The sequence below is a fragment of the Pseudomonas cichorii genome, assembly GCF_019719005.1.
Classification (GTDB): domain Bacteria; phylum Pseudomonadota; class Gammaproteobacteria; order Pseudomonadales; family Pseudomonadaceae; genus Aquipseudomonas; species Aquipseudomonas cichorii_E.
In genome coordinates this window covers 1-102961 of record NZ_JAIGPJ010000018.1, presented here as the reverse complement: position 1 = coordinate 102961, position 102961 = coordinate 1, and the positions used below count along the sequence as shown (strand labels likewise).

Annotated in this window: 90 protein-coding genes and 2 riboswitches; of the genes, 43 read left to right on the top strand and 47 right to left on the bottom strand. The window is 58.7% G+C overall.

Annotation, left to right across the window (positions count from 1 at the left end; genetic code table 11):
• Nucleotides 1-128: 128 nt before the first annotated feature.
• The 8 genes from K5D32_RS15015 to K5D32_RS14980 all read right to left on the bottom strand — a co-directional run bounded on the left by K5D32_RS15015 (nucleotide 129) and on the right by K5D32_RS14980 (nucleotide 9538).
• Nucleotides 129-1067 (bottom strand): carbohydrate kinase, encoded by a 939-nt coding sequence (locus tag K5D32_RS15015; RefSeq protein WP_221600793.1) that lies wholly within the window; start codon nucleotides 1065-1067, stop codon nucleotides 129-131.
• Between the two features lie 24 nt (nucleotides 1068-1091).
• Nucleotides 1092-2573 (bottom strand): xylulokinase, encoded by a 1482-nt coding sequence (gene xylB / locus K5D32_RS15010; RefSeq protein ID WP_221600791.1) that lies wholly within the window; start codon nucleotides 2571-2573, stop codon nucleotides 1092-1094.
• Between the two features lie 9 nt (nucleotides 2574-2582).
• Nucleotides 2583-4064 carry a mannitol dehydrogenase family protein gene (locus tag K5D32_RS15005; RefSeq protein ID WP_221600789.1) on the bottom strand — a complete coding sequence of 494 codons (1482 nt, stop codon included), beginning with the start codon at nucleotides 4062-4064 and terminating at the stop codon, nucleotides 2583-2585.
• A 20-nt stretch (nucleotides 4065-4084) separates the two neighbouring features.
• Entirely contained in the window at nucleotides 4085-5188 is a 1104-nt protein-coding gene (locus K5D32_RS15000) for an ABC transporter ATP-binding protein (protein WP_221600787.1), read from the bottom strand.
• A 31-nt stretch (nucleotides 5189-5219) separates the two neighbouring features.
• On the bottom strand, nucleotides 5220-6053 hold the full coding sequence (locus K5D32_RS14995) for a carbohydrate ABC transporter permease (protein WP_025259846.1): 834 nt from the start codon (nucleotides 6051-6053) through the stop codon (nucleotides 5220-5222).
• Nucleotides 6054-6063: 10 nt separating this feature from the next.
• Nucleotides 6064-6996: a carbohydrate ABC transporter permease gene (locus K5D32_RS14990; protein ID WP_221593685.1), complete on the bottom strand. Its 933-nt coding sequence runs from the start codon at nucleotides 6994-6996 to the stop codon at nucleotides 6064-6066.
• Nucleotides 6997-7070: 74 nt separating this feature from the next.
• A complete protein-coding gene (locus K5D32_RS14985; RefSeq protein ID WP_221600785.1) occupies nucleotides 7071-8393 on the bottom strand; it encodes a sugar ABC transporter substrate-binding protein in 1323 nt (440 codons plus the stop codon).
• Nucleotides 8394-8632: 239 nt separating this feature from the next.
• Complete coding sequence (locus K5D32_RS14980) at nucleotides 8633-9538, bottom strand: AraC family transcriptional regulator (protein ID WP_221593687.1); 906 nt, start codon at nucleotides 9536-9538, stop codon at nucleotides 8633-8635.
• Nucleotides 9539-9657: 119 nt separating this feature from the next.
• On the opposite strand from K5D32_RS14980, the gene cobF reads away from it, so the two are divergent.
• Nucleotides 9658-10413: a precorrin-6A synthase (deacetylating) gene (gene cobF / locus K5D32_RS14975; protein ID WP_221600783.1), complete on the top strand. Its 756-nt coding sequence runs from the start codon at nucleotides 9658-9660 to the stop codon at nucleotides 10411-10413.
• Between the two features lies 1 nt (nucleotide 10414).
• Here the strand turns inward: cobF and K5D32_RS14970 are convergent, their stop codons facing one another.
• Both K5D32_RS14970 and K5D32_RS14965 read right to left on the bottom strand, forming a co-directional pair.
• Nucleotides 10415-11683 (bottom strand): glycosyltransferase, encoded by a 1269-nt coding sequence (locus K5D32_RS14970; RefSeq protein ID WP_221600797.1) that lies wholly within the window; start codon nucleotides 11681-11683, stop codon nucleotides 10415-10417.
• Between the two features lie 46 nt (nucleotides 11684-11729).
• Nucleotides 11730-12089 carry a response regulator gene (locus tag K5D32_RS14965; RefSeq protein ID WP_221577336.1) on the bottom strand — a complete coding sequence of 120 codons (360 nt, stop codon included), beginning with the start codon at nucleotides 12087-12089 and terminating at the stop codon, nucleotides 11730-11732.
• 346 nt (nucleotides 12090-12435) lie between these two features.
• Between K5D32_RS14965 and K5D32_RS14960 the strand changes: the two genes are divergently transcribed.
• The 5 genes from K5D32_RS14960 (at nucleotide 12436) to K5D32_RS14940 (ending at nucleotide 19071) form a co-directional block, all read left to right on the top strand.
• Nucleotides 12436-15936, top strand: coding sequence for a response regulator (locus tag K5D32_RS14960; protein ID WP_221600781.1), 3501 nt, complete (start codon nucleotides 12436-12438; stop codon nucleotides 15934-15936).
• 40 nt (nucleotides 15937-15976) lie between these two features.
• Nucleotides 15977-16798 (top strand): protein-glutamate O-methyltransferase CheR, encoded by an 822-nt coding sequence (locus tag K5D32_RS14955; protein ID WP_200992921.1) that lies wholly within the window; start codon nucleotides 15977-15979, stop codon nucleotides 16796-16798.
• The gene (locus tag K5D32_RS14950) at nucleotides 16795-17409 is read left to right on the top strand and encodes a chemotaxis protein CheB (RefSeq protein ID WP_025259855.1); all 615 of its coding nucleotides are present in this window, start codon (nucleotides 16795-16797) and stop codon (nucleotides 17407-17409) included. Before K5D32_RS14955 ends, K5D32_RS14950 begins: the two co-directional genes overlap by 4 nt.
• The gene (locus K5D32_RS14945) at nucleotides 17403-18584 is read left to right on the top strand and encodes a hybrid sensor histidine kinase/response regulator (RefSeq protein ID WP_221559915.1); all 1182 of its coding nucleotides are present in this window, start codon (nucleotides 17403-17405) and stop codon (nucleotides 18582-18584) included. The genes K5D32_RS14950 and K5D32_RS14945 overlap by 7 nt, the downstream gene beginning before the upstream one ends.
• A gap of 109 nt (nucleotides 18585-18693) precedes the next feature.
• Nucleotides 18694-19071, top strand: coding sequence for a response regulator (locus K5D32_RS14940; protein WP_025259857.1), 378 nt, complete (start codon nucleotides 18694-18696; stop codon nucleotides 19069-19071).
• Between the two features lie 12 nt (nucleotides 19072-19083).
• Here the strand turns inward: K5D32_RS14940 and K5D32_RS14935 are convergent, their stop codons facing one another.
• Nucleotides 19084-21114, bottom strand: a complete 2031-nt coding sequence (locus tag K5D32_RS14935) for a response regulator (RefSeq protein WP_221600779.1) — start codon at nucleotides 21112-21114, stop codon at nucleotides 19084-19086.
• Nucleotides 21111-22595: an ATPase domain-containing protein gene (locus K5D32_RS14930; RefSeq protein ID WP_221593693.1), complete on the bottom strand. Its 1485-nt coding sequence runs from the start codon at nucleotides 22593-22595 to the stop codon at nucleotides 21111-21113. Before K5D32_RS14930 ends, K5D32_RS14935 begins: the two co-directional genes overlap by 4 nt.
• Before the next feature lie 200 nt (nucleotides 22596-22795).
• Here K5D32_RS14930 and K5D32_RS14925 point away from each other — a divergent pair, with 200 nt between their 5' ends.
• A complete protein-coding gene (locus K5D32_RS14925) occupies nucleotides 22796-23608 on the top strand; it encodes a crotonase/enoyl-CoA hydratase family protein (RefSeq protein ID WP_221577341.1) in 813 nt (270 codons plus the stop codon).
• Between the two features lie 12 nt (nucleotides 23609-23620).
• Nucleotides 23621-24457, top strand: a complete 837-nt coding sequence (gene nudC / locus K5D32_RS14920; protein ID WP_221577342.1) for an NAD(+) diphosphatase — start codon at nucleotides 23621-23623, stop codon at nucleotides 24455-24457.
• On the opposite strand, the gene K5D32_RS14915 is transcribed toward nudC, so the two are convergent.
• From K5D32_RS14915 to K5D32_RS14890, 6 genes are all read right to left on the bottom strand, one after another.
• Nucleotides 24425-25204: a TSUP family transporter gene (locus K5D32_RS14915; protein ID WP_216705643.1), complete on the bottom strand. Its 780-nt coding sequence runs from the start codon at nucleotides 25202-25204 to the stop codon at nucleotides 24425-24427. The two genes, nudC and K5D32_RS14915, sit on opposite strands and share 33 nt — an antisense overlap.
• A 100-nt stretch (nucleotides 25205-25304) precedes the next feature.
• Entirely contained in the window at nucleotides 25305-26447 is a 1143-nt protein-coding gene (locus K5D32_RS14910) for a Gfo/Idh/MocA family protein (RefSeq protein ID WP_221593694.1), read from the bottom strand.
• 162 nt (nucleotides 26448-26609) lie between these two features.
• Nucleotides 26610-27377 (bottom strand): SDR family oxidoreductase, encoded by a 768-nt coding sequence (locus K5D32_RS14905; protein ID WP_216705645.1) that lies wholly within the window; start codon nucleotides 27375-27377, stop codon nucleotides 26610-26612.
• 24 nt (nucleotides 27378-27401) lie between these two features.
• The gene (locus K5D32_RS14900) at nucleotides 27402-28469 is read right to left on the bottom strand and encodes a phosphotransferase family protein (protein ID WP_221600777.1); all 1068 of its coding nucleotides are present in this window, start codon (nucleotides 28467-28469) and stop codon (nucleotides 27402-27404) included.
• A gap of 188 nt (nucleotides 28470-28657) precedes the next feature.
• Nucleotides 28658-28975: an SCP2 sterol-binding domain-containing protein gene (locus K5D32_RS14895; RefSeq protein WP_117164758.1), complete on the bottom strand. Its 318-nt coding sequence runs from the start codon at nucleotides 28973-28975 to the stop codon at nucleotides 28658-28660.
• A gap of 55 nt (nucleotides 28976-29030) precedes the next feature.
• The gene (locus tag K5D32_RS14890) at nucleotides 29031-29741 is read right to left on the bottom strand and encodes a histidine phosphatase family protein (RefSeq protein WP_221600775.1); all 711 of its coding nucleotides are present in this window, start codon (nucleotides 29739-29741) and stop codon (nucleotides 29031-29033) included.
• A 205-nt stretch (nucleotides 29742-29946) separates the two neighbouring features.
• On the opposite strand from K5D32_RS14890, the gene sohB reads away from it, so the two are divergent.
• A complete protein-coding gene (gene sohB / locus K5D32_RS14885) occupies nucleotides 29947-30975 on the top strand; it encodes a protease SohB (protein ID WP_221600773.1) in 1029 nt (342 codons plus the stop codon).
• Between the two features lie 54 nt (nucleotides 30976-31029).
• On the opposite strand, the gene K5D32_RS14880 is transcribed toward sohB, so the two are convergent.
• Nucleotides 31030-31524, bottom strand: a complete 495-nt coding sequence (locus K5D32_RS14880) for a DUF934 domain-containing protein (protein WP_216705650.1) — start codon at nucleotides 31522-31524, stop codon at nucleotides 31030-31032.
• Nucleotides 31508-33166: a nitrite/sulfite reductase gene (locus K5D32_RS14875; protein WP_221593697.1), complete on the bottom strand. Its 1659-nt coding sequence runs from the start codon at nucleotides 33164-33166 to the stop codon at nucleotides 31508-31510. Before K5D32_RS14875 ends, K5D32_RS14880 begins: the two co-directional genes overlap by 17 nt.
• A gap of 569 nt (nucleotides 33167-33735) precedes the next feature.
• Between K5D32_RS14875 and K5D32_RS14870 the strand changes: the two genes are divergently transcribed.
• Nucleotides 33736-34839, top strand: a complete 1104-nt coding sequence (locus K5D32_RS14870; RefSeq protein WP_221593698.1) for an ABC transporter substrate-binding protein — start codon at nucleotides 33736-33738, stop codon at nucleotides 34837-34839.
• On the opposite strand, the gene K5D32_RS14865 is transcribed toward K5D32_RS14870, so the two are convergent.
• A complete protein-coding gene (locus tag K5D32_RS14865) occupies nucleotides 34821-35057 on the bottom strand; it encodes a DUF2970 domain-containing protein (protein ID WP_221577346.1) in 237 nt (78 codons plus the stop codon). The genes K5D32_RS14870 and K5D32_RS14865 overlap by 19 nt on opposite strands.
• 105 nt (nucleotides 35058-35162) lie before the next feature.
• Nucleotides 35163-38882 (bottom strand): methionine synthase, encoded by a 3720-nt coding sequence (metH, locus tag K5D32_RS14860; RefSeq protein WP_221600771.1) that lies wholly within the window; start codon nucleotides 38880-38882, stop codon nucleotides 35163-35165.
• A 165-nt stretch (nucleotides 38883-39047) separates the two neighbouring features.
• On the opposite strand from metH, the gene K5D32_RS14855 reads away from it, so the two are divergent.
• The 3 genes from K5D32_RS14855 to nfuA all read left to right on the top strand — a co-directional run bounded on the left by K5D32_RS14855 (nucleotide 39048) and on the right by nfuA (nucleotide 43204).
• Nucleotides 39048-41351, top strand: coding sequence for a fatty acid cis/trans isomerase (locus K5D32_RS14855; RefSeq protein ID WP_221593700.1), 2304 nt, complete (start codon nucleotides 39048-39050; stop codon nucleotides 41349-41351).
• A 167-nt stretch (nucleotides 41352-41518) separates the two neighbouring features.
• Nucleotides 41519-42541, top strand: a complete 1023-nt coding sequence (locus K5D32_RS14850; protein ID WP_025259875.1) for an acyltransferase — start codon at nucleotides 41519-41521, stop codon at nucleotides 42539-42541.
• 69 nt (nucleotides 42542-42610) lie between these two features.
• On the top strand, nucleotides 42611-43204 hold the full coding sequence (gene nfuA, locus K5D32_RS14845) for a Fe-S biogenesis protein NfuA (protein WP_025259876.1): 594 nt from the start codon (nucleotides 42611-42613) through the stop codon (nucleotides 43202-43204).
• A gap of 70 nt (nucleotides 43205-43274) precedes the next feature.
• On the opposite strand, the gene cobM is transcribed toward nfuA, so the two are convergent.
• The 4 genes from cobM to K5D32_RS14825 are packed head-to-tail and all read right to left on the bottom strand — an operon-like array spanning nucleotide 43275 to nucleotide 45376.
• Nucleotides 43275-44021, bottom strand: a complete 747-nt coding sequence (gene cobM, locus K5D32_RS14840; RefSeq protein WP_221593701.1) for a precorrin-4 C(11)-methyltransferase — start codon at nucleotides 44019-44021, stop codon at nucleotides 43275-43277.
• 14 nt (nucleotides 44022-44035) lie between these two features.
• Nucleotides 44036-44497 carry a cobalamin biosynthesis protein gene (locus tag K5D32_RS14835; RefSeq protein WP_221593702.1) on the bottom strand — a complete coding sequence of 154 codons (462 nt, stop codon included), beginning with the start codon at nucleotides 44495-44497 and terminating at the stop codon, nucleotides 44036-44038.
• Nucleotides 44478-45179 carry a CbtA family protein gene (locus K5D32_RS14830; protein ID WP_221593703.1) on the bottom strand — a complete coding sequence of 234 codons (702 nt, stop codon included), beginning with the start codon at nucleotides 45177-45179 and terminating at the stop codon, nucleotides 44478-44480. The genes K5D32_RS14835 and K5D32_RS14830 overlap by 20 nt, the downstream gene beginning before the upstream one ends.
• Before the next feature lie 11 nt (nucleotides 45180-45190).
• Nucleotides 45191-45376, bottom strand: coding sequence for a CbtB-domain containing protein (locus tag K5D32_RS14825; RefSeq protein WP_025259880.1), 186 nt, complete (start codon nucleotides 45374-45376; stop codon nucleotides 45191-45193).
• Between the two features lie 94 nt (nucleotides 45377-45470).
• A riboswitch (cobalamin riboswitch) is annotated at nucleotides 45471-45686 on the bottom strand.
• Nucleotides 45687-45743: 57 nt separating this feature from the next.
• A riboswitch (cobalamin riboswitch) is annotated at nucleotides 45744-45946 on the top strand.
• A 107-nt stretch (nucleotides 45947-46053) separates the two neighbouring features.
• Here K5D32_RS14825 and cobW point away from each other — a divergent pair.
• From cobW to K5D32_RS14805, 4 genes are read left to right on the top strand one after another with little or no spacing between them, the layout of a single operon-like run.
• Entirely contained in the window at nucleotides 46054-47118 is a 1065-nt protein-coding gene (gene cobW, locus K5D32_RS14820) for a cobalamin biosynthesis protein CobW (protein WP_221600769.1), read from the top strand.
• Between the two features lie 3 nt (nucleotides 47119-47121).
• Complete coding sequence (gene cobN, locus K5D32_RS14815; RefSeq protein WP_221600767.1) at nucleotides 47122-50886, top strand: cobaltochelatase subunit CobN; 3765 nt, start codon at nucleotides 47122-47124, stop codon at nucleotides 50884-50886.
• 8 nt (nucleotides 50887-50894) lie between these two features.
• Nucleotides 50895-51905, top strand: coding sequence for an ATP-binding protein (locus tag K5D32_RS14810; RefSeq protein WP_221577422.1), 1011 nt, complete (start codon nucleotides 50895-50897; stop codon nucleotides 51903-51905).
• 53 nt (nucleotides 51906-51958) lie between these two features.
• A complete protein-coding gene (locus K5D32_RS14805) occupies nucleotides 51959-52567 on the top strand; it encodes a VWA domain-containing protein (protein WP_221600795.1) in 609 nt (202 codons plus the stop codon).
• Between the two features lie 162 nt (nucleotides 52568-52729).
• On the opposite strand, the gene K5D32_RS14800 is transcribed toward K5D32_RS14805, so the two are convergent.
• Nucleotides 52730-52996, bottom strand: coding sequence for a hypothetical protein (locus K5D32_RS14800; RefSeq protein WP_025259885.1), 267 nt, complete (start codon nucleotides 52994-52996; stop codon nucleotides 52730-52732).
• A 374-nt stretch (nucleotides 52997-53370) separates the two neighbouring features.
• Between K5D32_RS14800 and K5D32_RS14795 the strand changes: the two genes are divergently transcribed.
• Nucleotides 53371-54696: a sigma-54 dependent transcriptional regulator gene (locus tag K5D32_RS14795; protein ID WP_221577355.1), complete on the top strand. Its 1326-nt coding sequence runs from the start codon at nucleotides 53371-53373 to the stop codon at nucleotides 54694-54696.
• Here K5D32_RS14795 and K5D32_RS14790 read toward each other — a convergent pair.
• On the bottom strand, nucleotides 54640-55218 hold the full coding sequence (locus K5D32_RS14790; RefSeq protein ID WP_221600765.1) for an AAA family ATPase: 579 nt from the start codon (nucleotides 55216-55218) through the stop codon (nucleotides 54640-54642). The genes K5D32_RS14795 and K5D32_RS14790 overlap by 57 nt on opposite strands.
• On the bottom strand, nucleotides 55215-55778 hold the full coding sequence (gene pnuC, locus K5D32_RS14785; RefSeq protein WP_221600763.1) for a nicotinamide riboside transporter PnuC: 564 nt from the start codon (nucleotides 55776-55778) through the stop codon (nucleotides 55215-55217). The genes K5D32_RS14790 and pnuC overlap by 4 nt, the downstream gene beginning before the upstream one ends.
• A 235-nt stretch (nucleotides 55779-56013) precedes the next feature.
• Here pnuC and K5D32_RS14780 point away from each other — a divergent pair, with 235 nt between their 5' ends.
• Together K5D32_RS14780 and K5D32_RS14775 are read left to right on the top strand one after the other, a co-directional pair.
• Nucleotides 56014-56844 (top strand): undecaprenyl-diphosphate phosphatase, encoded by an 831-nt coding sequence (locus K5D32_RS14780; protein WP_221577358.1) that lies wholly within the window; start codon nucleotides 56014-56016, stop codon nucleotides 56842-56844.
• A 2-nt stretch (nucleotides 56845-56846) separates the two neighbouring features.
• The gene (locus K5D32_RS14775; protein WP_374107898.1) at nucleotides 56847-57311 is read left to right on the top strand and encodes a DUF1294 domain-containing protein; all 465 of its coding nucleotides are present in this window, start codon (nucleotides 56847-56849) and stop codon (nucleotides 57309-57311) included.
• Here K5D32_RS14775 and K5D32_RS14770 read toward each other — a convergent pair.
• Complete coding sequence (locus tag K5D32_RS14770) at nucleotides 57276-57620, bottom strand: MmcQ/YjbR family DNA-binding protein (protein ID WP_221593707.1); 345 nt, start codon at nucleotides 57618-57620, stop codon at nucleotides 57276-57278. The genes K5D32_RS14775 and K5D32_RS14770 overlap by 36 nt on opposite strands.
• Nucleotides 57621-57736: 116 nt before the next feature.
• Between K5D32_RS14770 and pcaD the strand changes: the two genes are divergently transcribed.
• The 4 genes from pcaD (at nucleotide 57737) to K5D32_RS14750 (ending at nucleotide 61618) form a co-directional block, all read left to right on the top strand.
• Nucleotides 57737-58528 carry a 3-oxoadipate enol-lactonase gene (pcaD, locus tag K5D32_RS14765; protein ID WP_221600761.1) on the top strand — a complete coding sequence of 264 codons (792 nt, stop codon included), beginning with the start codon at nucleotides 57737-57739 and terminating at the stop codon, nucleotides 58526-58528.
• Nucleotides 58529-58591: 63 nt separating this feature from the next.
• Nucleotides 58592-59515, top strand: a complete 924-nt coding sequence (locus tag K5D32_RS14760; RefSeq protein WP_221600759.1) for a LysR substrate-binding domain-containing protein — start codon at nucleotides 58592-58594, stop codon at nucleotides 59513-59515.
• A 105-nt stretch (nucleotides 59516-59620) separates the two neighbouring features.
• Entirely contained in the window at nucleotides 59621-60232 is a 612-nt protein-coding gene (locus tag K5D32_RS14755) for an FMN-dependent NADH-azoreductase (protein WP_221577362.1), read from the top strand.
• A gap of 306 nt (nucleotides 60233-60538) precedes the next feature.
• Entirely contained in the window at nucleotides 60539-61618 is a 1080-nt protein-coding gene (locus K5D32_RS14750; RefSeq protein WP_221577425.1) for an alpha/beta fold hydrolase, read from the top strand.
• On the opposite strand, the gene K5D32_RS14745 is transcribed toward K5D32_RS14750, so the two are convergent.
• From K5D32_RS14745 to glgA, 10 genes are all read right to left on the bottom strand, one after another.
• Complete coding sequence (locus K5D32_RS14745; protein ID WP_221577363.1) at nucleotides 61573-62247, bottom strand: glycosyltransferase family 2 protein; 675 nt, start codon at nucleotides 62245-62247, stop codon at nucleotides 61573-61575. The two genes, K5D32_RS14750 and K5D32_RS14745, sit on opposite strands and share 46 nt — an antisense overlap.
• Nucleotides 62244-62843 (bottom strand): SAM-dependent methyltransferase, encoded by a 600-nt coding sequence (locus K5D32_RS14740; protein WP_221593709.1) that lies wholly within the window; start codon nucleotides 62841-62843, stop codon nucleotides 62244-62246. The genes K5D32_RS14745 and K5D32_RS14740 overlap by 4 nt, the downstream gene beginning before the upstream one ends.
• Entirely contained in the window at nucleotides 62840-63598 is a 759-nt protein-coding gene (locus K5D32_RS14735; protein WP_221577426.1) for a PIG-L deacetylase family protein, read from the bottom strand. Before K5D32_RS14735 ends, K5D32_RS14740 begins: the two co-directional genes overlap by 4 nt.
• 2 nt (nucleotides 63599-63600) lie before the next feature.
• On the bottom strand, nucleotides 63601-64611 hold the full coding sequence (locus tag K5D32_RS14730; RefSeq protein WP_221600757.1) for an acyl-CoA dehydrogenase family protein: 1011 nt from the start codon (nucleotides 64609-64611) through the stop codon (nucleotides 63601-63603).
• Nucleotides 64608-66791, bottom strand: coding sequence for a glycogen debranching protein GlgX (gene glgX, locus K5D32_RS14725; protein WP_260407395.1), 2184 nt, complete (start codon nucleotides 66789-66791; stop codon nucleotides 64608-64610). Before glgX ends, K5D32_RS14730 begins: the two co-directional genes overlap by 4 nt.
• Nucleotides 66792-66952: 161 nt before the next feature.
• Nucleotides 66953-67306: a DUF2934 domain-containing protein gene (locus K5D32_RS14720; protein WP_221577366.1), complete on the bottom strand. Its 354-nt coding sequence runs from the start codon at nucleotides 67304-67306 to the stop codon at nucleotides 66953-66955.
• Nucleotides 67307-67323: 17 nt separating this feature from the next.
• Nucleotides 67324-70107 (bottom strand): malto-oligosyltrehalose synthase, encoded by a 2784-nt coding sequence (locus K5D32_RS14715; protein WP_221600755.1) that lies wholly within the window; start codon nucleotides 70105-70107, stop codon nucleotides 67324-67326.
• The gene (malQ, locus tag K5D32_RS14710) at nucleotides 70104-72182 is read right to left on the bottom strand and encodes a 4-alpha-glucanotransferase (protein WP_221600753.1); all 2079 of its coding nucleotides are present in this window, start codon (nucleotides 72180-72182) and stop codon (nucleotides 70104-70106) included. Before malQ ends, K5D32_RS14715 begins: the two co-directional genes overlap by 4 nt.
• Entirely contained in the window at nucleotides 72172-73986 is a 1815-nt protein-coding gene (gene treZ, locus K5D32_RS14705; RefSeq protein WP_221600751.1) for a malto-oligosyltrehalose trehalohydrolase, read from the bottom strand. Before treZ ends, malQ begins: the two co-directional genes overlap by 11 nt.
• 17 nt (nucleotides 73987-74003) lie before the next feature.
• Entirely contained in the window at nucleotides 74004-75596 is a 1593-nt protein-coding gene (gene glgA / locus K5D32_RS14700) for a glycogen synthase GlgA (RefSeq protein WP_221577370.1), read from the bottom strand.
• On the opposite strand from glgA, the gene K5D32_RS14695 reads away from it, so the two are divergent.
• Together K5D32_RS14695 and K5D32_RS14690 are read left to right on the top strand one after the other, a co-directional pair.
• Complete coding sequence (locus tag K5D32_RS14695; protein ID WP_198728923.1) at nucleotides 75528-75713, top strand: hypothetical protein; 186 nt, start codon at nucleotides 75528-75530, stop codon at nucleotides 75711-75713. The two genes, glgA and K5D32_RS14695, sit on opposite strands and share 69 nt — an antisense overlap.
• Before the next feature lie 483 nt (nucleotides 75714-76196).
• Nucleotides 76197-76688 carry a GNAT family N-acetyltransferase gene (locus K5D32_RS14690; RefSeq protein WP_221577371.1) on the top strand — a complete coding sequence of 164 codons (492 nt, stop codon included), beginning with the start codon at nucleotides 76197-76199 and terminating at the stop codon, nucleotides 76686-76688.
• Nucleotides 76689-76754: 66 nt separating this feature from the next.
• Here the strand turns inward: K5D32_RS14690 and K5D32_RS14685 are convergent, their stop codons facing one another.
• On the bottom strand, nucleotides 76755-76928 hold the full coding sequence (locus tag K5D32_RS14685) for a DUF6026 family protein (RefSeq protein WP_038399824.1): 174 nt from the start codon (nucleotides 76926-76928) through the stop codon (nucleotides 76755-76757).
• 317 nt (nucleotides 76929-77245) lie between these two features.
• Here K5D32_RS14685 and gnd point away from each other — a divergent pair, with 317 nt between their 5' ends.
• From gnd to K5D32_RS14665, 4 genes are read left to right on the top strand one after another with little or no spacing between them, the layout of a single operon-like run.
• Nucleotides 77246-78220, top strand: coding sequence for a phosphogluconate dehydrogenase (NAD(+)-dependent, decarboxylating) (gnd, locus tag K5D32_RS14680; protein WP_198728892.1), 975 nt, complete (start codon nucleotides 77246-77248; stop codon nucleotides 78218-78220).
• A complete protein-coding gene (gene zwf, locus K5D32_RS14675) occupies nucleotides 78220-79752 on the top strand; it encodes a glucose-6-phosphate dehydrogenase (RefSeq protein WP_221600749.1) in 1533 nt (510 codons plus the stop codon). Before gnd ends, zwf begins: the two co-directional genes overlap by 1 nt.
• Nucleotides 79745-80563, top strand: coding sequence for an HAD family hydrolase (locus K5D32_RS14670; protein WP_221577373.1), 819 nt, complete (start codon nucleotides 79745-79747; stop codon nucleotides 80561-80563). Before zwf ends, K5D32_RS14670 begins: the two co-directional genes overlap by 8 nt.
• A gap of 48 nt (nucleotides 80564-80611) precedes the next feature.
• Nucleotides 80612-82432, top strand: a complete 1821-nt coding sequence (locus K5D32_RS14665; protein ID WP_221577374.1) for a glycoside hydrolase family 15 protein — start codon at nucleotides 80612-80614, stop codon at nucleotides 82430-82432.
• Between the two features lie 118 nt (nucleotides 82433-82550).
• On the opposite strand, the gene K5D32_RS14660 is transcribed toward K5D32_RS14665, so the two are convergent.
• Nucleotides 82551-82730: a hypothetical protein gene (locus tag K5D32_RS14660; RefSeq protein ID WP_198728896.1), complete on the bottom strand. Its 180-nt coding sequence runs from the start codon at nucleotides 82728-82730 to the stop codon at nucleotides 82551-82553.
• 16 nt (nucleotides 82731-82746) lie between these two features.
• Nucleotides 82747-83052: a DUF1883 domain-containing protein gene (locus tag K5D32_RS14655; RefSeq protein WP_025259912.1), complete on the bottom strand. Its 306-nt coding sequence runs from the start codon at nucleotides 83050-83052 to the stop codon at nucleotides 82747-82749.
• Between the two features lie 171 nt (nucleotides 83053-83223).
• Here K5D32_RS14655 and K5D32_RS14650 point away from each other — a divergent pair, with 171 nt between their 5' ends.
• A complete protein-coding gene (locus K5D32_RS14650) occupies nucleotides 83224-83574 on the top strand; it encodes a hypothetical protein (RefSeq protein ID WP_198728897.1) in 351 nt (116 codons plus the stop codon).
• A gap of 7 nt (nucleotides 83575-83581) precedes the next feature.
• Here the strand turns inward: K5D32_RS14650 and K5D32_RS14645 are convergent, their stop codons facing one another.
• Nucleotides 83582-83863, bottom strand: coding sequence for a hypothetical protein (locus tag K5D32_RS14645; protein WP_025259914.1), 282 nt, complete (start codon nucleotides 83861-83863; stop codon nucleotides 83582-83584).
• A 184-nt stretch (nucleotides 83864-84047) separates the two neighbouring features.
• Here K5D32_RS14645 and K5D32_RS14640 point away from each other — a divergent pair, with 184 nt between their 5' ends.
• From K5D32_RS14640 to K5D32_RS14615, 6 genes are all read left to right on the top strand, one after another.
• Nucleotides 84048-85409: a UDP-glucose/GDP-mannose dehydrogenase family protein gene (locus K5D32_RS14640; protein WP_221600747.1), complete on the top strand. Its 1362-nt coding sequence runs from the start codon at nucleotides 84048-84050 to the stop codon at nucleotides 85407-85409.
• Nucleotides 85410-85453: 44 nt separating this feature from the next.
• Nucleotides 85454-86293 (top strand): UTP--glucose-1-phosphate uridylyltransferase GalU, encoded by an 840-nt coding sequence (galU, locus tag K5D32_RS14635; RefSeq protein ID WP_025259916.1) that lies wholly within the window; start codon nucleotides 85454-85456, stop codon nucleotides 86291-86293.
• Between the two features lie 102 nt (nucleotides 86294-86395).
• Nucleotides 86396-87754 carry a glutathione-disulfide reductase gene (gene gorA / locus K5D32_RS14630; RefSeq protein ID WP_221577376.1) on the top strand — a complete coding sequence of 453 codons (1359 nt, stop codon included), beginning with the start codon at nucleotides 86396-86398 and terminating at the stop codon, nucleotides 87752-87754.
• A 204-nt stretch (nucleotides 87755-87958) separates the two neighbouring features.
• Entirely contained in the window at nucleotides 87959-88777 is an 819-nt protein-coding gene (locus tag K5D32_RS14625; RefSeq protein WP_221577377.1) for a class II aldolase/adducin family protein, read from the top strand.
• Between the two features lie 101 nt (nucleotides 88778-88878).
• A complete protein-coding gene (glsB, locus tag K5D32_RS14620) occupies nucleotides 88879-89787 on the top strand; it encodes a glutaminase B (protein ID WP_025259919.1) in 909 nt (302 codons plus the stop codon).
• Between the two features lie 51 nt (nucleotides 89788-89838).
• Nucleotides 89839-90912: a DUF1615 domain-containing protein gene (locus K5D32_RS14615; RefSeq protein ID WP_198728901.1), complete on the top strand. Its 1074-nt coding sequence runs from the start codon at nucleotides 89839-89841 to the stop codon at nucleotides 90910-90912.
• Nucleotides 90913-90916: 4 nt separating this feature from the next.
• Here K5D32_RS14615 and K5D32_RS14610 read toward each other — a convergent pair whose 3' ends face one another.
• On the bottom strand, nucleotides 90917-91348 hold the full coding sequence (locus K5D32_RS14610) for a DUF1810 domain-containing protein (protein ID WP_221577379.1): 432 nt from the start codon (nucleotides 91346-91348) through the stop codon (nucleotides 90917-90919).
• Between the two features lie 89 nt (nucleotides 91349-91437).
• Between K5D32_RS14610 and K5D32_RS14605 the strand changes: the two genes are divergently transcribed.
• From K5D32_RS14605 to K5D32_RS14595, 3 genes are all read left to right on the top strand, one after another.
• Nucleotides 91438-93249, top strand: coding sequence for an ABC transporter ATP-binding protein (locus K5D32_RS14605; RefSeq protein WP_221600745.1), 1812 nt, complete (start codon nucleotides 91438-91440; stop codon nucleotides 93247-93249).
• 135 nt (nucleotides 93250-93384) lie between these two features.
• Nucleotides 93385-94422, top strand: coding sequence for an NADP(H)-dependent aldo-keto reductase (locus tag K5D32_RS14600; protein WP_201002142.1), 1038 nt, complete (start codon nucleotides 93385-93387; stop codon nucleotides 94420-94422).
• Between the two features lie 306 nt (nucleotides 94423-94728).
• Entirely contained in the window at nucleotides 94729-97116 is a 2388-nt protein-coding gene (locus tag K5D32_RS14595) for a TonB-dependent siderophore receptor (RefSeq protein WP_221600743.1), read from the top strand.
• A gap of 95 nt (nucleotides 97117-97211) precedes the next feature.
• On the opposite strand, the gene K5D32_RS14590 is transcribed toward K5D32_RS14595, so the two are convergent.
• Nucleotides 97212-98240, bottom strand: coding sequence for an ABC transporter substrate-binding protein (locus K5D32_RS14590; RefSeq protein ID WP_221600741.1), 1029 nt, complete (start codon nucleotides 98238-98240; stop codon nucleotides 97212-97214).
• A 145-nt stretch (nucleotides 98241-98385) separates the two neighbouring features.
• Entirely contained in the window at nucleotides 98386-99393 is a 1008-nt protein-coding gene (locus tag K5D32_RS14585; RefSeq protein WP_221600739.1) for a DNA-binding protein, read from the bottom strand.
• Nucleotides 99394-99568: 175 nt separating this feature from the next.
• Between K5D32_RS14585 and K5D32_RS14580 the strand changes: the two genes are divergently transcribed.
• The 3 genes from K5D32_RS14580 to ahpF all read left to right on the top strand — a co-directional run bounded on the left by K5D32_RS14580 (nucleotide 99569) and on the right by ahpF (nucleotide 102880).
• Nucleotides 99569-100528, top strand: coding sequence for a site-specific integrase (locus tag K5D32_RS14580; RefSeq protein WP_221593720.1), 960 nt, complete (start codon nucleotides 99569-99571; stop codon nucleotides 100526-100528).
• Nucleotides 100529-100629: 101 nt separating this feature from the next.
• Nucleotides 100630-101193: an alkyl hydroperoxide reductase subunit C gene (gene ahpC / locus K5D32_RS14575; protein ID WP_025259928.1), complete on the top strand. Its 564-nt coding sequence runs from the start codon at nucleotides 100630-100632 to the stop codon at nucleotides 101191-101193.
• A gap of 124 nt (nucleotides 101194-101317) precedes the next feature.
• A complete protein-coding gene (ahpF, locus tag K5D32_RS14570; protein ID WP_025259929.1) occupies nucleotides 101318-102880 on the top strand; it encodes an alkyl hydroperoxide reductase subunit F in 1563 nt (520 codons plus the stop codon).
• The last annotated feature ends 81 nt before the right edge of the window (nucleotides 102881-102961 follow it).

The following is a 102961-nucleotide window of genomic DNA, read 5'->3' as shown; positions in this document are numbered from 1 at the left end:
ACCAGAAAGACACCGACTTGCTCGACAGGGCGGGGTTTATGACGCCCTAAAATAATCAATCGAGAAAAAAAGCACTGAAGACAGTTGCTCCTACGCGTGTAGGAGCGACTTCAGTCGCGAAGATCACCTTAATCCAACTGATGCCGATACGGCAGATCCGGTCCCACCCTGGTGCAGGTCAGCGCTGCTGCCCTGACGGCAAAGCCGAGCATTTCATCCAAGGCTTCTCGTGTCAGTGATTCAAGACTTTGCGGCGTATCCAGCTGGCGCTCGCTGAGAAAGGTCAGCAAGGCCGCCTGGAACGTATCGCCTGCACCCACCGTGTCCACGGTCTTGACGCTTTGTGCCGCCACCGACCAGCTCCCGTGTTGCCGGGTAAAAATGCTGGCGCCTTCCGAGCCTCGGGTCAGAATCACAAGCTCGCAGCGTTTGTTCAGCCACTGCTGGGCAATGTCTTGCGGGTCGCTGTCAGGGTAGAGCAGGTGCAGGTCTTCGTCGCTGACCTTGATGATGTGTGCGTGTTCGGCAAAGGCGCGGATCTGAGCGCGCCAGCGTTCTATGTCCGGCTCCGGGTTGAGCCGCACGTTGGGGTCCAGGCTGATAAGCCGGTTGTTGCTCTCCCGGGCGACCAGCGCCAGCAAGGTATCGGCAATCGGCTGCACGACCAGCGAAAACGAGCCGACATGAATGCCGCGCACTTTTTCATCCAGAACGGGCAGGTGCTCCAGCCGCAGTTGCCGGTCGGCACAACCCTCGCCACGAAAACTGTAGGTGGGCGAGCCATCGGCACCGACCGCCACCATGGCCAGTGTCGTAGGCGCTTCAACGTCGATCAGGTAAGCGGGGCTGACCGCTTCCTGATCAAGTACGGCACGCAAGCGGCGACCCAGGTAGTCGGTGGACAGCCCCGCAAAAAAGGCCGCCTCGACCCCGAGGCGGCGCAAACCGATCGCCACGTTGAAAGGTGAACCCCCGGCAACGGCTTCAAGGCCCAGCCTGTTGAGCGAACTGTTGTCGTCCGCTCGGGTGAAAATATCGAAAAGAGCTTCGCCGCAGACAAGAAACATAAGTGCTCCGTGAAATGGCAGGGATCAGACTGCCCGCAATTGATCCTGATAACGTGCGTAGACGCGCTCGTAAGCGGCCACATTTTCTGCGACAGGGTAGGTTTCGCTGTCGGGGTCGAGCCTGACGCAGCGTTCGCAAAGTGTGTGCAGATCCGTTGCCTGCCCATTCTCGCCAGAACTGCACCAGGCCGCCTGAATGGCAGCGCCCAGGGCCGCCGCTTCGGCGTACTCGGTGCAAATGACCGGAGTATCCATGATGTCGGCAATCATCTGCCGCCAGATGGCGCTTTTCGAGCCGCCACCGATCAGGCGGATGGTCTGGCTCTTGATACCGCTGGCCCTCAGCAGGTCCAGCCCGTAGCGTAACCCGAGGCTGGTGCCTTCAACCACGGCCCGGCACAGATTGGCCTGGGTCAGGTTGGTGCTGTTGAGGCCCAGAATGCTGCCGGTGGCATCGGGCAGGGCGGGGACTCGTTCGCCGTTGAGAAACGGCAGCATGAGCACACCTTCCGCTCCGATGGGCGCTTGGGTGACGGCCTGATTGAAACCGTCGATATCCAGCGTGAACAGCTCGCGAATGGCACTGGTGACGTTGGTCAGGTTCATGGTGCAGATCAGCGGCAGCCAGCCATCGGACGAAGAACAGAAGGTTGCCACCGACGCCTGTTCGCTGACATAAGGCTGATCGGCGAAAGCATACACAGTGCCCGACGAGCCGAGGCTCATGGTGATCAGGCCCGGCTTGATATTGCCGGTGCCGATGGCACCCATCATGTTGTCACCACCGCCGCTGGACACCACCGCGTCAGGGTTCAGGCCCAGCAGGCTGGCGACTTCGCCTCGAATCGTGCCGACTTTGTGCTGTGCCGGCAGCAACTCGGGAAGCGCCTTGCCCAGACGGCCAGTCGGATCGATATGCGTCAGCAACGGCAAGTCCCATTCCCGAGTGCGCACATTGAAGTAGCCCGTCCCCGAGGCATCGCCATAGTCCGTGCAGCAACGCCCGGTCAGCCAGTAGTTGAGGTAATCATGAGGCAACAGGATCCTGTCGATACGCTCGAACAGTTCCGGGTGCTGCTCCTTGGTCCACAACAGCTTGGAAACCGTATAGCCCGGGGCAATCACCAGCCCCAGACGTTGCAACGAACCTTGCTCGCCCCCCAGATAGTCCAGCAGGCGCTGGTTCTCGGGTGTGGTTTCGGTGTCGCACCACAATTTGGCCGGGCGCAGCACCTGGCCCTGAGCGTCCAGCAGCACCAGGCCGTGCTGCTGACCGGAAACGCCGATGCCCCTTATCTGCTGGCCTGAAATGCCAGCCTTGGTCAGCGCACTGCGGGTCGCCAGCGCCAGCGCGTCCAGCCACTGCTGCACATCCTGTTCGCGTCGGCCATGGGCGTTGCTGATCAGGCTGTGCGGGGCAGAACCTTCGCCCAGTACCTGACCGCTATCCGCATCCAGAACGATGGCTTTTGTACCTTGGGTCCCGCAATCGATTCCAAGAAACATGGTTGCCTCTCAAAGGCCGTTGGCCAGGATTTTTTCCAGTGTGCCGCTGACTCCCAGGTCCCGCAGATTATTGACGTTCTGCTCGAAAGCGGCGACGAATTCGGCAGAGCGCGGGATTGCCAGGCCAAAGATCTCTTCCACGTCCAGCAAGCGCTGGGTCAGCAATGCATCGTCGGCTACCAGCGCCTGACAGAAATCAGCCCGTGGGTCGGGAATCCGGTAGGTGGTGCCGTTCTCGTCCACGCCCTTGAGGTACAAGGCCCAGGCAGCCACCACCAGCGAAGCGCGCTCCAGATTGCCCTGATCGAGAATCAGCCGGTTGATGGTGGGAATGGTGAACTTGGGGAATTTCGATGAGCCATCCGAACACACCCGCTCCAGTTGATCGGCAATCGCCTGATTGGAGAAACGTTCGATCAGCGTGTCCTTGTAGCCCTCCAGATCGATACCCGGCACCGAGGCCAGTTGCGGGGTGACATCCAGATCCATATAAGCCCGGATGTAGCGCACGAACAGCGGATCGTTCATGGTTTCGTGAACGAAGCGATAGCCCTTCAGGAAGCCCAGATACGTCAACGCAAGGTGGCTGCCGTTGAGCAGCTTGATCTTCATTTCCTCGTAGGGCGTCACGTCGTCGGTGAACTGCACGCCGACTTTCTCCCACGCGGGACGACCATTGACGAACTTGTCTTCCAGTACCCATTGCACGAAAGGTTCGCACACCACCGGCCAGGCGTCGTCGATATGTTTTTCATCGGCCAGTTTCAGACGGTGGGCCGAGCTGGTCATGGGTGTGATGCGGTCGACCATGGCATTGGGAAAGCTGACATTCTCGGCAATCCAGTCATGCAGATCGGCGTCGCGCAGGGCGGCAAAGGCCAGCAGCGCCTTGCGGGTCACGGCACCGTTGTGGGGCAGGTTATCGCAGGACATCAGCGTAAAGGCCGGAACGCCCGCAGCCCGCCGACGGGCCAGAGCGGCACACAGGAAACCGAATACCGTGCCGGGAGTGTTGGGATGAGTCAGGTCGTGGCGGATCTGTGGCAGGTGCGCCATGAACTGGCCGTTGCTGTCATCGATGCAGTAGCCGCCTTCGGTAATGGTCAGCGACACGATGCGGATGTCCGGGCTGGCCAGTTTGTCGATCAGGGCCTGGGGATCGTCTTCGGCCAGCAGCATGCCGCTGATGGACGCGATGATCCGGGTTTCGGTGTCCGGCGTATCACCCAGTTCATACAGGGTGTAGAGATAGTCCTGGCCCGCCAGTGCATCGCGCACGCTACGGTCTTCTGGGCGCAGGCCGACGCCGCAGATGCTCCAGTCCAGACCTTCGCCGCTGTTCATCAGCGCATCGGTGTAAAACGCCTGATGCGCCCGGTGAAAACCGCCGACGCCGATATGGGCGATGCCATGACGGGTTTCGCTGGCGGAATAAGCGGGGCGTGCGATATCGGCGCCCAGTTGCGACAGGTTCTGTTTGTTCAGTTTCATGTCAAAGGCTCTCCAATACGTTAAGCAGCGACCGCTACGGCCTTGGCAATCACCAGTCCCTGTTCGTCGAACAGATGGCAATGGGCGCTATCGAGATGCAGGTTCAGAGTTTCGCCGTACTGGCTGGCCAGATCGCCACGGATCCGCATGGTCAGGGCTTCGCCCGAGCGGGTACGAACATGGCAATAGGTATCGCTGCCCAGACGCTCGCTGACATCGGCAGTGACCTGCAACTGACACTCGCCACTCTGGGCAATGTTCAGGTGCTCGGGACGGATACCCAGCGTGAGCGGAGCGCCAACGCTCAGTCCCGCACGGCTTACCGGCAGGGTGATGCGTGTACCGGCATCCAGTTCGACTTCGCACTCATGGCTGTCGACCCGGCTGAGTCGACCCTTGAGGAAACCCATTTTCGGCGTGCCGAGAAAACCTGCGACAAACAGGTTGGCCGGGTGGTGATACAGCTCCAGTGGTGAGCCCACCTGTTCCACCTTGCCGCCATTGAGCACCACCACCTTGTCGGCCAGGGTCATGGCCTCGACCTGATCGTGGGTGACGTAAATCATCGTCGCCTGCAGCTCTTTATGCAGGCGCGACAGCTCCAGCCGGGTCTGTACCCGCAAGGCGGCGTCGAGGTTGGAGAGGGGTTCGTCGAACAGGAAGATTTTCGGGTTGCGCACGATGGCCCGGCCAATGGCGACCCGCTGGCGCTGGCCGCCGGAAAGCTGCTTGGGCTTGCGCTCCAGCAACGGCCCCAGTTCCAGGATGCGTGCTGCTTCATCGACCTTCTTTTTGATCTCGGCCTTGTCACCGCCTGCCAGATCCAGGGCAAAGGACAGGTTCTTGCCTACGGTCATGTGCGGATACAAAGCGTAGGTCTGGAACACCATGGCCAGGTCTCGCTTGGCCGGGGTGACCTGGGTGATCTCGCGGCCATCGAGTTCGATGCTTCCGGAGGTGACTTCTTCCAGGCCGGCGATCAGGCGCAGCAGCGTGGACTTGCCGCAGCCCGAAGGGCCGACGAAGACCACGAACTCGCGGTCGTTCACATCCAGGTCGATGCCTTTGATGATTTGATGGCCGTCGAAGCCCTTTTGCAGATTTCTGATACTGAGATTAGCCATGCTTGACTCCGTTTTTATTCTTGAATTCGGGCTATTTGACGGCGCCGAACGACAGACCGCGGACCAGTTGTTTCTGGCTGATCCAGCCAAAAATCAGGATCGGTGCGCAGGCCAGGGTCGAGACGGCCGAGAGCTTGGCCCAGAACAATCCTTCGGGACTTGAGTACGAGGCGATGAGCGCCGTGAGCGGTGCGGCATTGGAAGACGTGAGGTTCAGGGACCAGAAAGCCTCGTTCCAGCACAGGATCAGAGACAGCAGCGCCGTCGATGCCAGGCCGCCCTTGCAGATCGGCATCAGCACCCTGAATATTTCCTGGCGGGTGCTGGCACCATCAAGGCGTGAGGCTTCGAGGATTTCTCCCGGAATGTCCTTGAAGTAGGTGTAAATCATCCAGACCACGATCGGCAGGTTGATCAGCGTGTAGATGATGATCAGCGCCAGACGTGAATCCAGCAGGCCAAAGGTCTTGGCCAGCAGGTAGATCGGCATCAGCACGCCCACCGGCGGCAACATCTTGGTGGAGAGCATCCACAGCAGCGTGCTCTTGGTGCGCTTGGTTTCAAAGAAAGCCATGGAGTAGGCTGCCGGGATTGCCACCAGCATGGACAGGATCGTGGCACTGAACGAGATCAGCACCGAGTTCCAGGCAAAGTGGAAGTAATCGCTGCGCTCCTGAATGTGCAGGTAGTTTTCCAGCGTTGGCGTGAAGAACAGTTGTGGTGGCGTTGCAAAGGCGTCGATCTCGGTCTTGAAGCTGGTCAGCACCATCCAGAAAATCGGGAAGAATATCAGTGCGGCGATAAGCCAGGACAAGGCCCCGAGTAGAAGGCTTTGCAGGCGTCGTGATTGTTTGAGCGTCATCATGGCAAGGCCCTCATGACTTGTCGGTGAGGTTTTTGCCGATCATCCGGATCAGGATGATCGCCGCGATATTGGCAATGACGACCGCAATCAGGCCGCCCGCCGAGGCCATGCCGACATCGAACTGCAGCAACGCCTGGATGTAGATCAGGTACGCCAGATTGGTCGAGGCGAAGCCCGGCCCGCCATTGGTGGTGGTGAAGATTTCGGCAAACACCGAGAGCAGGAAAATCGTCTCGATCATTACCACCACGGCAATCGGTCTAGCCAGGTGGGGAAGGGTGAGGTGCCAGAAAATCGCAATCGGGCCAGCGCCATCGAGTCGTGCCGCTTCCTTCTGCTCCTGGTCCAGAGACTGCATGGCGGTCATCAGGATCAGGATGGCGAATGGCAGCCATTGCCAGGAGACGATGATAATGATCGACAGCATCGGGTAATGGGCGAACCAGTCGACGGGTTCTGCACCGAAGAAGCGCCATACGGCGGCCAGCACACCGGACACCGGATGAAAGATCAGGTTTTTCCAGATCAGGGCGCTGACCGTGGGCATGATGAAGAAGGGCGATATCAACAGCACTCGTACGATACCGCGCCCAAAGAACTCGCTGGCTTCCAGCAGAGCGGAAATCAGCACGCCCAGGATCACGCTGATCGCCAGCACGCTGCCCACCAGCAGCAGGGTATTGCCGGCACCGGGCAGGAAACCGCTGTCGGTGACGAAGTAAGTGAAGTTTTCCAGCCCGACGAATTCGTTTTCGCCGGGGCTCAACAGGTTGTAGCGAATCAGCGAGAAATAAATGGTCATGCCCAGAGGCACGATCATCCAGACCAGCAAGAGCGCCACGGAAGGGCTGACCAGAAACCATCCGGGTTTGAATCTGTTGTTTCTGGCCTTGGGGGCATCGCCGGATAAATCCGGACGAGCAGGAATGGCTGAGGTCTTCATGGGGAACTCCGAACCGGGATTTGCCTGTCAGCGGGAGTCGAGGGGCAAGCGCCCCCCGGCTTGAGTCACGCGGTCTACTTTTTCGGGTAGCCGGCTCGTTTCATGTCGCGCTCGGTGGAGTTCTGCGCCATTTTCAAGGCGTTCTCCACGGTCGACTGGCCGATCAGGGCTGCCGAGAACTGCTGGCCGACACTGGTGCCGATGGCCTGGAACTCGGGAATGGTCACCAACTGGATGCCCACGTAAGGCACCGGCTTGAGCGTCGGCGTCTTGGGCGTCACGGCCATCAGGGATTTGAGGGTGATGTCGGCAAATGGCGCGGCTTTCTTGTATTCATCGGTGTAGGTCGATGCACGTGTGCCTGGTGGCACGTTGGAAACGCCGTCTTTCTCGGCGACCAGCGCGGCATACTCCTTGGACGTTGCCCACTGAGTGAAGGTCTGTGCGTCCTTGGTGTTCTTGGCACTGGTCGGAATCGCCAGCGACCATGAGTACAGCCACGACGAGCCTTTTTCCGTCACTTGATGAGGCGCATAGGTGAAGCCGACATGGTCGGCGACCTTGCTCTGGCTCTTGTCGGTGACAAAGGAGCCCGCCACGCTGGCATCGACCCACATGGCGCACTTGCCGCTGTTGAATAGCGCCAGGTTTTCGTTGAAACCGTTGCTCGATGCGCCCGGTGGCCCGGATTGCTTCATGGTGTTGACGTAGAAGTTGAGGGCGTCTTTCCATTCCGGCTGATCGAACTGGGGTTTCCATTGTTCATCGAACCAGCGTGCGCCGTAGGCGTTGGCCACCGTGGTTATCAGCGCCATGTTCTCGCCCCAGCCGGCCTTGCCGCGCAGGCAGATGCCGTATTGCTCCTTGGACTTGTCGGTGAGCTTGCCGGCGAATTCGGCAATCTGGGTCCAGGTCGGACGCTCCGGCATGGTCAGGCCGGCGTTCTGGAACAGGTCCTTGCGGTAGTAGGTGATCGAGCTTTCCGCATAGAACGGCAGGGCGAACAGCTTTCCATCCACCGACAGCCCGTCGCGCACGGAAGGGAATACATCATCGAGCTGGTAGCTGGCAGGCAGGTCTTTCATTTCCTGCAACCAGCCCTTGGCACCCCAGAGTGAGGCTTCGTACATGCCGATGGTCAGCACGTCGAACTGGCCGCCCTTGGTGGCAATGTCGGTGGTCAGGCGCTGGCGCAGGACGTTTTCTTCCAGCACGACCCAGTTGAGCTTGATGTCGGGATGCTGTTCTTCAAAGGTCTTGGAGAGGCGTTGCATGCGAATCATGTCGCTGTTGTTGACCGTAGCGATGGTCACGGTCCCTGCAACAGCGTGGCCGCCGAACAGGAAACCGGCGCTGAGGACTGAACTGGCAAGCAGGAATTTTGCTGAGGTCTTCATGGGTCACTCCTCTTCCATGCTCGGAGAGCCTGGAGGGTCGGTTATTGTTTTTGTCTCTTCCGGAGGTAAGGAAGATGTGAGCTGATTACACCGGCCTTGAGGCGCGATGACAAATCCTGCGCCGCACTTCAACTGATACTTTTTTGCATTCGGCAGTGATTTGAAAACACACTGCAACCGCGCTCAGGCAGGCTGCAATGAAGGATCAGCGTAGACGAGAAGGCTGGAGGCAGGACGAATCAGTACAGGTTCTGCTCCGTCAGGCGCTGGACGGCAAGACGCCGGTAGTGCGAGGGCGTCATGCCTTTGAGCTGCTGGAAGCGGCGATTGAAGTTGGAAATGTTGTTGAAACCCGACTCGAAACAGATATCCGTCACCGGCTTGTCGCCGTCGGCCAGCAGCTCGCAGGACTTGCTGATGCGCAGGCGATTGACGAACTCCACGAAGCAGCGCCCGGTGGCCTGTTTGAACACTCTGGAAAAGTACGTGGGTTTCATCCCCAGGTACTCGGCGACCTCTTCAAGAGGCAGTTCGCGCCCGTAATGGGCAAAGATATAGTCCACCGCCCGGTTGGTCCGCTCCACGCTGTGCTCGTCGGCCATGTGCGACACCGTAGTGCCCGAAAGCAACTGAAAGTCATCGCTGGCTGCCAGCAGTTCCAGCAGGATCAGAAAGTGTCCGAGCCGGGTAATGCCTCTGGAGTCGGCGATCTTCTGCATCAGCTTCATGGCCTGGCGGATCGTACGTTTGCAGCGAAACTCGATACCGTATTGAGCCCGCTCCAACAGCGGGGTCAGGCTCTTTAGTTCGGTAAATACCTGATTGCCGCTTTCCAGCAACTCATCGGTGAAATTGACCAGCATGTCGCGCTTTGGCACCACTTCATCTTCCTGGATCTGGCTGATCCAGTTGTGCGGCAGGTTAGGCCCGGTGAGAAACAGGCTGCCTGGGTTGAAGTTGCCGATATAGTCGCCGACGAATACCTTGCCGGAGCTGGCGACGATCAGGTGCAGCTCGTACTCCTTGTGGAAGTGCCAGCGCACCAGCGGGCAGGGAAAACCGTGTTCGCGATAGATGATCGACAGACCATTGTGGTCGTCCATCAATTCGTAGGAAGGGTCTGTAATTCTTGCTGTTCTTGTCATGGTCTGACCGCCTACAGAGGTACCAGCCTGCTAATGTGCCTCAATTGTTCCATTCATGCCCAGTCGTCTTGTGCAAATTGCCAGGTGGCTGTTTGCAGTGAAACCGGAGTCATTGCCTGATGAAACAGATCCTCCTGATCGGAATTGGTGCCGGAGATCCCGAACATATTACCGTGCAGGCCATCAATGCCCTGAATCGCGCCAGGGTGTTCTTTCTTCTGGACAAGGGACATGCCGAGGATGATCTGCTGCGCCTGAGAAAGGACATCTGCCAGCGCTATATCCAGGGCGACGACTACCGGCTGGTGCAGGTTCGCGATCCCCAGCGCGAAGACGACCCTCAAGGCTATGAGCACGGTATCGAACACTGGCATGAGCAACGGGCTGTGCTGTTCGAGCGTCTGATCGGTGATGAGCTGGAAGCAGAGGACGTGGGCGCGTTTCTGGTCTGGGGTGATCCGTCGCTCTACGACAGCACTATCAGGATTCTCGATCGGGTGCTGGCGCGGGGCCGGGAAGTTTTCGACTATCAGGTGATTCCCGGCATCACCAGTGTCCAGGCGCTGGTGGCGCAGCATCGCGTGCCGTTGAACCGGGTTGGCGAGCAGATTCGTATCACCACCGGCAGGCGACTGTCGGGTATGGCGGCAGATGAAGTGGACAATGTGGTGGTGATGCTTGATGCGCACTGCACCTTCGAACGCTTTGTCGGGCAGGAGCTGGATATCTATTGGGGGGCTTATCTGGGGACGCCGGACGAAATCCTGCTGTCCGGCCCACTCGATGAGCTCTGGGGGCAGATCAGGCGGATACGCGAAGAGGCGCGCAGCCGCAAGGGCTGGATCATGGATACTTATCTGCTACGCAAGGGCTGATTCAATCCTTGCGATTCTTCGCCTCGATCCACTGCGCCATGTACTGGGTGCTTTTGTGGTGATGATGGCGAAGCATCGCGCCAGTGAAGTTGGCGAGTCGATGGCGGGGCAGGTCCTGCCGCAAGGCTTCGATGCGTTCGATCAGGCTGTCGCAGTGCTGCCTGTGCTGAAAGCGCGCTTGCAGAAGCGTTCGTCCTGCGGCCTGGGCTTCTTCCCACAAGGTCTGATCCTGATACAGACGCACCGCCGCGCTGGCGATTTCGCTGGCACTGTGAGCAATGGTCCCCGGCCAGGGCAGGTCGCCGCTCATGGCTTCGGCGCCCACAGGCGTCGTCACCGAAGGCGTGCCGCTGAGCATGGCATCCATCAGCTTGCCCTTGATGCCAGCACCGAAGCGCAGTGGTGCCAGGCAAATGCGTGCGTTGGACATCACTTGCAGGGCATCTTCGGCCCAGTTCATGACATGAAAGCCTTGGGCAGCGTTATGCAGTGCGGTGGCCTTGGGCGGCGTATAAGCGCCGTAAATATGCAGTTGCGCCGTGGGCAACTGCTGGCGAATCAGCGGCCAGATGGCGTTTTTCATCCAGAGGACTGCGTCCCAGTTGGGCGCATGGCGAAAGTTGCCGATGCTGAGAAAGTGCGCCCGCTGTTCGAACGGTGCCACGCTTTCCGGTACGCCATCGAGCATCAGCGGGCACCAGTGCAGCAGGGACTTCGGCACGCCAAACTGATCGCTCAGCAAGTCGATTTCGACATCCGAAACCATCAGGTTCAGGTCGCAGCGATAGAGCGAGGCCACTTCCCGTTGCGCCAGATCGCTGCTGGCGATCCGGGCAAAGAGCTGCGAGTTTTCGATATCAAAAAAACTATTTAAATCATCGGGTTGTGACGATTCATTCAAGTGCTCTTTAAGAAGTTGATGGCGCGTGTGGCGCAGGCTCTGAAAGTCGCAGGTCTCCAGGACCCGCAAGGCATCGGGGCAATGCTTTTCCACTCGCCAGCCAAATTGCTCTTCGATCAGAAACTGGTCGAAAAGCACAATATCGGGTTGCAGTTCGCTGACGAAGGTATCGAAGCTGCTGTTGTTGAGCTCGATATGAACTTCATCGATACCCAGGCTCTTCAGGTCGGCCCGGTGCTCGCCTTCCGTTGCCGGGCTGGCGAACGTGATGTGCCAGTCCTGTTCGAGAAAACACTGGATCAATTGCATGACATGGCCGCTGGCCGCCGAAGAACGGGGCTCGGGCCATACATAGCCAATGATCAACAGTCGGGTTTTTGCTCGGGACGGAATCTGGGCAGGGTGAATGTCAGTGTTAACCAAGGATGCTTTTTACCTTGTCGCGCAGATCGTCAATGGAAAACGGCTTGCCGATCAGATGCATGCCATCCGGCACTTCGATGTTTTCCGAGTAGCCGCTGGCGAACAGGATCGGCAGTTGCGGGCGCAGTTCCCGGGTCTGTCTGGCCAGTTCCGTGCCGCGCATGTCAGGCAGGCCCTGGTCCGTCATCAACAAGTCAATGTGGGTGGCTTCGTTTTCGATATGAGCCAGCGCTTCCTGGGCGTCCGAAGCTTCGAGTACCTGATACTCCAGTTCTTCAAGCACATCGATGATCAGCATGCGTACGATGCTGTCATCTTCGACCACAAGAATGGTGTTGGCTGTGTCAGGCATGGCGATTTCCTAAAAAATGGTAGTGAAGCTACGCACAAGGCGCAGCCTGCGGGCTTTTGTACGAAAAGTCACTGCATTTGGATCATGTTGCCTTTAAAACAGGCCAATCTGATCGATAACAATCGACTCTGTGCCCGTGTCTATCAATCAGTAAATAAAACACAACCAGAAGTTCCATCTGATTTTGGCAGGTAGCTATCCTTTGCCAGGAGGCTTTACTTGCTGGAGGTGGCGAGCTTATCGCCGATTTATGTGTGAAATTTCAATCCTCTATGCGAGAAAAGTGAGTCTTTTTCTTGCTGTTACGGCAAACTCTACCGTTTTGATATAACGCCAGGGACTTTTCATGAACCGGACGTCTGTCGTCGATGAGCAGCGCTTTCGCAAATTACTGGTCCGCAACATCAGTCTGCCGCTGGGCGTGGGCGTTTTAAGCGCGCTTTTCTTTGCCATCCTGATCGGCTATCTGCTCTCGGTCATTCAGTGGGTCGAGCATACGGATCGGGTGCTCAACAGCACCAACCGTGCGATGAAGCTCTCCATTGACATGGAAACCGGCATGCGTGGTTTCCTGCTGACCGGGCAGGAAAACTTTCTTGACCCCTATGAAGTGGCGAAACCCTTGCTCAAGGCCGAGTTGAAAAACCTGGAAGAGCTGGTGTTCGATAACCCGACGCAAGTGGACCGTTTCCGCCGGTTGTCCACCTTGCAGGAAGAGTGGGGGCATTTCGCTCAGGAAATGATCGAGATGCGCCGTCAGAACGGTGATTTTGTCCTCGCCACTCGTGCCGGGCGCGGCAAGCGCATTACCGATGAAATCCGTACCGAGTACGATCAGGTCATCTCCATGGAGCAGCAGTTGCGCCTTGCCCGCAACGCTGACGTGACCCGCACGACCATTGCGTGCGTGGTGCTGTACATGATGTTTGTGCTGGCGGTCAGCGGCATCCTGGCGTATTTCGGAAGGCGTGACCTGCTTTCCCTGTCCACGACCTACAGCTCCAACCTGAGCCAGCTTGAAGATAACGCCGAGCGTCTGCAGAAGGTCGCCTGGTTGCGCAATGGCCAGAGCGAACTGGCCGAGCAGGTGCTTGGCCAGTTGACGCTCAATACCCTCGGGCAGCATATCCTGCAGTTCTTCGCCCAGTATCTGGGGGCGGTGGTGGCGGCTGTCTATGTCCGTCAGGAGCACGGTGGCCTGTTGCGTGTCGCTTCTTACGGGTTCTCCCGGGAGCATGAGCAGCAGGAGCAGACGATCTTCACTGGCGAAGGCGTCATTGGCCAGGCCGCACAGCAGAACCGCATCGTCACCCTCGACGGGGTGCCCGGCGATTACTTCAAATACAGCTCCGGCCTGGGCGAGGGTTTGCCGAGCAGTGTGGTCATCGTGCCGACCAGCAATGACGATCAGGTCAATGGCGTAATCGAACTGGGCTTCATGCGCGCACTCACCGAAAAGGACGTCGAGTTTCTGGAGCTGGTGGCCGCAAATATCGGCACCTCCATTGAAGCGGCGCGTTATCGCCAGCGTCTTCAGGAAGTCCTGACCGAAACCCAGCAGCTCAACGAAGAGTTGCAGGTCCAGCAGGAAGAGCTGCGCACCGCCAACGAAGAACTCGAAGAGCAATCGCGGATCCTCAAGGAGTCCCAGGCGCATCTGGAAACCCAGCAGGCCGAGCTCGAGCAGACCAATACCCAGTTGGCTGAACAGAGCCAGGCCCTGGAAGACCAGCGCGATATCCTGGACAGCAAGAATGAAGAGTTGAGCCTGGCTCAGATTGAATTGCAGGCCCGTGCCGATGAGCTGCAGCGCTCCAGCAAATACAAGTCCGAGTTCCTGGCCAACATGTCCCATGAGCTGCGCACGCCGCTCAACAGTTCGTTGATCCTGGCCAAGCTGCTGGCGGAAAACCCGACCGAGAACCTGACCCAGGAGCAGGTCAAGTTTGCCGAATCGATCTACTCGGCCGGCAATGACCTGTTGAACCTTATCAACGACATTCTGGATATCTCCAAGGTCGAGGCGGGCAAGCTGGAAGTCCGTCCCGAGAACAGCAGCGTGTCGCGTCTGGTGGATGGCCTGCGTGGCATGTTCCAGCCATTGGCGACCGAAAAGAATCTGGACTTTGTCGTGGAAGTGCAGCCTGGCACGCCAACCATGCTGTTTACCGACCGTCAGCGTCTGGAGCAGATCCTCAAGAACCTCTTGTCCAACGCCATCAAGTTCACCGAGAGCGGCACCGTGAGCATGATCGTCTCCCGTCAGCCGGGTTCGGGCATTGTGTTTACCGTGCGTGATTCGGGTATCGGTATCGCCCCGGAGCATCAGCAGAGCATTTTCGAGGCATTCCGTCAGGCCGATGGCACCACCAACCGTCGTTACGGCGGCACCGGTCTGGGCCTGTCGATTTCCCGGGATCTGGCAGCCTTGCTGGGAGGCTCCATCAGCGTCACCAGTGCGCCGGGGCAGGGCAGTATTTTCTCTCTGGTGTTGCCAGAGCAATATGTCGAGCAGGAGCGCGAAGAGGAGGGCAGCGAGCGGTCGGTGATCATTTCGTCGCCTGTTGTCACGTTGCCGGTAGCAAGCCAGCCGGCTATCGAACCCAAGCCGGCAATACCGCAGGCGACCTTTGCCGATGATCGCCACAAGGCACCGTTCAGCGGGCGCTGCATTCTGGTTATCGAAGATGAAGTGCGGTTTGCGCAGATCCTTTTCGAACTGGCCCACGAGCTGGGGTACAGCTGTCTGGTTGCTCATGCCGCCGACGAAGGCTTCAACCTGGCCGCGCAATTCACTCCCGACGCTATCCTGCTGGACATGCGCCTGCCGGATCACTCGGGCCTGACCGTGTTGCAGCGTCTCAAGGAGCTGGCGCCTACCCGGCACATTCCGGTGCACGTGATTTCTGTCGAGGATCGTCAGGAGGCTGCCATGCACATGGGAGCCATCGGTTATGCGGTCAAGCCGACTACCCGTGAGGAACTCAAGGATGTATTCGCCAGGCTCGAAGCCAAGCTGACCCAGAAGGTCAAGCGCATCCTGCTGGTCGAGGACGATGCCTTGCAGCGTGACAGTATTGCGCGCCTGATCGGCGACGATGATATTGAAATCACCGCTGTTGGCTTCGCTCAGGAGGCCCTGGATCTGCTGCGCGAAAACATCTATGACTGCATGATCATCGACCTCAAGTTGCCGGACATGCTGGGCAATGAGCTGCTCAAGCGCATGTCGACCGAAGACATTCGTTCCTTCCCGCCGGTGATCGTCTACACGGGGCGCAACATGACCCGTGACGAAGAAACCGAACTGATGAAGTACTCGCGTTCGATCATCATCAAGGGCGCCCGCTCGCCGGAACGCCTGCTGGATGAAGTGACCCTGTTCCTGCACAAGGTCGAGTCGCAGCTCTCCAACGAGCGTCAGAAAATGCTCAAGACTGCCCGCAGCCGTGACAAGGTCTTCGAGGCGCGCAAGATCCTGGTGGTCGATGACGATGTGCGCAATATCTTCGCTCTGACCAGTGCCCTGGAACACAAGGGCGCAGTGGTGGAGATCGCCCGTAACGGCATCGAGGCGATTGCAAAGCTCAATGAGGTCGAAGATATCGATCTGGTGCTGATGGACGTGATGATGCCGGAAATGGACGGCTACGAAGCGACCGTTGAAATCCGCAAGGATCCTCGCTGGCGCAAACTGCCGATCATTGCAGTGACCGCCAAGGCCATGAAGGACGATCAGGAGCGTTGCCTGCAGGCAGGTTCCAACGACTATCTGGCCAAGCCAATCGACCTTGACCGGTTGTTCTCGCTGATTCGGGTCTGGCTACCAAAAATGGAACGTATCTGAGTCATGGATGCCCATAAGATTTATTTTTCCAGGTTTTCCCATGGCTCTTGATCGAAGCGCTGATATCGAGCTGCAACTGCTGATTGATGCGATCTATCTGAAGTACAGCTACGACTTTCGGGACTATTCCGGCGCCTCCATCAAGCGCCGGGTGAACCATGCCCTGCGTCAGTTCGATTGCAGCACCATTTCTGCCTTGCAGGAGCGTGTGCTGCACGATCCGGCTGCGTTCATGCAGTTGCTGCAATTGCTGACGATTCCGGTCAGCGAGATGTTTCGCGATCCTTCGCATTTTCTGGCCATTCGCCAGGAGGTGGTGCCGTTGCTCAGGACCTATCCGTCGATCAAGGTCTGGATCGCCGGTTGCAGTACGGGGGAAGAAGTCTATTCGACGGCGATTCTGTTGCGCGAAGAGGGGTTGCTTGAACGCACCATCATTTACGCCACCGATATCAATCCAAGCTCCCTGGAAAAAGCCAAGCAGGGGATCTTCTCCATGGAAAGCGTGCGGGCCTATGCCGAAAATTACCGCAAGGCCGGTGGTCAGCGCGAGCTCTCGGATTACTACACCTCGGCCTATGATTACGCGATCTTCGACAAGACCCTGCGCGAGAATGTCACATTCGCCGATCATAGCCTGGCCACCGACAGCGTCTTCTCCGAGACGCAGCTCATTTCATGCCGTAATGTGCTGATCTACTTCAACAAGAGTCTTCAGAACCGAACCTTCGGGTTGTTCCATGAGTCATTATGCCATCGCGGATTTCTAGCATTGGGCAGTAAGGAAACTCTGGATTTTTCCGAGTACAGCAATGCTTTCGAAACACTGGTGAAACCGGAACGGATCTACCGGAAAAAATGAAAACGACCTTCAGTGTCGAGTCGGCCGATTGCACTCTGCCGGCAGTGGATGCCATTGTCGTCGGTGCGTCGGCGGGCGGTGTAGAGGCGTTGCTGAAAATATTCGGCATGCTCAGGCCCGGCTTTCCTCTGCCGATCATTGCTGTCCTGCATCTGCCGGAGTCGCGACGCAGCCAGTTGGCTCATGTATTCCAGAATCGTCTGGCGATACCGGTCAAGGAAGCGGACGACAAGGAGTCGATTGTGCCCGGCACGCTGTATTTTGCGCCTGCCGGTTATCACCTGTCGGTGGAGAACGATCACAGCTTTTCGTTGAGCCAGGAAGAACGCGTATTTCATTCGCGGCCCAGTATCGATATTTTGTTCGATTCGGCTGCGGATGCCTTTGGCTCACGCCTTGCAGGCGTATTGCTGACCGGTGCCAATAACGATGGGGCACTCGGGTTGGCGCAAATAAACCGATACGGTGGTTTTACCGTGATTCAGGATCCGGATCAGGCCCTTGCGCGCACCATGCCCGAGGCGGCTCTGGCGCTTCACTCGCCTGATTACCTTCTGCCTTTGAATGAAATAGGCCAACTGCTGGTCAAGCTGGAACGAATCACATGCTAAATGAAATCCAGGCAAAACTGCTCATAGTCGACGATTTGCCGGAAAACCTGCTTGCCCTCGAAGCGTTGATCAAGCGTGATGACCGCACCGTATACAAGGCCTTGTCGGCAGACGAAGCCTTGTCCCTGCTGTTGCAGCATGAATTCGCCCTGGCCATTCTCGACGTGCAGATGCCCGGCATGAACGGTTTCGAGCTGGCCGAGATGATGCGCAGCACCGAAAAGACCAAGAACATTCCCATCGTGTTTGTCAGTGCAGCCGGGCGTGAACTCAACTATGCCTTCAAAGGCTACGAAAGCGGAGCCGTGGACTTCCTGCACAAGCCGCTGGATATCCATGCGGTCAAGAGCAAGGTCAACGTCTTCGTCGAGCTGTATCGCCAGCGCAAGGCGGTGAAAATGCAGGTCGAGGCGCTGGAGCAGAGTCGCCATGAACAGGAAATACTGCTCAAGCGTCTGCAGGCGACCCAGGGCGAGCTCGAACATGCCATCCGCATGCGCGACGACTTCATGTCCATCGTCTCCCATGAAGTGCGCACGCCGCTCAATGGCCTGATTCTGGAAACCCAGTTGCGCAAGTTGCATCTGGCCAAGGACAACACAGCGGCTTTCACCCTGGACAAGCTTCGGGGCATGGTCGAGCGCGACGAGCGTCAGATCCAGAGCCTGATCCGGCTGATCGAGGACATGCTCGATGTGTCCCGTATCCGCACCGGCAAGCTGTCGATCCGGCCAAACGCCTTTGACCTGAGTGAACTGGTGGGCCAGTTACTGGAAAACTTCGCGGCCCAGATTGCCGCGACCGAATCCACCGTCACCCTGTTTGCCGAAGAGACAGTCATCGGGGTCTGGGACGAGTTCCGGATCGAGCAGGTGGTGGCCAACCTGCTGACCAATGCCATGCGCTACGGTGCCCGCAAGCCGATCGAGGTACGTGTGTATTGTGAAAGCGGCGAGGCGCGGGTCGAAGTGATCGATCAGGGGATCGGGATTTCCGAGGAAAACCAGAAACGCATCTTCCAGCAGTTCGAGCGGGTAACGGCCAAGCATGCCGTGGCCGGCCTGGGGCTTGGGTTGTTCATCTCCGAACAGATCGTCCTGGCCCATGGCGGCCGGATTGTCGTGGAGAGCGAAGAGGGCAAGGGCTCGACATTCCGGGTCTGCCTGCCGCTGTAGGAGCGAATTTATTCGCGAATGAATTCGCTCCTACGGGGAAAAATTTGCGCAACCTCTACAACGCGCTGTGGTCGTATTGGCAGCTATTTACAGAACAAAAGGCAGTTCCATGAGCGCTGATGCAGAAAACGTCGTACTAATCGTCGAAGACGAACCCTTGATCCTGATGCTGCTGGCTGATTATCTGTCGGGCGAGGGCTATCGGGTCTTGCAGGCCTCCAACGGCGAGCAGGCGTTCGAGATTCTGGCGACCAAGCCCCATCTGGACCTGATGATCACCGACTATCGCCTGCCGGGCGGGTTCTCCGGTGTGATGATTGCCGAGCCGGCGGTCAAGCTGCGACCTGAACTGAAGGTCATCTTTATCAGCGGTTACCCGGCAGAAATCCTCGATTGCGACAGCCCTATCACTCGCAAGGCGCCGATTCTGGCCAAGCCGTTCACCATGGAAACCCTGCACACGCAGATTCAGCGTCTGCTGGCCTGAGGCTTCGGCTGTTCAGGCCTCGATCATCTCTCTCACCTTGGACGTCAGGTGATCGAAGGCAAAGGGCTTGGTGATCATCTGCATGCCGGTATCCAGAAAACCCGAGCGAGCGGCTGCATGCTCGGCATAGCCGGTGATAAACAACACTTTCAGCTCAGGCCTTAGCTGCCGGGCTATCTCCGCCAGTTGCCGCCCGTTCATGCCGGGCAGGCCGACGTCGCTGATCAGCAGATCGATGCGCTGATCGGACTCCAGGACCGGCACGGCACCTCGTGCGTCGCCTGCCTCTATATAGGCATACCCCAATTCGCTGAGTACCGAGCTGACCAGAGCCCGCACGGAGGGATCGTCTTCGACTATCAGGATCGTTTCGCCTTCTCTGGCGCAGATAGTATTGCCCTGATAGCTCTGTTCGTTTTCGGGTTGATCGCCCTGGAAGCGTGGCAGAAACAACTGCACGGTCGTGCCGCGCCCGACTTCGCTCTGGATGGCGACATGGCCATGAGACTGCTTGCTGAAGCCATAAATCATCGACAAACCCAGCCCCGTGCCCTGGCCGATGGGTTTGGTAGTGAAAAACGGGTCGAAGGCGCGACTGACCACGGCTTCCGGCATGCCGCAGCCGTTGTCGCTGACGCTCAGGACCACATAGTCGCCCGGCAAGAGGTTTTCATGGGCGTTGGTAAACGACTTGTCCAGACGCTGATTGAAGGTCTCGACCTGCAGCTGTCCACCATCGGGCATGGCATCCCTGGCATTGAGCACCAGGTTGAGCAGGGCATTTTCCAACTGGTTGGGATCAGCTTCGGCCGTCCATAGATCTGCATTGAGGTGCATGTCCAGGCGAATGCTTTCATTGAGGCTGCGCTGGATCAGTTCCCCCATGGAGCTGACCAGTTGATTCATCTCCACAGGCTTGGAGTCCAGCGACTGGCGTCTGGAAAACGCCAGCAGTCGATGGGTGAGGGAGGCTGCCCGGTTGGCGGAAGTCACGCCCAGATCGATCAGTTTATCCAGGTCGTCGAGTCGGCCTCGCTCCAGGCGACGCCTGATCATTTCAAGGCTGCCGATGATGCCCGTGAGCATGTTGTTGAAGTCGTGGGCGATACCGCCGGTCAATTGCCCGACGGCCTCCATTTTTTGTGACTGGCGCAGGATTTCTTCTTTGTTGCGCAATTGTGAAGTGCGCTCTTCAACCTGCTGCTCAAGGGTTTCGTTGAGGCTTCGCAGTTGTACTTCGGCCTGCTTGCGCTCCGAGATATCCGAAGTCACTCCGGACAATGCGGTGACCTGGCCGTTCTTGGCGCGGATGGCCCGTGCGCGGACATCGACCCAGTTGACCGATCCGTCTGGCCAGATGTCCCGGTATTCGATGATGAAATCGACGCCTGTATCCAGGCTGCGTTGCAAGGCTGACTGCATGCGGGGCTGATCTTCGGGGTGAACCGCAGCCAGCCAGTCCTCGTAGCTGAAGTTTTCGTGTTCTTCGCGGCCATAGTGGGATTTGCTGATGGCCGAGCAGGTCAGTACCAGAAAACCGGTCTCCAGTTGCCAGGCGCCAAGCCGTCCGGCCTTGAGGGCGTTCTGCAGGCGTCTCTCGCCCTCCACCAGATCTTCCATGCGGGCTCTGGCTTCATACTGACGTCTTCGACCGCGTATGGCGGTGGTCGCCAGACTGACCAGTGTCATTGGATGGAAAGGGCGTTCCAGAAAGGTGACATTGCCCAGCAGGCTGCCCAGCCGGGCCGAAGGGTTCTGGTCCGGGCCGCCATGGTGTGTAAGCAGCACGATGGGCAGGTCGGACCAGGCAGGTTGATTGGCCAGAAGACTGAGCAGCGGGTTGATATCCGCACCAAGCAGGGCTTCATCGGCAATCACTGCAAGCCCGGCGCCGGCACTCAGTTCCTGATCAAGTTCATTGAGGTCGCGGGCTATCGTTGCCCGATAGCCCGCTTCCTCAAGGATCATTACCGCAATCTGGCTGTCACGCCCTCTGGGGGCCAGAATGACAGCCCGTTCCGATAACAATCCGCTGACACTCACTCGTCTTCATCCTTGAGCAGTGGCTTGCTTTCGCCAAGATAATCGGGCGCACCCCGCAGGATTCCCTGAAAGGCTGCCAGTGGGTCGCCTATTCGCAGGCCGCTCCTGCCGATGCGGTATTCGCGAATCGTCGATTCGTGAGTCCCGGTTCGTTTCTTGATGATGGATATGGCCCTGCGTATCTGGCCGAGTGCCTCGAAGTAGCGCAACAGTATCACGGTGTCCGCCAGATACGTAATGTCTACCGGCGCTTGCATGTCGCCCACCAGACCATGTTGTGCCACGGTCATGAAGGTCGAGGCACCTTGCCGGTTGAGATAGAGCAGAAGTTCATGCATGTGCAGAACCAGCGAATTCTCTTCCGGCATCGCCGCCTGATAGCCGTTGATGCTGTCGATGACCACGGTCTTGATCTGTTTGTCATCCACGCAGCGACGAACCCGATGGGAAAACTCCCCCGGTGACAGTTCGGCAGCATCTACCTGTTCGACCAGCAGGTTGCCCGTAGCCTGCAAAGCCTTGAGGTCGATGCCTATCTTGTTCATCCGCTCGAACAGCAGACCCAGCTCTTCGTCGAATATGAACAGGCCGACCCGTTCACCACGGGATACGGCTTCAGCGGCAAAGACTAGAGCGATCAGGGATTTTCCTGTACCGGCCGGGCCGAGAATCAGCGTGCTGGAGCCACCGTCTATGCCACCGCCGAGCAAGTCGTCGAGTTCCTTGATACCGCTGCTGAGTTGCGAGCGGACATAGTCACTGCGGTGTTCTGCAGCAACCAGACGCGGAAATACATGAACGCCGTCCGACATGATAGTGAAGTCATGAAAGCCGCCGCGGTACTTCTGGCCGCGATACTTGACGATTTTTATGCGTCGTCGTTCGGCGCCGTAGTTCGGCGTCAATTCTTCCAGGCGGATGACGCCATGGGCGACGCTGTGCACGGTCTTGTCCAGAGACTCCGTGGTCAGGTCGTCCAGCAGCACGACAGTAGCGTCATAGCGCGCGAAGTAATGTTTGATAGCCAGGATCTGCCGTCTGTAGCGCAACGAGCTTTGCGCCAGCAGGCGAATTTCCGACAGGCTGTCGATGACCACGCGAGAAGGCTTGATGCGCTCCACCACGTCAAAGATCTGCCGTGTTGCTTCTCCCAGTTCAAGGTCCGAAGAGTACAGCAGGCTTTGGTGCTGCTCGGCATTGAGCAGGCTTTCCGGAGGCGTCAGCTCGAAAATCTCGATGTGTTCATCCAGTTCCCAGCCATGGGAACGGGCTCCCTCACGTAACTCTCGTTCGGTTTCCGAAAGTGTGATGTAAAGGCCGACTTCACCCACTTGGGCGCCCGCCCGCAAAAAATGCAGCGCGACGGTCGTCTTGCCGGTTCCGGGTTCCCCTTCGAGAAGGAAAACGTGATTGCGTGAAAGACCACCCGAAAGGATGTCGTCCAGACCTTCTATACCGGTTACCGCTTTTGAATTTTCCAAGTATTGCCCTCTTGTTTCCGATTACAGGCAATGAATCTGGACCCCTTTTGACCGAGGCGGTTCAGACTTTTTCTCCCACAGACACTGGGTCGGGGCTGATTTGCGGTCCGGGAAATGTCACAAAAGTCGCCTTACGACAGCCGTGAAGGGCTTGGTATAGTCCGCCTCAGACAGACAATAACCACCCTGAGGATGATGCCGTGTCCGACTACCAAACCTTTCTCGTCGAGCTGACTGACCACATCGCTCATGTGCAGATTAATCGACCGGACAAGGTCAATGCCATGAATGCCGCCTTCTGGACCGAAATCATCGAGATATTCCAGTGGGTCGAGGAAAACGACGAGGTTCGCGTCGTGGTTCTGAGTGGTGCGGGCAAGCACTTTTCCTCAGGGATCGATCTTGCGTTGCTGGCCTCCATCGCCGGTGAAATGGGCAAGGATGTCGGGCGAAATGCGCGTCTGTTGCGGCGCAAGATCCAGCAGATGCAGGCTTCGTTCACTGCCGTGGACAACTGCCGCAAGCCGGTGCTGGCGGCCATTCACGGTTACTGCCTGGGCGGTGCCATCGATCTTGTTTCCGCGTGTGACATGCGCTATGCAGCGGCTGATGCGCAATTCTCGATCCGCGAAATCGACATGGGTATGGCAGCTGATGTCGGCACCCTGCAACGCCTGCCACGAATCATTGGCGATGGCATGATGCGTGAGCTGGCCTATACCGGGCGTACAGTCGGCGCCGAAGAAGCCCAGCGCATCGGTCTGGTCAACAGCACTTTTGCCGATGCGCCGAGCCTGCTGGAAGCTGTCTTTGCCATCGCCCGTGAAATAGCCGCCAAGTCGCCAATTGCGATAGAAGGCACCAAGCAGATGATCGCCTACATGCGCGATCATCGTATCGATGATGGTCTTGAGCACGTTGCCATCTGGAACTCTGCCATGCTGCAATCGGTCGATCTCAAGGTGGCAATGGCTGCGCACATGAGCAAACAGAAGCCGGTTTTCGACAATTAAGGAGTTCTTGGCATGACACGCCCGGCGCGTTGGACAACTGCAGTTCTGGATACGTCAGCAACAGGTGGCTGGGCCGTGGTTCATGGTGATCAGGGTTTTCTGCTTGACGGCAATGGCGTCATGTTTCCCAGGGAATGGTTAAAGCGCCAGGATCTGCCGGTGCAAAGCGAGCATGGCATTGGCCACTTCGATGGCGAGCCGGTCTATGTGCTGGTGCTCGATCGGTCGGTGGAGGTTGAAGGCTGTACCTGGCAGGGGCTGCGCCAGTTCATGTTGCAGGGGGATTTTGCGGTCTATCAGAAACTCGGCTATGCGGCGCAGATCAGCACCTGGGCTCGCGAGCATCGATTCTGTGGTGCCTGTGGCCGCCCGACGGTGCAGATTCCCGGTGAGCGGGCCATGTACTGCGAGCATGACAACCTGCGTTTCTACCCGCGTATCTCGCCGAGCATGATCGTGCTGATTACCCGTGGCGATGAAATCCTGCTGGCTCGTTCACCGCGTTTCGTGACCGGTGTCTACAGCACCCTGGCCGGTTTTGCCGAGCCCGGCGAGTCGGCCGAGGATTGTGTGCGTCGGGAAGTGATGGAAGAGGTGCAGATCCGCATCCGCAACATCACCTACATGGGCAGCCAGTGCTGGCCGTTCCCGCATTCGATGATGCTGGGTTTCCATGCCGAATATGAGAGCGGTGAAATCGTGCCTCAGGCCGATGAGATCGAAGATGCGCGCTGGTTTCATATCGATGATCTGCCGCCTTTGCCGGCCAGCCGTTCCATTGCGCGCTATCTGATCGAGTCTTACCTGGCCCGTCGTTCAGGCGCCCCCGAACCAGTGTTGCCAGGCTAGGCGTACGGTCAGGCCGAGTACCACGATGATGAATACCGGACGAATGAATTTGGCGCCGCCCTTGATGGCGGTGCCTGCGCCAAAGTAGGCACCGAGCATCACCGACAGGCCCATGCTCAGGCCGATGACGAAGTCCACCTGGCCCGAAAAGATGAATATCGACAAGGCCACGGCATTGCTGACAAAGTTCATGCTGCGTGCCACGCCGCTGGCCTTAACCAGATCCACCGGGTACATCATCAGCGTGCTGACGGTCCAGAAAGCGCCGGTGCCCGGGCCAGCCACGCCGTCATAGAAACCCAGCGACAGGCCTTGGGGCAGTTGCCATTTCTTCCTGACCGGTGCATTGCTGTCCAGTGGAGCCTTGGGGGTGCCGCCGAACAGCAGATACAGACCGCAACCGAACACAATCACGGGCAGCATCTGATTGATCCATTCGGCAGGCAGGTAATGGGCGATCACCGCGCCGATTGCAGCGCCCACGGCAGTGCCCACCAAGGCATGAGCCCATTGCCGGGGATGGAAAAGCTTGCGGCGGTAGTAGGTGAAGCTGGCGGTTGCCGAACCGAAGGTCGAGCTGAGTTTGTTGGTGCCCAGCACCAGATGCGGCGGCAGGCCGGCCGTCATCAGGGCAGGGGTGGTCAACAGCCCGCCGCCTCCGGCAATGGCATCGATGAATCCGGCAATGAAGGCAACAACGATCAGAATGGCGAGGGTGGCAAGGTCGACACTGAGTTCAAAAGGCATGATCGGTACGGCTTATAGGGCAGGGGGCAGAATGGCTGCCCGAAGGCGCGCATTCTACTCCCCTGTTTGCCCTGTGTCAGACAATGGTCGAAGGCGTTTTTCAGATTTCACCCAGTCCGACCCAGCGCTGTTCGCGTGCTGCAAGACGAATCGCGGCTGCCAGGCGTTCGATCTGCCAGGCCTCTTCAAAGTCCGGCCCTCGCTTGCCAACGCCGCACACGGCCTGAATCAGTGAATGCACTTCCAGCGCCTTGAGCTCGTTGTACCCCAGTTGATGGCCGGGCGCAGGGCAGAAGGCGGCATAGCCTGCCTGGGCTGGTCCTGCGAGTATCCGCTGGAAACCATCGCGCCCGGTTGCGCCGCTGCGATAGATGCGCAGCTCGTTCAAGCGCTCCTGATCGAAGGCCAGAGTGCCGCGGGTGCCGCTGATTTCAAAGCTCAGATGGTTCTTGTAGCCGTGCTTGAGCCAACTGCTGCTGAAAGTGCCGCGTGCGCCACTGGCAAAGCGCAGCAGGGCGTGGGTCTGATCATCCACTGCAATCGGACGCAGCTCGTTGCTGCCACGGGTGGCGGGGCGCTGGCGATGCACTGTGCTTGAATCGGCGCATACCGCTTCGATATCGCCCAGCAGGTAGCGGGCCATGGCCAGCAGATGGCTGCCAAGATCGGCCAGTGCGCCACCGGCATGCTCGGCTTCACAGCGCCAGGACCATGGCGATGCCGGGTCGCCCATGAAGTCTTCGCTGAACTCTCCCTGGAAACTGATGATTTCCCCCAACTCACCCGCTTCAATCATTTCTCTTGCAAGGTCGATCATCGGGTTGTGCTGATAGTTGTAACCCACTTGCGTCACGACGCCTGCGGCTTCGGCACTGCGGCGCATTTCATCCGCCTGGGCCAGGCTGACTGCCAGAGGCTTTTCGCAATACACTGCTTTTCCTGCGGCGATGGCAGCCATTGCCATGGGGAAGTGCAAATGATTGGGCGTGGTGATCGCGACGATCTGTACCTGAGGATCGTCGATCAGTTGTTGCCAGTCACTGTGGCTGCGCTCAAAGCCCCATGCCTGAGCACATTGTTCGGCGCGGGCACTGTCTGCATCGGCCAGGGCTGCGAGGTGAATAGGGGCAGGTAATTCAAAGGCAGCACTGACATTGCGAAACGCCAGGGCATGTGCGCGGCCCATGAAACCGGTGCCGATCAGCCCGATACCCAGTGGCGCAGCGAGAGGGGTTTTCCGCATGACAATCTCCGTGATGGATTATTGTTTTCGGAAAATATATTCCATAAATTATATTTGTGGAATTATTATTCGACTGTGGGAGCGAATTTATTCGCGAAGAAGGCGCACTTCAATTTTCCATTCACGAATAAATTCGTTCCTACGCAGAGGTCATGGCTGCACTCAGGAAAGAAACCCGCCATCCACATTCAGTGCGACCCCGGTCGTGTAGCTCGACGCTTCACTGGCCAGATACAGCACCGCGCCTGCCATTTCGCTGGGAGCAGCCACGCGCTTGAGGGGGATCTGGGCCAGTGCCATGTTGAGGATGGCGTCGTTCTTGACCAGCGCCGAGGCGAATTTGGTATCGGTAAGGCCCGGCAGCAGGGCATTGCAGCGGATGCCGAACGCTGCGCATTCCTTGGCGAACACCTTGGTCATATTGATGACCGCCGCCTTGGTTACCGAATAGATGCCCTGGAATTGCCCCGGCGAGACGCCATTGATCGAGGCCACATTGATGATGCTGCCGCCACCGTTGTCGCGCATCAGCTTGCCGGCTTCCACCGACATGAAGAAATACCCGCGAATGTTCACGTCCACGGTCTTCTGAAAAGCCCCGAGGTCCGTATCCAGCACATTGCAGAACTGCGGGTTGGTGGCTGCGTTGTTGACCAGCACGTCCAGACGCCCGAATTGTTGGCGAATCTGCTCGAACACGCTTTGAATCTGTTCCATTTCACCGATATGACAGGCGATGGCTGTCGCCTTGCCACCTTCGGCAACAATGGCATCTGCAACCTGCTGGCAGCCCTCGATCTTGCGGCTGGAAACAATCACGTGTGCGCCTTGCTGGGCCAGCAGTCTGGCGATGGCTTCACCAATGCCGCGACTGGCGCCGGAAACGAAGGCGACCTTGCCATCAAGGTCGAATAACTGGGTTCTGGACATGGTGGTTTCCTTGGGTCACTGCACTCAAAGGCTGGATTTTTCGATCACTTGCAGGCTCATGCGCTCCAGCAGCAGGTTCATCTGGATGAACTGTGCGAAACGTTTGTCCTGAGTCTGGCCATGGAAGAAACGGTAGTAGATCTGCTGCACGATGCCCGCCAGACGGAACAGGCCATAGGTGTAATAGAAGTCGAAATTATCGATACGAATGCCTGAGCGTTCGGCGTAGTAGTCGACAAACTGCTGACGAGTCAGCATGCCCGGGGCATTGCTGGGCTGGCGACGCATCAGTTGCACGGGCGCAGGGTCGTCGGCCTGAATCCAGTAAGCCAGGGTGTTGCCCAGGTCCATCAGCGGATCGCCCAGCGTGGTCAGTTCCCAATCCAGCACACCGATGATGCGCATCGGGTTTTCGGGGTCGAGAATCACGTTGTCGAAACGGTAATCGTTATGCACGATGGCCGGTTTCGGATGGTCGGCGGGCATTTTCGCTACCAGCCAGTTCCTGACCTTTTCCCAGGCGGGAGCATCGGGAGTCATGGCTTTCTCGTAGCGCTCGCTCCAGCCCAGAATCTGCCGTTCCACATAACCCTGCGGCTTGCCCAGGTCCGCCAGGCCACAGGCCTGATAGTCGACCTGATGCAGCTCCACCAGTTTGTCGATGAAGCTTTTGCACAAGGCTTCGGTCTGCCCGGCATCCAGGTTCAATTCCGGCGGCAGGTCCGAGCGCAGGATGATGCCCTTGACCCGCTCCATGACGTAGAAGTCGGAGCCGATCAGGCTTTCATCGGTGCAGTGTGCATAGGCTTTCGGGCAGTAGGGGAACGCATCCTTGAGGCCGTTGAGAATGCGGTACTCGCGGCCCATGTCGTGAGCCGACCTGGCTTTTTGCCCGAATGGCGGGCGGCGCAGAACGAACTCCTGTTCGGGGTAGCGGACCAGATACGTGAGGTTCGAGGCACCTCCCGGAAACTGGCTGATCTGCGGCAAACCGCTGAGACCGGGAATCCGGGTTTTGAGGTAGGGATCGATGAGATGTGCGTCCAGCTCTTCACCGGGACGAATATCCGTGGACTGGTCGGTTAGCGCCATGCTTATTCCTGCTTATTATGGTCTGTCAGGATCATTGGCTAATCTAATGAACGACGTCTTTGCGAACAACCCTGGGCGAGCCTTATAGGCTAGCGTGTTGCCCGTCGATCAGCCGGTTTGATTCAGGCGAAAAAAAACCGAAGCCCTGAAGCTTCGGTTTTTTGTGCATCGCAAGAAGCAACTCCGGATCAGACCGGAAAGAGGTCGCTCAGCTTCATGGCCAGCATCATGTCGCCTTCGGCGCGCAGCTTGCCGCCCATGAAGGCCTGCATGCCATCGGTTTCGCCGCTGACGATGCCTTTGAGGGTTTCGCTGTCCATGATCAGGGTCACGTTGGCGTCAGGGTTCTCGCCTTCCTGCAGTTCGCAGGTGCTGTCCTTGACGATCAGGGCGTAGTGCTTGTCTTCGTCAGTGATGTTGAAGCCGAAAACCAGGTCCAGGCCCGCAGCGGCGCTTGGGTTGAACTTGGCTTTCATGGTTTGGACAGCTTCGGCTACTGAGGTCATGGTTTTATCCTTTTATGGTTGGTTCTGGCGCCGGTCAGGGCGCGATTGGCCGGACTCAGCGGTAAGTGATGAGTTCCGGCGCCTTCAGCAGTTGCAGGTGTGTGTCACTGTTGAAGGAAGCCAGGGTCACCTTGCTGCCACTGAATTCCAGCCGGTTCAGCGAGGTGTTGACGATATGCCAGTTAAGCTCGAATGCCTGCTGTGCGGGCATTCCGGTAACAAGGTGCAGCAAGGCCGTAATGGTGCCGCCGGAAGTGAACACGGCGATGCGCTCACGTTTGCCGGCAGTTTCGATGATTCTGTCCAGGCCAGCCTTTACGCCAGCGACGAATGCCAGCCAGCTTTGCATGCCCGGTGTGTCGTGTTTGCCGCCCAGCCAGCGGCTGACGATCTGCGCAAACAGGCGCTGGAACTCGGCCGGGTTATGGCCGGCATTACGCAGAATGTTCAGGGCGTCGGGTTCATCGGGCAGCATCGCGGGTATCAGGGCTCGCACGACACCTTCGGCATCGAATTCATTGAAAGCGCTGTCGATTTCCAGTGCGGGCGGTTCAAGACCGGCCTCGGCCAGTTGGGCCAGGGCATTTTGCGCGGTGTCTTTCTGGCGTCGCAGACTGCCGGACAGGCAACGGTCCAGGCGCAGGCCCAGCTGTGCCAGATGCGCGCCCACTACCTGAGCCTGACGAATGCCGACAGGCGACAGCACGTCGTAATCGTCTGCACCGAATGAAGCCTGGCCATGTCGTATCAGATAAATGCTGCCCACGTCCGTGTCGTCTCGGTACGTTGAAGGTCCGGCGAGGTTATGGGGGATGGCCGGGGCCTGTCAACGAAAAAACATACGCTCGTTTGAAATTGCTGTTTTAACTATTTGCAATATGTAGCGCGCTGGTGAACCTCCTGGCTCGTCGGTATGCTGGAGTCATCGCAGCCCTTGACTGGAAAGGGCGCAACGCAAGTGAGGAGTATCTGTGGATTTTGTCGCTGATTACGCAAGTTTTCTGGCCAAGACGGTTACGCTGGTCATTGCCATCGTCATCGTGCTGGTGGCTATTGCGTCAGTACGTGGAAAAGGCCGTCGCAAGTCGGCAGGACAGCTTCACGTCACCAAACTCAACGAGTTCTACAAAGGTCTGCGCGAGCATCTGGAACAATCGTTGCTGGACAAGGATCGCCTCAAGGCTTTGCGCAAAGAGCAGGCCAAGGCTCTGAAGAAAGAGAAGAAACAGGTCGAGCCCGAGGTCAAGCCACGGGTCTACGTTCTGGATTTCGATGGCGACATCAAGGCTTCTGCCACCGAAAGCATGCGTCATGAAATCACCGCATTGCTGACCATGGCCACTGAAAAGGACGAAGTGGTCCTGCGTCTGGAAAGCGGCGGCGGCATGGTTCACAGCTATGGCCTGGCTTCATCGCAACTGGCGCGTATCCGTCAGGCAGGCATTCCGCTGACCATCTGCATCGACAAGGTCGCGGCCAGCGGCGGTTACATGATGGCCTGCATCGGCAACAAGATCATCAGCGCACCGTTCGCTATCCTCGGCTCCATCGGCGTCGTGGCGCAGTTGCCCAACGTCAATCGTCTGCTGAAAAAGCACGATATCGATTTTGAAGTGCTGACCGCAGGCGAGTACAAGCGCACCCTGACTGTGTTTGGCGAAAACACCGAGAAGGGTCGCGAGAAGTTTCAGCAGGATCTGGACATCACCCATGACCTGTTCAAGGGCTTTGTTGCCAGCTATCGCCCACAGTTGTCCATCGATGAGGTGGCCACCGGTGAAGTCTGGCTGGGGATGGCTGCTCTTGAGAAGCAATTGGTCGACGAACTGCAGACCAGTGATCAGTACCTGGCCGAGCGGGCCAAGGATGCCGAGGTGTTTCACCTGAACTACGCCCAGCGCAAAAGCCTGCAGGAGCGCGTAGGGCTGGCAGCAACATCATCGGTGGATCGGTTGGTGACCGGCTGGTGGAGTCGTCTGACTCAGCAGCGGTTCTGGTGATGCCTTCGCGAATGAATTCGCTCCCACACGGATTCATTCGCGAAACACTGCCCGTCAGCGACGACGGAACAGCGGCAGAGGCTCGTCGGTGGCGGCCTGGTAGGTCACCGAGAAGTCCTTGAGGCCTTCGAGGGCGTCGTACGGGTCTTTGTCGGCGCGCACGGCAAAAGCATCGAAGCCACAGCGACGCAGGTAGAACAACTGGTCGCGCAACACATCGCCAATTGCCCGCAATTCGCCCTTGTAGCCATAGCGATCACGCAGCAGGCGTGCATTGGAGTAGCTACGGCCATCGGTGAACGCCGGGAAGTTCAGGGCAATGACCTGAAACTCATCGACGTGTTCGCCGATTTCCTCGGCTTCTTCATCGCTGTCCAGCCATACGCCCAGGCCGCCATCGCGGGCCTTGAGTGCATGGCCATGTTCACGCCACAGTGCCAGCGGGACGATCAGGTCATCGCAGTTGGACAGGCTGTCAAAGGTCGTTTCCTTGGGCAGCAGGTGCCAGGTTTCGTCGATGACTTCGTTGTTCTTAATGATTCGCTGCATAGACGCGCTCCTTGAAAGGGTCAATGCCAATACGCTGATAGGTGTCGATGAAGCGTTCGTCTTCGGTGCGTTTCTCGACGTAGACGTCAATCAGCTTCTCGATCACGTCCGGCATCACGTCCTGAGCGAAGGACGGGCCGAGGATCTTGCCCAGGCTTGCATCACGGCTGGCACTGCCGCCGAGGGAAACCTGATAGAACTCTTCGCCTTTCTTGTCCACGCCCAGAATGCCGATATGACCGACGTGGTGGTGACCGCAGGCGTTCATGCAGCCGGAAATGTTCAGGTCCAGTTCGCCGATGTCGAACAGGTAGTCCAGGTCATCGAAGCGGCGCTGGATGGATTCGGCGATCGGGATCGACTTGGCGTTGGCCAGGGAGCAGAAGTCACCGCCAGGGCAGCAGATGATGTCGGTCAGCAGGCCGATGTTCGGCGTGGCGAAGCCGCCTTCGCGCAGTTCGTTCCAGAGAGTGAACAACTCCGATTGCTCGACGTCGGCCAGAATGATGTTCTGCTCGTGGGAGGTGCGCAGCTGGCCGAAGCTGTAGCGGTCGGCCAGGTCGGCAACGGCGTCCAGCTGTTTGTCGGTCAGGTCGCCAGGAGCAACGCCGGTAGGCTTGAGCGACAGGGTAACGGCAATGTAGCCCGGCTTTTTGTGGGCCAGGACATTGCGGGTACGCCAGCGGGCGAAGCCAGGGTGTTGAGCGTCCAGGGCAGCCAGCTCGTCGTGCTGGTCGCTGAGGGCCTTGTATTGCGGGTCGACGAAGTGCTTGGCAACGCGCTGCACTTCGGCTTCGGTCAGAGTGGTCTGGCCGCCGCGCAGGTGAGCCATTTCGGCGTCGACCTTCTGGGCAAAGACTTCTGGCGTGAGTGCCTTGACCAGAATCTTGATCCGGGCCTTGTACTTGTTGTCGCGACGACCGTAGCGGTTGTAGACCCGCAGGATGGCGTCCAGGTAGCTCAACAGATCCTGCCATGGCAGGAATTCGTTGATGAAGGCGCCAACCACCGGAGTACGACCAAGGCCACCACCGACCAGCACGCGGAAACCCAGCTCGCCAGCAGCGTTGTATACCGGCTCCAGGCCGATATCGTGTACTTCAATGGCGGCACGATCGCTTTTCGAACCGTTGATCGCAATCTTGAACTTGCGCGGCAGGTAGGCGAATTCCGGGTGGAAGGTGGTCCACTGACGAACGATTTCACACCATGGGCGCGGGTCAATTACTTCGTCGGCGGCAACACCGGCAAACTGGTCGGTGGTCACGTTGCGCAGGCAGTTGCCGCTGGTCTGGATGGCGTGCATCTGCACGGTAGCCAGTTCGGCCAGAATATCCGGCACGTCTTCCAGGGCTGGCCAGTTGAACTGTACGTTCTGGCGGGTACTGATATGCGCATAGCCCTTGTCGTAATCACGGGCTATCTTGGCCATCATGCGCGTCTGGCGCGACGTCAGCTGGCCGTAAGGCACAGCAACGCGCAGCATCGGCGCGAAACGCTGGACATAAAGACCGTTTTGCAGGCGCAACGGTCGAAACTCTTCTTCGCTCAGTTCGCCCGCCAGATAGCGTCGGGTCTGGTCACGGAACTGCTTGACGCGGTCCTCGATGATCCGCTGATCGTACTCGTCGTATACGTACATATAGGTCCTGTTCTCAGGCTTCGTAATGAAGCAAGGGCTGCTGCGTCAAACACGACTGTTGTCAACACAGTCAGCCTTCGCTTGCCAAGCCTTGCGCCATCTAGACAATTCTGCGCGCACGGTCGCGCACTCCCTACGGAGCGCGGCGAAGATAACAGTTTGCTGATATCGGTAAAAGTGATGTTTATATATATGCAAATCGTTAAAAGCGATAAGCAAAATCCGCTGGCCCTATGACCTTGCTTGCCGTGTGGGAAATTATCGACTTTACTCAGTGCCTATCGATGCCTGATGAGGGCGCGAACTGATTTTTTCATATGCAATCACCTATAAAACCGACAAGAGGCGATGCGATGAGCAAGCACCCGAAGACCACCCGGTCCGATAGCCATGTGGATGCCTGGGCTATTTCTTTCATCATTCTATTGGTAGTAGGCGCTGCTGTTTTCTGGGTCAGCGGGCAATAGCCGCTGCCTGACTTTCTGCAAGACAGATTGCGCAGCTCTCCAGTATTCGCAGAGGACGGCCGATAACCATTCATTGCTTGGCTGCTCCAAGGCTTTGTGAATATGAATGGTTTTATCTGCCGCTGCCTGATCATTCTTGCCAGCACATGGAGCGGTTCGCTTCTGGCCGCTTCAGTCGTTTTTCTAAGCCCGGGCTTTGCGGACGATGGCTACTGGCTAAGTTATGCCCGTGTCATGCAGTCGGCTGCCGAAGGCACCGGCATGTCGCTCAAGGTGTTGTACACCGATCGCGACACCCGGAAATTGCTGTCCATGGCGCGAGAAGCGCTGCAGGGCAATGGCGAACGTCCCGACTATCTGGTGTTTTCCAATGAGCTGAACGTGGCACCCCAGGTGTTGCGTCTGTCCGAGGGCAGTGGCGTCAAGCTGCTGGCCGTCAACAACACGCTGACCGAGGATCAGGTGCGAATTCTCGGTGATCTTCCTGCGCGCTACCCCAATTTCCTTGGCAGCCTGATCGGTAATGACGAGGAGGGCGGCTATCTGACGGCAAAGCGGCTGATCAGCCTTTATCCGGGGCTCGCCGAGGGTAAGCCCATCGAGATGCTGGCGTTTTCCGGAACCAACTCCACGCCGGTTTCCCTGGAGCGAGAGCGCGGAATGCGCCGTGCGCTTACCGAGTTTCCTCAGGTTCATCTGCGCCAGATCGTGCTGGGTGGCTGGCGTCGGGACCGGGCGCAGGAGCAGGCGCGTGTACTGCTCAAGCGTTACCCGGATATTCGCCTGATCTGGTCTGCCAACGAGCAGATGGCTTTCGGTGCCATGGACGCCCTGCGCGAGCGTGGCGGGGAGCCGGGCAAGGACATCCTTTTCAGTGCCATTAACGGCACGAAGATTTCATTGCAGGCACAGCTGAATGGTCATCTGAGCGTGGTGGCGACAGGGCATTTCACCATTGGCGGCTGGGCGATGCTTCTGTTGAATGACTATGAGATGGCTGACGCAAAGACCCGCACGCGAATCGGCGACCGTTGTGTCCGCGTGCTGGAGCTGGTCGAGCGACATGATGCCAGGCGTTTTCTGGAGGCGGCGAAAGTCGAGCGCTACTACCTGGACAAACAGGCATTCAGTCGTGAGCCGGTGGGCGATGATTCGCCGTTTGCCCTGAAAAACATGCTGCCGCTGGTTCATCCCGAGGCGAAATAAAGCACCAGTTGCACGATACCGAACAGGGTCAGGGCGAAGAAAACCGTAAACAGCAGGCCCAGCAGCAGGAAGTGGGCTGGTTTGCCGTGGGTGAAGTCGCGCTGGCGATTCCTGTTGCTTTGCACGCCAAAGGCTGCCGCCATGATGCTGTGCAGCATTTGCCAGAAGGTTGGCGGTTTGCTCTGGTCTTTTGGCGAGTCATCGGATGGATCGTCCATAAGCCCTCGCTGACCGGCATTCAAGTGATCGGGTCACTTGCAGCATAGCCAACGCCGCCTTTCCATGAGCGACGATGCGTCCATGGAAAGGCGGCAGGCGACGGATTACTCGTCGTAACCCAGGTTGGGCGCCAGCCAGCGCTCGGTCACGCTGAGGTCCTGACCTTTGCGTGCGGTGTAGCTTTCGACCTGATCCTTGTCGACCTTGCCCACGGCGAAGTATTGCGCCTGCGGGTGGGCGAAGTACCAGCCACTGACGGCTGCTGCCGGGAACATGGCATAGTGCTCGGTGAGGAGTACGCCGCTCTTGCCCGGAGTATGGATCGGCGTGCCTTCAGGCAGCGGGTCGAGCAGGGCGAACAGGGTGCTTTTCTCGGTGTGATCCGGGCAGGCCGGATAGCCGGGAGCAGGCCGGATACCCACGTATTGCTCTTTGATGAGCGCTTCGTTGTCCAGATGCTCGTCCTTGGCGTAACCCCAGTATTCCTTGCGCACCTGCTGGTGCAGCCATTCGGCGCAGGCTTCGGCCAGGCGGTCGGCCAAAGCCTTGACCATGATCGAGTTGTAGTCGTCGCCGTTGTCCTGATAGGCCTTGGCCACCTCTTCGGCACCAATGCCTGCGGTGGTGATGAAGCCACCGACATAGTCGGTGATGCCGCTGTCCTTGGGCGCCACGAAGTCGGCCAGGGAGAAGTTCGGTTTGCCATCGGTCTTGATGATCTGCTGGCGCAGGTGATGCAGTTTCGCCAGTGGCTGACCGTCTTCGCCGTAGACCTCCAGATCATCGTCATTGACCTGGTTGGCAGGCCAGAAACCGAATACCGCACGGGCGCTGATGAGTTTCTCGTCGATGAGCTTGCGCAGCATCTGTTGGGCATCGGCAAACAGCGTGGTGGCGGCTTCACCCACCACTTCGTCGGTGAGGATGCGCGGGTATTTGCCTGCCAGGTCCCAGGAGATGAAGAACGGCGTCCAGTCGATGTATTCGGCCAGCACGTCCAGATCGATATCTTCCAGGATGCGCGTGCCGGTGAAGGTCGGTTTGGCCGGCTCGTAACTGCTCCAGTCGAACTGCGGCTTTTTCGCCACGGCCGCGCCGTAGCTCAGGCGTTCGGTGCGTGCGCTGCGGGCCGAGGTGCGTTCGCGGACTTCAACGTACTCGCGGCGGGTCTTCTCGATAAAACCGGCTTTCAGCTCCTTGGACAGCAACTGGGTGGCTACACCCACGGCACGTGAGGCGTCGGTGACATACACCACGGCGTCGTTGCTGTACTTGGGCTCGATCTTGACGGCGGTGTGGGCCTTGGAAGTGGTGGCGCCGCCGATCATCAGTGGCAGGTGGAAATCCTGGCGCTGCATTTCCCGGGCAACATGGACCATTTCATCCAGCGACGGCGTGATCAGGCCGGACAGGCCGATGATGTCGCACTTCTCGTCACGGGCCACCTGCAGGATCTTCTCGGCAGGCACCATGACGCCCAGGTCAACGATGTCATAGCCGTTGCAGCCCAGTACCACGCCGACGATGTTCTTTCCGATGTCGTGCACGTCGCCCTTGACCGTGGCCATCAGGATCTTGCCCTTGGCTTCGGGCTTGTCGCCTTTTTCCAGTTCGATGAACGGGATCAGGTGTGCTACGGCCTGTTTCATCACGCGGGCGGATTTCACCACCTGCGGCAGGAACATTTTCCCGGAGCCGAACAGATCGCCCACCACGTTCATGCCGGACATCAGCGGGCCTTCGATTACTTCGATCGGGCGCGAGAAGGACTGGCGGGATTCTTCGGTGTCTTCGACGATGTGGGTCGTGATGCCTTTGACCAGCGCGTGTTCAAGGCGCTGATTCACCGGCCAGGTGCGCCACTCTTCGGTTTCGGCTTCTTTTACGCTGCCGTCGCCCTTGAAGCTGTCGGCAATCGCCAGCAGCGCGTCGGTGCCGTCGGGGGTGCGATTGAGCACCACGTCCTCGACACGCTCGCGCAGCTCGGCGGGGATCTGGTCGTAGATCTCCAGCTGACCGGCGTTGACGATACCCATGCTCAGGCCGTTGCGGATCGCATGCAGCAGGAACACCGAGTGAATCGCTTCGCGCACCGGGTTGTTGCCGCGGAACGAGAACGATACGTTGGAAACGCCGCCGGAAGTCAGGGCGTAGGGCAGTTCGTCACGGATATAGGCACAGGCGTTGATGAAGTCCACAGCGTAGTTGTTGTGTTCTTCGATGCCGGTTGCGATGGCGAAGATGTTCGGGTCGAAAATGATGTCTTCCGGCGGGAAGCCGACTTCGTTGACCAGGATGTCGTAGGAGCGTTTGCAGATTTCCTTCTTGCGCGCTTCTGTGTCGGCCTGACCGGCTTCGTCGAACGCCATGACTACCACTGCCGCGCCATAACGCTTGCAGAGTTTTGCATGGTGGATGAACTGCTCGACGCCTTCCTTCATGCTGATGGAGTTGACGATGCCCTTGCCCTGGATGCATTTGAGGCCGGCTTCGATCACATCCCACTTGGAGGAGTCGATCATGATCGGCACGCGAGAGATGTCCGGTTCGCCTGCGATCAGGTTGAGGAAGGTCACCATGGCCTTCTTCGAGTCCAGCATCCCTTCGTCCATGTTGATGTCGATCACCTGGGCACCGGCTTCGACCTGCTGCAGGGCGACTTCCAGGGCTTCGGTGTAGTTGTCTTCACGGATCAGGCGGGCGAAGCGGGCAGAGCCGGTGATGTTGGTGCGCTCGCCGACGTTGACGAACAGCGACTGACGATCGATGGTGAACGGCTCAAGGCCCGACAAGCGGCAGGCCTTCGGAATATCCGGGATCTGGCGCGGCGCGTAGCCCGATACGGCTTCGGCAATTGCCTTGATGTGCGCAGGCGTGGTGCCGCAGCATCCGCCGACGATGTTCAGGAAACCGCTCTGGGCGAATTCCTCGATGATTTTTGCCGTCTGGCTGGGCAGTTCGTCGTATTCGCCGAAAGCGTTGGGCAGGCCGGCGTTCGGGTGCGCGGAAACATGGGTATTGGCCTTGGTGGCCAGTTCCTGCAGGTAAGGACGCAGGTCGCTGGCACCCAGGGCGCAGTTCAGGCCGACGGAGATCGGTTTGGCGTGGCTGATGGAGTTCCAGAAGGCTTCGGTGGTCTGGCCCGACAGGGTGCGACCCGACGCATCGGTGATGGTGCCGGAAATCATGATCGGCAGCTCGAAGCCGATTTCCTCGAAGACGCCTTGCACGGCAAAGATCGCTGCCTTGGCGTTGAGGGTGTCGAAGATGGTTTCGATCAGGATCAGGTCGGCGCCGCCCTCGATCAGGCCGTGGGTGGCTTCGGTGTAGTTTTCGACCAACTCGTCGAAGGTCACGTTGCGGTAGCCGGGGTTGTTCACGTCCGGCGACAGGGAGCAGGTGCGGCTGGTCGGGCCGAGCACGCCCGCGACAAAACGCGGCCTGTCAGGGGTTTCGAGGGTTTTTGCGTCGGCGACCTTGCGCGCCAGACGGGCACCTTCTACGTTCAGCTCGTAGACCAGCGCTTCCATGCCGTAATCGGCCTGGGATACCTGGGTGGCGTTGAAGGTGTTGGTTTCCAGGATGTCTGCACCAGCATCCAGATAAGCCTTCTCGATGGCACCGATCACATCGGGACGCGTCAGGACCAGCAGATCGTTGTTGCCTTTGACATCGCTTGGCCAGTCGGCGAAGCGTTTGCCACGATAATCCTCTTCCTCGAGCCTGTAGCTCTGGATCATGGTGCCCATGCCGCCATCGAGGATCAGGATCCTCTGTTTCAGAGCGTTGAGAAAGGCTTGATGGCGGGCGCTGCGGTCAGACATGGGATTACCTTGGAAAGGTCGATACAGAAAGGTCGAGATAATACCAAACCGGAGCGGTTTTGGTGTTGGTGGCGGCTTTGCATGAAAATAGCTCATGTTCAGGCTGTGTTGGTCCGCGTTATCCGCTGTAGAATTGCGCGTTTTTTAATTTTCAAGGCCCTGGATATGCCGTACCGCTTGTTGCCAAGTCTCGTGTTGCTGTTGTGGTGCTGCGCTGTCCAGGCTCAGGGGGTGCCTGCATCACCTGTGCCGAATATTTCCTATGTGCGGGATATCCAGCCGATCCTGACCCAGAAGTGCGTGGCCTGCCATGCCTGTAACGATGCCCCTTGTCAGTTGAACCTGGGCAGCGGCGAAGGCATGAGTCGCGGGGCCAACAAGACGCCGGTCTATCAGGGTGAGCGTAGTACTGCGATGACGCCAACCCGATTGTTTTACGACGCCAGCGGCACTGATGCCTGGCGGCGCAAGGACTTCTATTCGGTGCTCGATGCCCAGGGCAGCCAGGCTTCCCTGATGGCACGCATGCTGGAGCTGGGGCACAGTGCGCCATTACCTCCCAACAGCAAGATCCCTGACGATATCGTGCTGGGCCTGAACCGGGAAAACCTCTGCCCGCTGCCGGGGGAGTTCCCGGCCTATGCCCAGGCGCATCCCACCGGAGGCATGCCGCTGGCAGTGGCCGGGCTGAGCGATGCCGAGTATCAGACCCTGCAACGCTGGCTGGCGGCCGGTGCGCCGGTGGAGCAACAGCCCATCATGCCCAATGTCGCCGAAGCGGCGCAGATTGCCGAATGGGAAGCCTTGCTCAATCGTCGGGGCTCCAGAGAGGCGCTGGTGGGTCGCTGGCTGTATGAGCACCTGTTTCTGGCCCACGTCTATTTTGAAGGCGGCGATACCGGGCATTTCTTCCAGTGGGTACGCTCGCGCACCCCGAGCGGCAAGCCTGTTGATCTGATTGCTACCCGGCGTCCCAACGACGATCCGGGCAATGACTTCTATTACCGGTTGATTCCCGTACAGGGCGTCATCGTTCACAAGACCCATATCACTTACCCGATGAGCCCGCAGAAGCTCAAACGGGTCAAGGACCTGTTTTACAGCTCCAGCTGGAGCGTGAATGCAATGCCGGGCTACGGCCCGGGGCATCGAGCCAATCCGTTTCTGACCTTCGAAGCGATTCCGGCACAGGCGCGCTATCAGTTCATGCTCGATAACGCTGAATACTTTGTACGCACCTTCATCCGCGGGCCGGTATGCCGTGGCCAGATTGCGACCGACGTGATCCGTGATCATTTCTGGGTGTTGTTCCAGGAGCCGGGCCATGACCGTTACATCACCGATGCCCAGTATCGCGGGCAGGCAACACCGTTGCTGGCAATGCCGGGGCAGAACGATCAGGTCGGCAGTATTCTGAGCTTGTGGCTTTCTTACAGGGATCGCCGCAACGCCTATGAAGACCTGCGCCGTGACAGCTACGCCAGCATGACGCCACCGAGCTGGTCGACGCTGTGGGCCGGCAACGATAATTCGCTGCTGACGGTGTTCCGCCATTTTGACAGCGCCTCGGTGACCAAAGGGCTGATTGGTGATGTGCCGCATTCGCTGTGGTTATTCGACTATCCGCTGCTGGAACGCACCTATTACCAGCTCGCGGTGAACTTCGACGTTTACGGCAACATTTCCCATCAGGCGCAGACCCGGCTTTATTTCGACCTGATTCGCAATGGTGCGGAAATCAACTTCCTGCGCCTGATGCCGGCTGACAAGCGCGAGAAAATGCTGGGCGACCTGTATCAGGACTCTGGCAAGTTCAAGATGTGGCTGGACTACCAGCGTATCGATGACGATACGGCCAGCGGCCTGAAGCTCGACGGGCATCATCCTCGTCAGGACTTCGCCCGGCAGTTGATTCAGCGCTCCGGTACGCTCAATGCCGCGCCGGACCCGATCAACCGCTGCCAGGGCGCCTATTGCTCTCGGCCCGGCATCAGCCCGGCTTTTTCCCAGGCAGAGCAATCCCTCAGTCGACTGGTTTCACGGCCTGCTGCGGGCCTCAAGGTTATCGATCAGTTGCCCGAAGCGACCATGTTGCGTGTTGAAGACGCCAGCGGCAAACGCATGATGTACAGCATGCTGCGCAACCGCGCTCACAGTAACGTGGCCTTCCTGCTGGGTGAGTCCTATCGCTATCAGCCGGGCCTGGACACCCTGACCATTTACCCGGGCGTGCTCAGCAGCTATCCCAACTTCATGTTCAATATCCCGGCCGCTGAAGTGCCTGCTTTCGTCGATACCATGCAGCAGGTCAAGGATCAGGCCGGGTTCGAGAAGGTCGTGGAGCGCTGGGGTGTGCGGCGGACCCATCCGCTGTTCTGGACCTATTTCCATGACATCAATCGTTATATCCAGGAGACCGAGCCGCGAGAGGGTGGTGTGCTGGATATGAACCGCTACGAAAACCTCTAGGAGTCGTTGCGGGCCATGTAAGTCGTGGCCTGCGGCCACTACTGTTTCCTGAACGAAACAGGATTTTCCTGATCTTTTTTGTCATCTCACTGTCCGACCCCATGCGCGTCCGGCTCCCTTCGAGTGTCGGGCTTGGTTGAAAAGGCAGGTGACAAGAGGTTTTGTGGATGTTGATTTCGGTTCAGGCTTTACGGGCTTTCGCCGCGTGGGTTGTTGTGTGTCATCACTTCATGCAGATTTTTTTCGATTTCAAGGCCAGCGGTCCCGTTGGCGAATTCTTTGTTTCAAAGGGCGCAGTGGGCGTCGATATCTTCTTTGTCATCAGCGGGCTGGTGATCTACCTCTCGACCCATAACAGCGACATGCCCGCCGGGCGTTTCATCCTGCACCGTCTGATCCGTATCGTTCCTGCCTACTGGCTGTACACCGCCGCCATGGGGTTGTTGCTGCTGGTTGCGGCGCCCTGGTTGCCTCATCAGGTGATCGGCTGGCAGAACTTCCTGCTTTCGCTGTTTTTCATTCCCTCGGAAAACCCCGGCGGTTACGGCCTGTATCCCACGTTGAACGTCGGCTGGACCCTGAACTACGAGATGCTGTTTTACGTACTGTTCTCCATGGTGTTTCTGTTCGAGCAGCGCCATAGGCCCTTGATCATCGCGGCAGCACTCTTTGCCGTGACCGAAATTCTGGCCCGCAGCGGCCTGATCAGCCGGTTCTACGGTAACGACATTGTCTACGAGTTCCTGTTGGGGATCGGCATCGGCATGCTCTATCGTCGTGGCTGGATCAAGGAAGGGTTGTGGATGCCATTGGCGGGGATAGTGGCTGCCATGCTGGTGATTCATCACCTGACCAACGAGCAGCGCCTGTTGAACTGGGGGCTGCCAAGCGCATTGATCGTGTTCTGCGCCATCTCCCTTGAACCCTACTTGCGCGGCAACCGCTTGCTCAAGACCCTGGGCGATTGTTCCTATTCGGTCTATCTGCTGCATGTGCTGGTGCTTTACGGCGGCCTGCTCATGGCCCAGCGCTTTGCCTTGAACCCGTATCTGGTATTTGCCTTCTGCGTGCCGATCATCGCCATCGGAGCATGGTGCAGTTACGAGTGGATCGAGAAGGGCTTGTATCACCGGATGCGTCGCAGTCTGGATGCTCGTCAGGAAGGAAGAGGCGTCGTTGCGCTTTCCTGACAAAAACACTAGGACTTTGTATGCGCATCCGATTGGCGTAAACTGCCGGCAAGTCTGCGAGGAACGTTCATGACCGCTATCACTATTACCGATGCTGCCCACGATTATCTGGCCGATCTGCTGGAAAAGCAGAACACTCCAGGTATCGGCATCCGCGTGTTTATCACCCAGCCTGGCACTCAGTACGCTGAAACCTGCATTGCCTACTGCAAGCCGGGCGAAGAAAAACCTGAAGACAAGGCCATTGGCCTCAAGAGCTTCACGGCCTGGATCGATGGTTTCAGCGAAGCCTTTCTGGATGACGCCGTTGTCGATTACGCCACGGACCGCATGGGTGGGCAACTGACCATCAAGGCACCAAACGCCAAAGTGCCGATGGTCAATGCCGACAGCCCGATCAACGAGCGCATCAACTACTACCTGCAAACCGAGATCAACCCGGGGCTCGCCAGCCACGGCGGTCAGGTGACCCTGATCGACGTGATCGAGGAAGAAGAGCGCAATATCGCCGTCCTGCAGTTCGGCGGTGGTTGCCAGGGTTGCGGTCAGGCCGATGTCACCTTGAAGGAAGGTATCGAGCGTACCTTGCTCGAGCGTATCCCTGAACTGTCGGGTGTGCGTGATGTGACTGACCATACCCAGAAAGAAAACGCTTACTACTGAGTGTTTTCTTCGCGCGTTCATTCGCGAATAAATTCGCTCCTGTAGGAGCGAATTTATTCGCGAACACCCATCAAGGCCTGAACAAATGCGCATGCCCGGCGCGATACAGCGATGACTCGCCAAACGTATCATCCGCCAGTACACGGCCGACCAGAATCAGTGCCGTACGTTTGAATCCCTTCTCCAGCACCTTGTCGTGAATGTCGGCCAGGGTGCCCAACACCCAGTCCTGATCCGGCCAGCTTGCGCGATGGACCACGGCTATCGGGCAGTCCGCGCCGTAATGCGGTATCAGTTCTTCCACGATTTTCTGCAGATTGTTGACCCCCAGGTGAATGGCCATGGTGGCGCGATGCTGGGCCAGATTTGCCAGTTCCTCGCCAGCGGGCATCGAGGTCTTGTCGGCGTAGCGGGTCAGGATCACGCTCTGGGAAATGTCCGGCAACGTCAGTTCGGTGCCCAGCAAGGCTGCGCAGGCAGCCGTGGCCGTTACACCGGGAATTATTTCAAAGGGAATGCCCAGCTCGCGCAGGCGGCGAATCTGTTCGCCAATCGCGCCATACAGGCTTGGGTCGCCGGAGTGAATCCTGGCCACATCCCGGCCCTGTTCATGAGCGGATTTCATCAAGGAGATGATCTGTTCCAGATGCAACTCGGCACTGTTGACCACCTGAATGGCACGATTGCCATCCAGCACTGCCACTGGCACCAGTGAGCCGGCATAAATGATGACCGGACAGCTATGGATCAGTCGCTGCCCCTTGACGGTGATCAGGTCCGGATCACCAGGGCCTGCGCCGATGAAAAAGACGGTCAATGGAATCTCCTGAATCAAGCGGTATTAATGAGCGACGTATTATCGGCACTGCTTGCCAGGGCAAAGGTTGCCCGGGCGTTTTTCTGGCGTTGGATCACCAGTGTTGCCGGGCTTTTGCCCAATTGGCTGGCCAGTGCCAGCGCTGCACTTTCGGCAACCCCGTGACAGCCCGTGTGCTGGAACGCCGTTGGCGAGCGGTGGGTCAGTTGCGGTTCGTATTCTGCCATTTGTGACGCGCTGAAGAATATCAGCGGTACGGACAGCTGTTTGGCCAACTCCAGCAAGCCCGGTTCGTCCTGCTTGAGGTCGATGGAGGCGAAGGCAGTGATGGCCCCGATTTCCAGACCGTGGGCTTTCAGGCTGCTTTCGATCAGTTCCAGCAGGCTCGCTGCCCGGCAGCCGCGCTGGCAACCCAGGCCTGCCACAAGGGCAGGGCCGGATTGCCCGGTGCCGTGATCAGGCGTGCAGGTCGGCATTGTTGCGACGGAACAGCCAGGCGCTGATCAGGCCCAGAGCGACCCAGAACAGCGCGTTGGTCAGCAACGAAGCCAGGATGAACTGCGATTCAAGGGCTTCAGGGGCCATGCTTTCGTGGGTCACGGGTTGTGGCGCGCCAATCAGATGCGGAACCACCAGAATGGCCGCTCCCAGCATCTTGAGCAGCCAGTTCTGGCCGAAAGCGATCAAGGCCAGACCCGCCGCCGTGGAGGCCGCAGTCCCGATCCACCAGTATTGGCGCAGGTTCAGGTCGGCAGCCGCTGTCCCCGGCAATTCCGGTGGCAGGCCCAGTGTCGGCGCCAGGACGAAGACCGCAAAACCGGCCAGTCCCCACAACGCGCCCTGAGAAGTACGACCCGGTGCGCGCAGCGTGTAGAGCGCCACCAGCATCAAGGCAAAACCTACCGCGACCACCAGATTGCCGCCGGTCGTGGAGAGAATGCGCTGCCAGCCGTCTTCCGGCTCCCAGGCTTCTTCGTCGTGGCTGTGCCCTGCGGAAGCATTGGCGTGGTCATGTTCATGCACGTGCTCGGCGGGTGCCTTTTCGAAGGTTTCGGCCTGAAGAATCAGGGGCGAAACCCAAAAGCTTTGCAGCAGGGTCAACAGCAATGCCGCCAGCAGACCGCTGAAACCTGCCGTCTGAATGATTCGCTTGAACATGGCGTCAGGTCTCAATGGCAAGGGAAGGCAGCGCTGTGGCGGGTGTCGTGGGCAGCGTTGTGAACGGCGGCAATGTGCGAGAAACCGGCGAAATACACCAGGCAGGCACCAAGAATCGCAGCGCTGATAGCGGCGGTCAGGCGTTGGGCCTGGGTGGAAGTGGTGGTGCTCGACTGGCTGCTGCTGATGGTGGACATGGCGCTTCCCTCTGGTTTCGACAGGCGGGCATGCGCACAGGAACCTGCTGACGGAGGTCAGAAGGCTTCAACTGCGCCCGCCCACCGCGGGTGTGTCATTGAGTCAGTATCGGGCCGGTCTCCGGGCTCGCGAGGGGTGTCGATATTCAGCCTCGACGCCTTCGGGATCACCTTCCCATGCCGTGGCACAGTGGTTCTGATCCTCTCTCGCTTACCGTTGCGGGGGCAGCACCGGACTGACTCATGGACAAATGAGCGCACCGGTTTCCCGTTTCACCCCGTGAGGGGCACCCGTAACAAGTTGTGTAGGAGAGCATGGCGGCCCGTGAACGTCAATCTGAACGATTGACCTGCCTTCGACCTCTGCGTAGCCTTGCGCACTTGAGGTTCTCGACCTTGTGCAAAAGGTCGGGCTAAGACGGGAATGCGGTCCAAGCCGCAGCTGCCCCCGCAACTGTAAACGGTGATTTCATTGCATGGCCACTGCGCGAGCGGGAAGGCGCGATGAATGCCTGTCCTGCCGACACGCCGCCGTAAGCCAGGAGACCTGCCTCGAACCGGGCCGCTGGCCCACGAATTCTCACTACAACCGGGCGGGGTGATCCGGTGGCGAATCGATCCGTGCGCAGCGCACGGTTTTCGTCCTGCTTGCCCGCCGTATTGCCAAAGGGCATCTGATGAAAACACTGGCCAAACTTCCCGTCACCATCGTTACCGGCTTCCTGGGCTCGGGCAAGACCACCCTGTTGCGGCACATGCTCGATAACGCCGAAGGGCGTCGTATCGCAGTGATCGTCAATGAGTTCGGCGAACTGGGCATCGACGGCGAAATCCTCAAACAATGCACCATCCGTTGCAGCGAAGAGGAAGCTGTTGGCCGGGTGTATGAGCTGGCCAATGGTTGCCTGTGCTGCACGGTGCAGGAAGAGTTCTTCCCGGTGATGCGTGAGCTGGTGTCCCGTCGTGGTGACCTGGACCATATCCTCATTGAAACCTCGGGCCTGGCGCTGCCAAAACCGCTGGTCCAAGCCTTCCAGTGGCCGGAAATCCGTAATGCCTGCACCGTCGATGCCGTTATCACGGTCGTGGACAGCCCGGCCGTTGCAGCCGGTACTTTCGCCGCCTTCCCGGATCAGGTGGATGCCCAGCGCAAGCTCGACCCGAATCTGGACCACGAATCCCCGCTGCATGAACTGTTCGCTGACCAGTTGGCCAGCGCTGATCTGGTGATCCTCAACAAGGCCGACATGATCGACGCCGAAGGTCTGGCGGCGGTACGTGCCGAAGTCGCCGAAGAACTGCCGCCAGCGGTCAAGGTCATCGAAGCCAGCAGTGGCCGTCTGCCGATCAACGTGTTGCTGGGCATCGGTGCCGAGTCGGAACTGCACATCGACGGTCGCAAGACTCACCATGACCATCACGACGATGAAGATCATGACGACCACGATCACGATGCTTTCGATTCGATTTCCATCAAGCTGCCTCAGGCCGACGAAAGCCTGCTGCTCGATGCCCTGACGCAACTGGTGGTCAGGCACGGCATTCTGCGGGTCAAAGGTTTCGCCGCGATTCCAGGCAAGCCGATGCGCCTGTTGATCCAGGGCGTGGGCACGCGCTTCGACAAGCATTTCGACCGCGCCTGGCGTGCCGATGAAGAGCGCATCACCAATCTGGTACTGATCGGCCAGGAGCTGGACGCCGTGGCGCTGGAAGCGCAACTCAATGCTGCGATTGCTGGCTGATCCATGCATTTACTGAGAACCCAGCCGGGCGGTTTCGTACCCGACGACAGCATTGCCGACCTTGGGCAGACCCCGGCCGAGCTGGTGATTCTCTGCAGCGGCGATTCGAGCCTGGCCCTGCTGGCCGAAGCCGCGCAACAACTGCCTGACGATTACCCGAGTCTGCGGCTGGCCAATCCGATGCAGGTGCAGAACCACGCTTCGGTGGATTTGTACGTCGATGAAGTGTTGCGCCACGCCAAGGTCATTCTGATTTCCCTGCATGGCGGCATCGGCTACTGGCGCTATGGCGTCGAGCGCTTGATGGAACTGGCCGCATGTGGCGTGCAGGTGATTCTGGTACCGGGAGATGATCGTCCCGATCCTGAGTTGAGCGACCTGAGCACCGTGCCTGCCGAGGCCCGGGACCGGCTCTGGCAGTTCCTGCGTCAGGGCGGCTTGCAGAATGCGCTGGATCTCTATCGTTGCATGGCCAGCAGCTGGCTTGAGCGCGATTACCCATGGGGTGAGCCTCAGCCACTGCCACGCACGGCCATCTATCATCCGCGCAAAGCGACGGCCACGCTGCCGGACTGGCAGGCAGACTGGATACCGGGGCAGCCGGTGGTTGCGCTGTTGTTCTACCGCTCCCACTTGCAGGCGGCCAATACCGGATTTATCGATGTGTTCTGCCAGCGCTTGCAAGCCGAAGGGCTTAACCCTCTGCCCATCGCGCTGGCCAGCCTCAAGGAGCCGGGTTGCCTGACCAGGGTCGAGGACTGGCTGGATGAAGTCGAAGCCGGGCTGATCCTCAATACCACGGGCTTTGCCCAGTCCAGCCCGGAAGCGCCGCATCTGCGACCGTTTCGCCGCAATGTGCCGGTGATCCAGGCCATCTGCGCCCAGGACAACCAGCCCGCGTGGCAGGCCAGCGAGCAAGGTCTCGGGGCGCGGGATCTGGCGATGCACATTGCCTTGCCGGAACTGGACGGGCGGATCATCAGCCGACCCATCAGCTTCAAGGATCTGGCCTGGCGCAGCGAGCGCAGCCAGTCGGATGTGGTGTGTTATCGCGCCCATCCCGAGCGCATGGACTTCGTCGCGCAACTGGCTCGACGCTGGATCGAACTGGCGCTACTGCCCAATGCCAGCAAGCGGGTGGCGCTGATCCTGGCCAACTACCCGACCCGCGATGGCCGGATCGGCAACGGGGTAGGGCTCGACACGCCTGCGGCGGCGCTGAATATCCTGCGCGCCATGCAGGACGAGGGCTATCCGCTGGCACTGTTGCCCGAAAGCGGCACTGCGCTGATCCAGCAATTGCTGGGTGGCGTCACCAACGATCTGGACAGCATCGACCTGCGCCCTTGCCAGCAAAGCATGGCACTGGACGAGTACCTTGACGCCTTCGAAGACTTGCCCCAGGCCAGTCGCGATGCGGTAAATGCACGCTGGGGCGCGCCGCAGAACGACCCGATGTTCCGCAGCGGGCGGATGATGATTGCCGGTATCCGCTTTGGCCTGACCTTTGTCGGCATTCAACCTGCCCGTGGTTATCAGGTGGACCCCAGTGCGGTCTATCACGACCCCGATCTGGTGCCGCCTCACGGTTATCTCGCGTTCTACTTCTGGCTGCGCAAGGCGTATGGCGCCCACGCGGTGCTGCATGTGGGCAAGCATGGCAACCTGGAGTGGCTGCCAGGCAAAGGCGTCGGTCTGTCTCAAGACTGCTGGCCTGATGCAGTGCTGGGCGCGATGCCGAATATCTATCCTTTTATCGTCAACGATCCGGGCGAGGGTGCCCAGGCCAAGCGCCGTACCCAGGCGGTCATCATCGATCACCTGATGCCGCCCCTGACTCGTGCCGAAACCTACGGCCCGTTGCGTAATCTTGAGCTGCTGGCCGACGAATACTACGAAGCGCAACTGCTGGACCCGCGCCGGGCGCAGGAACTGCAACGAGACATTCTCAAGCTGGTGCGTGAAACCCGTATCGACCGGGAACTGGCGCTGGACGACTCCATCGACAGCGACGCCGATGCCGCAATCTGGCTGCCGCGTCTGGACACCTATCTGTGTGATTTGAAGGAGTCGCAGATCCGCGATGGCCTGCATGTCTTCGGCCAATCCCCGGAAGGCCGTCTGCGCATCGACACGCTGCTGGCACTGCTGCGCATTCCCCGTGGCGATGGCCGTGGTGCACAGTCGAGCCTGTTGCGGGTGCTGGCCAAGGCTCTGGCGCTGGATTTCGATCCGCTGGATTGCGAGCTGGCCGAGCCCTGGAACGGTCCGCGTCCGTCCGTCTTGCTGGTAGTGAGTGACGACCCATGGCGCACCACGGGCGATACCCGGGAGCGGCTTGAGCTGTATGCCGCGATTCTGATCGAGCGCATCGTGAAAGAAGAGGCGATTGAAGATCTGCCGGATCATCCTGAACTGACACTGGTTCTGGACAGCCTTCGCGATGTGGTCGCCCCGCGCCTGGATGCCTGTGGACCCGAAGAAATGCGCGGTCTGCTGGATGCCCTGAGTGGCCGATTCGTGCCGGCCGGCCCGAGCGGTGCGCCGAGTCGCGGGCGGCTGGACGTGCTGCCCACGGGCCGCAACTTCTTTACCGTGGATGTGCGCAACCTGCCGACCACCACGGCCTGGCGAATAGGTTTTCAATCGGCCAACCTGTTGCTGGAACGCCATCTTCAGGATCATGGCGACCACTTGCGCCAGCTCGGCCTATCGGTCTGGGGTACGGCCACCATGCGCACCGGTGGCGACGATATTGCCCAGGCCATGGCCCTTATGGGCGTGCGTCCGGTCTGGGCGACCGGTAGCCAGCGGGTCGATGATTTCGAGATTCTACCCCTGAGTCTGCTGGACCGGCCTCGTGTGGATGTGACCTTGCGAGTATCCGGGTTCTTCCGTGATGCCTTTGCCAACCTGATCCGCCTGTTCGATGCCGCTGTGCAGGCCGTAGCCGCGCTCGATGAACCGGACGACCAGAATCCGCTGGCCGCTCGTGTTCGTGAGGAGCGCCGCAGCTTGCAGGAAACCGGGTTGAGCGAAGACGAAGCGGCGCGACAGGCTGGCTGGCGGATTTTCGGCGCCAAGCCCGGTGCTTACGGTGCTGGCGTGCAAGGTGCCATCGACGGGCGTCTGTGGCAGAGCCGCGACGATCTGGCCGAGGTCTATCTGAACTGGGGCGGTTATGCCTACGGCGCGGCTGATGAAGGCACGCCTGCCCGGCAGCAGTTTGCGCACCGGTTGACGCAGGTTCAGGCCGTGCTGCAGAACCAGGATAATCGCGAGCATGACCTGCTGGACTCCAACGATTACTACCAGTTTCAGGGTGGCATGCTGGCGGCCGCCGAAAGCCTGAGCGGCCAGAAAGCCGCCAGCTACCATGGCGACAACAGCCAGCCGGACCTGCCTAAAATCCGTACATTGAAAGAAGAGCTGAACCGGGTAATCCGCAGTCGTGCGGCCAATCCGAAGTGGATCGAAGGCGTCAAGCGTCATGGCTATAAAGGCGCATTCGAGATGGCCGCGACCGTGGACTTTCTGTTTGCGTTCGATGCCACCACCGAACTGATCGACGACCACCAATATGCACTGCTGGCCGATGCCTACCTGCTTGATCCGTCGACCCGCGACTTCATCCGCGAGCATAACCCCGATGCCCTGCGCGATATGGCCGAGCGTATGCTCGAAGCCCAGCAGCGCGGCCTCTGGCAGGAGCCCGGTGACTATCGTGAAGCGCTGGAAGACCTGTTGCTGGATATAGAAGAGAGCTGATGAAAAGCATGACCGATACCCCGCATTTTCCCCTGGCAGCAGTGGTCGGCGCCGATGACTTGAAGCTGGCGCTGTGCCTGACGGCCATCGACCCGAAAATCGGCGGTGTGCTGATCGAAGGACCGCGTGGCATGGCCAAGTCGACCCTGGCCCGTGGGCTGGCGGACTTGCTGGCCAGCGGTCAGTTTGTCACCTTGCCGTTGGGCGCTACCGAAGAGCGGCTGGTCGGCACCCTGGATCTGGATGCGGCGCTGTCCGAAGGTCGGGCGCAGTTTTCCCCTGGCGTGCTGGCCAAGGCAGACGGTGGCGTGCTGTATGTGGATGAGGTCAATCTGCTGGCCGATCATCTGGTAGATCTGCTGCTGGATGTCGCCGCCAGTGGCACCAATCTGGTGGAGCGCGACGGCATTTCCCACCGTCATGCGGCGCGTTTCGTACTGATCGGCACCATGAACCCAGAAGAGGGCGAGTTGCGTCCGCAACTGCTGGACCGTTTCGGTTTGAATGTGGCCCTGAGTGGGCAGACGTTGCCGACCGAGCGCAGCCAGATCATCCGCCGTCGTCTGGATTTCGATGCCGACCCCCAGGCTTTTTGTCTGGCGTGGCAAGGTCAGCAGCAGGCTTTGCAGCAACGTTGCGAGCAGGCCCGTGCGCTGTTGCCAGCCATCGAGCTTGATGATCGTTCGCTGGGGCTTGTGACGGAGCGCTGTTTTGCGGCTGGTGTCGATGGCATGCGCGCCGATCTGGTCTGGCTGCGTGCTGCGCGAGCCCATGCTGCATGGCGTGGTGCCAGTGAGATCGAAGAGCAGGATATCGACGCGGTGGCCGAGTTTGCCTTGCGTCATCGGCGTCGCGATCCGGCGCCCTCGGCACAGAATCCCGAGCCGCCAGCGCCCAGCCAGGCTACACCTCAGGAACCTCAGCCTCAGAACGGGCAGGGCAACTGGGGTGAATTACCTGCCCGGCCAGTGCCCACCGGTGCGCGCCGCGAAGTGCCGAGCTGGCCAAAAAAGCCCTAGGCATCCGCCCTCGTTCGGCAAAGGGGGCGGATGCCAGTCCCCGTCCTGGCAGGCTGACTTCCGGGCGTCATGGTGCAGCGCGTTCCGGTGTTGATGGCGCGATTGCCTGGCTGCCCACGCTGTTGCGCGGTCGCCCGCAAAGTCGCCACGATCTGGTGCGCCAGCCTCGCAGCAGTCGATCGACCGAGTTGTTGCTGGTGATCGTCGATGCCTCGGCTTCGACACGTCGTCATCAGGCGTTGAGTCAGGCCAAGGGTGTGCTGGCTCAGGTCTTCGACGAGGCCTATCGTCGTCGTGCCAGACTGGCGCTGCTGACTGCCAGCGGCAATGTTCCCCAGTGGAAACATCAAGGCCTCAAGGCTTCGGCGGCATTACGCCCTTGGCTGGATGCGCTGGGAGCTGGTGGCGGAACGCCGTTGTTCGCAGCCATCGAGCAGGCAAAAGACTGGTTGAAAATGCGACACCAGCGTTATCCCGCCGAACATTTGCGTGTGCTGATCCTCACCGATGGCCGGATCAAGCACATACCGCCGTGTTCAGGTTTCGACTGCGAGAGTTTGTTGATCGATATCGAGAAAGGGCCGATCCGGCTTGGCCGGGCGCGGGAGCTGGCTAACAGACTGGGTGCCGATTACCGGCATATTGAAGAGCTTCGCGAATAAAACGCAACATCATGAATTGAATGAAATTTCCGTAGGAGCGAATTCATTCGCGAAGGGTTCGTACATCCGAAGAAAATGTATCGCCTTCAATGACGTCTCGCGAACAAATTCACTCCGCAGCAAGCGCAAGGAGCGAATTCATTCGCGATAGGGATCACCCTATCAGGCCGGCATGGTCCACGGCTGAAGGCTGTAACCTTCATTGCTGATTTCTTCACGAGCTTCTTTCAGAACACTGGCAAGTTGCGCTGGGTCGGAGTAAGCGCTGCTCGGGATCTGTTTATGACCGATACGTGCGCAGGTGCGGTCGATCACTGTAAGGCTCAGTTCTCCGCTTCCGGCCTGGGCTGCCCAGGCAACACACTGGAAAGGTGCAAAGGCGTTTCCAGCGATCAGAAGTGCATCGTTGAAGCGCAGTGGGGCGTTCATTTTCAATTCCTCAAAATGCCCATATCAGTCCAGGCACGTCGGCGGGCTTTACCGTTCGGCTGGTTACCTGTGTTGATGCCGAACAGGGTGGGGTGAGTCACACCGCTTGCCGGATATTTTCAATTTTTTTACATCCGTGCCGTATTCGGCTTGATCTGAGGCAACTTTTACGGTGTTCGGTTCAATGACCGGCAGAATTTTCTGACGCTCAAAACGTTACAGCCTGTTTAATTACTTTTCGTTATGACCGATATATTTAAACGGTACAAGGGGGTGTCAAATATTTGCTAACGTAACATTCGGGCTCGTCAACTTACTGTTTATAAAAAGATTTTAATAACTCCACTCCATGTCGGGCGCCAAGGGAATCTACTATGCATGAAGCGGCCCAAACACGACGTTTATTGATTGTTGACCCCAGTGATGATTGTCATCAGTTGATCCCTGTCTTGCAGGCTGCCGGATGGGCGGTGGACAGTAATACGCTGGAAGCGGCGCTCAACCAGCGTTGCGATGTTGGTCTGATTCGTCTCATGCCTGAGCATTTCGAGCACCCCGAAGTGGTCAAGGAGCTGATTACCCGCAGCAACACACAATGGATCGCCGTGCTTGCACCCAATGATTTGCGGCGCGAGAAAATCGGCGATTTTGTCTGCGAATGGTTCTTCGATTTTCATACCTTGCCTTTCGATGTGGCTCGCATGCAGGTCACTCTCGGACGGGCTTATGGCATGGCGCGTCTGCGTGCGCAGGGTGCTAACCAGGTGTCCAGCGGCGATCACGAGATGCTGGGCGAGAGTCGTCCTATCCGGGAGCTGCGTCGGCTGCTGGGCAAGCTGGCACCTACCGAGTCGCCGGTATTGATCCGCGGCGAACGTGGCACAGGCAAGGAACTGGTGGCGCGTACCCTGCACATGCAGTCGCAGCGCCGGAACAAGCCGTTTGTTGCGGTCAATTGCGGAGCCATTGCCGAGCATCTGTTGCACACCGAGCTGTTTGGCTATGAGAAAGGTGCATTCAATGGTGCTCTCGAGCGCAAGATCGGTCGCATCGAGGCGGCCAATGGCGGGACGCTGTTTCTGGACGATATCGGTGATCTGCCACTGGAAACCCAGGCCCATCTGTTGCGCCTGTTACAGGACCGGCATATCGAGCGCTTCGGCGGCAACGAGGCCATCCCTGTGGATGTCCGGGTATTGGCCGCGACCCATTTGGACCTTGAAACGGCCATTCGCAAGAAGCGTTTTCGAGAAGATCTGTACTATCGCCTCAATGTCCTGCAGGTCGGTACGGCGCCACTTCGGGAGCGGCACGGAGATCTGGCCATGCTGGCCAACCATTTTGCGCATTTCTACAGTCAGGAAACCGGTCGACGCGTCCGCAACTTCAGTCAGGACGCGTTGATCGCCATGGGCAAGCATGACTGGCCCGGCAATGTTCGGGAACTGGCCAACCGGGTGCGGCGCGGTTTGGTGCTGGCCGAAGGGCGGCAGATCGAAGCGGCGGATCTGGGGCTGCTCGGTGAAGAAGACATTGTCAGCAGCATGGGGACGCTGGATGACTACAAGTCACGGGCCGAGCGTCAGGCGTTGTGCGATGTATTGACTCGCCACAGTGACAACCTCAGCGTTGCGGCCAAGGTTTTAGGTATTTCGCGGCCGACTTTCTACCGGCTGCTGCACAAGCATCAAATCCGCTGAGTCAGCCAGTAGCTGCGTGACGGCCTCCAGTGCCTGCTCGCGGCGTGCCTCCCAGTTACCTCCGACAACCTGATAGTTCTGTCCATGGCGTTCCAGCCATTGTCGACTGTCCTCGAAGAATGCCTGACGCTCGCTCAGTTGCGGCTGGCAGCGCTGTCCGTCACTGATCCAGTCGACGCCTTCGGGAGAAAGCAGCAGATGCAGGTCATAGTGCCTGTTGAGCAATTGCTGCTCGATCCACAGCGGGCAATCACCGAACAAGGTCTTGCTCCAGAGCATATTGCTCAGCAGATGGGTGTCGAGAATCAGCAGCGGCGGGGCGGTAGCGCGGGCCGTGTCCTCCCAGGCCAGTTGGCCTTGGGCAATGTCGGGGATATCGCTGTAGACAGTGTCGCGACCTTGCTGCTCGATGAAATGGCGCACGTACTCGCCCACCACCAGACCGCCGAAATGCTTGTGGATTTCGCCGGACAACCAGCTTTTGCCGCTGGATTCGGGACCTGCCAGGACCAGGGTTTTCATCGCGCCAGCGCCAGATCGTTGCGCCATTCACGCCAGCCTTTTACGGCCAGCAGGGTAAAGAGCCCATACAGCGCCGCGGTCAGGTACAACCCTTTGTAAACGAAAAGGCCGACGAAGATGACGTCCAGCACGATCCACAAGGGCCAGCACTGGAGCCGCTTTTGCGCCATCCACACCTGAGCCACGAGGCTGAAGCCGGTGAGTGCCGCATCGAGCCAGGGCTGCGCAGCATCGGTCAGGTGAGCCATGAAAGCACCGAGCACCAGGCCGATCACAGCGCCTATTGCCAGGCCGCTCAAGACCGGAGCCCCCGGCAGAACCGTGACCGCCCGTACCGGCAGGCCATTGCCGTGGCGGGTCCATTGCAGCCAGCCATACACCTGCAGGCCGGCGTAGATCACTTGCAGCAGCATGTCCGAGTAGAGCTTTACGTCGAAGAAGATCCAGATATAGATCACCACCATCACCAGGCCTATTGGCCAGCACCAGGGGTTCTGCTTCACTGTAAGCCAGACTGCTATCACGCCGAGGGCGGCAGCGAAGAGTTCAAGTCCGGACATGGCGGCTCCCTGAGAGTGGTCGAGATGAGTGGGCGCGCGATTGTAAGCGCTTCTGTGCAAGACAGGGAGCCTCATCGACAAGTCGCGTGAGGCTTTACCTGCGCAGGTCTGCTAGCATCTCGGCGCTTTTACGCATCCTCTTCAAGAATTGTTCAGGTTCGGGTGCCCATAGTTACAACCTTTTTGCAAAACAACACGAATGAGCGAGCCACTGGCAGCGCTTTATGGGGGAATGATGGATCTTTGGACCGCCACTCAGGCGTTGATATTGGGTATTGTCGAGGGGCTGACGGAGTTTCTGCCGATTTCCAGTACGGGGCATCAGATCATCGTCGCCGACTTGATCGGCTTTGGTGGCGAACGGGCCATGGCGTTCAATATCATCATCCAGCTCGGCGCCATTCTGGCCGTGGTCTGGGAGTTTCGGCGCAAGATCATCGACGTGGTCGTTGGCCTGCCCAAACAGCAACAGGCGCAGCGTTTCACCATCAACCTGTTGATCGCTTTCCTGCCGGCGGTGGTGTTGGGGGTGATTTTTGCCGACCTGATTCACCACTATCTGTTCAACCCCATCACCGTCGCGACTGCTCTGGTGATTGGCGGCGTGATCATGCTCTGGGCCGAGCGTCGCCAGCATGTGGTACGTGCCGAAACAGTCGACGACATGACCTGGCGTGATGCCTTGAAAGTGGGCTGCGCGCAGTGTCTGGCAATGATTCCAGGGACTTCACGCTCGGGCTCGACCATTATCGGTGGCCTGCTGTTCGGTCTCTCGCGCAAGGCCGCGACCGAGTTCTCGTTCTTCCTGGCCATGCCGACCATGGTCGGTGCTGCCGTGTATTCGGGCTACAAGTACCGTGAGCTGTTCCGCCCCGAAGATTTTGCAGTGTTCGCGGTAGGTTTCGTTGTCTCGTTCATCTTCGCCATGATCGCCGTGCGCGGCCTGCTCAAGTTCATCGCCACCCACAGCTATGCCGTGTTCGCCTGGTATCGCATCGTCTTTGGCCTGCTGATCCTTGCCACATGGCAGTTTGGCTGGATCGACTGGGCTGCGGCCAAGGGATGACCTTGCCACGGCAGCGTTCATCGACTCAGAAACCGAACCGGGGCAGGGCGCCGGTTCAGGGGCTGAATCTCAAGGTGTGTATCCTTGCGCTGTTGTGTGTGATGCCTGCCTATGGCGCAGGCATTTCCTGGTTCAAGTCAGGCATGCCTCTGGTGCTTGCGGCTTATGTGCTCGTCAGCCTGCTGGCATTTCTGCTTTACCGGCATGACAAGCGTCAGGCCGGTAATGGCGGTTGGCGTACTCCCGAGAACGTTCTGCACCTGACTGAACTGTTGGGTGGCTGGCCCGGTGCTTTGCTGGGCCAGCAGGTGTTCCGGCACAAGACGCGCAAGGTGTCTTTCCAGCTGGTGTTCTGGCTGATCGTGCTGGGGCATCAGTTGTTCTGGATCGATCAGCTGTTTCTCGACAGTGGCTGGTTCAAACCCTGGTTTTCACAGTTTGAGCGCTACTTGCAGGCGCTTCGGTAGTTTACTGACCACCAGTTGATGGGAGCGGGTCAGCAAGTCCCTGATTTCTTCGTCGCTCAAGGCATGGGGTTGCTGGACACTGATCCAGTAGGCCCTGGCCAGATAAGGTGCCGGGCGAATCCCCGGACGATCCACATAGCCCAGGAACAGGTCCGGGTTGACCTTGAACGACAGGCCCTGGCCTGCAAGGTCTATGACTGCGAACATCTTCTTCTCGGCAACGGAAAACACGTGCATGCCGCCCCATTTGTAGTCTTCACGGGCGCCCGGCAAGCTCAGGCAGAAACGAGCGATCTCTTCGTTTTGCATGGTTTCGGCAGTCTCCCTTTCTAAATTGTTCGATAGTCGCACGAATAACTCCCGAGCGGATTGTTTGACCGTGCGTCTGTGTCTACTGTGCATCTTTTGTCTGTCAGGAGCCTGGAATGTCTGCCGTGCAACTCGCTGAAGGTGAGCTCAATTATCTGCTGGAAGGGCCGGCCGATGCGCCGGTGCTGGTGTTGTCCAACTCTCTGGGCACTGACTTGCACATGTGGGATGAGCAGGTTCCGGCATTTACCCGGCATTTTCGCGTATTGCGCTACGACACTCGCGGCCATGGTCGTTCGCTGGTCAGCGAAGGCCCTTACAGTATCGAGCGCAATGGCCGTGATGTGCTGGCGCTGCTGGATGCGTTGCACATCGACAAGGTTTATTTCTGCGGCCTGTCCATGGGCGGGCTGATCGGCCAATGGCTGGCGCTCAATGCCCCCGAGCGTCTTGAGCGGGTGGTGCTGTGCAACACCGCCTCGAAGATCGGCACGCCTGAAGTGTGGAACCCGCGCATCGAAACCGTACTGCGCGATGGCGAGGACGCCATGGTCGCGCTTAGGGATGCTTCGATTGCGCGCTGGTTCACGCCTGATTTCGCTGTGGCCGAGCCTGCAAAAGTCGAACGCATCGTTGGCATGCTGGCGCAGACCTCGCCCCAAGGTTATGCCGCCAACTGCGCCGCCGTGCGCGATGCCGATTTCCGTGACCGGATTGCCTCCATCAACCTGCCGGTTCTGGTGGTGTGTGGCACTCATGATGCCGTGACCACACCAGCGGACGGGCGCTTCATGATCGAGCGTATTCAGGGCGCGCAGATGATCGAGCTGCATGCGGCGCATCTGTCGAACGTCGAAGCGGGGGAGTTGTTCACGCAGCCCGTGCTGGCATTTCTGACTGGCGAATGAGTCATGCTGTCCCGCCCCCCGTAGCGCTGCCATAATCGCCACTCAGAATGCGAGGGTTGCGCGGTGTTTGATCTCAATGATCTGTTCTATTTCGTTCAGGTGGTCGAGTGCCAGGGGTTTGCGGCGGCCAGTCGCAAGCTGGGTATTCCCAAATCCAAGCTCAGTCGCCGTGTGGCAGGGCTTGAAGAGCGCCTTGGGGTCAGACTGATTCAGCGCTCCACACGCAAGTTTGCCGTCACCGAAAGCGGTCGTGATTACTACGGCCACTGTGTCGCGATGATGGTCGAAGCCGAGGCGGCCGAAGAAGCCATTGCGCGCTCCAGGGCTGAACCTCAGGGGCGAGTGACCATCAGTTGCCCGCCGGGGCTGGCCTCTATGGGCGTCAGCGAAACCGTTGCCCGGTTCATGGTGGCCCATCCCAAGGTTCATGTTCATCTTGAAAGCTCCAACCGGCGTGTAGACCCGCTGGCGGAGAATATCGATATCGCCTTGCGTGTTCGTTCTGCGCCACTGGAGGATGATGGGCTGGTGGTCAAGATATTCGGACACGGTGCCCATCGGCTGGTTGCGCATCCTGCACTGGCCCGCCAGTTATCTGCCAGGCCGGTCTTTGCGGAACTTGCAGCCTTACCCAGCCTGGATCTGCCGTCAGCGACCCACGAACACAGTTGGCAATTGACTGTCGGGCCTGAGCAGTATGTCGAGGTGCGGCATACGCCCAGGCTGGTCAGTTCTGACTTCGATACGCTGTTGCAGACGGCACTGCATGGGGTGGGCGTTGTCGTGCTTCCTGAGTTGCTGGTGCGTGACGCGTTGCATGATGGCCGTCTGGTTGAGCTGTTTGCCGAGAACCCGCCCAAGTATGGAATCGTTCATGCGGTCTTTGCCTCGCGCCGTGGTCTGCTGCCAGCAGTCAGAGGCCTGCTGGATGCTTTTGATGAAACCTTCAGGTCGTTGCATGCTGACTGGAGGCCAACTGTTCTATAAATGGAACGAATCATCATGTTTTTGCCGACTAATCGTTTTTAGGTGATGGATATAGGATTATTTCCATTGATCGCCCGATGGCGATTCTCATTAGGGAAGTCCGTTATGACCGTTCTGCACATCGATTCCAGCATTCTTGGCGACCATTCCGCTTCACGTCAGCTCAGCCGTAGCGTTGTCCAGGCTTATCAGGCCATCAATGCCGATAGCCAGGTGATCTACCGCGACCTGGCCAGCGATGCCCTGAGCCATTTCTCGGCTGGCACTCTGGCTGCTGCAGGCACTCCGGCTGAAAGCCGTGATGCCGCACAACAGCAGGAAGTGGATGCAAACGAGGCGATCTTGCAGGAGTTTCTGGCCGCGGATGTGTTGATTCTGGGCGCACCGATGTACAACTTCACCATTCCCAGCCAGCTCAAGGCCTGGATCGACCGGATCACCGTTGCCGGTCGCACTTTCCGCTACAGCGAGGCTGGCCCCGAAGGCCTGTGCGCCGGCAAGAAAATCATCGTCGTTTCCACCTCCGGTGGTTTGCATGTCGGCCAGCCAACCGGCGTCGGTCATGAAGAGCTGCTCAAGGCCCTGTTCGCATTCATCGGTGTGACCGATCTGCAATTCGTACGCGCCCATGGCCTGGCTTATGGCGAGGAGCCTCGCGCCAATGCCTTGAGTGCCGCACAACAGCACATTGAAGAGGGCCTGTTCGCAGCGGCCTGATCGCCACGACTTCTGCTTTTGAACCCGACAGCCCGGCGCATTGATTTGTGTCGGGCTGTCGGGTTTTTGCTGTCTATACGCCGCAACCTGAAACCTTGACAGCTTCCTTACAGGTAAGCGGACCTGTCCGGCAGTAACATGGCCCTCAGTCGGAACACAGACGTCCGATAAAATAGTCTGGCCCGGCTTATGCACTATTTATTGTTTAAAGACTCTCATTTTCTGTGAGAGCCGGGTGGCCGGGGCATGAAGCTCGATATCGGCGCAGAAATGGAATATTCGGGACTACAAAGGATGAGTCTTCAAATGGTACGTCTTTGTGCAGCGATGCTGGTTATTCTGCTCAATGGCCTGATTTCAGTGCAGGCGCAGGCAGATGAGGAGTGGAGCGCCGGCTTTCATGAGCTGAGCTTTCCCGACCCTCTGGACTCGCAACTGATGCAGGCTTTTGCCTTCTACCCGTCCACGGGGTCGGAGCAGGTGAGCGTGCTGCAGGGCTACCGGGTCGAAGCCGGTGAAGATGCACCGATTGCCATGGGGCGCTTCCCCTTGCTCCTGTTGTCCCACGGCAACACTGGTAATCCGCTGGCACTGCACGATCTTGCGACGTCTCTGGCCCGTCAGGGTTTTGTGGTGGTGGCCGTGATGCATCCCGGCGATAACTATCGCGATCACAGCCGTCTTGGCAGCCTGAGCAACCTTTACGGTCGTCCGCTGCAGATTTCCGAAGCCATCAGCGCAGCTTTGCTTGACCCCATGCTGTCGCCTTATCTCAATGCCCGTCAGGTCGGTGTGATCGGTTATTCGGCTGGTGGAGAAACCGCGTTGATACTGGCCGGAGCCCAGCCCGATCTCAAGCGCCTGCGCCAGTATTGCGTGGAGCGCCCCGACGATCGTGATGCCTGCAAGACTCAGGGTGAACTGGTGGCTGACCGGGATGACCTGCATGCCCAGGCCGATCCGCGAGTGGGTGCGCTGATGCTCATGGCACCACTGAGCCTGATGTTCGGTCGTCACACCCTGAGTGATGTGCATGTGCCGGTGCTGATGTATGCCGGGGATGATGATCAGTTGCTGCCCATCGACAAGAATGCCGAGGCACTGGCCCGCAAACTGCCGCAAGTCTCGGATTACAAGCTGCTGGCGGGTGCCGGGCACTTCGTGTTCATGGCACCGTGCAGCGATGAGCAGCGCGCAACCATGCCGCTGTTGTGCACCGATCGTGAAGGCGTGGATCGCGAAGATATCCATCGCAACCTCAGTGCCGAAGCGGTGCGGTTTTTCAGCAGTACGCTGGGCTCATCCGACGCGGATCGTTCCGGGATGCAGACGGCCCATCATCAATGGCCCGATTCTCTGCTGCCCTCTGCCAGCGACTTCAGATAATCGCCAAAGCCTCCGCTGGCCCTCGGGTCGAAGCGGGTGCTGGTGGTGACCCGTGGCCTGCAACTCCAGGCGATGCGGGCACCGCTGAGTTCCAGTTGCCGGACAAGATGAACATCTTCATGACAGGCCAGCAACGGAAATCCCCCGGCCCGCAAATAGGCCGCAGCACTCACGCCCAGGTTGGCACCATGAATGTGCCGATGTCCGTCGCGATGCTGATAGTGCTGTTCAAACATCGTCTGCACGGCGGCTGACAGGCCATTTTCATGCACGGGGAGTGTGATGGTGCCGCAGACGGCATCGGCATCCAGTGCCAGTTGTTCCACCAGCCAGTCGGCCGCCACGTTGCTGTCGCCATCGGTGCTGGCCAGCCAGCGGGCGCCTTTTTCCAGCAGATAGCCTGCGCCTGCCGCGCGTGCCTGTCCGACATTGCGTGCAGCCACATCCAGGGTGATGACGCCGTGCTCCAGTGCGATATCGGCCGAGTGATCGGTGCAGCTATCCAGAACCACCAGAATGGTGACCTGCTCACCATTCAGGCCCGGGTGCCTGCTGGCCTGGAGCAGGCTTTCAAGGCAGGCTCCGAGCAGTTTTTCTTCGTTGTGTACCGGGATCAGAATACCTATCAACGGAGATTTTCCTGTGTGGCCACTGAGGCTGGATCGTGACTCCAGAGATCCAGCAGAAAGTCATCTTCGTGATGGCTGAACAGGCGATGCATCTTCAGACGCTCATCCAGAGCCTGATGAACCCGCTTGGCATCCAGAGGGCAGTCCTTGATTTCGGGCCGCCAGTGGCAGGCCAGTAACTGGCCGCAGGATTTGAGCGAGGCCAGCGCGCAGTCGATCCATTGATGCAGGTCTTCGAGGTCGAGGTAATAGCCCAGTTCGCTGAGCACGATCAGATCGAACTGACCTTCGGGCCACTGTTGCGGGAGACGGGCATGCAGTACACGTGCGTGCTTGAAAGGTGCCAGGCGCTCACGGGCAAGGTCCACGGCCAGGCTTGAGGTATCACAACACAATAAATGCTCGCACCGCCCGGCCAGTTCGGCGCTCAGTTCGCCATTGGCGCAACCGGGCTCGAAAATCGTGGTATAGCGCTCGCGGGGCAGGGCGGCGAGTGTCAGGGCGCGCTTGCGGCGCTCATACCAGCGCTGCTTGAAAGCCCAGGGGTCGTTGTTGTCCCTGAAAATCTCATCGAAATACTGCTCCGTGACACTCATATGAAAACCACCTCGAAAGGTTGCAGCAATCGTTCAAGAATCCCGGCAGGCAATATCGGCGAAAGACCGATGTCCGGGTCGCCCTGCAACTGGCTGGCAAAGGCATGGGCCGCATGACGCTTGCGGGCAATGGTCATGGGGTCAAGCAAGACCTTGCGGGCGCGCTCCCAGGGCAGGCGGTCATCCTCGGGGCTTGCCCAGTGCCAGGCCCAGACCGGTACTTCGTTTAGTCTGGCGCCGACCGTGGCGCAGGCCCGTGCGCAGGCCCGACCGACCGCCTCATGATCGGGATGACCATCTTCGGCCCAGGTGGTGAACACCACATCGGTTGGCAACAGATAGCGCTCGATGAACTTCTCCAGTTTTTCCTCCTGAATGGCGACAGCACCGTCAGGGAAGCCGCCACGAATCCATTGCAGGCGATGCAGCGGCATGTCGAGACGGCGCAAGGCTTCGGCGCTTTCCTGAGGACGGATCACGCTCAGGCGCTCTATGGGCCACAGTTGCGAGCCGGGATGGCTGGCACTGCCGTCGGTGACCGACAGCAGTTTCAGGCTCCGCTCCAGTTGCGCCAACTGGCACATCAGGCCACCGCATCCCAGGACTTCATCATCCGGGTGAGGCGCGACAATGACGGCCCGTGAGTGGGGCGGTACCAGCAGATCGGCACTGATGACGGGTACTGCGGCCAGTTTCTGTGAGGCATTCCAGGCTTTGAGGCTGGTGCCGCGACCGGCAATCAGTTTTTTCTTCATGGCTACCAGGCTGCACCCCATGGGCTGTTCAATGTCTTGCCTGCCAGTTGCCCCAGCACTGCCAGGTCTTTCTCGGCGTGGCTCTGGCGCAGGAAGACCGGGAGGTCGGCCATCAGGCGGGCGAAATGGGCGTCCTTGCAGTAAGGCGTTGCCCCCAGCGCCCGCCCTACATGATGGATGACCTGTTCGGCGGTGTTTTCGACATGGGCACGACAACGTCGGGCCAGTTGTTCGGCATGCTCGGCAGGTGCCCGATCCAGGCTTGCAGCTGCTGCCTTAAGAAGCTGACCGGCACTGTACAAAGCCACATCCACCGCACCCAGATGGGCGAGGGCATGGGGTTCTTCCTTGCCGGCCTGTGATAAAAGCCGCTGCGCCAGTGCGCCCGAAGCGCCATACCAGCAAGCCGCAATGCCGATGCCTCCCTGCCAGAAGCCTGGACGTGACAGGTACGCACCGGGCGTGCCGACCAGCGATACCCTGGCATGCTCGAATTGAACGTCGATACTGCCCGTTGCTCCCATGCCGACGGCGCGCCATCCGGCGGCCGCGATATGAATGCCGGGTTGATCGAGAGCAACGGCAACCAGTTGCTGACGATTGTCCTCATCCCAGGCGGTGATCAGGGCGTGGCTCAATACCGCAGCGCCCGAACACCAGGCCTTGCGTCCATCAAGGTGCAGCGAATCGGCCTTGCCGCTGAGGTTGACCCTGGCGTTGGGCGGCTCGGCAGCCCACATGCCCCAGGTCGTGCCGGTCCCGGGCGGCTCGGCACCCAGTTCCTGCATGATCGCCAGGGCATCGGTATGGCCTTCGTAGAGTTTGCACAACCCCAGATCATGAGCGGCTACACCAGCCAGCGCATGCCAGCGCTCCAGGGTCCTGCCACTGGCGGGCATCGGCAGACGATCAAGACCTTCGTTCACCAATGCCCGCAGGCACTCGCCCAGCGCCTGCGTATCGGCATAGCCGTGCCTGCGCCAGTCGAGAAACTCCTTGAGTGCCTGAGTCATGACTGATCTTCACGTTGCAGCTCGAACAGCAGCAGTGAGCGTGGCGTCACGGTATAGCGGGAGCCGAAGTCGAACTGCTCCTTGCTGCGCAAGTCCTCCTGATTGGTATCGATCAGGCAGGTGAAGTGCGTGCCTTCGGGGACCTGCGGGAAGGTGAAGTCCACACCTTCATGGTGAGCGTTGACCACCAGCAGCAGGGTGGCATCGGCACCGGGGCGACGAATACCGGTTTCCTGGGCGCGGCCATCCATCAGCATGCCCAGGCAGCGGGCGTTGCTGTCATGCCATTGTTCGACGCTCATTTCATTGCCGTCCGGCGCCAGCCAGGTGACATCCTTGACCCCGATTTCCTCGTTGTAGTCACCCACCAGGAAGCGACTGCGGCGCAGGATCGGATAGCTCTGGCGCAGCTTGATCACACGCTTGACGAACTTGAGCAGGGCCTTGCCATCGGAATCCAGGTCCCAGTTGACCCAGCCGATCTCGCTGTCCTGGCAGTAGGCATTGTTGTTGCCGTGCTGGGTTCGGGCGAACTCGTCGCCGGCGACCATCATCGGCGTGCCCTGGGCCAGCAGCAGAGTGGCGAAGAAGTTGCGCATCTGGCGCAGGCGCAACTGGTTGATTTCAGGGTTGTCCGTCGGGCCTTCAACGCCGTGGTTCCAGGACAGGTTGTTATTGCTGCCGTCCTGATTGTTCTCGTCGTTGGCTTCGTTGTGCTTGTCGTTGTAGGACACCAGGTCATGCAGGGTGAAGCCGTCGTGGGCGGTGATGAAATTCACCGAGGCCTGAGGGCGACGTCCGCGCTGATTGAACATGTTGCCCGAGGCGGTCATGCGCCCGGCGAAGTCGGCAAGTTGATTGTCGTCGCCTTTCCAGAAGGCCCGCACGGTGTCGCGGAACTTGTCGTTCCACTCCATCCAGCCCGGCGGGAAGCCACCCACCTGATAACCGCCGGGGCCGCAGTCCCAGGGCTCGGCTATGAGTTTGACCTGACGCAGGACCGGGTCCTGGCGACAGGCAACCAGGAAGCTGTGGCGCTCATCGAAACCGTCGTGGTAGCGGCCCAGAATGGTCGCAAGGTCGAAACGGAAACCGTCGACATGCATCTCCGACGCCCAGTAGCGCAAGGAGTCTGTGACCATCTGCAAGACGCAAGGATGGCTCAGGTCCAGCGTGTTGCCTGTGCCTGAATCGTTGATATAGAAACGCTTGTCGTCCGGCATCAACCGGTAATACGAGGCGTTGTCGATGCCGCGCATGGACAGGGTCGGCCCCAGCTCGTTGCCTTCTGCGGTGTGGTTGTAGACCACATCGAGAATCACCTCCAGCCCTGCATGGTGCATGTGGGCGATCATTTCCTTGAACTCGGCGATCTTGCCGTGTGCCAGGTATCGCGGGTCCGGGGCGAAGAAGGCGATGCTGTTGTAGCCCCAGTAGTTGGTCATGCCTTTTTGCAGCAGGTGCTGGTCATTGACGAAGGCATGCACCGGCAGAAGCTCGACCGCAGTCACACCCAGCTTGCGCACGTGATCGATGACTTCCTCGACCATCAGCCCGGAAAAGGTGCCGCGCAATTCTTCCGGTACGGCAGGGTGGCGCATGGTGAAACCGCGTACGTGGGTTTCATAGAGAATGGTCTTGTCCCACGGCGTACCGACCCGTTGGTCGCGGCCCCAGGTGTAGGCCGGGTCGATGACTTTGCTCTTGGGCACGAAAGGCGCGCTGTCACGCTCATCGAAACTCAGGTCGCCATCCGGGTGGCCAATGGTGTAGCCGAACAAGGCTTCCGACCATTTCAATTCGCCGACCAGTTGTTTGGCATAGGGGTCGATGAGCAGTTTGTTGTGGTTGAAGCGATGGCCATTCTTCGGGTCGTAAGGGCCATAGACCCTGTAGCCGTATATCAGGCCGGGATGTGCGTCGGGAAGGTAGCCGTGAAAGATTTCATCGGTGTACTCCGGCAGCTCGATACGCTCCAGCTCCACCTCGCCGCTGGAGTCGAACAGGCACAGTTCTACCTTGGTCGCGTTGGCGGAGAACAACGCAAAGTTGACCCCCAGACCGTCCCAACTGGCGCCGAGGGGGAAGGGCAGCCCTTCACGAATGCGTGAGGTCGAGCCGGCCGGTGTTTCGTGAGTCGTCGAAGTATCGCTTTTCACGGTTTTGGACTTTGTATTCATGATTCCTTCCTGACTCGATGATGACTTTGCGGGCAGCCGAAACCGCTATCGAAACCTGACAGCTTCAATACTGCTGAAGAGAGATGCCGGAGTTGCCGCAGGTCACGTCTCGATCTGGCGCGACATCTGCGGCAGTGGGCAGGTACTGGACCTGTAGGGTTTCAGGTTGTCGGTGGCTTGCGTGGTTTCTTCGCCGCAGGCTTGGGCGGTTGCTCTGCCTGGGCAGGGGTGGATTTGGGTTTTGCAGCGGGTTTTGGCTTGGGTGCTGCTGCCGGCCTGGTTGCCGGTGCTGCCTTGGCGGCCGGTTTGGAAGGCGCAGTCTTGGGCGCTGTGTCTACCTTGGGCAGCTTGGGCTTGTTGGCTTTGCTGGCACTGGTTTTATCCGGAGCCAGTGCTTCGGCTTCTGCCAGTTTGCGTGCCATTTCCCAATGGCGTTGTTCATGCCCAACAGGCTTCCCTTCCGATTCCCATATCTGATATGCAAATTCGCGGATTCTTTTTTCGTCGGCACTCATCTCGACACTCCCAGGTATCACATAGTTTGAATAAGCAGGTTTACAGAAAATTCCTTGAGCGCTGCACTGAGCTGTATTTCCCTGTCATTTATGGCTACGACGTCAGAAAAGAGGCCCTTCCAGTCTGGATGTGAATCAGCGAATGGCAGAATGATTCGTGTATCGCCCCAATTGGCAGCATTAATGAATGGAGTTTGCGCAGTACCCAATAGTTCACTGCTTGTGCGTGGAACAACAACGATGGCGCGCTCGCCCTCCCATACACGAGCGAAAGCCACTACATGCTCTGCATGACTACCCGTTACTTCCAGGGGCAGATACTCCCCGTGACTGAACAGCTCTGAATGTGCGGCGCGCAGATTCAGCACCTGCGCGATCAATGCCTGCTTGACTCTGCCGTCCTGCCAGTCGCTCAGCAGCTCGCTGGCTTTTGCAGACTCGGCCAGTGCCTGTTCGCGGGCCTTGTAGTCCACCGGACGACGGTTGTCAGGGTCCACGAGGCTGAAATCCCAGAACTCGGTGCCCTGATACAGATCCGGCACGCCAGGCACGGTCATGCGCAGCAAGGTCTGCGCCAGGCTGTTGAGCGCTCCGGCGGCTGCAATACGGTTGGCAGTGGCGCCCAGAGACTGGCGCAGCGCCAGGGCTTCGGGTGCCAGCAGCAGGCGTTGCAGGAATTCCCGGCAGGCACTTTCGTAGGCCTGATTGGGCGCGCCCCAGCTGCTTTGCAGTTTGGCTTCGCGCAGGGCTTTTTCCTGCCACTGAACCATGCGCCGGGCATACGCTTCGTGATCCTGTTCGCCTTCCAGCTCCAGCGGCCAACTGCCCAGCAGGGCTTGATAGAGCATCAGCTCGTCGCCCGCGCTGATGGTCGGCTCTTCACCCTTGAGCGGCAACGCCAATTGCCGCCAGCGCTCCACCTGTTCGGCATACCAGCCTGCACACTCACTGAGCACCGCCAGTCGTGTGCGGGTATCTTCCCCACGCTTATGGTCGTGGGTCGCGGTCGCCAGCAGATTGTTGGCGAACTTCTCATGACGCTGCTGGCAGGCTTGATGGAAGGCTTCCACCGGGGCACTGAAGTGCTGGGGATGAAAGCCCACGTCGTTACGCGACAGCAGCACTGCCGAGCGATAGAACGCGGTGTCCTCCACTGACTTGGCAGCCACGGGGGAGGTGAGTTGCTGAAAGCGTACGCAGGCCTTGCGGTGCAGATCGCGCAGGCGTCCGCGTGGCAGCTTGCGCCAGGGCTCGCCACCCAGCCAGCGTTGCAGGTAATCCAGCACCGGCCAGTCGCCCTCGTTGAGGCTGGTGCGTGCGCCTTGCATGGCTTGCTCGAAGAAGCGATTGTCTTCTGCCGAGCGCCCGCAGGCGCTGATATAGGTCCGGTAGATCGGGAAGTTCACCACCAGCGCCAGCAGCGCACGGCGAATGGCTCCCAGCGTCAGGTCGCGACTCATCAGGTCGCTACGCGCTACCTGTAGCAAGGCCTGGGCAAGGTTCTCGAAGTCTCCGGCAAGGGTGCCATGCAGCACAAGATCACGGGCCACCAGAACTTCCTGATCGAAGTCGGCCGTGCGCTCCGTCAACCGGTTCCAGAGTTCGGCCAGAGGGGCCTGACCCTTGGGATCGTGCTGCAGCAGAGACACCTGATTCATGAACTCGTAACCGGTGGTGCCGTCCACGCTCCAGTCGTCGCGCAGTAGCTCATCGGGGCCGAGGATTTTCTCGACGAAAATCGGCAGGTGTTCCACCTGCGCATGAGCAGGGCGCTGCTTGAGCAGCCCTTGCACCCGACGATGGAGTTTTCGGCCATAGCCGCGAGGGTCGGCGAGCCCGTCGATATGGTCGATACGCAGGCCGTCCACCAGACCTTCTTCGATCAACTGGAAAATCTTGCCGTGGGTGGCCTCGAAAACCATGGGTCGCTCGACCCGCAGGCCGCCCAGCTCATTGATATCGAAGAAGCGCCGCCAGTTGATGTCATCGGCAGCGGTGCGCCAGCTTGCCAGCCGGTAATGCTGACGCTCCAGCAACTGATGCAGGCGGTTGAAGCCTTCGCTTTCCCGTGAGTCGAACCGGGTAATTCCTTGCTCGATGGCTTGAAGGATTTCCGGGACCCTGGCCAGTTCCGCCAGCTCGGCCTTGGCCTGCCGGGCACGCTCGTAAGCCTGGGGGTATTGATTCAGTGCGCCGAAGCGCTGTCCCAGTTCGGTCAACTGCGGGTGGCCGCTGGCATGCAGCAGTGGACCGTAGGTGGTGGGCGTCACCGGAAAATGATGCTGATAGTGTTCGATGTGAAACGAGCCGTGCTGCGCATCGAAACGCAACGGAATCTCGCCGGCCTGCAGCACCGCGCCATAGTCGCTGCTCAGGAAAGGCAGCAGCAACTGACCTTCCAGCAGCGGGTCGGGAGAGTTCCACTGAATATCGAAGAAGTTCGCGTAAGGGCTGCCGCGTCCCCATTCCAGCAGGTCGAGCCACCAGGGGTTGTCCGCGCCACCGACGGCCATGTGGTTGGAAACGATATCGAGGATCAAGCCCATGCCGTGGGTGCGCAGGGCCTCCACCAGACGGCGCAGCGCCGGTTCGCCGCCCAGTTGCGGATTGATGATCGTCGGGTCGACCACGTCGTAGCCATGCATGGAATCGGCACGTGCCTTGAGCAGTGGCGAGGCGTAGATATGGCTGATGCCCAGGCTGGCAAAGTAGGGCACCAATGGCACGGCGTCGTCGAGGGTGAAGTCCTTGTGGAATTGCAGGCGCTGGGTGGCGCGAAGGGGTTGAAGGGTCATGCTCATCGGTCACGCTCCGCAGCTTGCAGCCGGGATTGGGACAGCAATTCCAGTCGTCGTGCAGCGTCTTCATTGTCGAGTAGGGTGGCGCTTTCTGCATTGAAGCGGCGCCGCCAGTTTGGATGGCTGTCGATGGTGCCTGGCAGGTTGGCCTGTTCATGAACGCCCAGTGCATCTTCCATGGGCAACAGCACCAGCGGCGCCCTGGTATGACCCAGATAACGGATCCCGGCATCGATGAGGCGGGTGAAGTCCTCGGTATCGGCAGGCAGGTTGTCGTTGTTCTGGCTCAGGGCGCGGCGCAGGCCATCGTATTCACGGGCTCGTTCTTCACGCCAGTGACGCTCGCTCTGTTCGTCGAGATGTCCAAGACGCGAATGCCATTCGATGTCCAGTTCACTCAGCCAGCCGGTCAGGGTTGGCAGGTCATGGGTACTGGTGGTTGCCAGTGCTTCGTCCGACCAGTCGAGGATAGGTTTGAAATGGCCGTTATTCTGCTCGAACAGCAGGACGCGCATGCCCAGAATCGACCGGGCCGAGAGTTTCTCATGCAGGCCTTCGGGAACCGTACCCAGATCTTCCCCGAGTACGATTGCCTTGTGCCGCCAGGATTCCAGGCTCAGCAGGCGCAGCATGTCGTCCAGTGGATAGTTGAGGTAGGCACCTTCGCTGGGAGGCGAGCCCAATGGCACGACCCACAGGCGTTGCAGGCCCATCACGTGGTCGATCCGCAGGCCGCCGGCATGGGCGAAGTTGGCCCGCAGCATCTCGATGAAAGCCCGGAAGCCATTGCGTTTCAGCCCTTCGGGAGAAAAGGCCGAGATGCCCCAGCTTTGTCCTGAGCGATTGAGAATATCCGGTGGTGCGCCAACGGTCAGTGCCGACAGCAGTTCGTCCTGGCGACTCCAGGCCTGACTGCCGGCACCGTCCGCGCCCACTGCCAGGTCAGCGATCAGGCCGACACGCATGCCGCTGCTACGCGCAGCAACCTGCGCACGCTCCAGACTGCGCGCAATCAGCCACTGCGTGAAGGCATGAAAGCTGATCAGCGGGCCATGGGCTGCGGCGAACAGGGCAATGGCTTCGCTGCGCGGTTCTTTGAGCTCGTCCGGCCATTCATGCCAGTTGTCACTGATGCCCATGCTCTGGCTTTCGGCGCGCAGGGCTTCGAAGCGGCAATGGTTTTCCAGAGCTTCACCGCCGGTATGACGGAAACTGTTGAAGTCTTCATGCAGCGGATGCGCACCGGTGCTGAACGCTTCATAGAGTTTGTGAAGGGCTTTCCACTTGGCACTGGCGGCGGCAGGCCAGTCGATCAGTTGCAGGTCTTCCAGACGCTTGAGTTCATCGCTCACACCCGCGTCTTCAATGGCCTGTCGCCAGGCACGTTCGCCAAGGATCATGCCTGGCGAGGCGTAAAGACTGTTGAGGAACAGGCGGCTGGAAGGCGAGTAAGGGCTGTAGCGTTGCGGGTCGCTGGCGAACATGGCATGGATGGGGCTGATCGCCAGAGCATCGGCGCCTCTTTCGCCCGCCGAACGCACCAGGGCTTCAAGCGCCTGGGTGTCGCCGAATCCGCCATCGCCTTCGCGGCGCAAACCGTACAACTGCACCGTCAGGCCCCAGGTGCGAGGCGTCTTGACATCGGTGGCCATGGACATGCTGAAGCAAGTGTCTGGCGCGACAGCGATGGTCAGGTGCTGACCGGCTATCTCCAGTTGTTGATAGCCGACGGTTGCCAGGGCTGGCAGTTCGGCGTTGGAGGTGAGTCTGGCGGCCAGGCGCGAACCGTCTTCCAGGTGCAGGACGAAAGGTGTCTCGGGCTCGAACCACTCCGACAGGTCCAGATTCTTGCCATGATCCACTGTCAGCAGTGGCGGGGCGCTGGCGCCGTGGCGGGCGGTCTGCAACTGCAGCAGGCTGGCGTCGATGGCTTCGCTGCTGTCTGCCCGATAACCGAGGGCTTCAAGAACCTTGCGCAAGACCTGGGGGCTGACTGTCTGCGGGCGAGCGTTGGCATCGACCCAGTGCACCGACAAGCCTGCTTCAGTGGCAAGTCTCTCCAATTGCTCATTGCTCATCCTGTTCCTCCAGAACATCACTTGCTGTCAGGCTGACAATGGCCATGTAAGGATTGAGGGTGCCCTGTGGGGAAAGTTCTACCGGATGTGACTGAGTGGTAAAGAGAATCGTAGCGCTCTCCTGTCCAGACGCCAGTACCGGATGTTTGCCCAGATTCAGATCGATGCGCAGGACACTGCCGTCGCCCATTCGCCAGCGCGCACTGACTGCGCCATCGCCCAGCACTTCGCAGCCCAATGGGCGTGTGCCCGGCAGACGCGGGACGATCTCGCGATGGCGGATACTCAGCAATTGCCTGTAGAGCTGCAGCCAGTTTCGGTGCTCGCTGCCTTTATCGGTTTGCGGTTCGATGGCATCGAAATCGGGACGTGAGGCGGTGAAGGTCTGTGGATCGTTGGGATCGGGGATGTGCTCGCGGCGTTCTTCATCGGCAAAGGCTGCGAAAGCGGCAAACTCTTTTCGTCGTCCCTCGCGAACGGCGTCGGCCAGTTCCCCATGATGACTGGTGAAGAACAGAAAAGGCTCAGTTGCTCCCCATTCATCGCCCATGAACATCAACGGGATCATCGGGGATAACAACAGCAGTGCGGTCGCCGCCTTGAGCGCGGGGGCAGGGCAGAGTTGGGTCAGTCGTTCGCCCAGAGCGCGATTGCCGATCTGGTCGTGATTCTGCAGGAACAGGACGAAGGCACTGGGTTCAAGATGCCCGCTGGGCTCGCCCCGGTTATGGCCATGCTGGGTCGCTTCACCTTGATAGACGAAACCTTCGCTCAGCAGGCGCGCCAGCTTCCGGGTCGGCTCCTGGGCGAAATCCGCATAATAGGCATCGGTTTCGCCGGTCAGCAGGACATGCAGAGTGTTGTGCCCGTCATCGTTCCACTGGGCATCGAAGCCTTGTTCAAGTAGCTGTGCCTGATTGAATTCGTTTTCCAGGTTCAGCCAGACATGCCGGTCCTTGCTGATCTGCTGGCGTACACGCCGTGCAAATTCGGGCAGAAAAGTGTCGTCCTTGATGGCATGCACCGCGTCCAGGCGTAACCCGTCGAAACGGTAATCGAGCAACCACATCAAGGCGTTATCGATGAAGAAATCGCGAACTTGTGGTCGACGGAAATCGATGGCATCGCCCCATGGCGTCTTCACATCGCTGCGAAAGAAGCTTTTGGCGTAGCTGCCCAGATAATTGCCGTCCGGGCCGAAATGGTTGTAGACCACATCAAGAATCACCATCAGGCCAAGGCTGTGGGCTGTGTCTATCAGGTGCTTGAGTTGGTCCGGTGTGCCATAGGATGACTGGGGTGCATAAGGCAGTACGCCGTCGTATCCCCAATTACGATCACCGGGAAACTGTGCAATCGGCATCAACTCGATGGCAGTGACACCCAGCTCTGCAAGACGTGCCAAGTGGCTCTCTGCTGCGGCGTAGCCGCCCAGTGCGCCCACATGAACTTCCTGGATGACGGCTTCATGCCAGGGGCGACCCTGCCAGTGGCTGTGTTGCCACTGATAGGCCTGATGGTCGATCACGATGCTTCGGGAATGCACATCATCGACCTGGGCGCGGGAGGCCGGGTCGGGCACCTCCAGTTCCCCGTCGATCTTGTAGCAGTAGCGAGAGCCCGCTGTACAGCGGGCCTCGACGGCAAACCAGCCGTCCTCCTGTGCTTCCATACTCAAGGATCGCCCATCATCCAGTTCGACACTTACATCCTGGGCATCCGGTGCCCAAATGGCGAACCGGGTGAGTTCGGGGTTCAACAAAACGGCGCCGTGGCGCCCGCTATCGTCTGTACGCACAGGCATCCAGTAACCCCTTCTCCTCAATAATAAGTTGCAACACCTGCATTCTTTTTCAGCAGGTCCTGATAAAGATCCGCATAGGGTTCCACAGCCTGCTGCCAGTTGAACGGCGCGGCCATGGCGCGGCAGCGCATGGCATTGAGCAGAGCGGTGTTGTCGAACACCTTGAAGGCACGATTCAGGGCTTCGGTGTAGCTCTCTATGGTGGAGTCATCAAAGAGAAAACCGGTAACACCATCTTCTATCGTGTCCGCCAGGCCGCCTGTGTTTCGAGCAACCGGCAGCGAGCCGAAACGCTGGGCGTACATCTGGCTCAGGCCGCAAGGCTCATAGCGCGATGGCATCAGCAGGAAATCGCTGCCGGCAAACATGCGACGGGCATCGGTTTCATTGAAGCCGATACGCACGCTGATTCGTCCCGGAAAACGTTCGGCCAAGGCGCGCATGGCGTCCTCTTCTTCCGGTTCGCCACGCCCGATGATCGCGATTTGTCCGCCTTGATTGACGATGTGCTCGGCCACGCCAATGGTCAGGTCCAGACCCTTCTGGTACACCAGTCGCGAAACCACGGCGAACAGTGGGCCAGTGGACGGATCAAGTTCGAATAGCTCGCGAACGTAGTCGGCGTTGATTTCCTTGCGCAGCCATTCATTGGGTGCGAAATGGCAGATCAGATGCTCGTCGGTACTGGCATCCCAGCTGGCGTCGATACCGTTGGGGATGCCGCTGAGCTGGCCTTTGTCGGCCTTGCTTTGCAGGAAACCTTCCAGGCCGCAGCCAAAGTCGGGAGTAGTGATTTCCCTGGCGTAGGTCGCGCTGACGGTCGTGATGTGGCTGGCGTACGCCATGCCGGCCTTGATGAAGGACAGCTTGCCGTAGAACTCCATGCCGTCGCTGCTCAAGGCTTCGTCCGGAATACCCAGTTCACGACTCGAACCTGTACTGACCGTGCCCTGATAGGCCAGGTTATGAATGGTGAAAATGCTCGGTGTCGTCTGCCCGCGCCAGCGCATGTAGGCCGGAGCGAGACCGGCAGGCCAGTCGTGGGCATGGACCAGTTCCGGGCTCCACTGGCTTTTTACTGCGCCAGCGGCGAAATCGGCGGCCGCCAGGCCCAGCCGGGCGAAACGGATGTGGTTGTCGGACCAGTCGCGACCGTTGGCATCGCCATAAGGCGTGCCTTCGCGTTCGTACAGTTCGGGGCAGATCAGTACATAAATGACCAGACCGTCCTTCATGTCCATACGACCGATCTTGCAGGCCGGCAAGGCGGCATAGCCTCCCAACTCACTGATCACATGGATCGGGTTGCCACTATTGAGCACTTGCGGGTAACCCGGGATCAGCACGCGCACATCGTGCAGATGACGCATGGCACGGGGCAGGGCAGCAGATACATCGCCCAGGCCGCCGGTTTTTACCAGATCAGCCAGTTCGGAGGTTACGAACAGCACTTTGCGTCTGTTGACCGGGGAGATCATGGGCTGTGCGGTTGAAGTGGGTAGTTGGAGCTGAGGAACAGTAGTTGTCGCAAATGATGGTAGATGAGTCAGCTCGTTGGCCAGCTGATTAAAACTCTCTCCCTTCTGGGTTTTGACCGCGGCGCTAATCATCGTTTTCTCCCATTCAACACAGTGTTGGTACGGCATTGGCGTTTTATGAGCCATTTCCTATGGCTGGCGTTATTGCACTACGCAAAATCAGTACCTGTTTTGCAGCTTGCGCAGTGATGGAGCATTACAAGTGGGCCCAATGCTTATTGGTCAGCCAATAGCATAGGCGCTCTAAGGAGATGACCCGGCCGTTTTGGAGAAGTTTCGACTTTTTTACGGCGAAATGTCTGGCATGGGCGTCGGACGTGGATAAGCCACACGCCTTGGGAGCCCGCAAAGGCAGGGGTGCGTCTTTATGGTGCGGATTCTGGAGGAAAAAAAGCCCTGATGACCGGTCGTCGGATAGCTTGATGGCGGGTGCAGAATCGAGCCGATTCAATGACAGATGCCATTATTTTGCGCAATTTTCCGGCAGGAAACAGGTTGTATGCCTCTTCCGGGTGCATCAGGCGTTTTATCTTTGGGCGTCCGAAGAAATTTCCTACGTTAAGGCTGGAACATTTTGGGGTGATGCACGATAGAATCTGCCCTCTTTGGCTTGCCTTTCTGCGTGCTCGCCATATGGAATCAAACTGTGTTGTCGTATTGAAGAGGTTGGAAATGGAAGCCCCAGAGGTGCTGGTACTGCAAGCGAGCTACACCAATCCGGTACATGCCGAAGCGATTGGGTTCGTCTTGAATCACTATGCCGAGGATGTCATGGGCGGTGGCGAGTCACTATCGATCGATACCCGTCAGCAACTGGCAATCGAACTGGCCAAGCGACCTCATGCTTTCAGTGTGCTGGCTTTTATCGCTGGCGAGCCGGTAGGCTTGATCAACTGCTTTGAAGGGTTTTCGACTTTTGCCTGTCGCCCGCTGGTGAATATCCACGATGTTGCGGTGCTTGCCCAATATCGCGGTCGAGGCATCTGCCAGAAAATGCTCGCCAAGGTCGAAGAAATCGCCCGTCAGCGTGGCTGCTGCAAGCTGACACTCGAAGTACTGGAAGGTAACAAAGCGGCGCAGAGTGTTTATGCAAGGCAGGGTTTTGGCAGCTATCAGCTGAACCCGGAAATGGGCCGTGCGATGTTCTGGCAGAAAACGCTATAAGCTACGCTCATCGCGGGCAAGCCGTTGATCAGGCTTGCCACTGAGCGTTGGGGCGGGGTGTGCAGGTCAGGCTTGCAGGGCTGTGCCAGGAGCGGCCAGTTGTGCTTGCTGCAGGAGCAGGCTCAAGTGGGCTACTTTGCTGAGCAACTGTTCACGCTCTTCTTTGAGGGCGCGCAGTTCGTCGCGACGGATAGTGACGTACAGGGTTTGTGGTGCAAGTGCTGGTAGTACTGTGCCCATTGCTCACCTCGCAAATGGCGGATTCAACGTCGGAAAGACCTCTGCATTGACAATCGTTCCCTGAATCGCCACTGCTTGTCTCTCTATCGGCATCGATTTTGATTTCTTTTGCACAAAATTGGAACTTTTTTATTTTTAATTGTCGCGAACCTTTCGCGTTAACGACAAAATGCACTATCGGGCGGATGTAAATGCCGCTGTCCCCACCTTGGGGAACCGATGCCAGAGCTTTCTTGACTAACCAGCATGTGTCACTGAATCAAGCGCTGGAACCGAGAAAGTGAGGCACCTTTTTACAGATTGAGGAGCACCTTTTCATGCAACTTGGGATTGTTGGACTGGGCCGCATGGGCGGCAATATTGCACGGCGACTGATGCTCGATGGCCACAGCACTGTGGTCTATGACCGCGATGAAGCCTCTCGCAATACCCTGGCCAACGAAGGTTCGACGGCTGCCGACGACCTGGCGTCACTGGTCGCTGCGCTCGAAAAACCACGCGCCGTGTGGGTCATGCTCCCGGCCGGTGCTCCGACTGAAGACACCATTCAGGTGCTGAGCCAGTTGCTGGAAGCCGACGATGTGATCATCGATGGCGGCAACACCTTCTACAAGGACGACATCCGTCGTGCCAAGGAGCTGACTGAAAAAGGTCTGCATTACATCGATGTCGGCACTTCCGGCGGTGTCTGGGGCCTGGAACGCGGCTATTGCATGATGATCGGTGGGGAAAGCGCTATCGTCGAGCGTCTGGACCCGCTGTTCGCAACCCTGGCTCCCGGCTATGGCTCGATTGAACGCACCCGGGATCGCAATTCCAGCGATGACCGTGCCGAGCGTGGCTATATCCACTCGGGCCCGGCCGGTTCCGGTCACTTTGTGAAGATGATTCACAACGGCATCGAGTACGGCATGATGCAGGCCTTTGCCGAGGGCTTCGATCTGCTCAAGCAGAAGAACTCCGAGCACCTGCCGCCCGAGCAGCGTTTCGACCTCAATACCGCCGATATCGCTGAGGTCTGGCGTCGTGGCAGCGTGGTCTCGTCCTGGCTGCTGGACCTGACGGCCGATGCCCTGGCAACTGACCCTGACCTGGATGCGTTCTCCGGTTCCGTGGCCGACAGTGGCGAAGGCCGCTGGACCATCGAGGCCGCCATCGAGCAGGCCGTGCCGGTTCCGGTGTTGTCCAGCGCGCTCTTTGCCCGTTTCCGTTCGCGTCAGACCAGCTCTTACGCCGACAAGATGTTGTCCGCCATGCGCTTCGGGTTCGGTGGTCACAAGGAACCCAAGTAATGGGCCTGTCACGCGGCAAGGCCGCCCACAAGGCTGAGGTTGCTCCGGCTACGACACTGTTTCTGTTCGGTGCTCATGGTGACCTGGTAAAGCGTTTGCTGATGCCGGCGCTCTACAACCTGGCGCGTGACGGACTGCTGGATGAGGGGCTGCATATTGTCGGTGTCGATCACAATGCGATCAGTGACACCGACTTTGCCCTCAAGCTTGAAAACTTCATCCGCCAGGAGGCCTCCAGCAAGGTGGCCGAGGCGGGTGGGGAAGCCCTGGATCCTGCGCTCTGGGGCAAGCTGGCCAAGCGCATCAGCTATGTGCAAGGCGACTTTCTCGACGATTCGACCTATCAGGATATTGCCAGCAAGATCGAGGGCAGCGGCACGGCCAATGCTGTTTTCTATCTTGCCACGGCACCGCGCTTCTTCAGTGAAGTGGCTTCGCGACTCGGTTCTTCAGGCTTGCTGAGGGAAACCGAGGGCAGCTTTCGCCGGGTGGTGATCGAAAAACCGTTCGGTTCGGATCTGGCCAGTGCAGTTGAGCTCAATGCCTGCCTGCTCAAGGTGATGAGCGAAAAGCAGATTTATCGCATCGACCATTATCTGGGCAAGGAAACGGTACAGAACATTCTGGTCACCCGTTTCTCCAACGCCTTTTTCGAGTCGTTCTGGAACAACCACTACATCGATCACATCCAGATCACCGCGGCTGAAACCGTGGGTGTCGAAACCCGCGGCAGTTTTTATGAAAATACAGGGGCGCTGCGTGACATGGTGCCCAATCACCTGTTCCAGTTGCTGGCCATGGTCGCCATGGAGCCACCGGCTGCATTTGGTGCCGATGCGGTGCGTGGCGAGAAGGCCAAGGTCATCGGCGCGATTCGGCCATGGAGCAAGGAAGAGGCACTGAGCAACTCGGTACGCGGCCAGTACACCAAAGGCCGGTCGGGTGATCGTGACGTTGTCGGCTATCGCGATGAAGAGCGCGTTGAGCCTGACAGCACGACCGAGACCTATGTGGCCCTCAAGGTTCTGGTGGACAACTGGCGTTGGGTCGGGGTGCCGTTCTATCTGCGCACCGGCAAGCGCATGAGCTCCCGTGATACCGAAATCGCTATCTGCTTCAAGCCGGCGCCTTATGCCCAGTTCCGGGATACCGAGGTCGACCGGCTCAAGCCCAATTATCTGCGAATCCAGATTCAGCCCAATGAGGGCGTCTGGTTCGACCTGTTTGCCAAGCGTCCGGGGCCGACCCTGGATATGGAAGACATCGAACTGGGTTTTGCTTACAAGGACTTTTTCGAGATGCAGCCATCGACCGGCTACGAAACCCTGATCTACGACTGCCTGACAGGCGACCAGACGCTGTTCCAGCGTGCCGACAATATCGAGAATGGCTGGCGCGCCGTTCAGCCGTTTCTGGATGCCTGGGCCGACAAGCCCGAAGTGCAGTTCTACAAGGCCGGTGAAGACGGGCCCGAGGCTGCACAAGACCTGCTGACCCGTGATGGTCGCGAGTGGCGCCAGATCGATGACTGAGCGCTCGCAGTCACTCATCCAATTCCTGTTGTCCGATATCGATGGCACCTTGCTGCTCCCCGATCACAGCCTCACTTCGGCTACTGTCGAGGCCGTGGGGCGGCTGCGCGATGCCGGGATTCACTTCACCCTGGCCAGCAGTCGGCCGCCACGGGCCATGGGGTCGATCATCGAAGCCCTGGGCGTCGATCTGCCGACAGTCTCTTTCAACGGCGGCACTATCACTCATCCCGATGGCAGCCTGTTGGCGGCCTATCGAATCGAGCCGCAAGCTGCGCGCACTTGCCTGGAGCTGTTCGCCACTGAAGAGGTCGCGGTCTGGGTCTTTGCCGATGACCAATGGCTTCTGCTCGATCCTGACAGCGCTTATGTCGATCACGAGCGCCATGCGCTGGGTTATGAGCCGCTGCTGGTGGACAGCTTCGAGCCGTATCTGGATCGCATCGACAAGATCGTGGCCTCCAGCACGGACTTCGATTTGCTCGAAACCCTGGAAAACCGGCTCAACCCCTTGATTGAAGGGCAGGCCCTGGCGGCGCGTTCGCAATCCTACTACCTCGATGTCACTGCTTTAGCGGCCAACAAGGGCGCGGCCCTGATGACGCTTGCCGAGTATCTGGGTGTCGAGCTGGTGAATACGGCCGCCATTGGCGATGGTGGAAACGATGTCGCCATGTTCCAGTTGGCGGGGCTCTCCATTGCCATGGGCCAGGCCGATGCCAGCGTGCGAGGGCAGGCCTATGTCGTGACCGAAAGCAACCTTCAGGACGGTGTGGCTCAGGCCATCGACCGTTACATCCTGCCGCGCTGAGGTCTGCTGTTCCCGGCGCGGCTTCACGATAGGGACGGACATTCTCGAATGGCTGCACTGATTGAAGATTACGCATTGCTGGGTAATTGCCGGACTGCTGCACTGGTTGACCGCAAGGGTTCACTGGACTGGCTGTGTTTTCCGCGTTTCGATGCACCTGCCTGTTTCGCGGCCTTGCTGGGCGACAGTGATAATGGTCGCTGGAAAATTGCACCGGCAGAAGAGGTCATATCGGTCGAGCGCAGTTATCGCGAAGGCACCCTGATTCTGGAAACCCAGTTCAGGACAGCGAGCGGCAGTGCAATGCTGATCGACTTCATGCCCATGGGCACTGATAACCAGGTGGTGCGGATCGTGGTCGGCCTTGAAGGGCGGGTCCGGTTCAGCATGGACCTTGCCATTCGTTTCGATTACGGCAGTACGGTGCCATGGGTCGAGAGAAAAGACCCTCATACCCTGACCGCTGTTGCCGGACCTGAAATGCTGGTGCTGCGCAGCCCGGTCTCCCTGCAAGCTCATGATCACCACACCGGCAGTGACTTTGATGTGGCCGCTGGCGAGCGCAAGGTTTTTACCCTGGCTTACCAGCCTTCCTACGAACCGGTACTGCCCGAAACCGATGCCGGGCAGGCGATGGTCCGCACTGAGGCTTTCTGGCGAGCGTTTTCCGATCGCTGCCCTGATGTCGGGCCGTGGACGGCGCAGGTCAAGCGTTCGCTGATTACCCTCAAGGCCATGACCTATCAGCCTACGGGTGGCATCGTTGCCGCAGTCACGACTTCATTGCCCGAGCAACTGGGCGGTGAGCGCAATTGGGATTACCGCTATTGCTGGTTGCGGGATGCGACCATGACGCTGCTGGCGTTCATGAACCTGGGCTATTTCGAGGAAGCGACAGAGTGGCGTGACTGGCTGCTGCGTTCGGTAGCGGGCAATCCCGAGCAGATACAAATCATGTATGGGCTGGGCGGTGAGCGGCGGCTGCTGGAGTATGAACTGCCCTGGCTGAGCGGCTACAAAGGATCGCAACCGGTGCGCATCGGCAACGGTGCCGCAACCCAGATGCAACTGGATGTCTACGGCGAAGTGGCCGATGCGATGATCCAGGCGCTCAATGGCGGCATGCCGCGACACCCGCGCAGCATTGCCATTTCCAAGGTGGTGATGCCGTTTCTGGAGACGGTCTGGCATTTACCGGATGCCGGTATCTGGGAGATTCGTTCCGAGCCCCGGCACTTTACCCATTCCAAGGTCATGGCCTGGGTGGCGTTCGACCGCAATGCCACGCAGATTGCCCAGGCTGCTGAAAATGACGAAGACCGGGCGCTGGCGCGGCACTATCGGGATGTGGCGGATCGCATCCATGCTGATGTCTGCCTCAATGGCTTCAATGAGCAACTGGGCTGTTTCGTGCAGACCTATGGCGCCACCGAAATGGATGCCAGCCTGTTACAGATTGCCCTGACCGGATTCCTGCCAGCCAACGACCCTCGTGTGGTTGCCACCGTGGAGAGGATCGAGCGCACCCTGATGCAGGATGGTCTGTTGCTGCGTTATGACAATGAACGCAGCGTCGATGGCTTGTCGGGGACCGAAGGGACTTTCCTGGTGTGTTCGTTCTGGCTTGCCGATGTTTATGTCCTGCAGGGCCGCAAGCAGGAAGCCAGAGAGCTGTTCGACCGCTTGTGTGGCCTGTGCAATGACGTCGGGTTGCTGGCCGAGCAATACGAGCCCCAAGGCAAGCACATGCTGGGTAACTTTCCCCAGGCGTTCAGTCATATCGGCATCATCAATACCGCGCTGAACCTGCATCGCGCGGAGTGCCCGCTCAAGGCGCGCACATCGGCTGGTTTTGAAAACTGCGTGTGAAAGTTTATGGCCTTTTCGCGACTGAAGTCGCTCCTACGGGGATCTGGTAGGAGCGAATTCATTCGCGAAAAATGAATCTGGTCGGCTGGCAGTTGATCCCGCAAACAGGCTGCTACGGTTAAAGAGCCTTGCTGACTTTCACATCGCTGATCTGGTCATCGCTCTGGCCGTGCATCTTTTCCAGTGCAGCCCTGGCTTCTTCTACCGAGGCCGATTGCAATTGTGCGAATTCGAAGCGGCGCTCGCCATTGAGTTTGTAGCTGACGGCGTACTTGGTCGTGCTGGCAGGGTTGTTCACATTGGCTCCTTGGGCATCAGCTCAGGCGAGAGGTCGAACGGCGGACGATCTTGATCGAGTGGGTGAATTTCGGTTTGTGGCCAGGGTTCGCACTCGGCTTGCGGCCCGTGGTGTCGATGGTGATATTCCAGAAACCGGTGCTGGGCGCTGCGATCTTGGCCGGGAACTTGTCGAAAGCACCGCCGTGGTAGGTATGGCGTCCGCCGTTCTTGAAGCTGCGAAAGTTGGCATCGTTCATCAGGCGAATGTTGCACGTTTGCGAGCATTCGATGACGACCAGATCGTCCTCGTTCAAGTGCTCACGCTGGTGTACGAATTTCATGGGTGTCTCCGAAAGCAGTGGCTTTTTCTGAAAAATCAAAACGATAGCATGCGGGGCGTGCCATTTGCCGTTGTTTGGGCGTCAATTGCGCTCTTTCTGGTAAAAAGTGTCCCGTTCGGGATCTAATTGCGCCTGTGCTTGTCGTAGCACCTTTAAATTGGAGGGGATTGTATGAAACTGGCCGTTGTAGTCATGGCTTTGGCGATGAGCGGATGTGCGACCGTTGCTGATATCGAGCACTCGCCTGCAACCCTGAACGTGATTTCCGGCAAGACGCCTCAGCAGTATGCCGACTGTTTTGCCGGCAAGATCAGCGAGAGTCGCAAGCCCCCGCTCATCGAACCTCATCGTGACGGCCTGCGCCTGATCGTTGCGCAAAGTTTCAGCAGTGACCCCGCAGCGGTGATTTATGTCGAGAACCGCTCCGGAGGCAGCACGATCAAGGTCCATGAACGTCTTTCCAACCTGCCTTTGCGTTTCAAGGATGTACGCAACGCTGCCGAGGCCTGCATTTCAGGCTGATCGCCCTTTATTTACACACCACCAGAACGCTACGGCTCTTGTAGTTGCCCACGTCCAGGCCAAGGGTTTTCTCGCTTTCGGCGGGGCGGGGCGTGCCATCGGTGCCGACGATCTCGTAACCGGTGCCCGCACAGGAGGCATCGGCTTTTTCATAGCAACTGGCCCATGACATCGCTTCTCCCGAGCAATCGATGCTCAGGCCTTGCTTGCCATTTTTCAGGTAAGTGTTGGAGGCGGTGGCGCAGCCAGTCAGGCCCAGTACAGCAATAATGGACAGAACTCTGATCATGTTTTTCGCTTCAAGATAAGGCCGGGGGGAGGTTTGCAATACGAGGCTTGGACTGATCGCCGGTGCCATCGTTCCGCCATGTGATTCATGATAATTCTTCTGTCATGTGTCTGTCGTCATGTCATCACCGTGCTGCAATCGGTTTGCGTTGCAATCGTCGCAAATCCGAATGGAGAGGCGACTCATGCGACTGTGCATAATCGGTGCCGGATACGTAGGGCTGGTGACGGCGGCCTGCTTTGCCGAAATGGGCAATCAGGTGATGTGTGTCGAAACCCGCTTGCAGAGAATTGCCGCCTTGCGGCGTGGTGAGTGCCCCATTTATGAGCCAGGTCTTGAACCCATGCTCAAGGAGCATCAGGCCAGCGGGTTGCTCAGGTTTACCTCAAGCCTGGAGGAGGGCGTACGCCAGGCGGATATTGTTTTCATTGCGGTGGGCACCCCCGGCAGCGAAGACGGATCGGCAGATCTGTCCCATGTGTTGAAGGTCGCGGATCAGTTGGGGCAGTGCCTGAACCGGGCTTGTCTGGTGGTCAACAAGTCAACCGTGCCGGTGGGTACAGCCGAAACAGTGGCCCTGCGCATCAACGGGCATCTGTCGCGACGCGGCTTCAAGGCCCGTGTGGCGGTGGCGAGCAACCCCGAGTTTCTCAAGGAAGGTGCGGCCATCGAGGATTTCATGAGGCCGGACCGAGTGATTCTGGGCTGTGCGGAGCCTGAGTCTGCGCAACTGTTGCAACGTTTGTACGGGCCGTTTCTGCGCAACCGCGAGCGCGCGCTGGTCATGGACGTACGCGCCGCAGAGTTCAGCAAATACGCCGCCAATGCATTCCTGGCGACAAAGATTTCCTTCATCAATGAAATGGCCGGCCTGTGTGCTCACCTGGGCGTGGATATCGAGCAGGTGCGGCGCGGTATCGGCAGTGATAAACGCATCGGCACGCATTTCATCTACGCCGGTTGCGGCTATGGCGGTTCGTGTTTTCCCAAGGATGTGCGGGCACTGATTCGAGCGGCCGAGCAGCAGGGTTTCGATCCTCAGATTCTGCGTGCCGTGCAGCAGCGCAATGCAACCCAGAAGACCTTGCTGTTCGAGGCCGTGCACCAGCATTTTGGCGGGTATATGCAGGGGCGGGTGGTTGCCGTGTGGGGGCTGGCCTTCAAGCCCGGCACCGATGACATTCGTGAAGCCCCAAGCCTGGTGCTGATCGATGCCTTGCTGGCGGCGGGTGTCAAAGTGCAAGCCACGGACCCGGCGGCCATGGGACCGATGGCCGAATATTATTCCGGCGCAGTGCAAAGTGGTCAGCTACGCTTGAGCGAGTCGCTGTACAGCTGTGTCGAAGGCTCAGATGCAGTGGTTCTGCTGACCGAATGGAAGCAGTTTCGTCAGCCGGATTTCATCCGCGTTCGGGGCCTTATGCGCATGCCCGTGATTTTCGATGGGCGCAATATCTATGATTTTGCGGAACTATCTGCTCATGGATTCCTCTACCATGGCATCGGACGGCCAGTGGCGGGGCATTGTAAGGTGACCGCCGCCTGATTAGACTGCGCCGCTAACACCAACAGCCCTTACCAAGGACTTTTATGATCAAGAAATGCTTGTTCCCAGCAGCCGGTTACGGTACTCGCTTTTTGCCAGCGACCAAGGCCATGCCCAAGGAAATGCTGCCGGTGGTCAACAAGCCACTGATCCAATACGGTGTGGAAGAAGCGCTTGCAGCTGGTTTGAATGAGATCTCCATCGTCACCGGTCGCGGCAAACGCGCACTGGAAGACCATTTCGACATCAGCTACGAGCTGGAACACCAGATCAAGGGTACGGATAAAGAGAAGTACCTGGTCGGTATCCGCAAACTGATCGACGAGTGCAGCTTCTCCTACACTCGCCAGACCGAAATGAAAGGTCTGGGTCACGCGATCCTCAGCGGTCGTCCTCTGATCGGCAAGGAAGCGTTCGCCGTTGTTCTGGCGGACGACCTGTGTGTGAACCTCGATGGCGACGGCGTGCTGGCCCAGATGGTCAAGCTGCACAACCATTACGGCTGCTCGATCATCGCGATCCAGGAAGTCGATCCTCAGGAAACCAACAAGTACGGCGTCATTGCTGGTGACGAAATCAAGCCGGGCCTGTTCCGTGTCACCGACATGGTCGAGAAGCCAAAGCCAGAAGACGCTCCATCGAACATGGCAATCATTGGTCGTTACATCCTGACCCCGGACATCTTCGAGAAAATCGAACAGACCGCTCCGGGCAAAGGTGGCGAGATCCAGATCACCGATGCCCTGATGAAGCAGGCTGCCGAAGGCAACGTGCTGGCTTACAAGTTCAAGGGCCAGCGTTTCGACTGCGGCGGTGCAGAAGGCTATATCGAAGCGACCAACTTCTGCTTCGAGCACTTCTACAAAACGGGCAAGGCTTACTGATCCACGCTCGCACGCTTCAAGACAAGGCCACCTTCGGGTGGCCTTGTCGTTTTCTGACTGACCGTTTAGCGGTTATGCTGGCCCATCGCTAAGGAGACAGTAATGGCTTACGACTTCGATCTTTTTGTAATTGGTGCCGGTTCCGGCGGTGTCAGGGCGGCGCGTTTTGCTGCCGGTTTCGGTGCGCGAGTGGCTGTGGCTGAAAGTCGCTATCTGGGTGGCACATGCGTCAACGTTGGCTGTGTGCCCAAGAAACTTCTGGTGTACGGCGCGCATTACTCCGAAGACTTCGAGCAGGCCAAAGGTTTTGGCTGGTCGCTGGGCGAGGCTCAATTCGACTGGGCCACGCTGATCGCCAACAAGGATCGCGAAATCAACCGCCTCAATGGCATCTATCGCAATCTGCTGGTCAACAGCGGCGTCACGCTGCTGGAAGGCCATGCCCGGATCACCGGGCCGCAGCGCGTTGAGATAAACGGCCAGAGCTACAGTGCCGAACGCATTCTGATTGCGACCGGTGGCTGGCCACAGGTGCCTGACGTGCCGGGTCGCGAACATGCCATTACCTCCAATGAAGCTTTCTATCTCAAGGAATTGCCAAAGCGCGTGACGGTGGTCGGCGGTGGCTACATTGCTGTCGAGTTTGCTTCGATCTTCAACGGTCTGGGTGCCGACACCACGCTGCTTTATCGCGGCGATCTGTTCCTGCGCGGCTTCGATGGCGGTGTGCGGACTCACCTGCATGAAGAGCTGGTGAAGCGACATATGAGTGTGCGTTTCAACAGCGATATCGAGCGTATCGAAAAACAGGCCGATGGCAGCCTGTTGCTGTCCCTCAAGGATGGCAGCACCCTGGAAACGGACTGTGTGTTCTACGCCACGGGTCGTCGCCCGATGCTCGACAACCTCGGTCTGGAAAGCGTCAACATCAAGCTGGACGAGCGCGGCTATATTGAGGTCGACGAGCATTATCAGAGCAGCGAGCCTTCGATCCTCGCCATTGGCGATGTAATCGGTGGCGTGCAACTGACGCCGGTGGCGCTGGCCGAAGGCATGGCCGTGGCCCGCCGCCTGTTCAAGCCTGAGCAGTATCGCCCGGTGGACTACAACCATATTCCGACGGCGGTCTTCAGCCTGCCGAACATTGGTACTGTCGGCCTGACCGAAGAAGACGCCATCAAGGCCGGGCATCAGGTGCAGATTTTCGAGAGCCGTTTCCGCCCCATGAAACTGACCCTGACCGACGTCCAGGAGAAGACGTTCATGAAACTTGTGGTCGACGCCCAGACTGATCGCGTGCTGGGTTGCCACATGGTAGGACCGGATGCTGGCGAGATCGTCCAGAGCCTGGCAATCGCCCTGAAGGCCGGAGCGACCAAACAGATCTTCGACGACACCATAGGCGTACACCCGACCGCAGCCGAAGAGTTTGTGACGATGAGGACGCCGGTGGCGCGTTGAGGGGGCGCTATAGCTCTTCTTGCAGCTTGAAGCTTGTAGCTTGGCGCCCAGCTACAAGCCGCAAGCTTTAAGCTGCAAGTTATGTAGTGGCGCCCCTAACATTCGCTTTTTTCATAATTAGCTTATAAGAAAATGTGCTTTTTAATGATTTTGTTATGCGCTTAGTCTTGTGTGACAGGTTTCAAGTCATTCAGGAGCTATACCATGAGCAACGTCAGCGCTTTGCCAGTCCAGCAAGGGACTCCAGGCCCGGAAAAGTCAGGCAGTGTCCGGGATCGGGTTTCGCCTGAGGAGTGGGAAGTGCGGGTCAAGCTGGCGGCGGCTTATCGTCTGGCGGCACTCAAGCGCTGGACCGATCATATCTACACCCATTTCTCCGCCAGGGTTCCAGGCCCGGACGAGCACTTTCTGATCAACGCATTCGGTCTGTTGTTCGACGAAATCACGGCCTCGAATCTGGTCAAGGTCGATCTCGATGGCACCATCGTCGACGACCCGACAGGGCTCGGCATCAACTACGCCGGTTATGTGATTCACAGCGCGATCCATGGGGCGCGCCCCGATCTTCAGGCGGTGTTGCATACCCATACCCGTGACGGTATTGCGGTGTCTGCACAGAAGGACGGTCTGTTGCTGATTTCCCAGCATTCGCTGGCCTTCTCGGGTCGCGTGGCTTATCACGGTTATGAAGGGATCGCCTTGAATCTGGATGAGCGTGAACGGCTGGTGGCTGATCTGGGCGACAAGAGCGTGATGATCCTGCGCAACCACGGTTTGCTGACAGCCGGGGTGAGTGTCGAGCATGCCTTCCAGCAACTGCACTCCCTGGAATACGCCTGCAATATTCAGATCGCCGCCCAGGCTGCAGGTAATGCGGAACTGGTCTTCCCGCCGGCAGAAGTGATTGCCACCGTCGAGAGTCAGGCCAAGGCAATCAAGGATGGTAACGGGCCGGGTGTGGCCAGGCACTGGGATGCGCTTATCCGTCAGCTTGAGCGCACCGATACCGACTACAAGACCTGATGTCGTGTGCTGACTGCAAATCACGGGACATTGCCCCTCTTGGGTGATGCTCGTTTTCAATTGTTGGTGTAGTGTGCGCACCCAAAACAAGGGGCGCATGCATGCAAAACCTGCTGAACGAAATTCTTGATGAAGTCAGACCCTTGCTCGGCCAGGGCAAGGTCGCCAATTACATTCCTGCGCTGGGTGAAGTTCGCCCTGATCAATTGGGTATTGCGGTCTATAGCAACAGCGGCGAGGTGTTTCATGCCGGTGATGCTGCCACGCCGTTTTCGATCCAGAGTATCTCCAAGGTCTTCAGCCTGGTTCAGGCCATCGGACATTCCGGCGAGGACATCTGGAAGCGTCTGGGGCATGAGCCTTCAGGTCAGCCTTTCAACTCGCTGGTCCAACTGGAGTTCGAGCGGGGGAGGCCGCGCAACCCTTTCATCAACGCCGGGGCGCTGGTGATCTGCGATATCAATCAGGCGCGTTTCGCAGCTCCCGCGCTGTCTATGCGTGACTTCGTGCGACGTCTGTGCGGCAACCCGACCATCATTTCCGATGCCAAGGTCGCGGAGTCCGAATATCAGCACCGTTCCCGCAATGCGGCTGCGGCCTATCTGATGAAGTCCTTCGATAACTTCAATGGCGACGTCGAAGACGTGCTGCGCAGTTACTTCCATCATTGCGCCCTGAGCATGAACTGCATCGATCTGGCGCGGGCCTTCGGTTTTCTGGCCAATCAGGGCTTCTGCACCCACAGCGGCGAGCAGATCCTGACGGCACGCCAGGCCACGCAACTGAACTCGATCATGGCCACCAGCGGTCTTTACGACGAAGCCGGTAACTTTGCCTACCGGGTCGGCCTGCCGGGCAAGAGTGGCGTGGGAGGTGGTATTGTTGCCGTGGTGCCGGGACGTTTTTCTGTTTGTGTCTGGTCCCCGGAATTGAACGCGGCGGGCAATTCGCTGGTCGGTATGGCAGCGCTGGAAAAACTGAGTGCGAGGATTGAGTGGTCTGTGTTCTAGACCGGTATCGAGAGAGGTAAGCAATTGAAGGGAGTGAAGTCTGGAACGCTCATGATGAGCCTTGCATTGGCGCTTGCCGGATGCAGCAGCCAGCGGGTTCAAGAGCCGGAGTTGAGCCCCGATCAGGCGCGGGCGCAGATCGTGCGCCTGATGCCGCCCAAGACTCCGGATCGTCAGGAATGGGCAGGCGATATCTATGCCGCGTTCGTGGCGCAGAGAATCGATCTGACCACCGAGAACCTGTGTTCCGTGCTGGCGGTGACCGAACAGGAATCCACTTATCAGGTTGATCCGACAGTGCCGGGAATGGCGAAGATCGCCCGTGCCGAGATCGACCGGCGTGCCTCGCGGCTGCATATCCCGGCGGCGCTGGTCAATGCAGCCCTGCGGATCCGTTCGCCCAGTGGTAAAACCTATGGCGCTCGGCTGGATGCGGCTCGTACCGAGAAGGAACTGAGCGCCATTTTCGATGACTTCATCGGCATGGTGCCGCTTGGACAGACGCTGTTCGGCAATTTCAATCCGGTGCGCACGGGCGGGCCGATGCAGGTCAGCATTGCCTTTGCCGAAAAGCAGGCGGCCAATTATCCCTATGCGGTCGATGGTTCCATTCGCCGGGAAGTCTTCACCCGTCGCGGCGGCATGTACTTCGGTATTGCCCATCTGCTGGGTTACCCGGCCAGTTACACGCAGTCGATCTACCGTTTCGCGGATTTCAATGCCGGCTGGTACGCCAGTCGCAATGCCGCTTTCCAGAATGCGGTCAGCCGTGCCACGGGGATCGAGCTGGCGCTGGATGGCGACCTGATTCGCTATGATTCGACGTCGCCGGGCTCGACGGAACTTGCAGTTCGCACCTTGGGTGCTCGTCTGGACATGAGCAATTCGGCCATCTGGAACCAGCTCAAGCAGGGTGACACGTTCGAGTTCGAGGAAACCCGGCTTTACACCCGTGTCTTCGAGCTGGCCCAGAAGACCCAGGGCAAGCCGCTGCCCCGTGCCGTACTGCCCGGCATTGTCCTGAAAAGTCCGAAGATTACCCGCAAGCTGACAACGGCCTGGTTTGCCGAGCGCGTCGATGAGCGACGCGAGCGCTGTATACAGCGCTCTTCGGCAGGCGTTTGAAGCGTCAGGGAAAGGCTTGAAGTTTCTCAATGGTCATGGCGTCCGGTTCACCATCGAAGAAGGTGTCCAGCACTTCCTTGAACAAGGGGTGTTCCGGTGCCGCGGCTGCAAACAGGGTCATGCTTGAATGCAGCTTGAGGTCATCCGGGGAGCCGAAAATCTGTCGCGCCGAACGCTGGACCTGAGGCGCGATGGTTGTTGCGCACAGCTCCAGGCGCGGCCCCAGCAGCGGGTGCCGCAAATAGGCTCGCGCTTCATCAAGGCCGCTGATGGCATAGCGCTGCGCCATGGCGCTGCGTCCCAGGCCCTTGATCTGCGGAAATACAAACCACATCCAGTGACTGCGCTTTCTGCCGGCTTCGAGTTCGGCCAGTGCCTGCCGGAAAACCGGCTCCTGAGCCTCGACGAAGCGTTGCAGGTCGTAAGCATCGTGCATGATGTGCCTCTTTTTCACGTTGGGCCGGGGCGGTTTTGTGGTATCAGGCCTGCTCTCAATCCATTTCTGTTTCAAGAGTTTCTGTACGCATGTCCTTTGTCTCTCGTTTGACTTCCTTTCTGCAACAGGCAGTCCGTGCCATGCAGCTAGTCTGGACCACTTCACGAGCCTTGTCCCTCGGGCTGGTGCTGGCGACCCTGATTGCCGGTCTGTTGCCTGCACTGGCTGCCTGGCTGGGCCAGCGCATCGTCGACTCGGTACTGGCTGCCATCGAACTCAATACGGCCACTGGCGATGCGCCGCTGTGGCCGGTCTTGCGTTATGTCTTGCTTGAAGCGGGCGTGCTGGCGCTGTTGGCCGCCGCTCAACGGGCGTTATCGGTTCAGCAGGCCTTGCTGCGGGTGCAGCTTGGGCAGAAGGTCAACACCCTGATTCTGGAGAAGGCACAGACTCTTTCTTTGCTGCAGTTCGAGGATTCGGAGTTCTACGACAAGCTGGTGCGTGTCCGGCGCGAGGCGTCGGTGCGGCCGCTGGCGCTGGTGACCAAATCCCTGGGTTTGATGCAGAACCTGATTGCCCTGATGGGCTTCGCTGTATTGCTGGTGCATTTTTCGCCCTGGGCTCTGCTGATTCTGGTGCTGGGTGCATTGCCGGTGTTCTTTGCCGAGGCGCATTTTTCGGGCAATGCCTTCCGGCTGTTTGCGCGTCGTGCCCCTGAAACACGCAAGCAGAATTACATCGAAGCGCTGCTCTCCAATGAGGTTCACATCAAGGAGGTCAAACTGTTCGGTTTTGCGCCGCTGTTGCTCAAGCGCTACCGGGACACCTTCGAGCGTCTGTATGCCGAAGACCGACAGTTGACTATCCGCCGCGATGGCTGGGGTTTCCTGTTGGGCTTGCTGGGCACTGCGGCTTTCTATCTGACGTATGCCTGGGTGATTGTCGATGCCGTGCACGGACGTATCACACTTGGGCAAATGACCATGTATCTGGTGCTGTTCAAACAGGGGCAGACCGCTGTGAGCAGTAGCCTGATGGCCATCAGCGGTTTGTACGAGGATGGGTTGTATCTGGCGGATCTCTACGAATACCTGGGGCAGCCGGTCCAGCCAGCTTCAGGCAGCCTGACCAGAGGGGTTACGCCTGGCGATGGCTTGCGTTTCGAAGCGGTGAGCTTCCGCTATCCGGGTGCCAGTCAGGCGGCGCTGGAGAATATCGACTTGCACCTGGCGCCCGGTCGCAGCGTTGCGCTGGTGGGTGCCAATGGTTCGGGCAAGACCACGTTGATCAAGTTGCTGACTCGCCTCTATCGGCCGGATCAGGGGCGCATCCTGCTCGATGGCAGCGATTTGCAGGAGTGGGACGAAGATGCCTTGCGTACCCGTATCGGGGTGATCTTTCAGGATTTCATCCGTTATCAGTTTCTGGTGGGCGAAAACCTTGGTGTGGGCGATATCACTGCCTTCGATGACGAGAGTCGCTGGAAGGAGGCGGCCTCTCAGGGAATGGCGGCATCTTTCATTGCGCAGCTCGACAAGGGCTATGCGACCCAGTTGGGGCGCTGGTTCAAGGGCGGTCAGGAGCTGTCCGGCGGGCAATGGCAGAAGATCGCCTTGTCCCGCGCCTACATGCGGCGTGATGCCGACATTCTGATTCTCGATGAGCCGACCGCTGCGCTGGATGCTGGGGCGGAAGCCGCGGTATTCGATCGTTTTCGCGAGTACGCCAAAGGGCGCATGACGTTGCTGATCTCCCATCGTTTTTCCAGCGTGCGCAACGCCGAGCATATCGTGGTGCTGGAACAGGGGCGGGTGCTGGAACGTGGCGATCACGACAGTCTGATGGCAGCCGGTGGTCACTACGCAACGCTGTTCGATCTGCAGGCCGAAGGCTATCGCTAAGCGCTCTGCCATGCAGGTGTTGGCCGGCGGACACCAACAAAACACTTGCAGCTCCCGGGCTGAGGGCGTTTTATAGGGCCTCTTTGCCAGGCGCCAAAGTGCGCTCGTTTTTATCTGAACCAGACGGAGACATCGATGCAATTTCGTTCATTGGGCAAGACCGATATCTCGGTCAGCGCCATCGCGCTGGGCACCATGACCTGGGGCGAGCAAAACACCGAAGCCCAGGCTTTCGAGCAGATCCAGCTGGCCAAAAAGGCTGGCGTCAACTTCATCGACACCGCCGAGATGTACCCGGTGCCGCCACGTGGGGAAACCTACACCAAGACCGAAAGCATCATCGGCGAATACTTCAAGAAGTACGGTGATCGCAAGGATTGGGTGCTGGCCAGCAAGGTGGCCGGTCCTGGCCGCATGGAGCATATCCGCAATGGCAACCCGCGCCTGGATCGCGCCAATATCACCGCAGCGCTGGAGGCCAGCCTCAAGCGTCTGAACACCGACTATCTGGACCTGTATCAACTGCACTGGCCTGATCGCAAGACCAACTTCTTCGGTGTGCTGGGCTATCAGCATGACCCGGACGATTCGGCGGTGGAGATCGAAGAAACCCTGTCGGTGCTGAACGATCTGGTCAAGGCGGGCAAGATTCGTCATTTCGGCCTGTCCAACGAAACTCCCTGGGGTACCCAGCGTTTCCTGCACCTGGCCGAAACCCACGGCCTGCCGCGTGCCGTTTCCATCCAGAACCCGTACAACCTGCTTAACCGCAGCTTCGAGATCGGTCTGGCGGAAATCGCGATTCGCGAGCAGATCGGTCTGCTGGCTTATTCGCCACTGGCGTTCGGTGTGCTTGCGGGCAAGTACCTTGATGGCGCACGTCCGGCCGATGGTCGACTGACGCTGTTCGAGCGCTTCCAGCGTTACAACAATCCGCAGGCCGTGCGTGCTACTGCGCAGTATGTGGCACTGGCTCGCCAGCACGGTCTGGACCCGGCACAAATGGCCCTGGCCTATGTCACCAGTCGCCCGTTTGTGACCAGCAATATCATCGGTGCAACCACCCTTGAGCAACTGGCCGTCAACCTGGCGAGCATTGATGTCTCGCTCTCCGATGAAGTGGTTGCCGGTATCGAAGCCATCCATGTCGGACAACCCAACCCGGCACCGTAAAATATAGCCCCTTCCCAATCTGTGGGAGGGGGCTTGCCCGCGATCGCCCCAAAAATCCCCGTTTTGGTGCGAAAATCCCTGTCCTCAAATAAATTCGCCCCTACCTTGTGCGCTTGAAAACGCATTTGTAGCTTCTTATGCATTAATGGTATTTAAAAACTTACAGTTAATGGCATTAAGCTATAAGGCATCGGACCACCGGAGAACCTAATTTACATATCGATGAACGCTACCGTCCGCCGCACGGATCGCTCGTTGTTACCCAGGCAGAGAGGCCTGGGGTCAGGGATTTAAAAGGGGAGCGGTATGGGGAGCTTTAAACGACACGTGCTGGGGACGGCCATTTTGTCAGCCAATTTGCTGACTGCCGGAACCTGGAGCGCCGCAGCACTGGCCGAGGAGGCCAAGGAAGAAAGCAAGACGCTCGATACGGTCATCGTGACCGGTACGCGGGCTCAGGAGCGCACTGCAAGCGCTTCGTTGTCACCCATCGATGTCATTTCCGGCGACAGCCTGCGCAATTCCGGTTCTGGAGAGCTGGGTGCGGTACTGGCGCGCCTGATTCCTTCGATTAACTTCCCGCGCCCGAGTCTGGTCGATGGTGCTGAGCTGACGCGTCCTGCGCAATTGCGTGGTCTGTCGCCGGATCAGGTGCTGGTGCTGGTCAATGGCAAGCGCCGTCATACCTCGGCCTTCGTCAACCTGGGTGGCGCGGTCGGCCGTGGTTCGGCACCTGCCGACCTGAACGCCATTCCGCTGTCGGCCATCGATCACATCGAAGTGCTGCGTGACGGTGCCTCGGCGCGTTACGGCTCGGATGCCATTGCCGGGGTTATCAACGTCATCCTCAAAGAGGGCGACCACGGCGGTTCGATCTCCACTCAGTACGGTCAGTACAAGAAGGGTGACGGGATCAAGCGCAATATTTCGGGTAATACCGGTTTTGCCCTGGGCAGCAATGGTTTCCTTAACCTTTCCGGTGAAGGCGCGAACAACGACTACACCGACCGTGCCGGCAATGACCTTCGCCCTGCAAGCGTCGGTTCTACCACCTACGGCCAGCATGTCTTCCGTCAGGGTGAGCCGGAAACCGAAGAGGGCAAGATCCAGTTCAACGGCGGTTACACCTTCAGCGATGCTGCCGAGTTCTACAGTTTTGGCGGCTACAGCAAGCGTCGCGGCGAAACTGCAGCGTTCTACCGGGCCAGCAATGCCGGTAACAACATTCCTGCGATTTTCCCCAATGGTTACCTGCCACTGATTCACGGCACTCTGGAGGACACTTCTCTGGTTGCCGGCTTGCGTGGTGAACTGGCCAATAACTGGCATTACGATTTGTCTGCCAACTACGGCAAGAACTCGTACGAGTTGCGCACCAAGACCATCAACACCTCGTTGGGTCTGGCCACTCCGCGTTCGTTCTATAACGGTACGCTGACCAACGATCAGAAGCAGCTCAGCCTGGATCTGTCCCGTGAGTTCAGCGCTGCATGGTTGCCGTATCCGGTGTCGGTGGCGTTCGGTGCCGAGTATCTGCATCAGGGTTATCAGATCGAGGCAGGTCAGGCCGAGTCCTATTTCCAGACCGGCAGTTCCGGGCTTGGCGGTTTCCGTGCGGCGGACGCGGGCAGTTATTCGCGACATAACTTCGCGCAATACCTGGACCTGGAAACCAACATCACTGAGAGGCTGGGTGTTTCGGCCGCTGTACGTCGTGAGGACTACAGTGACTTCGGCTCCAACACCAGTGGTTCGGTTTCGGCTCGTTACGATTTCACGCCGCAGATCGCCTTGCGCGGTAGTGTTTCGACCGGGTTCCGCGCGCCATCGCTGGCTCAGCAGAACTTCACTTACACGTCGTCGCAATTGATCGGCAGCACCATTCAGGAAGCGGGTACGTTCCCGGCCAACAGCAATGTGGCACAACTGTTGGGTGCTGAAGACCTCAAGGCCGAGAAGTCCCGCAACTACAGCCTGGGTCTGGTACTCAAGCCGCTGGACAACCTGACCGTGACTGCGGACGTCTACCGTATCGACATCCGTGACCGCATCTCGCTGTCCTCCAACCTGGTGCTCAATAACGCCGCAACCAACTACTTGCAGGCTAACGGCATCACTGACATCAACTACACCAGTGTCCGTTACTTCACCAATGCCACCGACACCAGCACCGATGGTATCGACCTGGTTGCCAACTACCGCTATCAGTTTGATGGCGGCGTGGATTGGAACAGCACCCTGGGCTACAACTACAACCACACCAAGGTCACCAGCGTAAAAGCCAACCCGCCGGAGCTGGATCAACTGGGTGTCAATCTGGTGCGTGTAGACCGTCGTGAGCGCATCGGTCTGCTGGGTGATACCACGCCGCAGCACAAACTTACCCTGGCCAACGATTTCACGATCGGCAACTGGACGCTGCACTCCAACCTGGTGCGTTATGGTGAGTTCACCAGCTATCAGGCTGCTGAGGTCAATGACCAGACGTTCAAGGCGGCCTGGCTGCTGGATCTGGCAGTGGATTACAAACTCAAGAACTGGGTCTTCACAGTGGGTGGCGACAACGTTACCGATGAATACCCGGAGAAGCTGAACGAGTTTGCGTCCAGTGGCGGCAACCTGGCATACAGCACGTTTTCACCATATGGGTATAGCGGCGCGTTTTACTATGCACGTGCCACCTATAACTGGTAACAGCTGAGTTGTAAAAAGCGCCCCCGCTTAATGGCGGGAGCGCTTTTTTGTAAGGGATTTACCCCTGTCGGACGACAGGGGCAGCGTGAAGGCTGTCAGCTACCTTGAAGCGGCTTGGCATCCTGAAAGAAGTAGTCTTTCCACGACTCTGGCTTGTTCTTGAGCGCACCGACGCGGTACAGGAATTCGGCCAGCGGGTAAGTGTTCTTCGGGGTGATGGTGAACTGGAATTCCGGTTTGTCGATGATCTGCAGCAGTTCTGCGCGATCGATTCTGGCCTTGGTGACACGGATGTAGGTGTCGGCTGCAGCGCCGATATCCTTGCGCACGAACTCTTCAGCTTCCGACAGGGCTTCAATGAACGCCTTGTAGGTTTTCGGGTTTTCCTTGCGGAATTTCTCGGTGGCGAACAATACGGTTGGCGAGTTTGGCCCCAGCAGGTCGTAGGTGTTGAGTACGACATGCACGCCAGGGTTTTTCAGTTCTTGCTCCTGGAAGGGCGGGTTGGAGAAGTGCCCTGTCAGTTCGGTGCCTCCGGCGATCAGGCTGGCAGCAGCGTCCGGATGCGGCAGGCTGACAGTGTATTTGTCCAGGCGGGCATATTCCTTGTCACCCCATTGTTTGGCGGCTGCATATTGCAGGTAACGCGACTGTACGGAAACGCTCACGGCCGGTACGGCAATGCGGTCCTTTTCCGTGAAGTCGGCGATGGTCTTGACCTTGGGATTGTTGCTGACCAGGTAATACGGGAAATTGCCCAGCGAAGCGACGGCCTTGACGTTCTGTTTGCCCTTGGTTCGGTCCCAGATGGTCAGCAACGGGCCGACACCGGCACCTGCGATATCGATGGAGCCTGACAGCAAGGCATCGTTTACCGCCGAGCCACCGGAGAGCTGGGTCCAGTCGACCTTGATCTCCAGACCTTCTTCCTTGCCGTGCTTCTCGATCAGGTTCTGGTCGCGCACGACGTTGAGCAGCAGATAGACGATGCCGAACTGTTCGGCGATCCGTATTTCACCTTCGGCCTGCGCAGTGGCAGGCATTATCAATGCGCCTGACATCAGTGCAGCACCCAGGCCGATGGCGGTTGCCAGGCGAGACAGGCGTTTCGTGGGTTTTTGCATACAAGGCTCCAGCTTCCAGGGATTTATTCGGATGTGGAGTGAGCTTATATGCATAAAAAATGTTATTTAAATAACGTTTAAGAATAATTATATGATGAATAAATAGTGGCTATTTGTAATTGTCGCGCAGGTTGGGCGGTGCTTTTCATCGAGCGGGCTTTGCCTTGCTCGAAGCCTTCTTCGGATTTGGTTTTTCGCCGGGCTCGCGCAGATGTTCCAGTGCCGCTTCCTTCTTTATCAGCAGCAACTCCAGCATGCGGTTCTGTTGGCGAGTGTCCGTCAGGCTTTGCTTGAGTTCGGCGTTCTCGTCCTGGGTGGTGTGCAGTCGTTCTTCGAGCAGGGCGCATTGGGTGTGTGAGTGCTGGTACTGCTCGCGGGTGCTGGCAACTTGTTGGGTGGCCTGGCTCAGCAGGTCCTTCTGGTCGTTCAGCGCTCTGGTCACGTTGCGACTTTCAGTCAGCAGCCTTTCGTTATCCCGGTTCAATAAGGTGATTTCTTCCTGGCGCATTGTCAGGCTCTGCTGGGCCTGGCGCAGCTCCATCTGGACTTGCTGAAGCTGGCCTTCGTGGCGTTGTTGCTCGTGGGTGCGCTGCTCCATGATCGAGCTTCGATAGTGCTCCAGCGCTTCCCGGGCGTGCCGATGCTTTTCTTCCAGTGAGTGAATCTGCGCGTCCTTGTCTTGCAGGCGCGCTTCCAGGTCGCTGTTGGCCTGCTGCAGCCTGGCATTTTCCGTCTGCTCGCCTTGCAGTGTCTGCTGGCAGTGGAGCAGGGTGGCGCTCTGTTGCCCGAAAGCGTCGGTCTGGCGGGTCAGCCGCTCTTGCACTTCATCGATGTGCTGCTGCGCTGTGGTGAGTTCCTGCTGCATGGTTTTGCGATGGGCGTCGTGCTCGTCGCGGATCCGATCAATACGTTCCTGAGCCTGTTCCTGTAGGCGCTGGGCAAGCCTGCTTACCAGATCCGTCAGTTCATCGTTGATGGCGGGCGGCGCGGTGTCGGCTTCATCCAGCTCCCTGAGATAGCGGTGGATGGTGGTTTTCGAGCCGGTATTGCCCATTTCGACACGTACAGCATCGATGCTGGGATTTTCCCCGCGAGAGAGCAGGGCAAGCCGTGCCTTGTTTACCAGCGCCTTGTTTACACCGCCGCGAGCCATGCAGTCTCCTACGATTTCGTACTGTGGTATGTACCCTGTAATTACATACTATATTAGATTGAAAATCAGCGCTGAATTTGTAATTAATTAACCCGTGATATTGGCGTATTATCACGTGTCATACGTTTGTCTGGCCGGTAAAGGCAGCATGCGCAGTACACAAGGGGGTAAAGTCATGAATGACGTTGATCGCTATATCGAGGCGGCGACCCGGGACAACACCCGGCGCAGCTACCGAGCGGCCATCGAGCATTTCGAGGTGACATGGGGCGGGTTTCTGCCGGCCACCAGCGAGAGTGTGGCCCGCTATCTGGCGGCCTATGCTGCGACCCTGTCGGTCAATACCCTGAAGCTGCGCATGTCGGCACTGGCGCAGTGGCATAACAGTCAGGGTTTTGCCGACCCGACCAAGTCCGCGATGGTGCGCAAGGTACTCAAGGGCATACGCGCCTTGCATCCCGCTCAGGAGAAGCAGGCCGAGCCTTTGCAGTTGCAGGATCTTGAGCGCGTGGTTGCTTGGCTTGAAGCTCAGGCGAATGATGCGCTGGCACGGCACGATCAGGCGCAGTTGCTGCGCTGTCGCCGCGATGCGGCGCTGATCCTGCTGGGATTCTGGCGAGGGTTTCGCAGTGACGAGCTGTGCCGCCTGCAAATCGAGGACATCAAGGCGATTCCCGAATCAGGGATCAGTCTTTACCTGCCGCGTAGCAAGGGTGATCGGGACAATATCGGCAAGACCTACCAGACCCCGGCCCTGCAGCGCCTGTGTCCGGTGCAGGCTTACATCGACTGGGTCAATTGCTCTGCCCTGGCGCGTGGCCCGGTATTTCGCTCCATCGATCGTTGGGGCAATCTGGGCGAGGAGGGCCTACATGTCAGCAGTGTCATTCCCTTGTTGCGTCAAGCCTTCGAGCGTGCAGGTATCAGCGCTGATCAATACACCAGCCACTCGTTGCGCCGCGGGTTTGCTACCTGGGCTCATCGCAACGGATGGGACCTCAAGTCGCTCATGGCTTACGTGGGGTGGCGGGACATGAAGTCTGCGATGCGTTACATTGAGCCGGTTTCGTTCAGCAGTCCTTCCGGGGGCCTGGGCGACGTGAAGGTTTCTTCTATTAATAAGCTTCGCCGATAGGCAAAACTAATAAGCAACATCAGGTTTGCCAATGAGCCTTTGTCATCAATCGTGCGTAAGCTTCACTCCATCGAATTCACAACCCATCAGGAGATTCACCGATGCCTATTATCAACAGCCAAGTAAAACCGTTCAAAGCAACCGCATTCAAGAACGGTGCTTTCGTCGACGTCTCGGAAGCTGACTTCAAAGGTAAATGGTCTGTCGTATTCTTCTACCCAGCCGACTTCACCTTTGTCTGCCCAACCGAGCTGGAAGACCTGGCTGACAACTACGCCGAGTTCCAGAAGCTGGGCGTCGAGATCTACAGCGTTTCCACCGACACCCATTTTGCCCACGCTGCATGGCACAACACTTCGCCAGCAATCGGCAAGATCCAGTACACCATGATCGGCGACCCGACTCTGCAGATCTCCCGCAACTTCGACGTGCTGATCGAAGAAGCCGGTCTGGCTGATCGCGGTACTTTCGTGGTCAACCCTGAAGGCCAGATCAAGATCGTTGAACTGAACGATGGCGGCGTTGGCCGTGACGCTTCCGAGCTGCTGCGCAAGATCAAGGCTGCTCAGTACGTTGCTGCTCACCCGGGCGAAGTCTGCCCAGCCAAGTGGAAAGAAGGCGAGGCTACTCTGGCTCCGTCTCTGGACCTGGTCGGCAAGATCTGAGTCGTATGAAACGGCTAGGGGCTTTGAGCTCTTGAGCAAGTAAACCGCATCGCCCCAAAAAACGCCCGGGCGGTCATCGCCTGGGCGTTGTTTTTTCTACCTTCGTAAAATAGGAAGTCGCCACATGTTGGACGCCAATCTTAAAGCCCAGTTGAAATCCTACCTGGAGCGGGTTACTCGCCCCATCGAGATCGTTGCGTCCCTTGATGACGGCGCCAAATCCCAGGAAATGCTGGCTCTGTTGAACGATGTGCTCAGTGTTTCCAAAGACATCACCCTGCAAGACAACGGCACCGATGCACGTAAGCCATCGTTCTCGTTGAACAGCCCTGGTCAGAATATCAGCCTGCGTTTCGCCGGTATTCCCATGGGGCACGAATTCACTTCGCTGGTCCTGGCGTTGCTGCAAACAGGCGGCTACCCACCCAAGGTCAGCGCGGAAACCATCGAACAGGTTCGCGCCCTGCAAGGCGAGTTCCATTTCGAGACCTATTTCTCGCAGTCTTGCCAGAACTGCCCGGACGTCGTTCAGGCCCTGAACCTGATGGCAGTCCTCAATCCGAACATCAAGCACGTCGCCATCGACGGTGCGCTGTTCCAGGATGAAGTGACTGACCGCAAGATCATGTCGGTACCGAGCATCTACCTCAATGGCGAACTGTTCGGCCAGGGCCGCATGGGCCTGGAAGAAATCCTCGCCAAGATCGACACCGGCGCCAGTGCTCGTCAGGCTGAAAAACTCAATGCCAAGGACGCCTTCGACGTTCTGGTAGTTGGCGGTGGTCCAGCCGGTTCGGCCGCAGCGGTTTACGCAGCCCGTAAAGGCATTCGTACCGGTGTTGCGGCAGAGCGTTTCGGCGGTCAGGTGCTGGACACCATGGCAATCGAGAACTTCATCTCGGTACAGCACACCGAAGGCCCTAAACTGGCCGTTGCGCTTGAAGAGCACGTCAAGCAATACAACGTCGACATCATGAACCTGCAGCGCGCCGACAAGCTGATTCCCGGCAAAGAGGGCGAACTGCATGAAGTGAAGTTCGCCAGCGGTGCAAGCCTCAAGGCCAAGACCGTGATTCTGGCTACCGGTGCCCGCTGGAGGGAGATGAATGTCCCAGGCGAGCAGCAATACCGCAACAAGGGCGTTGCCTACTGCCCGCACTGCGACGGCCCGTTGTTCAAAGGCAAGCGCGTTGCAGTGATCGGTGGTGGTAACTCGGGCGTTGAAGCTGCCATTGACCTGGCAGGTATCGTGTCCCACGTGACCCTGCTGGAGTTCGATGTGCAATTGCGTGCCGACGCGGTCCTGCAGCGCAAACTGCACAGCCTGCCGAACGTCACCGTGATCACCAGCGCCCAGACCACTGAAGTGACTGGCGACGAGCAGAAGGTCAACGGCCTGCGCTACAAGAACCGTGTGAACGGAGAAGAAGTGACCGTTGAGCTGGAAGGTATCTTCGTACAGATCGGCCTGCTGCCTAACAGCGAATGGCTCAAGGGTGCCATCGAGTTGTCGCCACGCGGCGAGATCATCGTCGATGCACGCGGCGAGACTTCGGTTCCAGGTATCTTCGGTGCCGGTGACGTGACGATTGCTCCTTACAAGCAGATCATCATCGCCCTGGGCGAAGGTGCCAAGGCTTCCCTGAGCGCCTTCGATCACCTGATCCGCACATCTGCTCCGGCCTGATTGGCGGGCATGTCTAGTCCTGAAATAGGTTTACACCTATTTCACCCTAACGCTCGATGCACCGCATCGGGCGTTTTGTAT

Bases quoted from the DNA above. Each gene is read 5' to 3' on its own strand.
- K5D32_RS15015 (WP_221600793.1), bottom strand. From the start codon at position 1,067: ATGTTTCTTGTCTGCGGCGAAGCTCTTTTCGATATTTTCACCCGAGCG.
- xylB (WP_221600791.1), bottom strand. From the start codon at position 2,573: ATGTTTCTTGGAATCGATTGCGGGACCCAAGGTACAAAAGCCATCGTT.
- K5D32_RS15005 (WP_221600789.1), bottom strand. From the start codon at position 4,064: ATGAAACTGAACAAACAGAACCTGTCGCAACTGGGCGCCGATATCGCA.
- K5D32_RS15000 (WP_221600787.1), bottom strand. From the start codon at position 5,188: ATGGCTAATCTCAGTATCAGAAATCTGCAAAAGGGCTTCGACGGCCAT.
- K5D32_RS14995 (WP_025259846.1), bottom strand. From the start codon at position 6,053: ATGATGACGCTCAAACAATCACGACGCCTGCAAAGCCTTCTACTCGGG.
- K5D32_RS14990 (WP_221593685.1), bottom strand. From the start codon at position 6,996: ATGAAGACCTCAGCCATTCCTGCTCGTCCGGATTTATCCGGCGATGCC.
- K5D32_RS14985 (WP_221600785.1), bottom strand. From the start codon at position 8,393: ATGAAGACCTCAGCAAAATTCCTGCTTGCCAGTTCAGTCCTCAGCGCC.
- K5D32_RS14980 (WP_221593687.1), bottom strand. From the start codon at position 9,538: ATGACAAGAACAGCAAGAATTACAGACCCTTCCTACGAATTGATGGAC.
- cobF (WP_221600783.1), top strand. From the start codon at position 9,658: ATGAAACAGATCCTCCTGATCGGAATTGGTGCCGGAGATCCCGAACAT.
- K5D32_RS14965 (WP_221577336.1), bottom strand. From the start codon at position 12,089: ATGCCTGACACAGCCAACACCATTCTTGTGGTCGAAGATGACAGCATC.
- K5D32_RS14960 (WP_221600781.1), top strand. From the start codon at position 12,436: ATGAACCGGACGTCTGTCGTCGATGAGCAGCGCTTTCGCAAATTACTG.
- K5D32_RS14955 (WP_200992921.1), top strand. From the start codon at position 15,977: ATGGCTCTTGATCGAAGCGCTGATATCGAGCTGCAACTGCTGATTGAT.
- K5D32_RS14950 (WP_025259855.1), top strand. From the start codon at position 16,795: ATGAAAACGACCTTCAGTGTCGAGTCGGCCGATTGCACTCTGCCGGCA.
- K5D32_RS14945 (WP_221559915.1), top strand. From the start codon at position 17,403: ATGCTAAATGAAATCCAGGCAAAACTGCTCATAGTCGACGATTTGCCG.
- K5D32_RS14940 (WP_025259857.1), top strand. From the start codon at position 18,694: ATGAGCGCTGATGCAGAAAACGTCGTACTAATCGTCGAAGACGAACCC.
- nudC (WP_221577342.1), top strand. From the start codon at position 23,621: ATGACACGCCCGGCGCGTTGGACAACTGCAGTTCTGGATACGTCAGCA.
- K5D32_RS14915 (WP_216705643.1), bottom strand. From the start codon at position 25,204: ATGCCTTTTGAACTCAGTGTCGACCTTGCCACCCTCGCCATTCTGATC.
- K5D32_RS14910 (WP_221593694.1), bottom strand. From the start codon at position 26,447: ATGCGGAAAACCCCTCTCGCTGCGCCACTGGGTATCGGGCTGATCGGC.
- K5D32_RS14905 (WP_216705645.1), bottom strand. From the start codon at position 27,377: ATGTCCAGAACCCAGTTATTCGACCTTGATGGCAAGGTCGCCTTCGTT.
- K5D32_RS14900 (WP_221600777.1), bottom strand. From the start codon at position 28,469: ATGGCGCTAACCGACCAGTCCACGGATATTCGTCCCGGTGAAGAGCTG.
- K5D32_RS14895 (WP_117164758.1), bottom strand. From the start codon at position 28,975: ATGACCTCAGTAGCCGAAGCTGTCCAAACCATGAAAGCCAAGTTCAAC.
- K5D32_RS14880 (WP_216705650.1), bottom strand. From the start codon at position 31,524: ATGCAGCGAATCATTAAGAACAACGAAGTCATCGACGAAACCTGGCAC.
- K5D32_RS14875 (WP_221593697.1), bottom strand. From the start codon at position 33,166: ATGTACGTATACGACGAGTACGATCAGCGGATCATCGAGGACCGCGTC.
- K5D32_RS14870 (WP_221593698.1), top strand. From the start codon at position 33,736: ATGAATGGTTTTATCTGCCGCTGCCTGATCATTCTTGCCAGCACATGG.
- K5D32_RS14865 (WP_221577346.1), bottom strand. From the start codon at position 35,057: ATGGACGATCCATCCGATGACTCGCCAAAAGACCAGAGCAAACCGCCA.
- metH (WP_221600771.1), bottom strand. From the start codon at position 38,882: ATGTCTGACCGCAGCGCCCGCCATCAAGCCTTTCTCAACGCTCTGAAA.
- K5D32_RS14855 (WP_221593700.1), top strand. From the start codon at position 39,048: ATGCCGTACCGCTTGTTGCCAAGTCTCGTGTTGCTGTTGTGGTGCTGC.
- K5D32_RS14850 (WP_025259875.1), top strand. From the start codon at position 41,519: ATGTTGATTTCGGTTCAGGCTTTACGGGCTTTCGCCGCGTGGGTTGTT.
- nfuA (WP_025259876.1), top strand. From the start codon at position 42,611: ATGACCGCTATCACTATTACCGATGCTGCCCACGATTATCTGGCCGAT.
- K5D32_RS14835 (WP_221593702.1), bottom strand. From the start codon at position 44,497: ATGCCGACCTGCACGCCTGATCACGGCACCGGGCAATCCGGCCCTGCC.
- K5D32_RS14830 (WP_221593703.1), bottom strand. From the start codon at position 45,179: ATGTTCAAGCGAATCATTCAGACGGCAGGTTTCAGCGGTCTGCTGGCG.
- K5D32_RS14825 (WP_025259880.1), bottom strand. From the start codon at position 45,376: ATGTCCACCATCAGCAGCAGCCAGTCGAGCACCACCACTTCCACCCAG.
- cobW (WP_221600769.1), top strand. From the start codon at position 46,054: ATGAAAACACTGGCCAAACTTCCCGTCACCATCGTTACCGGCTTCCTG.
- cobN (WP_221600767.1), top strand. From the start codon at position 47,122: ATGCATTTACTGAGAACCCAGCCGGGCGGTTTCGTACCCGACGACAGC.
- K5D32_RS14810 (WP_221577422.1), top strand. From the start codon at position 50,895: ATGACCGATACCCCGCATTTTCCCCTGGCAGCAGTGGTCGGCGCCGAT.
- K5D32_RS14800 (WP_025259885.1), bottom strand. From the start codon at position 52,996: ATGAACGCCCCACTGCGCTTCAACGATGCACTTCTGATCGCTGGAAAC.
- K5D32_RS14795 (WP_221577355.1), top strand. From the start codon at position 53,371: ATGCATGAAGCGGCCCAAACACGACGTTTATTGATTGTTGACCCCAGT.
- K5D32_RS14790 (WP_221600765.1), bottom strand. From the start codon at position 55,218: ATGAAAACCCTGGTCCTGGCAGGTCCCGAATCCAGCGGCAAAAGCTGG.
- pnuC (WP_221600763.1), bottom strand. From the start codon at position 55,778: ATGTCCGGACTTGAACTCTTCGCTGCCGCCCTCGGCGTGATAGCAGTC.
- K5D32_RS14780 (WP_221577358.1), top strand. From the start codon at position 56,014: ATGGATCTTTGGACCGCCACTCAGGCGTTGATATTGGGTATTGTCGAG.
- K5D32_RS14770 (WP_221593707.1), bottom strand. From the start codon at position 57,620: ATGCAAAACGAAGAGATCGCTCGTTTCTGCCTGAGCTTGCCGGGCGCC.
- pcaD (WP_221600761.1), top strand. From the start codon at position 57,737: ATGTCTGCCGTGCAACTCGCTGAAGGTGAGCTCAATTATCTGCTGGAA.
- K5D32_RS14755 (WP_221577362.1), top strand. From the start codon at position 59,621: ATGACCGTTCTGCACATCGATTCCAGCATTCTTGGCGACCATTCCGCT.
- K5D32_RS14750 (WP_221577425.1), top strand. From the start codon at position 60,539: ATGGTACGTCTTTGTGCAGCGATGCTGGTTATTCTGCTCAATGGCCTG.
- K5D32_RS14740 (WP_221593709.1), bottom strand. From the start codon at position 62,843: ATGAGTGTCACGGAGCAGTATTTCGATGAGATTTTCAGGGACAACAAC.
- K5D32_RS14735 (WP_221577426.1), bottom strand. From the start codon at position 63,598: ATGAAGAAAAAACTGATTGCCGGTCGCGGCACCAGCCTCAAAGCCTGG.
- K5D32_RS14730 (WP_221600757.1), bottom strand. From the start codon at position 64,611: ATGACTCAGGCACTCAAGGAGTTTCTCGACTGGCGCAGGCACGGCTAT.
- glgX (WP_260407395.1), bottom strand. From the start codon at position 66,791: ATGAATACAAAGTCCAAAACCGTGAAAAGCGATACTTCGACGACTCAC.
- K5D32_RS14720 (WP_221577366.1), bottom strand. From the start codon at position 67,306: ATGAGTGCCGACGAAAAAAGAATCCGCGAATTTGCATATCAGATATGG.
- K5D32_RS14715 (WP_221600755.1), bottom strand. From the start codon at position 70,107: ATGAGCATGACCCTTCAACCCCTTCGCGCCACCCAGCGCCTGCAATTC.
- malQ (WP_221600753.1), bottom strand. From the start codon at position 72,182: ATGAGCAATGAGCAATTGGAGAGACTTGCCACTGAAGCAGGCTTGTCG.
- treZ (WP_221600751.1), bottom strand. From the start codon at position 73,986: ATGCCTGTGCGTACAGACGATAGCGGGCGCCACGGCGCCGTTTTGTTG.
- K5D32_RS14695 (WP_198728923.1), top strand. From the start codon at position 75,528: ATGAGTCAGCTCGTTGGCCAGCTGATTAAAACTCTCTCCCTTCTGGGT.
- glgA (WP_221577370.1), bottom strand. From the start codon at position 75,596: ATGATTAGCGCCGCGGTCAAAACCCAGAAGGGAGAGAGTTTTAATCAG.
- K5D32_RS14690 (WP_221577371.1), top strand. From the start codon at position 76,197: ATGGAAGCCCCAGAGGTGCTGGTACTGCAAGCGAGCTACACCAATCCG.
- K5D32_RS14685 (WP_038399824.1), bottom strand. From the start codon at position 76,928: ATGGGCACAGTACTACCAGCACTTGCACCACAAACCCTGTACGTCACT.
- gnd (WP_198728892.1), top strand. From the start codon at position 77,246: ATGCAACTTGGGATTGTTGGACTGGGCCGCATGGGCGGCAATATTGCA.
- zwf (WP_221600749.1), top strand. From the start codon at position 78,220: ATGGGCCTGTCACGCGGCAAGGCCGCCCACAAGGCTGAGGTTGCTCCG.
- K5D32_RS14670 (WP_221577373.1), top strand. From the start codon at position 79,745: ATGACTGAGCGCTCGCAGTCACTCATCCAATTCCTGTTGTCCGATATC.
- K5D32_RS14665 (WP_221577374.1), top strand. From the start codon at position 80,612: ATGGCTGCACTGATTGAAGATTACGCATTGCTGGGTAATTGCCGGACT.
- K5D32_RS14655 (WP_025259912.1), bottom strand. From the start codon at position 83,052: ATGAAATTCGTACACCAGCGTGAGCACTTGAACGAGGACGATCTGGTC.
- K5D32_RS14650 (WP_198728897.1), top strand. From the start codon at position 83,224: ATGAAACTGGCCGTTGTAGTCATGGCTTTGGCGATGAGCGGATGTGCG.
- K5D32_RS14645 (WP_025259914.1), bottom strand. From the start codon at position 83,863: ATGATCAGAGTTCTGTCCATTATTGCTGTACTGGGCCTGACTGGCTGC.
- K5D32_RS14640 (WP_221600747.1), top strand. From the start codon at position 84,048: ATGCGACTGTGCATAATCGGTGCCGGATACGTAGGGCTGGTGACGGCG.
- galU (WP_025259916.1), top strand. From the start codon at position 85,454: ATGATCAAGAAATGCTTGTTCCCAGCAGCCGGTTACGGTACTCGCTTT.
- gorA (WP_221577376.1), top strand. From the start codon at position 86,396: ATGGCTTACGACTTCGATCTTTTTGTAATTGGTGCCGGTTCCGGCGGT.
- K5D32_RS14625 (WP_221577377.1), top strand. From the start codon at position 87,959: ATGAGCAACGTCAGCGCTTTGCCAGTCCAGCAAGGGACTCCAGGCCCG.
- glsB (WP_025259919.1), top strand. From the start codon at position 88,879: ATGCAAAACCTGCTGAACGAAATTCTTGATGAAGTCAGACCCTTGCTC.
- K5D32_RS14615 (WP_198728901.1), top strand. From the start codon at position 89,839: ATGATGAGCCTTGCATTGGCGCTTGCCGGATGCAGCAGCCAGCGGGTT.
- K5D32_RS14610 (WP_221577379.1), bottom strand. From the start codon at position 91,348: ATGCACGATGCTTACGACCTGCAACGCTTCGTCGAGGCTCAGGAGCCG.
- K5D32_RS14605 (WP_221600745.1), top strand. From the start codon at position 91,438: ATGTCCTTTGTCTCTCGTTTGACTTCCTTTCTGCAACAGGCAGTCCGT.
- K5D32_RS14600 (WP_201002142.1), top strand. From the start codon at position 93,385: ATGCAATTTCGTTCATTGGGCAAGACCGATATCTCGGTCAGCGCCATC.
- K5D32_RS14595 (WP_221600743.1), top strand. From the start codon at position 94,729: ATGGGGAGCTTTAAACGACACGTGCTGGGGACGGCCATTTTGTCAGCC.
- K5D32_RS14590 (WP_221600741.1), bottom strand. From the start codon at position 98,240: ATGCAAAAACCCACGAAACGCCTGTCTCGCCTGGCAACCGCCATCGGC.
- K5D32_RS14585 (WP_221600739.1), bottom strand. From the start codon at position 99,393: ATGGCTCGCGGCGGTGTAAACAAGGCGCTGGTAAACAAGGCACGGCTT.
- K5D32_RS14580 (WP_221593720.1), top strand. From the start codon at position 99,569: ATGAATGACGTTGATCGCTATATCGAGGCGGCGACCCGGGACAACACC.
- ahpC (WP_025259928.1), top strand. From the start codon at position 100,630: ATGCCTATTATCAACAGCCAAGTAAAACCGTTCAAAGCAACCGCATTC.
- ahpF (WP_025259929.1), top strand. From the start codon at position 101,318: ATGTTGGACGCCAATCTTAAAGCCCAGTTGAAATCCTACCTGGAGCGG.